Source organism: Sphingomonas sp. IC4-52, from assembly GCF_020707225.1.
GTDB lineage: Bacteria > Pseudomonadota > Alphaproteobacteria > Sphingomonadales > Sphingomonadaceae > Sphingomonas.
Genome location: NZ_JAJFEU010000008.1, coordinates 1 through 101,934 on the forward strand (window position 1 = coordinate 1; position 101,934 = coordinate 101,934).

General features: G+C 66.0%; 94 protein-coding genes, 2 tRNA genes and 1 pseudogene. 49 read left to right on the forward strand and 48 right to left on the reverse strand.

What is annotated here, in order from left to right; all coding sequences use genetic code 11:
- Positions 1 to 148: 148 nt before the first annotated feature.
- Positions 149 to 235 (reverse strand) — tRNA-Leu (locus tag LK535_RS15705).
- Positions 236 to 338: 103 nt separating this feature from the next.
- On the opposite strand from LK535_RS15705, the gene LK535_RS15710 reads away from it, so the two are divergent.
- The 4 genes from LK535_RS15710 to gltB all read left to right on the forward strand — a co-directional run bounded on the left by LK535_RS15710 (position 339) and on the right by gltB (position 8,218).
- Positions 339 to 1,265, forward strand: coding sequence for a complex I NDUFA9 subunit family protein (locus tag LK535_RS15710; protein WP_227772874.1), 927 nt, complete (start codon positions 339 to 341; stop codon positions 1,263 to 1,265).
- Between the two features lie 55 nt (positions 1,266 to 1,320).
- Positions 1,321 to 2,121 (forward strand): undecaprenyl-diphosphate phosphatase, encoded by an 801-nt coding sequence (locus tag LK535_RS15715; RefSeq protein ID WP_227772875.1) that lies wholly within the window; start codon positions 1,321 to 1,323, stop codon positions 2,119 to 2,121.
- Between the two features lie 134 nt (positions 2,122 to 2,255).
- Positions 2,256 to 3,704, forward strand: coding sequence for an NAD(P)-dependent oxidoreductase (locus LK535_RS15720; RefSeq protein ID WP_227772876.1), 1,449 nt, complete (start codon positions 2,256 to 2,258; stop codon positions 3,702 to 3,704).
- Positions 3,704 to 8,218, forward strand: coding sequence for a glutamate synthase large subunit (gene gltB, locus LK535_RS15725; RefSeq protein WP_227772877.1), 4,515 nt, complete (start codon positions 3,704 to 3,706; stop codon positions 8,216 to 8,218). Before LK535_RS15720 ends, gltB begins: the two co-directional genes overlap by 1 nt.
- A 454-nt stretch (positions 8,219 to 8,672) precedes the next feature.
- Here the strand turns inward: gltB and LK535_RS15730 are convergent, their stop codons facing one another.
- Positions 8,673 to 10,778, reverse strand: a complete 2,106-nt coding sequence (locus LK535_RS15730) for a transglycosylase domain-containing protein (protein WP_227772878.1) — start codon at positions 10,776 to 10,778, stop codon at positions 8,673 to 8,675.
- A 61-nt stretch (positions 10,779 to 10,839) separates the two neighbouring features.
- Between LK535_RS15730 and LK535_RS15735 the strand changes: the two genes are divergently transcribed.
- The 12 genes from LK535_RS15735 (at position 10,840) to LK535_RS15790 (ending at position 24,323) form a co-directional block, all read left to right on the forward strand.
- A complete protein-coding gene (locus LK535_RS15735; RefSeq protein ID WP_227772879.1) occupies positions 10,840 to 11,442 on the forward strand; it encodes an NADPH-dependent FMN reductase in 603 nt (200 codons plus the stop codon).
- A gap of 117 nt (positions 11,443 to 11,559) precedes the next feature.
- The gene (locus LK535_RS15740) at positions 11,560 to 12,672 is read left to right on the forward strand and encodes a hypothetical protein (RefSeq protein WP_227772880.1); all 1,113 of its coding nucleotides are present in this window, start codon (positions 11,560 to 11,562) and stop codon (positions 12,670 to 12,672) included.
- The gene (locus LK535_RS15745) at positions 12,669 to 14,078 is read left to right on the forward strand and encodes a phosphotransferase family protein (RefSeq protein WP_227772881.1); all 1,410 of its coding nucleotides are present in this window, start codon (positions 12,669 to 12,671) and stop codon (positions 14,076 to 14,078) included. The genes LK535_RS15740 and LK535_RS15745 overlap by 4 nt, the downstream gene beginning before the upstream one ends.
- The gene (locus LK535_RS15750; RefSeq protein WP_227772882.1) at positions 14,075 to 16,351 is read left to right on the forward strand and encodes a CaiB/BaiF CoA-transferase family protein; all 2,277 of its coding nucleotides are present in this window, start codon (positions 14,075 to 14,077) and stop codon (positions 16,349 to 16,351) included. Before LK535_RS15745 ends, LK535_RS15750 begins: the two co-directional genes overlap by 4 nt.
- 15 nt (positions 16,352 to 16,366) lie before the next feature.
- Positions 16,367 to 17,170 carry a crotonase/enoyl-CoA hydratase family protein gene (locus LK535_RS15755; RefSeq protein WP_227772883.1) on the forward strand — a complete coding sequence of 268 codons (804 nt, stop codon included), beginning with the start codon at positions 16,367 to 16,369 and terminating at the stop codon, positions 17,168 to 17,170.
- 1 nt (position 17,171) lies between these two features.
- The gene (locus LK535_RS15760; RefSeq protein WP_227772884.1) at positions 17,172 to 18,692 is read left to right on the forward strand and encodes an acetyl-CoA acetyltransferase; all 1,521 of its coding nucleotides are present in this window, start codon (positions 17,172 to 17,174) and stop codon (positions 18,690 to 18,692) included.
- A 119-nt stretch (positions 18,693 to 18,811) separates the two neighbouring features.
- Positions 18,812 to 20,854 (forward strand): malate synthase G, encoded by a 2,043-nt coding sequence (locus tag LK535_RS15765; protein WP_227772885.1) that lies wholly within the window; start codon positions 18,812 to 18,814, stop codon positions 20,852 to 20,854.
- A 142-nt stretch (positions 20,855 to 20,996) separates the two neighbouring features.
- Entirely contained in the window at positions 20,997 to 21,449 is a 453-nt protein-coding gene (gene rpiB / locus LK535_RS15770) for a ribose 5-phosphate isomerase B (protein ID WP_227772886.1), read from the forward strand.
- The gene (gene glyA / locus LK535_RS15775; RefSeq protein ID WP_227772887.1) at positions 21,446 to 22,753 is read left to right on the forward strand and encodes a serine hydroxymethyltransferase; all 1,308 of its coding nucleotides are present in this window, start codon (positions 21,446 to 21,448) and stop codon (positions 22,751 to 22,753) included. Before rpiB ends, glyA begins: the two co-directional genes overlap by 4 nt.
- A gap of 7 nt (positions 22,754 to 22,760) precedes the next feature.
- Positions 22,761 to 22,937 carry a hypothetical protein gene (locus LK535_RS15780; RefSeq protein WP_227772888.1) on the forward strand — a complete coding sequence of 59 codons (177 nt, stop codon included), beginning with the start codon at positions 22,761 to 22,763 and terminating at the stop codon, positions 22,935 to 22,937.
- Positions 22,938 to 23,064: 127 nt separating this feature from the next.
- Complete coding sequence (gene nrdR / locus LK535_RS15785) at positions 23,065 to 23,526, forward strand: transcriptional regulator NrdR (protein ID WP_227772889.1); 462 nt, start codon at positions 23,065 to 23,067, stop codon at positions 23,524 to 23,526.
- Between the two features lie 59 nt (positions 23,527 to 23,585).
- Positions 23,586 to 24,323 carry an RNA methyltransferase gene (locus LK535_RS15790; RefSeq protein ID WP_227772890.1) on the forward strand — a complete coding sequence of 246 codons (738 nt, stop codon included), beginning with the start codon at positions 23,586 to 23,588 and terminating at the stop codon, positions 24,321 to 24,323.
- Positions 24,324 to 24,350: 27 nt separating this feature from the next.
- Here LK535_RS15790 and LK535_RS15795 read toward each other — a convergent pair whose 3' ends face one another.
- Positions 24,351 to 26,138 (reverse strand): acyltransferase family protein, encoded by a 1,788-nt coding sequence (locus LK535_RS15795; RefSeq protein ID WP_227772891.1) that lies wholly within the window; start codon positions 26,136 to 26,138, stop codon positions 24,351 to 24,353.
- Between the two features lie 364 nt (positions 26,139 to 26,502).
- On the opposite strand from LK535_RS15795, the gene LK535_RS15800 reads away from it, so the two are divergent.
- From LK535_RS15800 to LK535_RS15815, 4 genes are all read left to right on the forward strand, one after another.
- Positions 26,503 to 26,757 (forward strand): DUF4214 domain-containing protein, encoded by a 255-nt coding sequence (locus LK535_RS15800; RefSeq protein ID WP_227772892.1) that lies wholly within the window; start codon positions 26,503 to 26,505, stop codon positions 26,755 to 26,757.
- Between the two features lie 149 nt (positions 26,758 to 26,906).
- On the forward strand, positions 26,907 to 27,965 hold the full coding sequence (locus LK535_RS15805) for a type III polyketide synthase (protein ID WP_227772893.1): 1,059 nt from the start codon (positions 26,907 to 26,909) through the stop codon (positions 27,963 to 27,965).
- Positions 27,962 to 28,651 carry a methyltransferase domain-containing protein gene (locus LK535_RS15810; protein ID WP_227772894.1) on the forward strand — a complete coding sequence of 230 codons (690 nt, stop codon included), beginning with the start codon at positions 27,962 to 27,964 and terminating at the stop codon, positions 28,649 to 28,651. The genes LK535_RS15805 and LK535_RS15810 overlap by 4 nt, the downstream gene beginning before the upstream one ends.
- Positions 28,630 to 29,718 carry an NAD(P)/FAD-dependent oxidoreductase gene (locus LK535_RS15815; protein ID WP_227772895.1) on the forward strand — a complete coding sequence of 363 codons (1,089 nt, stop codon included), beginning with the start codon at positions 28,630 to 28,632 and terminating at the stop codon, positions 29,716 to 29,718. Before LK535_RS15810 ends, LK535_RS15815 begins: the two co-directional genes overlap by 22 nt.
- A 143-nt stretch (positions 29,719 to 29,861) precedes the next feature.
- Here the strand turns inward: LK535_RS15815 and LK535_RS15820 are convergent, their stop codons facing one another.
- From LK535_RS15820 to murI, 10 genes are all read right to left on the reverse strand, one after another.
- Complete coding sequence (locus tag LK535_RS15820) at positions 29,862 to 30,002, reverse strand: hypothetical protein (RefSeq protein ID WP_227772896.1); 141 nt, start codon at positions 30,000 to 30,002, stop codon at positions 29,862 to 29,864.
- Positions 30,003 to 30,285: 283 nt separating this feature from the next.
- Positions 30,286 to 30,642, reverse strand: coding sequence for a hypothetical protein (locus tag LK535_RS15825; protein WP_227772897.1), 357 nt, complete (start codon positions 30,640 to 30,642; stop codon positions 30,286 to 30,288).
- Positions 30,643 to 30,847: 205 nt separating this feature from the next.
- Positions 30,848 to 30,923, reverse strand: a tRNA-Phe gene (locus LK535_RS15830).
- 30 nt (positions 30,924 to 30,953) lie between these two features.
- A complete protein-coding gene (locus LK535_RS15835) occupies positions 30,954 to 31,124 on the reverse strand; it encodes a DNA gyrase inhibitor YacG (RefSeq protein WP_227772898.1) in 171 nt (56 codons plus the stop codon).
- Positions 31,121 to 32,047 carry a ribonuclease gene (locus LK535_RS15840; protein WP_227772899.1) on the reverse strand — a complete coding sequence of 309 codons (927 nt, stop codon included), beginning with the start codon at positions 32,045 to 32,047 and terminating at the stop codon, positions 31,121 to 31,123. The genes LK535_RS15835 and LK535_RS15840 overlap by 4 nt, the downstream gene beginning before the upstream one ends.
- Entirely contained in the window at positions 32,040 to 32,615 is a 576-nt protein-coding gene (locus LK535_RS15845; RefSeq protein WP_227772900.1) for a Maf family protein, read from the reverse strand. Before LK535_RS15845 ends, LK535_RS15840 begins: the two co-directional genes overlap by 8 nt.
- Positions 32,616 to 32,646: 31 nt before the next feature.
- Positions 32,647 to 32,892 carry a translation initiation factor IF-1 gene (infA, locus tag LK535_RS15850; protein ID WP_026325702.1) on the reverse strand — a complete coding sequence of 82 codons (246 nt, stop codon included), beginning with the start codon at positions 32,890 to 32,892 and terminating at the stop codon, positions 32,647 to 32,649.
- 182 nt (positions 32,893 to 33,074) lie between these two features.
- Positions 33,075 to 33,944 carry a 3-hydroxyacyl-CoA dehydrogenase NAD-binding domain-containing protein gene (locus tag LK535_RS15855; protein WP_227772901.1) on the reverse strand — a complete coding sequence of 290 codons (870 nt, stop codon included), beginning with the start codon at positions 33,942 to 33,944 and terminating at the stop codon, positions 33,075 to 33,077.
- Between the two features lie 158 nt (positions 33,945 to 34,102).
- Positions 34,103 to 35,347 carry a 5-aminolevulinate synthase gene (gene hemA, locus LK535_RS15860; RefSeq protein ID WP_227772902.1) on the reverse strand — a complete coding sequence of 415 codons (1,245 nt, stop codon included), beginning with the start codon at positions 35,345 to 35,347 and terminating at the stop codon, positions 34,103 to 34,105.
- 98 nt (positions 35,348 to 35,445) lie between these two features.
- Positions 35,446 to 36,234 carry a glutamate racemase gene (gene murI, locus LK535_RS15865; RefSeq protein ID WP_227772903.1) on the reverse strand — a complete coding sequence of 263 codons (789 nt, stop codon included), beginning with the start codon at positions 36,232 to 36,234 and terminating at the stop codon, positions 35,446 to 35,448.
- 110 nt (positions 36,235 to 36,344) lie between these two features.
- Between murI and plsY the strand changes: the two genes are divergently transcribed.
- The gene (gene plsY, locus LK535_RS15870; protein WP_415837156.1) at positions 36,345 to 36,971 is read left to right on the forward strand and encodes a glycerol-3-phosphate 1-O-acyltransferase PlsY; all 627 of its coding nucleotides are present in this window, start codon (positions 36,345 to 36,347) and stop codon (positions 36,969 to 36,971) included.
- A complete protein-coding gene (dprA, locus tag LK535_RS15875) occupies positions 36,964 to 38,058 on the forward strand; it encodes a DNA-processing protein DprA (protein ID WP_227772904.1) in 1,095 nt (364 codons plus the stop codon). The genes plsY and dprA overlap by 8 nt, the downstream gene beginning before the upstream one ends.
- On the opposite strand, the gene LK535_RS15880 is transcribed toward dprA, so the two are convergent.
- Positions 38,059 to 38,793, reverse strand: coding sequence for a Crp/Fnr family transcriptional regulator (locus LK535_RS15880; protein WP_227772905.1), 735 nt, complete (start codon positions 38,791 to 38,793; stop codon positions 38,059 to 38,061).
- Positions 38,794 to 38,921: 128 nt separating this feature from the next.
- Here LK535_RS15880 and murA point away from each other — a divergent pair, with 128 nt between their 5' ends.
- Complete coding sequence (murA, locus tag LK535_RS15885; RefSeq protein ID WP_227772906.1) at positions 38,922 to 40,205, forward strand: UDP-N-acetylglucosamine 1-carboxyvinyltransferase; 1,284 nt, start codon at positions 38,922 to 38,924, stop codon at positions 40,203 to 40,205.
- Here the strand turns inward: murA and LK535_RS15890 are convergent.
- From LK535_RS15890 to LK535_RS15915, 6 genes are all read right to left on the reverse strand, one after another.
- Positions 40,192 to 40,887 carry a hypothetical protein gene (locus tag LK535_RS15890; protein ID WP_227772907.1) on the reverse strand — a complete coding sequence of 232 codons (696 nt, stop codon included), beginning with the start codon at positions 40,885 to 40,887 and terminating at the stop codon, positions 40,192 to 40,194. The two genes, murA and LK535_RS15890, sit on opposite strands and share 14 nt — an antisense overlap.
- 137 nt (positions 40,888 to 41,024) lie before the next feature.
- Positions 41,025 to 42,485, reverse strand: coding sequence for a flavin-containing monooxygenase (locus tag LK535_RS15895; protein WP_227772908.1), 1,461 nt, complete (start codon positions 42,483 to 42,485; stop codon positions 41,025 to 41,027).
- Positions 42,486 to 42,667: 182 nt separating this feature from the next.
- A complete protein-coding gene (locus tag LK535_RS15900) occupies positions 42,668 to 43,090 on the reverse strand; it encodes a glycine zipper 2TM domain-containing protein (protein WP_227772909.1) in 423 nt (140 codons plus the stop codon).
- Positions 43,091 to 43,176: 86 nt separating this feature from the next.
- A complete protein-coding gene (locus LK535_RS15905; RefSeq protein WP_227772910.1) occupies positions 43,177 to 43,512 on the reverse strand; it encodes a hypothetical protein in 336 nt (111 codons plus the stop codon).
- 175 nt (positions 43,513 to 43,687) lie between these two features.
- The gene (locus LK535_RS15910) at positions 43,688 to 45,952 is read right to left on the reverse strand and encodes an NADP-dependent malic enzyme (RefSeq protein ID WP_227772911.1); all 2,265 of its coding nucleotides are present in this window, start codon (positions 45,950 to 45,952) and stop codon (positions 43,688 to 43,690) included.
- Positions 45,953 to 46,025: 73 nt separating this feature from the next.
- Complete coding sequence (locus LK535_RS15915; protein ID WP_227772912.1) at positions 46,026 to 46,520, reverse strand: methylated-DNA--[protein]-cysteine S-methyltransferase; 495 nt, start codon at positions 46,518 to 46,520, stop codon at positions 46,026 to 46,028.
- Positions 46,521 to 46,724: 204 nt separating this feature from the next.
- On the opposite strand from LK535_RS15915, the gene mutS reads away from it, so the two are divergent.
- Positions 46,725 to 49,319 carry a DNA mismatch repair protein MutS gene (gene mutS / locus LK535_RS15920; RefSeq protein WP_227772960.1) on the forward strand — a complete coding sequence of 865 codons (2,595 nt, stop codon included), beginning with the start codon at positions 46,725 to 46,727 and terminating at the stop codon, positions 49,317 to 49,319.
- Positions 49,320 to 49,372: 53 nt separating this feature from the next.
- Positions 49,373 to 50,668 carry an ATP-dependent protease ATPase subunit HslU gene (hslU, locus tag LK535_RS15925; protein ID WP_227772913.1) on the forward strand — a complete coding sequence of 432 codons (1,296 nt, stop codon included), beginning with the start codon at positions 49,373 to 49,375 and terminating at the stop codon, positions 50,666 to 50,668.
- A gap of 39 nt (positions 50,669 to 50,707) precedes the next feature.
- Here hslU and LK535_RS15930 read toward each other — a convergent pair whose 3' ends face one another.
- The 5 genes from LK535_RS15930 to LK535_RS15950 all read right to left on the reverse strand — a co-directional run bounded on the left by LK535_RS15930 (position 50,708) and on the right by LK535_RS15950 (position 56,597).
- Complete coding sequence (locus LK535_RS15930) at positions 50,708 to 51,838, reverse strand: acyl-CoA dehydrogenase family protein (RefSeq protein WP_227772914.1); 1,131 nt, start codon at positions 51,836 to 51,838, stop codon at positions 50,708 to 50,710.
- Between the two features lie 61 nt (positions 51,839 to 51,899).
- Positions 51,900 to 53,477, reverse strand: a complete 1,578-nt coding sequence (locus LK535_RS15935; protein ID WP_227772915.1) for a DHA2 family efflux MFS transporter permease subunit — start codon at positions 53,475 to 53,477, stop codon at positions 51,900 to 51,902.
- Positions 53,478 to 53,542: 65 nt separating this feature from the next.
- Positions 53,543 to 54,697: an efflux RND transporter periplasmic adaptor subunit gene (locus LK535_RS15940; protein ID WP_227772916.1), complete on the reverse strand. Its 1,155-nt coding sequence runs from the start codon at positions 54,695 to 54,697 to the stop codon at positions 53,543 to 53,545.
- Positions 54,694 to 56,115, reverse strand: a complete 1,422-nt coding sequence (locus tag LK535_RS15945) for an efflux transporter outer membrane subunit (RefSeq protein WP_227772917.1) — start codon at positions 56,113 to 56,115, stop codon at positions 54,694 to 54,696. The genes LK535_RS15940 and LK535_RS15945 overlap by 4 nt, the downstream gene beginning before the upstream one ends.
- A 5-nt stretch (positions 56,116 to 56,120) precedes the next feature.
- The gene (locus LK535_RS15950) at positions 56,121 to 56,597 is read right to left on the reverse strand and encodes a MarR family winged helix-turn-helix transcriptional regulator (RefSeq protein ID WP_227772918.1); all 477 of its coding nucleotides are present in this window, start codon (positions 56,595 to 56,597) and stop codon (positions 56,121 to 56,123) included.
- A 114-nt stretch (positions 56,598 to 56,711) separates the two neighbouring features.
- Between LK535_RS15950 and LK535_RS15955 the strand changes: the two genes are divergently transcribed.
- Together LK535_RS15955 and LK535_RS15960 are read left to right on the forward strand one after the other, a co-directional pair.
- A complete protein-coding gene (locus LK535_RS15955) occupies positions 56,712 to 59,567 on the forward strand; it encodes a M16 family metallopeptidase (protein WP_227772919.1) in 2,856 nt (951 codons plus the stop codon).
- Complete coding sequence (locus LK535_RS15960) at positions 59,567 to 59,866, forward strand: hypothetical protein (RefSeq protein WP_227772961.1); 300 nt, start codon at positions 59,567 to 59,569, stop codon at positions 59,864 to 59,866. The genes LK535_RS15955 and LK535_RS15960 overlap by 1 nt, the downstream gene beginning before the upstream one ends.
- A gap of 84 nt (positions 59,867 to 59,950) precedes the next feature.
- Here LK535_RS15960 and LK535_RS15965 read toward each other — a convergent pair whose 3' ends face one another.
- The 9 genes and pseudogenes from LK535_RS15965 to LK535_RS16005 form a co-directional block, all read right to left on the reverse strand.
- A complete protein-coding gene (locus tag LK535_RS15965; protein ID WP_227772920.1) occupies positions 59,951 to 60,394 on the reverse strand; it encodes an SRPBCC family protein in 444 nt (147 codons plus the stop codon).
- Positions 60,395 to 60,404: 10 nt separating this feature from the next.
- Positions 60,405 to 61,019 (reverse strand): dihydrofolate reductase family protein, encoded by a 615-nt coding sequence (locus LK535_RS15970; RefSeq protein WP_227772921.1) that lies wholly within the window; start codon positions 61,017 to 61,019, stop codon positions 60,405 to 60,407.
- Positions 61,012 to 61,515, reverse strand: a complete 504-nt coding sequence (locus LK535_RS15975) for a VOC family protein (protein WP_415837160.1) — start codon at positions 61,513 to 61,515, stop codon at positions 61,012 to 61,014. Before LK535_RS15975 ends, LK535_RS15970 begins: the two co-directional genes overlap by 8 nt.
- Before the next feature lie 20 nt (positions 61,516 to 61,535).
- Positions 61,536 to 62,315 carry a VOC family protein gene (locus LK535_RS15980; RefSeq protein WP_227772923.1) on the reverse strand — a complete coding sequence of 260 codons (780 nt, stop codon included), beginning with the start codon at positions 62,313 to 62,315 and terminating at the stop codon, positions 61,536 to 61,538.
- 16 nt (positions 62,316 to 62,331) lie between these two features.
- Positions 62,332 to 62,712 (reverse strand): DUF1428 domain-containing protein, encoded by a 381-nt coding sequence (locus LK535_RS15985; RefSeq protein ID WP_321576573.1) that lies wholly within the window; start codon positions 62,710 to 62,712, stop codon positions 62,332 to 62,334.
- A pseudogene (locus LK535_RS15990) lies at positions 62,701 to 63,045 on the reverse strand (DUF1428 domain-containing protein); the annotation flags it as partial. The pseudogene LK535_RS15990 and the gene LK535_RS15985, both read right to left, overlap by 12 nt.
- Entirely contained in the window at positions 63,042 to 63,737 is a 696-nt protein-coding gene (locus tag LK535_RS15995) for a glutathione S-transferase family protein (RefSeq protein WP_227772924.1), read from the reverse strand. The pseudogene LK535_RS15990 and the gene LK535_RS15995, both read right to left, overlap by 4 nt.
- 168 nt (positions 63,738 to 63,905) lie before the next feature.
- Entirely contained in the window at positions 63,906 to 64,136 is a 231-nt protein-coding gene (locus tag LK535_RS16000; protein WP_227772925.1) for a DUF4287 domain-containing protein, read from the reverse strand.
- A gap of 14 nt (positions 64,137 to 64,150) precedes the next feature.
- A complete protein-coding gene (locus tag LK535_RS16005) occupies positions 64,151 to 64,585 on the reverse strand; it encodes a VOC family protein (protein WP_227772926.1) in 435 nt (144 codons plus the stop codon).
- A gap of 64 nt (positions 64,586 to 64,649) precedes the next feature.
- Between LK535_RS16005 and LK535_RS16010 the strand changes: the two genes are divergently transcribed.
- The 6 genes from LK535_RS16010 (at position 64,650) to LK535_RS16035 (ending at position 71,630) form a co-directional block, all read left to right on the forward strand.
- Complete coding sequence (locus LK535_RS16010; RefSeq protein WP_227772927.1) at positions 64,650 to 65,348, forward strand: winged helix-turn-helix transcriptional regulator; 699 nt, start codon at positions 64,650 to 64,652, stop codon at positions 65,346 to 65,348.
- Between the two features lie 46 nt (positions 65,349 to 65,394).
- The gene (gene cobS / locus LK535_RS16015) at positions 65,395 to 66,399 is read left to right on the forward strand and encodes a cobaltochelatase subunit CobS (protein ID WP_227772928.1); all 1,005 of its coding nucleotides are present in this window, start codon (positions 65,395 to 65,397) and stop codon (positions 66,397 to 66,399) included.
- A gap of 234 nt (positions 66,400 to 66,633) precedes the next feature.
- On the forward strand, positions 66,634 to 68,457 hold the full coding sequence (cobT, locus tag LK535_RS16020; RefSeq protein ID WP_227772929.1) for a cobaltochelatase subunit CobT: 1,824 nt from the start codon (positions 66,634 to 66,636) through the stop codon (positions 68,455 to 68,457).
- 190 nt (positions 68,458 to 68,647) lie between these two features.
- Positions 68,648 to 69,952, forward strand: a complete 1,305-nt coding sequence (locus LK535_RS16025; protein WP_227772930.1) for a UDP-glucose dehydrogenase family protein — start codon at positions 68,648 to 68,650, stop codon at positions 69,950 to 69,952.
- Positions 69,949 to 70,389, forward strand: a complete 441-nt coding sequence (locus LK535_RS16030; protein ID WP_227772931.1) for a VOC family protein — start codon at positions 69,949 to 69,951, stop codon at positions 70,387 to 70,389. The genes LK535_RS16025 and LK535_RS16030 overlap by 4 nt, the downstream gene beginning before the upstream one ends.
- Positions 70,390 to 70,475: 86 nt before the next feature.
- Positions 70,476 to 71,630, forward strand: a complete 1,155-nt coding sequence (locus tag LK535_RS16035; RefSeq protein ID WP_227772963.1) for a PQQ-dependent sugar dehydrogenase — start codon at positions 70,476 to 70,478, stop codon at positions 71,628 to 71,630.
- On the opposite strand, the gene LK535_RS16040 is transcribed toward LK535_RS16035, so the two are convergent.
- Positions 71,614 to 71,994, reverse strand: a complete 381-nt coding sequence (locus tag LK535_RS16040) for a PaaI family thioesterase (RefSeq protein ID WP_227772932.1) — start codon at positions 71,992 to 71,994, stop codon at positions 71,614 to 71,616. The two genes, LK535_RS16035 and LK535_RS16040, sit on opposite strands and share 17 nt — an antisense overlap.
- Positions 71,991 to 72,428: a PaaI family thioesterase gene (locus LK535_RS16045; protein ID WP_227772964.1), complete on the reverse strand. Its 438-nt coding sequence runs from the start codon at positions 72,426 to 72,428 to the stop codon at positions 71,991 to 71,993. Before LK535_RS16045 ends, LK535_RS16040 begins: the two co-directional genes overlap by 4 nt.
- A 102-nt stretch (positions 72,429 to 72,530) precedes the next feature.
- On the opposite strand from LK535_RS16045, the gene LK535_RS16050 reads away from it, so the two are divergent.
- Together LK535_RS16050 and LK535_RS16055 are read left to right on the forward strand one after the other, a co-directional pair.
- Positions 72,531 to 73,313, forward strand: coding sequence for a crotonase/enoyl-CoA hydratase family protein (locus tag LK535_RS16050; RefSeq protein WP_227772933.1), 783 nt, complete (start codon positions 72,531 to 72,533; stop codon positions 73,311 to 73,313).
- Between the two features lie 150 nt (positions 73,314 to 73,463).
- On the forward strand, positions 73,464 to 73,733 hold the full coding sequence (locus LK535_RS16055) for a CsbD family protein (RefSeq protein WP_227772934.1): 270 nt from the start codon (positions 73,464 to 73,466) through the stop codon (positions 73,731 to 73,733).
- Positions 73,734 to 73,897: 164 nt separating this feature from the next.
- Here the strand turns inward: LK535_RS16055 and LK535_RS16060 are convergent, their stop codons facing one another.
- From LK535_RS16060 to LK535_RS16070, 3 genes are all read right to left on the reverse strand, one after another.
- On the reverse strand, positions 73,898 to 74,350 hold the full coding sequence (locus LK535_RS16060; protein ID WP_227772935.1) for an acyl-CoA thioesterase: 453 nt from the start codon (positions 74,348 to 74,350) through the stop codon (positions 73,898 to 73,900).
- Positions 74,351 to 74,564: 214 nt separating this feature from the next.
- Positions 74,565 to 75,347, reverse strand: a complete 783-nt coding sequence (locus LK535_RS16065; RefSeq protein WP_227772936.1) for an SDR family NAD(P)-dependent oxidoreductase — start codon at positions 75,345 to 75,347, stop codon at positions 74,565 to 74,567.
- Between the two features lie 98 nt (positions 75,348 to 75,445).
- On the reverse strand, positions 75,446 to 76,648 hold the full coding sequence (locus tag LK535_RS16070; RefSeq protein WP_227772937.1) for an acetyl-CoA C-acetyltransferase: 1,203 nt from the start codon (positions 76,646 to 76,648) through the stop codon (positions 75,446 to 75,448).
- Positions 76,649 to 76,729: 81 nt separating this feature from the next.
- Between LK535_RS16070 and LK535_RS16075 the strand changes: the two genes are divergently transcribed.
- The gene (locus LK535_RS16075; RefSeq protein WP_227772938.1) at positions 76,730 to 77,395 is read left to right on the forward strand and encodes a nitroreductase; all 666 of its coding nucleotides are present in this window, start codon (positions 76,730 to 76,732) and stop codon (positions 77,393 to 77,395) included.
- A 144-nt stretch (positions 77,396 to 77,539) separates the two neighbouring features.
- Here LK535_RS16075 and LK535_RS16080 read toward each other — a convergent pair whose 3' ends face one another.
- Positions 77,540 to 77,794, reverse strand: a complete 255-nt coding sequence (locus LK535_RS16080) for a hypothetical protein (protein WP_227772939.1) — start codon at positions 77,792 to 77,794, stop codon at positions 77,540 to 77,542.
- 74 nt (positions 77,795 to 77,868) lie between these two features.
- Positions 77,869 to 79,248 (reverse strand): DEAD/DEAH box helicase, encoded by a 1,380-nt coding sequence (locus LK535_RS16085; protein ID WP_227772940.1) that lies wholly within the window; start codon positions 79,246 to 79,248, stop codon positions 77,869 to 77,871.
- Positions 79,249 to 79,506: 258 nt separating this feature from the next.
- Between LK535_RS16085 and LK535_RS16090 the strand changes: the two genes are divergently transcribed.
- Both LK535_RS16090 and LK535_RS16095 read left to right on the forward strand, forming a co-directional pair.
- A complete protein-coding gene (locus LK535_RS16090; protein WP_227772941.1) occupies positions 79,507 to 79,809 on the forward strand; it encodes a hypothetical protein in 303 nt (100 codons plus the stop codon).
- Complete coding sequence (locus LK535_RS16095) at positions 79,806 to 81,347, forward strand: methyl-accepting chemotaxis protein (protein ID WP_227772942.1); 1,542 nt, start codon at positions 79,806 to 79,808, stop codon at positions 81,345 to 81,347. The genes LK535_RS16090 and LK535_RS16095 overlap by 4 nt, the downstream gene beginning before the upstream one ends.
- Positions 81,348 to 81,474: 127 nt before the next feature.
- Here the strand turns inward: LK535_RS16095 and LK535_RS16100 are convergent, their stop codons facing one another.
- Positions 81,475 to 82,629, reverse strand: coding sequence for an acyl-CoA dehydrogenase family protein (locus tag LK535_RS16100; protein ID WP_227772943.1), 1,155 nt, complete (start codon positions 82,627 to 82,629; stop codon positions 81,475 to 81,477).
- 151 nt (positions 82,630 to 82,780) lie between these two features.
- Between LK535_RS16100 and LK535_RS16105 the strand changes: the two genes are divergently transcribed.
- Positions 82,781 to 83,782, forward strand: a complete 1,002-nt coding sequence (locus LK535_RS16105; RefSeq protein WP_227772944.1) for a fumarylacetoacetate hydrolase family protein — start codon at positions 82,781 to 82,783, stop codon at positions 83,780 to 83,782.
- Between the two features lie 49 nt (positions 83,783 to 83,831).
- Here LK535_RS16105 and LK535_RS16960 read toward each other — a convergent pair whose 3' ends face one another.
- The 5 genes from LK535_RS16960 to LK535_RS16130 all read right to left on the reverse strand — a co-directional run bounded on the left by LK535_RS16960 (position 83,832) and on the right by LK535_RS16130 (position 92,236).
- Positions 83,832 to 84,701, reverse strand: coding sequence for an acyl-CoA thioesterase domain-containing protein (locus tag LK535_RS16960; RefSeq protein WP_227772945.1), 870 nt, complete (start codon positions 84,699 to 84,701; stop codon positions 83,832 to 83,834).
- Positions 84,698 to 86,008, reverse strand: a complete 1,311-nt coding sequence (locus LK535_RS16115) for a cytochrome P450 (RefSeq protein ID WP_227772946.1) — start codon at positions 86,006 to 86,008, stop codon at positions 84,698 to 84,700. Before LK535_RS16115 ends, LK535_RS16960 begins: the two co-directional genes overlap by 4 nt.
- 71 nt (positions 86,009 to 86,079) lie before the next feature.
- Positions 86,080 to 89,352, reverse strand: coding sequence for an error-prone DNA polymerase (locus LK535_RS16120; RefSeq protein ID WP_227772947.1), 3,273 nt, complete (start codon positions 89,350 to 89,352; stop codon positions 86,080 to 86,082).
- Between the two features lie 15 nt (positions 89,353 to 89,367).
- Positions 89,368 to 91,572, reverse strand: a complete 2,205-nt coding sequence (locus LK535_RS16125) for a DNA polymerase Y family protein (RefSeq protein WP_227772948.1) — start codon at positions 91,570 to 91,572, stop codon at positions 89,368 to 89,370.
- Positions 91,481 to 92,236 (reverse strand): ImuA family protein, encoded by a 756-nt coding sequence (locus LK535_RS16130; RefSeq protein ID WP_227772949.1) that lies wholly within the window; start codon positions 92,234 to 92,236, stop codon positions 91,481 to 91,483. Before LK535_RS16130 ends, LK535_RS16125 begins: the two co-directional genes overlap by 92 nt.
- A 342-nt stretch (positions 92,237 to 92,578) precedes the next feature.
- On the opposite strand from LK535_RS16130, the gene LK535_RS16135 reads away from it, so the two are divergent.
- From LK535_RS16135 to LK535_RS16150, 4 genes are all read left to right on the forward strand, one after another.
- Positions 92,579 to 93,862 carry a 3-methyl-2-oxobutanoate dehydrogenase (2-methylpropanoyl-transferring) subunit alpha gene (locus LK535_RS16135; protein ID WP_227772950.1) on the forward strand — a complete coding sequence of 428 codons (1,284 nt, stop codon included), beginning with the start codon at positions 92,579 to 92,581 and terminating at the stop codon, positions 93,860 to 93,862.
- A 181-nt stretch (positions 93,863 to 94,043) separates the two neighbouring features.
- Positions 94,044 to 95,048, forward strand: coding sequence for an alpha-ketoacid dehydrogenase subunit beta (locus LK535_RS16140; protein WP_227772965.1), 1,005 nt, complete (start codon positions 94,044 to 94,046; stop codon positions 95,046 to 95,048).
- Positions 95,049 to 95,055: 7 nt separating this feature from the next.
- Positions 95,056 to 96,366, forward strand: coding sequence for a dihydrolipoamide acetyltransferase family protein (locus tag LK535_RS16145; protein WP_227772951.1), 1,311 nt, complete (start codon positions 95,056 to 95,058; stop codon positions 96,364 to 96,366).
- Positions 96,367 to 96,371: 5 nt separating this feature from the next.
- Positions 96,372 to 96,770, forward strand: a complete 399-nt coding sequence (locus LK535_RS16150) for a polyketide cyclase (protein ID WP_227772952.1) — start codon at positions 96,372 to 96,374, stop codon at positions 96,768 to 96,770.
- A gap of 117 nt (positions 96,771 to 96,887) precedes the next feature.
- Here LK535_RS16150 and LK535_RS16155 read toward each other — a convergent pair whose 3' ends face one another.
- Entirely contained in the window at positions 96,888 to 97,031 is a 144-nt protein-coding gene (locus tag LK535_RS16155; protein ID WP_227772953.1) for a lmo0937 family membrane protein, read from the reverse strand.
- Positions 97,032 to 97,130: 99 nt separating this feature from the next.
- On the opposite strand from LK535_RS16155, the gene LK535_RS16160 reads away from it, so the two are divergent.
- From LK535_RS16160 to LK535_RS16185, 6 genes are all read left to right on the forward strand, one after another.
- A complete protein-coding gene (locus LK535_RS16160) occupies positions 97,131 to 97,616 on the forward strand; it encodes an AAC(3)-I family aminoglycoside N-acetyltransferase (RefSeq protein WP_227772966.1) in 486 nt (161 codons plus the stop codon).
- Between the two features lie 146 nt (positions 97,617 to 97,762).
- Complete coding sequence (gene rimP, locus LK535_RS16165; protein WP_227772954.1) at positions 97,763 to 98,314, forward strand: ribosome maturation protein RimP; 552 nt, start codon at positions 97,763 to 97,765, stop codon at positions 98,312 to 98,314.
- Positions 98,314 to 99,930, forward strand: coding sequence for a transcription termination factor NusA (gene nusA / locus LK535_RS16170; RefSeq protein ID WP_227772955.1), 1,617 nt, complete (start codon positions 98,314 to 98,316; stop codon positions 99,928 to 99,930). Before rimP ends, nusA begins: the two co-directional genes overlap by 1 nt.
- Entirely contained in the window at positions 99,930 to 100,169 is a 240-nt protein-coding gene (locus LK535_RS16175) for a tautomerase family protein (RefSeq protein WP_227772956.1), read from the forward strand. Before nusA ends, LK535_RS16175 begins: the two co-directional genes overlap by 1 nt.
- 371 nt (positions 100,170 to 100,540) lie before the next feature.
- On the forward strand, positions 100,541 to 101,287 hold the full coding sequence (locus LK535_RS16180; protein WP_227772957.1) for a DUF448 domain-containing protein: 747 nt from the start codon (positions 100,541 to 100,543) through the stop codon (positions 101,285 to 101,287).
- The coding region (locus tag LK535_RS16185) for a translation initiation factor IF-2 associated domain-containing protein (RefSeq protein ID WP_227772958.1) at positions 101,284 to 101,934 on the forward strand (651 nt) is incomplete at its 3' end. The genes LK535_RS16180 and LK535_RS16185, both read left to right, overlap by 4 nt.

Here is a 101,934-nt window from a genome sequence, read left to right on the forward strand (position 1 = left end):
TAGCAGCCCTCACCACCATTTACGGCAGTTTTCCGAGGGTTTGGGGAGGAGTGGTGCCCCGAACTGTGTAGCAGTTCAGTGTAGCAGACGCTCTCTGGGGACCGTCTTTTCGACGATCCCCCAGCATTATCAATGCTTTGAGAACAAATGGTGCCCAGAAGAGGACTCGAACCTCCACGCCCTTGCGAGCGCCAGCACCTGAAGCTGGTGCGTCTACCAATTCCGCCATCTGGGCACGGGGTAGGCCGGCGCCTCTAGGGCCGAGGTGGCGGCCTTGTCAACAGGCACTTCGCACGGCTAGGGGCTGGGCCGAAATTTTTTCCCCGGCGGAGCGTTACATGAGAGACAGGCTGTTCACGCTGATCGGCGGTGGCGGTTTTCTTGGCCGTTATGTCGCACAGGCGCTGCTTGCCACCGGCGCACGCGTTCGCGTTGCCCAGCGCGATCCGCGCGAGGCGTGGTATCTGAAGCCGCTGGGTGCGCTCGGCCAGACGCAGTTCGTGGCGGCGGACATCACCCGGCCCGATACGATCGAGCGGGCGATCGCCGGCGCCGATGGCGTCGTCAATCTGGTCGGCAGCTTCACCGGCAACCTGAACCGCATTCATGTGGAAGGGCCGCGGGCGCTGGCGCAGGCCGCGCGCAATGCCGGCGTCGAGGCAATGGTTCATGTGTCGGCGATCGGCGCCGATCCCCAGGCCGAGGCGCTGTACGCCCAGACCAAGGGCGCCGGCGAGGCCGCCGTGCGCGACGCCTTCCCCGGCGCCACGATCCTGCGCCCGTCCACCGTGTTCGGGCGCGAGGACAAGTTCATCAACATGTTCGCCCGCATGGTCGCCCGCTTTCCGGTGGTGCCCGTGCTAAAGCCGAACGTGCGCTTCCAGCCGGTGTTCGCCGGGGACGTTGGCGATGCGGTTGCGACTGTGCTTCGTGATCCCGCGACCTTTGCCGGGCGGACGTTCGAGCTGGGCGGTCCGGACGTGCTGACCATGTTGGAACTGCAACAGTGGATCGGGCGACAGATCGGTCGGCATCCGTCGTTCGTGCCGATGCCGGACGCGCTGGGCGGACTGCTCGCCGCGCTCCCCGGGGCGCCCATCTCGCGCGATCAGTGGAAGCTGCTGCAGAAGGATACGGTGGTGACCCAGGGTGCCGAAGGGCTGCAAGCGCTGGGTATCACGCCAACGCCGCTGGCGGCGGTCGCGCCCGGGTGGCTGGTGCAATATCAGCGCGCGGGGCGCTTTGCCCGCCCCACCGAGGCCTGATCCCGCTTCCGTTTCGCGCATCGGCCCGCGGCGGCGGGCGACCTGAAAGGCTGTCATGTCCGATCTGCTGACCGCGATCATCCTCGGCATTGTCGAGGGCGTCACCGAATTCCTGCCCGTTTCCTCCACCGGGCATCTGGTGCTCGCCACCGAGATCCTGGGCTATGATCCGCAGCGCTGGGCGGTGTTCAACATTGCGATCCAGCCAGGCGCGATCCTGGCGATCGTGGTGCTGTATTGGCGCACGTTCATGGCGGTGCTGACTGGCCTGGTGCGGGGCGAGCCCAATTCGGTCGCATTCGTGCGCAACCTGCTGATCGCCTTCGTTCCGGCCGTGGCGCTGGGTCTGGCATTCAACGACCAGATCGAGGCGTTGCTGGAAAATGCCGTGGTGGTCGCCTGGGCGCTGATCATCGGCGGCGTGGCAATCCTGATCATCGAAAAACTGGCCAAGACGCAGGTGGTGGGCGGCATTTCCGGCGTGTCGGCCGGGCAATCGGCGAAGATTGGCCTTGTTCAATGTATCGCGATGATCCCGGGCGTCAGCCGGTCAGGGGCGACGATCATGGGCGCCATGGCGATCGGCATCGATCGTCGCACGGCTGCGGAATTCTCCTTCTTCCTGGCGCTGCCGACGCTGACGGGCGCGACGGTGCTGCAGCTGGTGAAGCACCGCGACGCGATCACCGCCAACGACCTGCAGCTGATCGGGGTCGGCGCATTCGTGTCGTTCATCGTCGCGCTAGCGGTGGTGAAGGCGTTCATGGCGGTGGTGACGAAGCACGGTTTTGCCCCCTTTGCCTGGTATCGGATTATCGCCGGCGCAGTCGCGCTGGTGATGCTTTCTGCGCGATAGGTCCGAAATGTTACCTTCTTCAAAGGTGTTTGTAGCGGCTGAGTGAGCGAAAGCGGCGGTCGGGCGCAGAATAGGTCAGCAATACTGTCTTGATGGTGCTTTGCCGATGTGAGACCCACATCGGCGGAGGGCTTATGGCTGCTGATACCATGCTTCGATTCGTCGCTACCCCGCAGTCCTATCCGGACAAAAGGTCGGCAGAGGCGAGGGCAGAGGATTTTCGCGAGATTGCGGACCGCTATGCGATTCCGCGCGCGGAGGAGCAGGCCGGGCGGTGCTCGCAATGCGGCGTGCCGTATTGCACGGTGCATTGTCCGCTCCACAATCACATCCCGGACTGGCTACGGCTGACCGCCGAGGGGCGGCTGCGCGAGGCCTATGAGCTGAGCAACGCCACTTCCTCGATGCCCGAGATTTGTGGCCGCATCTGTCCGCAGGATCGGCTGTGCGAAGGCAATTGCGTGATCGAATTCTCCGGCCATGGCGCGGTGACGATCGGCTCCGTCGAGAAGTTCATTACTGATACCGCTTGGGAACAGGGCTGGATCGAGCCGCTAGTGCCGGGGCCGGCGCGTGGCCAATCGATCGGTGTGATCGGTGCCGGTCCGGCCGGACTGACTGCGGCCGAGTATCTTCGCAAGTACGGCTATGAGGTACACGTCTATGACCGGCATGACCGGGCGGGCGGGCTGCTGACCTATGGCATCCCCGGCTTCAAGCTGGAGAAGCACGTCGTCACTCGCCGCGTCGACCGGTTGAAGGACGGCGGGATCGTCTTCCACGAAGGCTTTGCGGTTGGCGAGGACGCGAGCTTCGCCGAGCTGCGCCAGCGGCATGATGCGCTGCTGATCGCGACCGGGGTCTACAAGGCGCGTGAGATCGATGTGCCGGGCAACCAGGCCTCCGGCGTAATCGCGGCGCTCGATTATCTGACAGCATCCAACCGCAAGAGCTTCGGCGATGCGGTGCCGGCGTTCGACAACGGCAGCCTCGACGCCAAGGGCAAGAATGTCGTGGTGATCGGCGGCGGCGATACCGCGATGGACTGCGTCCGCACCGCGATCCGACAGGGTGCCAAGAGCGTGCGCTGCCTGTACCGTCGCGACCGCGCGAACATGCCGGGATCGCAGCGCGAAGTCGCCCATGCCGAGGAGGAAGGCGCGGAATTCGTGTGGCTGTCCGCGCCGCATTCCTTCGTGGGCGAGGATGCTGTGTCGGGTGTGCGCGCCAATCGCATGCGGCTGGGCGCACCTGACGCGAGCGGCCGGCGCGCGCCCGAGGTCGATCCCGGCGGACCGCTGGACATGCCGGCCGACATGGTGATCAAGGCGCTGGGCTTCGATGCCGAGGAGCTGCCGCACCTGTGGGATGCGCCCGAACTGGGCGTCACCCGCTGGGGCACGGTGCTGGTCGACAACAAGACGCTGATGACGAGCCTCGACGGCGTGTTCGCCGCCGGTGACATCGTGCGCGGCGCGAGCCTCGTCGTCTGGGCGATCCGCGACGGACGCGATGTCGCGTCGACGATGCACAAATATCTCAAGAGCAAGGTCGCGGCGCAGCCCGCGAAGGAGGCCGCGTGATGGATCAGCGCGAATATCTCGCCACCCATGGCATGTACCGCCCCGAGTTCGAGGGCGATGCGTGCGGTGTGGGTCTTGTGGCGGCGACCGATGGCAAGCCGTCTCGCCGGGTGGTGCAGTCTGCGATCGATGCGCTGAAGGCGGTGTGGCACCGCGGCGCGGTCGATGCCGATGGCAAGACCGGCGATGGCGCGGGGCTGCACGTCGACCTGCCGGTGCGCTTCTTCGACGATGCGATCGCGATGAGCGGGCACAAGGTGCGCCCGAACCGGTTGGCGGTGGGCATGGTGTTCCTGCCGCGCACCGATCTTGCCGCGCAGGAGACGTGCCGCACCATCGTAGAGAGTGCGATCATCGAGGCCGGCTATACCATCTATGGCTGGCGCCAGGTGCCGGTGGACGTGAGCGTTATCGGCCTGAAGGCGCAGGCGACGCGGCCGGAGATCGAGCAGATCATGATCGCCGGGCCGATGCCCGACGAAGTGGACGCCGCGGAATTCGAGAAGAACCTCTATCTCGTCCGCCGGCGGATCGAAAAGCGGGTGATCGCGGCGCAGATCCAAGGCTTCTACATCTGTTCGCTGAGCTGCCGCTCGATCATCTACAAGGGGCTGTTCCTGGCCGAGAGCCTATCGGTGTTCTATCCGGACCTGACCGACAAGCGGTTCGAGAGTAGGGTCGCGATTTTTCACCAGCGTTATTCCACCAACACCTTCCCGCAATGGTGGCTCGCGCAGCCATTCCGGTGCCTGGCGCACAACGGCGAGATCAACACGATCCGCGGCAACAAGAACTGGATGTTGAGCCACGAGATCCGCATGGCGTCGATCGCGTTCGGCGAGCATTCGGAGGATATCAAGCCGGTGATCCCGGCGGGCGCGTCGGACACCGCTGCCCTGGACGCGACGTTCGAGGCGATCTGCCGTTCGGGCCGCGATGCGCCGACCGCGAAGCTGATGTTGGTGCCTGAGGCGTGGCAGAGCGACATTGCCGATGACATGCCGCCGGCACATGCCGCCATGTACCAGTATCTCGCCTCCGTCATGGAGCCGTGGGACGGTCCGGCCGCGCTGGCGATGACCGATGGGCGCTGGGCCGTGGCGGGCATGGACCGCAACGCGCTTCGCCCGCTGCGCTATACCCAGACCGCCGACGGCCTGCTGATCGTGGGATCGGAGAGCGGCATGGTGGTGGTGCCGGAATCGACCATCATCGCCAAGGGCCGGCTGGGGCCGGGGCAGATGATCGCGGTCGATCTGGCCGAGGGCAAGGTTTACGACGATCGCGCGATCAAGGACCGGATCGCGGCCGAGGCCGACTATGCCGGCATGATCGGCAATTTCGCGACGATCGACGACCTGCCGCCTGCCCCGGCGGCTGGCGTGCCGCGCTACGACCGTGCGGAGCTGGCGAAGCGCCAGGTGGCGGCCGGCCAGACGCTGGAGGACATGGAGCTGATCCTCGCGCCGATGGTGGAGACGGCCAAAGAAGCGATCGGATCGATGGGCGACGATACGCCGCTCGCCGTCATTTCCGACAAGCCGCGGCTGATCAGCCAGTTCTTCCGGCAGAATTTCAGCCAGGTGACGAACCCGCCGATCGACCCGCTGCGCGAGCGCTACGTGATGAGCCTCAAGACGCGGTTCGGGAACCTCGCCAACATCCTCGACACCGAGGATCGGCGCGAGCGCGTGCTCGTGCTCGATTCGCCGGTGCTGACGTCCACAGACTGGGCGCGGCTGAAGACCTATTTCGGCAGCGCGGCGGCAGAGATCGACTGCACGTTCGAGGCGAGCGGCGGCGCAGACAAGCTGCGCGCCGCGATCCAGCGCATCCGCAACGAGGCCGAGCAGGCCGTGCGGCAGGGCAAGAGCGAAATCTTCCTGACCGACGAATATGTTGGGCCGGAACGGATCGCGATCCCCGGCGTGCTCGCCGCGGCGGCCGTGCACACGCACCTCGTGCGGCGCGGACTGCGCTCCTACGCGTCAGTCAACGTCCGCACCGCGGAATGCCTCGACACGCATTATTATGCGGTGCTGATCGGCGTCGGCGCGACGACGGTGAACGCCTACCTCGCCGAAGCCGCGATCGCGGATCGCCAGGCGCGCGGGCTGTTCGGTGACCTCGCGCTCGACGAATGCCTGAAGCGGCACCGCAAGGCGATCGAGGAAGGCCTGCTGAAGATCATGTCGAAGATGGGGATCGCGGTGATCTCCAGCTATCGCGGCGGCTATAACTTCGAGGCGGTGGGCCTGTCTCGCGCGCTGGTGAACGACTTCTTCCCGGGCATGCCGGCGAAGATCTCGGGCGAAGGCTATGCCTCGCTACACATCAACGCGAAGGATCGGCACGACGCGGCGTTCGACGAGGCGGTGGTGAACCTGCCGATCGGCGGCTTCTATCGCCAGCGGCATACGGGCGAGGCACATGCCTATTCCGCGCAGCTGATGCACCTGTTGCAGACGTCGGTCGCGACCGACAGTTATTCGACCTACCTGCAATTCTCACGCGGCGTAGGCGACCTGCCGCCGATCTACCTGCGCGATCTGCTGCAGTTCAACTTCCCCGCAGAAGGCGTGCCGATCGACCAGGTCGAGCCGATCACCGAGATCCGCAAGCGCTTCGTGACGCCGGGGATGAGCCTTGGCGCGCTATCCCCCGAGGCGCACGAGACGCTGGCGATCGCGATGAACCGTATCGGCGCCAAGGCGGTGTCCGGCGAGGGCGGCGAGGACAAGACCCGATATCAGCCGTACGAAAATGGCGACAACGCCAATTCGGTGATCAAGCAGATCGCGTCGGGGCGCTTCGGCGTGACGGCGGAATATCTCAACGCCTGCGAGGAGATCGAGATCAAGGTTGCGCAGGGCGCCAAGCCCGGCGAGGGCGGGCAGCTGCCTGGCTTCAAGGTGACCGAGTTCATCGCCAAGCTGCGCCATGCGACGCCGGGCGTGACGCTGATCTCCCCGCCGCCGCACCACGACATCTATTCGATCGAGGATCTGGCGCAGCTGATCTACGACCTGAAGCAGATCAATCCGCGGGCGCGGGTGTGCGTGAAGCTCGTCTCCTCGGCGGGCATCGGCACCGTCGCGGCGGGCGTCGCGAAGGCGCATGCCGACGTGATCCTGGTTTCCGGCCATGTCGGCGGCACCGGTGCTTCCCCCCAGACCAGCATCAAATATGCCGGCACGCCGTGGGAAATGGGCCTTTCCGAGGTCAACCAGGTGCTGACGCTGAACGGCCTGCGCGGGCGGATCAAGCTGCGCACCGACGGGGGCCTGCGCGTCGGGCGCGACATCGTGATCGCCGCGATCCTCGGTGCGGAGGAATTCGGCATTGGCACGCTGAGCCTCGTTGCGATGGGCTGCATCATGGTGCGCCAGTGCCACTCGAACACGTGCCCGGTCGGCGTGTGCACGCAGGACCCGCGGCTGCGCGAGAAGTTCGTCGGCACGCCGGAGAAGGTCATCAACCTGATGACCTTCATTGCCGAGGAAGTGCGCGACATCCTGGCGCGGCTGGGCGTGCGCAGCCTCGACGAAGTGATTGGGCGGACGGAGTTGCTGCGGCAGGTGAGCCGCGGCGCGGAGCATCTCGACGATCTCGATCTCAACCCGATCCTCGCCAAGGTCGACGCGACCGATGCGGAGCGGCGCTTCTCGCTCAACACCTTCCGCAACGAAGTGCCCGACAGCCTCGACGCGCAGATCATCAAGGATGCGGGCGCCGTCTTCTCGCGGCGCGAAAAGATGCAGCTGACCTATTCGGTGCGCAACACGCACCGCGCGGTCGGCACGCGGCTGTCGAGTGAGATCACCCGCACGTTCGGAATGAGCGCGCTGAACGACGGTCATGTCACGATCCGCCTGCGCGGCTCGGCGGGCCAGAGCCTTGGCGCCTTCCTGTGCAAGGGCATCACGCTGGAAGTGTTCGGCGACGCCAACGACTATGTCGGCAAGGGCCTGTCGGGCGGCGTGATCGTGGTGCGGCCGGCGGTGTCGTCACCGCTCCGCAGCCAGGAGAATACGATCGTCGGCAACACCGTCCTGTACGGTGCTACCTCGGGCGCGCTGTTCGCGGCCGGACAGGCTGGCGAGCGGTTCGCGGTGCGAAACTCGGGCGCAACGGTGGTGGTCGAGGGCTGCGGCGCGAACGGCTGCGAATATATGACGGGCGGCACGGCCGTGGTGCTGGGCGCCGTCGGCCAGAACTTTGGTGCCGGCATGACGGGCGGCATGGCCTTCGTCTACGATCATGACGACAGCTTTGCGCGCCGCGCCAACCCGGAAAGCATCGTGTGGCAGCGGCTGGCCGCGGCGCACTGGACGGGCGTGCTGCGCGACCTGATCACCCGCCATGTTCAGGCAACCGATTCCAAGTGGGCGCGCGGTATCCTCGATGATTGGGAGCGCTCGTCGGCGCGCTTCTGGCAGGTGGTGCCGCGTGAGATGCTGGAAAGGCTGGTCCATCCGCTCGACGACACGTTCGCGATGGAAGCGGCGGAGTAGGTCTCTGCTTCTGGCGGCACCGAACGGGCCTTTGGGTTTCGTCGGTGCCGCTTTCGTCTTTGGACGAGGGCAACACCGCGGCGTGGATGATGTGGTGTGTGGAGGGGCGCACCTGCGCGGTTCATGCGGGCGATGGTGTGCCGGCTCTTGCCCTGGCCGTGCCGTTCGTTGGGTGTCGGCGCCTTGGCCAAGTGATCGGCTGATCCCGCACCCGTGCGGTTTGGCGTCTTATTCGCTTCGCATCTGCCATGACGCGCTGGGCCACCGCTCGATCTGGACGGGCGTATTCGTGACTCCGAATGCCGCGTGCCCTGCTCACTGCGCGCTGAACAGCAAGCGGTCAGGCCTCGCGCCGGGAAGTATGCTCCCATCGTGACCGGACGCCCGCCATTTGGCGGGCTTCGCCTGGGACCGCCGGGGACGCCGCAGGGCAGGCGACCGCCCAGCGCCGGGGTTAGAACCCCGGCGGCGGCCCATCCTCGAACTCAGGTTCCAGCTCCTCGCGCCGCCGCACGGGCGGAGGGGGAGGGGGCGGGCGGTTGATGGTGACCGATCCGTCAGGTCCGATTTCCAGATCCATGCCCAGACCGTCCAGCCGGCCAGCAATGGGCGCAATCTCATTCTCGACGACGCCGACCAATCCAGCCTCGGGATCGACATCCTCAACCGCCGGTGCCTTGACGACCGGCGCGAGATCGAGCGCGTTCGTCATGAAATTGCGCCAGATCTGCGCGGGGATGCCGCCGCCGTGCAGGCCGGGATTGGGCGTGTTGTCGTCATTGCCGACCCACACGCCGACCACGAGATCACCGGCAAATCCGATGAACCATGCGTCGCGACCCGATTGCGACGTGCCGGTCTTGCCATAAGCATCGACCGACAGCGCCGCTGCCCGGCCGGTTCCGCGCACCGATGCGGCGAGCAGCGTCAGCATGTCATCATGGATGCGATCGGGCATGGTCTTCTGCCCGCCGGTAAGTGAACTGTACCAGCTCTTGTCCCGCACATCGGGCAAGCCGTGCGGCTGAACGGGATAGCGACCCTCGGCGACACCGGCAAAGGCCGAGGTCAGTTCCAGCAGGGAGACTTCGGAGGTGCCAAGCCCGATGGTCGCCTCGTTGGCGATGGGGGTCGAGATGCCAAGATCGCGCGCGGCGCGGATGACGTTGCGCACGCCCACTTCCTGCGTCAGGCGGGCGGCCACCACATTGGAGGAGCGCTGAAAGGCGCGCCGCAGCGTGATCTCGCCGAGATAGCGATTATCGTCGTTCTTTGGCTTCCACCCGGCGATTTCCACCGGGGAATCGTCCACCACCGTATCGGGCGACATGCCCGCGCGCAGGGCGGCCAAGTAGACGAAAAGCTTGAAGGTGGAGCCCGGCTGGCGCCGCGCCTGAGTGGCGCGGTTGAAGGGGCTCTTCTTGTAATCACGCCCGCCGACCATCGCGACCACTTCGCCATTGCGCTTCATGGCGACGAGCGCTGCCTGCGCCTGGCGCAAGCCAGCCTGGCGGATCACCCGTTCGGCCGCGCGCTGAAGGTCACGATCCAGCGTGGTGCGCACGGTGGCTTCGGTCTTGACCTCTCCGGCCTGATCGCGCGCCTCGGGCAGCACCCAATCGGCGAAATAGGTGCCGGTGGGCAATTGTCGCGGACGGCTGGCCAGCACACGCTGCGGCTGGACGTCCTCGCCCTGTGCCTTGGTAAGGAAGCCGGCGTCGACCATGGCGGCGACCACCACCGCCTGACGTTCCCGAGCGCCCTTGAGATTGCTGGTCGGAGCGAGGCGCGAGGGCGCCTTTACCAGGCCGGCGAGCATGGCGGCCTGACCAATGTTCATCTTCTCCGGCGAACGGCCGAAGTAATGCTTGGCCGCGGCACGCAGACCATAAACGTTGTCGCCGAAATAGACGTTCGAGAGATAGCGCGACAGGATTTCGTCCTTCGTCAGCCATGCCTCCAGCCAAAAGGCGATCATGACCTCGCGGATCTTGCGCGCAGCGGTGCGATCCGAATCAAGAAAGGCGTTCTTGGCCAGCTGCTGCGTGATCGTGCTGCCGCCCTGACGCACACCGCCGGAACCAAGATTGGCCCAGGCAGCGCGGGCAATGCCGCGCGGATCAATGCCCCAGTGCGAGTAGAAGCGCCGGTCCTCGATAGCGAGGAATGCCTCGCGCACATGGGGCGGCAGCTTTGCCGCGTCGACCGGCTCCCCGATGATCGCACCGCGCCGTGCGATCGGTGTGCCGTCTGCGGCCGTCAACGTGATCGAGGGCGGCGTGGGCGGCTTGAGCGATTGCGATAGCGGGGCGGTGATCGCGAGCCAGGCAATGGCCAGCACGAGCAGGATGACCATCGCGCCAAGCCCGCGCATGATCCAGCGCATCGAGATACGCGGCAGGCGGCGAGCGGGAACGGGATCGGACGGCGGAGGCGCATCATCCTGCCACGCCTCGAAATCAGGCATGGCCGGGCGCGGCTCTCCAGGTGAATGATGGTAGCGGAGGCGACCGCTGTCGAAGGGATCAGGGCGCATATCGTCGTTCCGGCGGTCAGCCATCGCGTATTACTTTACTAAGACAGTTGCCGCAAGGATGCGCATCGTGCGAGGGAATAGGGCCATGAGCGGCGAAGCGGAAGCACTTCAATCGGACCAGCGACCGCTGGTCGTCGGAATTGGCGGCACTATCGGGGCGATTTCCTCGACGGAACGCGCATTGCGAATCGCGCTGGACGCAGCGGAGGAGCAGGGCTTTCGGACCCGTTTGTTCGGCGGCGCGGACATGGCCAAGCTGCCGCTGTACAATCCCAAGGCAAGCGAGCGGACAGCGGAAGAGCGTGAGTTCGTCGAAGCGGTCCGCGGTGCGTCGGCGCTCATCATCGCCTCGCCGGGCTACCACGGCAGCATTTCGGGCGTGGTGAAAAACGCGCTCGACTTGCTGGAAGAAACGGCGCGCGATCCGGAGCGTACGTATCTCGCGGACATGCCGGTTGGCCTGATCGCGACCGCTTATGGATGGCAGGCGACCGGCTCCACGATCGCGGCGCTTCGCTCGATCGTCCATGCGCTGCGTGGTTGGCCGACGCCATTTGCGGCCGCGATCAACAGCGCAGTGACCAAATTCGACGAAGATGGCGGGGCGAGCGATCCTGCCGTTGTCGAACAGTTACGGCTGATCGGCCAGCAGGTGGCGCGGTTCGCCCCGTTGGCCAAGGCTGGCTGAACGGGCCGCCCAGAACTTACGTAACATCTGTTATCTTGCCGTTGACAGCGCCGCCGCCGCTGGTCCACCTCCCGCCCCAGACCGGAGAAAACCGGCACGGAAAAGCGGAGAGCGGGCATGGTGCTGACCAAGGGCGACGAATATCCGATTCACCAGACGGCCGAGCCGGTCGCTTATGCGGGGACGGATCGGAATTTCTACGATCGCTTCTTCTTCAACGGTTATGCCCCCGGCGCAGACGAGGACGGCTTCTTCGCCGCGGCGATGGGCGTTTATCCGCATATCAACATCATCGATGCGAGCTTCTGCTGGCTGAAGGACGGCAAGCAGGTGAACCTGCACGCCAGCCGCGGCCTCAACATGGAGCGGATGGATACGCAGGTGGGCGGGATCGCGGTCGAGGTGATCGAACCGCTCAAGTCCGTGAAGCTCATGGTGGACTCGCCCGAGCACAAGATCCGCGCCGAACTGACCTTCACCGGCCGCGCCTTCCCGCTAGAGGAGCCGCGATTCACGCGCAGAAATGGGCCCCGCGTGCTGATGGATGTGACGCGGATGACCCAGAATGGCAGCTATCGGGGCTGGATCGACGTCGATGGCGTGCGAACGGACGTGAATGGTTGGTTGGGAACGCGTGATCGCTCCTGGGGCGTCCGGCCGATCGGCGCGCCCGATGCGCAGCCGGCCAGCCCGCCGATCGCGCCGCAGTTCTTCTGGCTGTGGAGCCCGACCGCGATGGAGGACGGAGACTTCTACTTCCACACCAACGACGACGAGCATGGCCGCTTCTGGAACCGGCGCGCGGCGTGGAAGCCGCTGGGTGGCGGGATCGAGGACGAGACGCATTTCGAATCCGACTACAAGATCCAGTGGAAGCAAGGCTCGCGCCACGCGCAGGCGGCCAGCGTCACGCTGAAAGACGAACAGGGCCAGGAGACGAAGGTCGACTTCGACCTTGGCCAGCAGTTCATGATGCTTGGCCTTGGCTATACCCATCCCAAGTGGAGCCATGGGCGGCACCAGGGCGACGGGCTGACGGTGGAGCGCGAGGATTTCGTTCCCGCCGAGATGGACCCGATGCAGCCGCACCATCTCCACATCCAGGCGCTGGCCACCGTCACCATGACGGGACCTGACGGGAAGGTGCGGCGTGGCAAGGGCGTGCTCGAACAGCTGGTGATGGGGCCGCACGCGCCGTCCGGCTTCAAGGGCGTGCTCGATCCGGCATGACGACGCTGACCCCATCCGAGATCGAGGCCTATCTCTCCCGCGTCTGGGAACAGCCGGTGCGGGTTGCGGATCTTGCCCGCATCCCCGGCGGCGCGAGCCGCGAGACCTATCGCTTCGATGCCCATGCAGGGGCGGAAGTCCACCAGCTGATCCTGCGGCGCGAGCCGGCGAAGGGCCTGATCGATACCGAGAGCGCGACCGAGTTTCGCGCTTATCAAAGCGCGGCCGGGGTCGTTCCCGTGCCGCGCGCGGTGGCGCTGGAGCCCGATGGCGCCGAGCTTGGCCGGCCGTTCTTCATCATGGAGCGGATCGAGGGCGGCGAAGTCGCGAGCAGCTTCGCGCGCGATCCGTTCGGCGCCCACGGTGCGACGCTGGGCGAGGCGTTCTTCGGCGCGCTCGGCCGGCTGGCGGCGCATGATCCCACCGGCACGCCGCTCGCCGACCATGTGCCGATGCCCGAGCCCGACCAGTGCTGGCGCATCGCGCTGGATTATTGGGAAGGGGTGATCGAGGAGGATTCGCTGCAGCCGCAGCCGATCGCGCGCGCCGCGATCCGCTGGCTTCGCGCCAATCCGCCGCCGCCGGCGCAGCGCGTCGCGATCGTCCATGGCGATTATCGTTCCGGCAACGTCATGCACGACGGCGCGGGCGGGATGCGCGCGATGTTCGACTGGGAGATGGCGCATCTCGGCGATCCGCTGGAGGATCTGGGCTGGGCGCTGGACCCGATCTGGGATCACTTCATCCCCGGCGCGGCGAGCGGCATGCTGCCGCGCCCTGACGCGATCGCGATCTGGGAGCGCGCCAGCGGGCTGACGGTCGATCCCGCCGCGATGCGCTGGTGGTCGCTGTTCGCATCGGTGAAGGGGATTGCGATCTGGATCTCCGCCTTCCGCGAGTTCGTGGACGGCGGGCGGCAGGATCCGGTGCTGGCGGTATCCGGCTGGTATACCGCGCGGCGGCAGGACGCGATCATCGCGGCGCAGCTTGGCGGGCGGCATTATGATCCGGTGCCGGTGATGCCGTCGAGCGACCTGGCGCAGGTACTGATCGGCGCGGGGATCGCAGCGGCGGGCGCAGGCGAGAAGGTGGGCGCGGTCGATGCGTTCGCCGGATCGACGCTGACCGTGGCGGCGCTGCTCGCCCTGCTCGGCGCGCAGGAAGCGGAAAAGGCCGCGGCGTGGCGACGCGCGGATATCGCCGACATGCGGGCCCTGCTGGGCGAGGATGCCCCGGTGACCCATGATGGCGAGACGCTCGACGCGCTCGACGGCATCTGGGCCGCGCTGGCGACGGCACTGATCGCACAGCATGACGCGGTGGCGGAAGCGGGCGGCGACGAGACGCCGTTCTTCGACTTCTATCGCGAAAGCGCGGCGCGGCGGGAGCTGGCCTGGCCGTTATGACCGACCTGCCGCTTTCGGGAATTCGCGTGATCGATGCCGCCCCGGGCGTGCTGGGTGCGATCGGGCGGTTGCTGGGCGAGCTTGGCGCAGAGGTGATCCGGATCGAGCCAAGCGGCGGCGGGGCGGATCGTGATGCGGGCGCGAAAGTCGCGGGCACCAGCCTCTCGTTCGTTGCGGCGAACCTCGGCAAGAAGGCCGCCACGATCGACCTGCCGGGAGACGAAGCGCGGCTTATCGATCTCGCGCGCGAGGCGGACATCATGATCGAGGCCGGGTTCGCCGGGCCGGATCACGATGCGATCCGCGCCGCCGCGCCCGAACTGATCCTGGTTACGATCAGCGACTTCGGACCCGTAGGCCCGTGGCGGGACTGGCAGGCGAGCGAGGCGGTACTTCAGGCGCTGACGGGCGGATTGTCCCGCTCCGGCCTGCCGGGCCGGCCGCCACTGCTGCCGCCCGGGCAGCTGACCTACGAGACTGCCGCGCCGCACATTGCGGTGGCGACGCTCGCCGCTTTCTACCGCCGGCTTCGCACCGGCGAGGGCGACCGGGTGGACGTGTCGCTGCTGGAAGCGGGAATGCAGGCGCTCGACCCCGGATTCGGCCTGAACGGCAGCGCCCAATCGGGCGTGCCGAGCTGGAAGATGGATCGCGGGCGGACCGACGAACGCTTCCGCTACCCGATCCTGCCGTGCGCCGACGGGCTGGTGCGGCTGTGCGTGCTGGCGCCGCGGCAATGGCGCGCGATGTACGCCTGGATGGGCGAGCCGGCGGAATTTGCCGGGCCGGAGTGGGAGAAGCTGGCGACGCGGTTCCGATCGACCACGCTGCTGCCGGCGATCACCCGCTTCTTCGCGGACAAGGCGCGCGCCGAGATCGAGGAAGAAGGGGCCGCGCGGGGCATCCCGGTGGCGGGACTGCTCGACCTCGACGAGGCAGTGGCGACAGCGCAGATGACCGCGCGCGCGGCGTTCGTGCCGGTCGAGGTGGCACCCGGCTGCACCCTCCCCTTTCCCAACGGGACGATCGAGATCGACGGCGCGCGGGCCGGCAACCGCGGGCCGGCACCGGCGGCAGGCGGCAGCGCGACGTTCGAGACGCCGCGCGCAGTATTCCAGGCGCCGCCGCGGGCGAATTACCCGCTGGAGGGCATCAGGGTACTCGACATGGGCGTGATCGTCGTCGGCGGCGAAACCGGGCGGCTGCTCGCGGATCTGGGCGCGGACGTGATCAAGGTGGAGAATGCCGCCTTCCCGGACGGCCAGCGCCAGTCGCGCGACAATGCGCCCGTCAGCCTGACTTGGGCCGCGGGGCATCGCAACAAGCGCGGCTTGTCGATCGACCTGCGGTCAGACCGCGGCAAGGCGCTGTTCCTGGATCTGGTGCGCCAAGCGGACGTGCTGCTCTCCAACTTCAAGCCCGGGACGTTGGCCGCGCTGGGCTTCGACGCGGCGACGCTGGCGGCGGCGAACCCGCGGCTGGTGGCGATCGACAGTTCGGCGTTCGGGCCGACGGGGCCATGGTCGGCACGGCTCGGCTACGGCCCGCTGGTGCGCGCTTCGGCCGGGCTGACCAAGCAATGGGTGTATCCCGGGGAGCCGGACAGCTTTTCCGACACGGTGACCGTGTACCCCGATCATGTCGCGGGGCGGATCGGCACGCTGGGCGCGCTGGCGCTGCTGATACGGCGGCTGCGCACCGGCCGGGGCGGGACGGCGAGCGTGAGCCAGGCCGAGGTGATGCTGGGCCACAAGGCGGCCGAGATCGCGACGCTGGCGGCGCGGCAGGCCGGCATCGAGATCGACGGCGGCATAACCGCGGAGGACTGGTTGCTGCCGTGCGCCGGCGAGGACGAATGGTGCGCCGTTACGCTACGCGATGATGCAGATCGGGCAGCGCTGGCCGAGGTGGTCGGCGGGCCGACCCGTGCTGCGGCCGAGGAGTGGGCGCGGGCGCGCCCGCCGCAAGAGGTCATGGGGACGCTGCAGGCGGCGGGCGTGCCGGCCGGGATGATGATCCGCGTGATCGAGATGCCCGATGCGCCGGGCTATCGCGCGCTTGGCACGTTCCGCACCGCGCATCACCCGCTGCTCGACGCCCCATTCCAGGTGGAAGGGCCGATCGCGCATTTCGAGCGGGTGCCGGAACCCGACCAGCGACCGGCGCCGCGCATCGGCGAGGATAGCGTCGCAGTCGTCAAGCACTGGCTGGGCCTCGGCGATGACGCGATCGCGCCGCTGCTGACCGACAAGATCATCGAACAAGCTGCCTAGAAAGGGACTGTAGAAATGGCTGAACTCGGCAACGAGGCCGTCACCGTCGAGACGCGCGGCAACGTGATGCTCATCACGATCAACCGCCCGGAAGCGCGCAATGCGGTCAATCGCTTCGTCCATGAGGGCGTGGGCGATGCGCTGGAGGCAGCCGACAAGGATCCCGAGATCCGCGTCGTGATCGTGACGGGTGCGGGCGACAAGTCCTTCTGCGCGGGCGCCGACCTCGTCGCGCTGTCACGCGGGGAGAGCCTGGCCCCGGACGACAAGACCAAGGCCGCCTGGGGCTTTGCCGGGATCGTCAGCCACGCCATTTCCAAGCCGGTGATCGCGGCGGTGAACGGGATGGCGCTGGGCGGCGGGCTGGAGATCACGCTGGCCTGTGACCTGGCGGTCGCAGTGGATGAGGCGAAGTTCGGCCTGCCCGAACCCAAGCGCGGCCTGTTCGCGGCGGCTGGCGGCGTGTTCCGCCTGCCCGAGCAGCTGCCCAAGAAGATCGCGATGGAAATGATCCTGACCGGCGATCCGATCGACGCGAAGCGCGCGCTGGAACTGGGGCTGATCAACGCCGTCGCGACGCGCGAGCAGCTGCTCGACACCGCCTTCGCGCTGGCCGAGCGGATCGCCGTTAACGCGCCGCTCTCCGTTCAGGCATCGAAGCGGATGGCGCAGGGCATCGTCGACGGGAAGATCGAGCGGGAGGAAGGCGCCTGGGCGCAGAACCGCGCCGAGACCAGGATCGTCTTCACCAGCGAGGATTCGCGCGAAGGGCCTAAGGCGTTCGCCGAGAAGCGCGCGCCGGTGTGGAAGGCGCGCTGAGATGGCAGCGAACCCGGAGAATATCGCAGTCATCGTGGGCGTCGGGCAGGTCAATGACCGCCCGGCCGATCCGATGGCGGGCAAGGATGCGCTTGGCCTGATGATCGCCGCGCTGGAGGAGGCCGAGAAGGACGCTGGCGGGGGGGACGCCGGCGGCGGGTGGCTGGCCGATGTGGAATCGGTCGCGGTCGTGCAGCAGATCAGCTTCCGCAAGGACAATCCGCTGGCGCAGAAGGTGGCGGACGGGATCGGATCGAGAGCCGGGATCGTCTATGAATCGGTCGGCCCCAATGGCGATAGCCCGATCCTGCTGCTGAACGAGGCGGCGAACCGCATCGTGCGCGGCGAGATCAGGATCGCCGCAGTAACGGGCGGCGAGGCGCTGCGCACCGCGAGCCAGCGCGCGGCTATCGCGGCGAAGACGAGCGTTGCGGACCAGAACCCGCTGCGCAACCTCAGCAAGGGCGCCAAGCCCGGCTATCGCCAAATCTATGGGCTGGCGACGCCGGTCGACGTTTACCCCTTGTACGAGAATGCTGGGCGCGCGGCTTATGGCCAGACGCTGGAGGAAGGGCAGCGCGAATCGGGCGAGATCTGGTCGCGCTTCTCCGAGGTGGCGGCGAAGACGCCGGCGGCGTGGATCCACGCGCCCAAGTCGCCGCAGGAGATCGTCGAGCCGACCGCGGACAATCGCCCGATCGCTTTTCCTTACACCAAGCTGATGGTGGCCAATTCGAGCGTCAATCAGGGCGCGGGCTTCATCGTCACCAGCCTGGCCGAGGCGCGGCGGCGCGGCGTGCCGGAGGAGCGGATCATCTATGTCGGCCGCGGCGCCAGCGCGCATGAGGCGGACGATTTCCTCGCCCGTGACCGCTACGACAAGTCGCCCAGCATGGAAGTGTGCCTTCGCCGCACGCTCGAGTTCAACCAGGTCACGGCGGACGATCTGGATCTGGTGGAGCTTTATTCCTGCTTCCCCTGCGTGCCCAAGATGGCGCGCCGGGTGATCGGCTGGCCGGTGGAGAAGCCGGCGACGGTGTTCGGTGGCCTGACCTTCGGCGGCGGGCCGATCGGCAACTACATGGCGCATGCCGTGGCCGAGATGGTCGATGCCCTGCGCGCCGGCGAGGGCGAGAAGGGGCTGCTGTTCGCTAATGGCGGCTTTGCCACGCACAATCACGCGATCGTGCTCGGCACCCAGCCGCTGCCCGGCGCTGGCGAGGCGCATGAGTTCGACCTGCAGGCGGAGGCGGATGCGGCGCGTGGGCCTGTGCCGGAACTGGTGAAGGATTATACCGGGCCGGGCGCGGTGGAGACCTACACCGTCTTCTACAACCGCGATGGTTCGGCGAAGGCTGGCGTGGTGGTGGCGAAGCTGCCGGACGGCAGGCGCACGCTGGCGCAGGTGCCGGGCAGCGACGCCGACACGATCGCTTTCCTCAGCGATGGCAGCGCGGAACCGGTGGGGACGGCCGGCCAAGTGGTTGCCGAGGGCGAGCTGATGGTGTGGAAACGCGCCTGACCCGCTTGCAGTCGGACGGAGCCTGGGGATGATTTGGGCGTTGCACTCCCGCCGCGGCATCGATTAATCGCGGCGGTGCCCTCCCCAGGCGCTGTTGGTAACGTCAGGAGGATTCCCCCATGCAGACCCGCGCCGGCCTTTCGGTCGATGATCGCCTCGCCGCCTTTGTCGAGGAAGAGGCGCTTGCCGGCACCGGCATTGCCGCGGACACCTTGTGGCAGGGCGCGGCGGCGATTTACGATCGCTTCACGCCGGAGAACAAGGCGCTGCTCGCCCGGCGCGAGGAGCTGCAGGCGGCGATCGACCAGCGCTACATGGCGGGCGAGCCGGTCGACGAGGCGTTCCTGAGGCAGATCGGCTATCTCATCCCCGAGCCGGCGCCGTTCACCATCGGCACCGAGAATGTCGATGCCGAGATCGCCACCATGGCCGGGCCGCAGCTGGTGGTGCCCAGCCTCAACGCCCGCTTCGTGCTGAACGCCGCCAATGCGCGCTGGGGGAGCCTGTATGACGCCCTCTACGGCACCGATGCGCTGCCGGGGGCGGCGAAGCCAGGCGGCTATGATGCGACACGCGGCGCGCAAGTGATCGCGCGGGCGCGGGCATTCCTGGACGAGACGCTGCCGGGCTGGGAAGCGGCTTTGACGGGCGGCGACTGCCCGCATCGCTTCGCCAGGTTCGATAAGGGCGTGATGTTCGTCCACAACGGGCTGCACATCGAGATCGTGGTCGATCGCGACCACCCGATCGGCAAGACCGACCCGCTGGGGATCGCCGACGTGATCCTCGAATCCGCGCTGACGACGATCGTCGACCTGGAAGACTCGGTCGCCGCCGTCGACGCGGAGGACAAGGTTGCGGCCTATCGCAACTGGCTGGGCCTGATGCGCGGCGATCTGGTCGAGACGTTCGAGAAGAATGGCGCGACGCTGACGCGCAAGCTCGCCGGCGACCGCGCCTATCAATCGCCGAGCGGATCGAGCTTCACGCTGCCGGGCCGATCACTCCTGTTCGTGCGCAACGTCGGCCATTTGATGACGACGCCGGCACTGCGGCTGGCCGATGGCAGCGAAGCGCCGGAGGGCGTGCTCGACGCGATCGTCACCTCGCTGATCGGGCTGCATGACCTGAAGCGGCTCGGCAGCTTGCAGAACAGCCGCGCCGGATCGATCTATATCGTGAAGCCCAAGATGCATGGGCCGGACGAGGCGGCGTTCACCAATCGGCTGTTCGATGCGGTGGAGGATCTGCTCGGCCTCGACCGCCACACGATCAAGGTGGGCGTGATGGACGAGGAACGCCGCACCTCGGCCAACCTCGCCGCCTGCATCCATGCGGTGCGCGACCGGATCGCCTTCATCAACACCGGCTTCCTCGACCGTACCGGGGACGAGATCCACACCGCGATGCGCGGCGGGCCAGTGATCCGAAAGGCGGAGATGAAGGGCGCCGAGTGGATCAGGGCCTATGAGGATCGCAACGTGCGCATCGGCCTTGCCTGCGGCCTCAGCGGCAAGGCGCAGATCGGCAAGGGCATGTGGGCCGCGCCCGACATGATGGCCGACATGCTGGAGCAGAAGATCGCGCATCCGAAGAGCGGCGCGAATACCGCCTGGGTGCCGTCACCCACGGCGGCGACGCTCCACGCGCTGCACTATCACCAGGTCGACGTGTTCGCGCGGCAGAAGGAGATCGGGGGCGAAGCGCCGCCGCCGCTCGCCAAGCTGCTGACCGTGCCGTTCGCCGCCGCAGGGCGAAACTGGACGCCGGAGGAGATCCGCGAGGAGCTGGACAACAATTGCCAAGGGATCCTGGGCTATGTCGTGCGCTGGATCGACCAGGGCGTCGGCTGTTCCAAGGTGCCCGACATTCATGACGTTGGGCTGATGGAGGACCGCGCGACGCTGCGCATTTCTTCGCAGCATCTCGCCAACTGGCTGCTGCATGGCGTGTGTGCCGAGGAGGAAGTGGACGCGGCGCTCGACCGCATGGCGAAGAAGGTCGACGCGCAGAATGCGGGCGACCCGCTGTATCGGCCGCTCACGCGCGAGGGCTTCGCCTTCCAGGCGGCCCGCGCGCTGATCTTCGAGGGCGTTACCCAGCCGTCGGGTTACACCGAACCCCTGCTCCACCGGTTCAGACAGGAAGCCAAAGCCGCTTGATCGTGTGATCCGTTCGTTCCTCCACCGGATGATGGTGGAGGGCGAATGGACAACGCTCTACCCATCGCGACGGTGGCATTCTCGTGACGCCGCGGCTAAAGGGCCGCGCATCCGCCACAGCCGAAGAGCATCGCTGAGCCTCATGCGAGTCGCCGTCGCTTCCGATCACGCCGCCGTGTCGCTGAAGGCGACGCTTGTCACCTGGCTGCGCGAGGCTGGGTATGATGTTCTCGACCTTGGTCCCGCTACCGACGCGCGGGTCGATTATCCCGATTACGGCTACAAGCTGGCGGAGGCGATCGCATCGGGCGACGCGGCGCGCGGCATTGCCCTGTGTGGATCCGGAATCGGTATTTCGATCGCCGTGAATCGCAATCCGGCGGTGCGCTGCGCACTCGTCTCCGACCCGCTCGCCGCCGCTTTGTCGCGCGAGCATAATGACGCCAATGCCATCGCCATGGGCGCCCGCCTGATCGGCGAGGACATGGCCAAGGCGTGCGTCACTGCCTTTCTCGACACCGCCTTTGCCGGCGGCCGCCACGCCCCCCGCGTCGATAAGCTCGGCGCGCCTGATTTCCAGAAGGAGCCAGCATGAGCACCAATCCGACCACGCTGAACGAGGTTCAGCCTGATGGCTTCTTCACCCGCGGCCTCGCCGATGCCGATCCTGCCGTGTTCGCCGGTGTCGAGCATGAGCTGGACCGGGAGCAGACGCAGATCGAGCTGATCGCATCGGAGAACATCGTCTCCAAGGCGGTGCTGGAGGCGCAGGGCTCGGTCTTCACCAACAAATATGCCGAGGGCTATCCAGGCAAGCGTTACTATCAGGGCTGCCACCCGTCAGACGAGGTGGAGCAACTGGCGATCGACCGCGCCAAGCAGCTGTTCAACTGCGGCTTCGCCAACGTCCAACCGCACTCGGGCGCGCAAGCGAACGGCGCCGTGATGCTGGCGCTGGTGAAGCCGGGCGACACGATCATGGGCCTCAGCCTCGATTCGGGCGGGCACCTGACCCATGGCGCGCGCGCCGCGATGAGCGGCAAGTGGTTCAACGCGGTGCAATATGGCGTCACGCCCGACACGCACCTCATCGACTATGACGCCGTCGAGAAGCAGGCGATCGAGACTCAGCCGAAGCTGATCATCGCCGGCGGCTCCGCCTATCCGCGCCACATCGACTTCGCCCGTTTCCGCGCGATCGCGGACAAGGTCGGTGCCTTTTTCATGGTCGACATGGCGCACTTCGCCGGCCTGGTCGCTGGCGGTGTCCACCCCACGCCGTTCGGCCATGCGCATGTCATCACCACCACCACGCACAAGACGCTGCGCGGGCCGCGCGGCGGCATGATCATGACCAACGACGAGGCGATCGCTAAGAAGATCAACTCGGCGGTGTTCCCGGGGCTTCAGGGCGGCCCGCTGATGCATGTCATCGCCGCGAAGGCCGTGGCCTTCGGCGAGGCGCTGCAGCCGGAGTTCAAGAGCTATGCCGCCGCCGTGGTCGAGAACGCCAAGGTGCTGGCGGCGACGCTGAAGGAGCGCGGCGCGGCGATCGTATCGGGCGGCACCGACACGCACCTCGCGCTGGTCGATCTCACCCCGCTTGGCGTCACCGGCAAGGATGCGGACGAGGCGCTGGAGCGTGCCGGCATCACCTGCAACAAGAACGGCATCCCCAACGATCCGCTGCCGCCGGTAAAGACCAGCGGCATTCGCGTCGGCACCCCGGCGGGCACCACGCGCGGCTTCGGCACGGCCGAGTTCCGCGAGATCGGCAACATGGTCGCCGACGTGCTCGATGGCCTTGCCAAGAACGGCGAGGCGGGTGACGCCACGGTCGAGGCGGCGGTGCGGGAACGAGTTCGCGCGCTGTGCGCTCGTTTCCCCATCTACAAGTGAGGTGAACGTGTCCAAGATCGAGGAAGTCCAGACCAACGTCCAGAACACGCCGGGGCTCGGCAAGAAAATGGCAAAATATGGTGCGATCGGCGCCGTGATCGCCATCCCGGTGCCGTTCGTCGGCCCCGTGCTGGGTGCGCTGGTCGGCGCCGGCGTTGCCTATGCGCGGCGGGACAAGATCTGACTGACGGTTGAAGAGCCGGTCCGCCTTGGCGGGATCGATCCGCTTCGGCGTTGCCCCGTTTGAGGCGACGTTCGAGGATGGCGATCCATTAAGGCGGATCACGGCAACTGATGGATTGAACTGACCCATGCGCTGCCCCTTCTGCGGCCACGACGCGAGCCAGGTGAAGGACAGCCGGCCCACCGACGACGGCGCGGCGATCCGCCGCCGTCGCCAGTGCGAGGGCTGCGCCGCGCGCTTCACCACCTTTGAACGTATTCAGCTGCGCGAGCTGACCGTCGTGAAGTCGGAGGATCGGCGCGAACCGTTCGACCGCGAGAAGCTGCTCCGCTCGATCGGTATCGCCGCGCGCAAGCGGCCGCTGGACACGCTTGCGATCGAGCGGCTGGTGAGCGGGATCCAGCGTCAGCTGGAAACCAGCGGCGAGGCCGAGGTCACGTCCAAGCGGATCGGCGAAATGGTGATGGACGCGCTGAAAGGCCTGGACTCTGTGGCCTATATCCGTTTCGCCAGTGTCTATCGCGATTTCAGCGAGGCCCGCGACTTCGAGGAATTCGCCGGGACCGTAGAAGAAGCCGGTCGGAGCTGAGCGGCGGCTTTCGGATCGGGTGCTTGTGTCGGCACCCGGTCGCCGGATAGGCGCAAGCCATGACTGCTGATGCTTCACAATCGCCCGTTATCGTCCTTGTTCGGCCGCAGCTCGGCGAGAACATCGGCAAGGCGGCGCGTGCCATGCTCAACTTCGGGCTGACGGAGATGCGGCTGGTCGCCCCTCGGGACGGATGGCCAAACCCAGCCGCTGGCCCTGCAGCATCCGGCGCAGACATCGTGCTCGCCAATGCCAAGGTGTTCGATTCGGTGGCGGAAGCAGTTGCTGATTGCCCGCACGTTTACGCCACCACGGTACGTAAGCGGGGGATCACCAAACCTGTCGTGACCCCTGAAGAAGCGGCTGGGCAAATGCGTGCGAGCCCCGGCCGCAGCGCTATCCTATTCGGACCGGAGCGGTCGGGGCTTGAGACCGAGGACGTCGCGCTGGCGCGCAGCATCCTGACTGTCCCGATCAATCCCGAGTTCGGCAGCCTGAACCTGGCCCAAGCGGTGATCCTGGTCGCCTACGAATGGTCCAAGGGCGAGGCGCTGGCGTCGCCGCCGGAAGTGGCGCTTGATCCCCCTGCGCCGCAGGAGGAGCTGGAAGGCATGATCGGGCAGCTGGACGCCATGCTCGAACAGGCGAACTTCTTCTTCCCGCCCGACCGCACGCCGGCCACCCGGCGCACCCTGCGCACGCTGCTGACCAAACCAGGCTGGAGCAGCCAGGAAGTGCGTACGCTCCGCGGGGTCCTGTCGGCGCTGAGCGGCGCAAAGGCGAAACGATCCAGCTGATCCGCAGGGTCATTCGAACGCGCACCGTCAGTCCAGGCGTTCGGCGTCGCGGGCGATGATCTGTTGCCAAGCCGGCTGGCGAAACACGCGCGCGCCGACGAATCGGGCGCCGGCGCGGGTGACATGAACCCGGTCCTCGCTGAGAATCCGGCCCTGTGAGTCGAAGATCGGCATATGCCGGCCATCAGGCGACAGCGCGGCGATCACGTCCACGTAAAGCCCGGCTGGGGTGATCGCGCGATACAGCCGGCTCGCGGCGAATGCCTGGTTCGAGAGCTGAACACGCGCCGCTGCTCGTTCGTTCAAGGGCAGGCGAGCGTAGGGATTGAGGTTCGTGCCGAAATCCTTGGGGCCGATGAAGACGATTTTCCCGTGCAGATCCGGATCGCCCGCCAGTTGCCGGCCGTCACAGGTCTGGCGTGGCTTGTGGTCGTACACGAGCACGACCAGGGTTGCCGCCGTGACAAGTGCGCGCTTGCCGGCACTGAGCCGTTGGCCCTCGCATAGATCGAGGTCGTCGCGATACACGATTGCATAGCCGGGCAATGCATTCGCCTCGCGGATCATGTTCACGAAATCACGCCCCGTGCTGTTTCCCAGAACAAGCGCCCGCTGCCGCGCGCCAGGGGGAAAGCGATCGACCTTCATCTCGAGCACGCGCATGTTGTACGCCTTGTACGTAGCCGGCCGGTCAGCGTCTGGCGCGACATCGAACCGCTGCGGCAGGCCACCGCGCAAGTGCAGGGCGGCTCCGAGCACCAGCAAAGCGAACGCTGAGGGCGCCAGCACCGCAGCGATGGTGCGGAAGCGCATGGACCGGCTACGGAATGGCCGCTCCACGAAGCGCCAGCTGACCCATGCGAGGGCCAGGGCAACGGGGATGAGGGCGACGAACTGCCAGATCGCTGGCGGATTGCTGCTCGCGATCCGCAGAAAGGCGAACAGCGGCTGATGCCAGAGATAGGTACTGTAGCTGATCAGCCCGATGCCCACCATCGGTGCCGACGAGAGCAGGCGGTGCACCAACCCTGCGCGGCAATATAGCAGAATCAGGGTAGTGCCGGCGACCGGCAGCAGCATCGCCGGGGAAGGCGACGGCGAGCCTTCGGAAAGCGTGAATACGGCAGCGGCGATCATCAGCAGCCCGAGGAGCGATAGCGTGCCGGACCCACGTTGGCTTTCAGGCGAGCGGATCGTTGCTGCCCAGCCACCCGCTGCTAACTCCCACGCGCGGGTGTGCAGCAGGTAGAAGTTGCCGACCGGGTGCGCGCGAATGCTCCAGAGGCATAGTGCGAAGCTGACGACGCCGATCGCGGCGAACGCCAGGGGCACATGCCGCCGCGAGTATCGATGCACCCCCGCCAGCAGCAGGGGCACGACGATGTAATATTGCTCCTCGACGCCCAGGCTCCAGGTGTGGAGCAACGGCTTGAATTGTGACTCCATGTCCCAATAGCCGCTGGTGATCGTCAGCAGGATGTTGTTCGAAAATAATGTGGTGGCGACGACGCTCTGCCCCAGGTTCTGGTAGGCATCAGCGCTCATCAGAAACCATCCGGCGATCAGGCAGGCGGCCATGACGACGAAGAGGGCAGGCAGCAATCGTCGTGTGCGGCGTTCATAGAAGCGCAGAATGGAAAAGCGTTGCTCGTCCAGTTCCGACACGATGATGCCGGTAATCAGATAGCCGCTGATGACGAAGAATATGTCCACGCCCACGAAGCCGCCGGCAAACAGCGAAAGGCCGGCGTGGCTCAACAGAACTGGCAGGACTGCGACAGTTCGCAGCCCGTCGATCTCACGACGATGCTTCACTCGAGCGCCCCCTTGCCCGTTCGGGATGTGGTAAACGAGCAGCGCCTACTTTGTCAGCAAGCAACGCTGGGAACAGCTATCAAGGCGACGATTACAACCGGAATGGTTGCTTCAGGCGCTGACGCGGCGATGGTGGTTTGAACTAGCCGGACTTTCGGCAAGTCGATCGCCATATAGCGGATACAAATTTGATTTAGCCGCATGTTGCGCGGGTCAGATATGGACCTGTGCCAAGTCGCTTTTGATCTTCGTCACCTTCGCGCTACCACCAGGTATGTCCCTAAGCGGTACAGCATGCTACACGGGGCCGTTTTCACATTAACCATCCCTCGCTAACCGGCAGTCTTCTTTGGGGAAGGAAGATATGCTGCAGAGTCGGAAGTCTGGTGCGGTCGGTAAAGCGCTGAATTTCAGCGACTGTGAGGCGAAAGCCTTCGTTGATATCTGCTACCACGCGATCTTCGGCCGAGCGCCCGATGCGTCTGGGATGGGCCAATATCGCGAGATGATCCTGAAAGCGCCGGATCGAGAAACGCTGATCGCCGTCGTTCGTTCGATGGTGATGAGCGAGGAGGCTCGCAAGTTCCGTGAGCACCACCTTGCGCTGACGAAGCGCTGAACGATACCCTCCCCAAAACCTTGTAAGGACTAGCACCAGGGAAGCGTCGCGAAGAGGCCAGCGTAAATATTTGGCCGACTGACGATCGCGAGCGGCGCCATGGAGGCGGGCTGCGCGTTGTCAGGCGGTTATTTGTATTGCGAGGGCGCTTGTCGGCTTTTCTCCACGCGATCGGGACTGCAGTTCCCGGCCACGACGTGCATCCGATCTTCATCGCCTGGGCGCGGCAGCGGCTGGGCGGCGGCCGTGAGGCGGCATTGTTCGATCGCATGGCGGCGCGAGCGGGCATTGCGCACCGTTGGTCGGTGCTGTCGGAGGCGTCCGATCCCACCGGGCCGAATGGCCTGTACGGTGCAGATCGATGGCCGGGCACCGCGGCGCGGATGGACATCTACGCCCATGCTGCCCCGGCGCTGGCATTGCGCGCCATAAGCGACCTGGGCGACAAGGTGAGTCTACAAGGGATCACACACCTGGTGGTGGCGAGCTGCACCGGCTTCGTCGCGCCTGGCATCGATCAGATCATCGCTGCCCGGCTCAACCTGCCGGCATCAACAGAGCGAGTTCTGATCGGCTTCATGGGGTGTTATGCCGCCGTCGCGGCATTGCGCACGGCGCGGCACATCGTGCGTTCCGATCCGGCCGCGCACGTGCTCGTCGTCACCGTCGAACTCTCGTCGCTGCACCTGCAGGAAACGGACGATCTGGAGGCGCTGCTCGCCATGCTACAGTTCGGCGATGGCGCGGCGGCTGCGCTGGTCAGCGGCGAGCACGGGGGTATCGAGCTTGGGCAGCCTTTTGCAACAACACTGCCCGACAGCGCCGACCTGATCCGTTGGACCGTGACCGACCACGGCTTCGCGATGCATTTGTCGGGCGAGGTACCCGGGCGGATCGCTGCAGCGCTGGCCGATGCCAACTTCGCCCTGGCGATCACCGGCGGGATGCCACCTTCGGCAGTGGATGCATGGGCCGTCCACGCAGGGGGACGCTCCATCCTCGACGCCGTTGGGCGGTCGCTCAATCTGCCCGAGGATGCCCTTTCTGATTCGCGTGCGGTATTGTCGGACAATGGCAACATGTCGTCCTCCACGCTGATGTTCGTCCTGGCGCGGATGCTCGGCCGGCCGATCTTCGGACAGGGTGTGGCGCTGGCGTTCGGGCCGGGTCTGGCCGCGGAAGGCTTCCGCTTCGCGAGCGCGGCATGAGCCTGGCGACGCGTCTCGACGCGACCGAACTGATGGATGCCGACGACCTCGACCCCGAGGTTTACGCCGCAGTCGTGGGAGACCTCGCCCGCGTAAATACCGTGACGCTGGCGGCCAGGCCGACTCTTGCGTTTCTGAACCGGGTGGCGGGGGCGAGGCAGCGCCTGCGCATCCTCGACGTCGGTTTTGGCGACGGCGACATGCTGCGACGGATCGAACGTTGGGCTGCGCGACATGACCTTGCCGTCGATCTGGTCGGGGTCGATTGCAATCCGCGCAGCGAAGCGGCGGCGCGCGAACATACACCTGTCGGGTCGCAGATCCGCTGGATCACGGGGGATTACGCTCAGCTGGCCGATCAGAATTGGGACGTAATAATCTCGAGCCTTGTCGCTCATCACATGACTCAGGACGAATTGGTCGCCTTTCTGCGCTTCATGGAGGCGCATGCTGGAGTGGGTTGGTTCATCAACGACCTGATGCGTCACACGCTTGCGCATCGCGGCTTCCCGCTGCTGGCGCGGATCGCGCGGTGGCATCCCATTGTTCGGCATGATGGGACGGTGTCGATCGCCCGTTCGTTTCGCCCCGCCGACTGGGTGGCGTTGCTCGCCGACGCCGGGATCGTCGGGGCACGCATAACTCGCGTCTTTCCATTTCGGTTATGCGTAGAGCGCCGGCGCTGATCGTCGGCGGCGGCCCGGCAGGGGCGACGCTGGCGCTCCGGCTGGCATGCATGGGCATACCGCATCTTCTCGTGGAGAGGACGCGAGAAACGCCGGATGCGTTGTGCGGCGGCTTTCTCAGCTGGCATATGCTGGCGATGCTGGAGCGGCTCGGCATCGAAGGCGAGGCGCTTAATCCGCTCACCGTGACGCGCGTTCGGCTGATGACGCGCGGCGCGGTGGCGGAAGCGCCGTTGCCCTCGCCGGCGAGGGCCGTGTCCAGGCGCCGGCTCGACTCCCTCTTGCTCGCTGCCGCAGAACGCGAAGGAGCGATGATCGAGCGCGGCATCGGCGTGCGTGGGGTTACGGACGGCGTCGCCCGCCTGGATGACGGCGCATGCATCGGGGCCGACACGCTGTTCCTGGCCAGTGGCAAGCACGATACGCGCGGTCTGCCGCGTCCGCCGGAAGCACGCGGCGATGATCCAACGCTGGGGATACGGGTCCGTCTAGCCCCGGGGATAGCGCTGGATCGATTGGTGGGCGACGCAATCGAATTGCATCTGATGGATGGCGGTTATGCAGGCCTGGTCCGGCAGGAGGATGGCAGCGGCAACCTGTGCATGGCGGTGCGCCGGTCGCGCTTGCAAGCGGCGGGCACGCCCGACCGGCTGCTTGACGCGCTGGGAAGCGAGCTGCCGGCGCTGGGCGAACGACTGGCGCTACGGGAACCGGGCGCCGGGATCGATGCGGTGGCAAACGTGCCCTACGGCTGGCGCGCCACCTCAACCACGCCCGGCGTCTTCCGGCTCGGCGATCAGGCGGGGGTCATTCCTTCCCTCGCCGGCGAGGGGATGGCGATCGCTGTGGCCAGCGCGCTTGCCGCCGCCGATGCCTATAGGGCCGGCGGGACTGCGGCCGCCCTGTCGTTCCAGCGACAACTAGCCGAACGACTGCGCCGGCCGATCGGGATCGCCGCCGCAGCTTGGCACGTGGGCGAACAGCCTTGGCTGCGCGGACTGAGCGTTCGTCTGGCGCGACTTTCGCCCGCTTTGTTGCCGCTGCTGGCGCGTGCCACCCGCGTCTGAGCCGCTACGGCGTCTTACTGATAGCCGCCGTTGTTCTCGCGCTCTTCGGCGGCGTCCTCCTGCACTTTCTCCATCTCCTCTTCCTTCTCGGTCTCGTTCGGCTTCTCGGATCCGGGATCGTTGATCATGTTGCGCTCCTTCGATCAGGCAAAATTGCCGAGCTTGTCGGCTTGGTCATCAGGCAAGTCATGCTCGCTCGGCTGATCGGCCGGCGTGGGCATGGTCGGTTCCGTCGACATGTCGCCCGGGTCGGGTTCATTGCCGGGGATGCGGGTCGGATTCATGATCATCTCCTGCGCCAGTAGCGCGACAACGCACGAGCCGGCCGAATGGACGGACGCAGGTGGTCAGCGTGCCGAGGCAGGAGTCGGGCCGCAGAGATCAGCGCCCGGTCGATCCTGCCGAGGCTTGCGGATGCTCGCGTTCAGCAGCTTCGGTCATCTCGCCGACACGGACCTTGGGCGTTCGGATCGAGCTTGATGCTGCGCGCTCGTGCGATCGTGCCGCGCTGTCTGATTGCTGCAGTGCTGGGGATGAGCAGCGATCGCGGCTGCGTGAAGGCTCGTCCTATTTCGTGGCTGGCGTGCCGGGCAGCTTGATTCGCCTTAGCCGCTTTAGCGTGGCTTTCGCTTCTTTCGGTGCCGCCTGCATGAAGAGCCTGAACAGATCCTCTTCCGACATCGAGTCGTTTTCGATGCCGATCGGAAGGGCAACTGGTTGCCGGGCGCGAACACCGGGCTGTGCTTCAATTACGATCGCCCGCCACGTCATGCCAACCGGCGGTTCGCCGAGATCGCGGTTGAATTCCAGCGGCACCGCATTGCGCAAACGGATGCGGCGATCGGCGCGCTGGTCAAACCACGCAGCATCGCCTTGCATCGCCACCTCAATGACCCGCTCGTGGAGCGCTTTGACTTCACCCATGCTCATTCCTCCGGCTGGTCGACCATGTCGCTGAGCGGGAAGGCGGGCAATAGGATGATGGCGCGAAGGGCAATTGCCAATTCAGCCGCTGGTGGCAGCGGACGCCGGATCCTCAGTGCGGTTACACAAGCTTCCGACGTTAGGCTGACCGGCGCGCGCCAGGAGCACGATCACGGCGCCGTTACAACCACTTAGCTGTAAGAAGTGGTGCCCAGGGACGGGATCGAACCGCCGACACTGCGATTTTCAGTCGCATGCTCTACCAACTGAGCTACCTGGGCACACCGACAGAACGTCGGGGAGCGGTCCCCCTAATCGGCTGAACGGCCGCTGTCCAGCCCATCCGGATCGATCTGTGCGCCCGGAATGCGATATCCTTCGCCGAGCCATTGTAGCAGGTCGCGATCCTTGCAGCGACGCGAGCAGAAGGGGGCGTTCGCGGGATCGCTGGGATGCGCGCAGAGGGGGCAGGTGTCGGTCATTCGTCGAATATGGGAGTACGGCCGGTGCGTTGCACGAGCGCGGCGATCCAATCTGGCCGGCCGGTGATGCGATCGCGAACGGCGGCGGGCAGGCGAAATCGGCTAGACGATGAGGCGGGCGTGCGTTCGATCTGGCGCAACGCGGCCCGGGCTGCAGCACCGATGGGGTCCGCGCGAAGTATTTCGGCCACGGACGGGTGAAATCGGCCACGCACGATCTGCAGGAAGCCAAAGCCGTTCACGGCAGTTCGCTCGAAGGGCTGGGGAAGCCGCGAATCGATCGCCGCGGCGACCGCATGCCGTGCGTCGCGCCCGGCGAGCGTGGGAAAGTCGATGCCGATCGAACCGCCGATGTCGAGGCGCTCGATCGCGGCGGCGACCGCGCCGGCAGCGCGTACGGCAAGCGAATCGAGTGGCGGGTCGCCATCGACGTCGAACAGGGCCATGGCCGGGGTCGGCCAGAAGCGAAGCATTCCGCCGGGAAAGGAGATGTCGCCGGTCAGCGCCTCCTCCAGCACCTCCGACCAGCCAGCGGCCTCCAGCGCGTCCGGTTCGTGGGGGCGCAGCTCGCGTACGGGAGCGTCGGTCAGGCGTTCGCGCAGCGTAGGCGCGGGGCGGGCGGAAACATCGGTGCTCCGGCCACGCGGCAGCTTCGGGCGGCCGGGCTCCGGAATGGCGGCGCGGGTGATTTCAACCCGGATGGCAGCGCCAAGAGTAACGCCAGCGGGCGGACGGGAAAGGGCGACCTCCTCACCACTGTCGAGCCGGGCAAGGCTGCGCTCGATCAGCCGCGCGGGGGCAATGAGGCCGGGCATCGGGCCGGCGCCGTCCACCGCGATCCGTGCGCGTACGATCCGGCCATCATCGTCGATCAGGGCGGCGCGCTGCTCGCCAATACCGGCTTCGAAGAGCCACTCAGCCAAGGATGACGCCCGCCGTCACCAGCAGCGCACGGGTTTCGAACAGAGGCAAGCCGACCACACCCGAGTAGGAGCCGTCGATGCGACGAACGAACCCCTCGGCGCGGCCCTGAATCGCGTAACCGCCCGCCTTTCCCATCCCTTCGCCGCTGGCGACATAGCTGGCGATCTCCGCCTCGCTCAGCGGCTTGAAGGCGACAATCGTGTCAGAAAGCCGGGTGCGCGTCTTGCCGGTGCCATCGACCACGACCACGGCCGACAGGCAATGGTGGCGGCGGCCGGAGAGCAACCGGAGCATCGTGACAAGATCACGCTCGTCAGCGGGCTTGCCGAGGATCCGCGGGCCAACGGCGATGCTGGTATCGGCGGCGAGAACAACCTCACCATCGGCGCGCGGAACGGCAGCGGCCTTCGCCGCGGCAACGCGCAGAACATAATCACGCGGACGTTCCGCCTTCAGCGGCGTTTCATCGACGTCAGGGGCGACCACGCGCACGGGAACGACGCCGATCTGGGCAAGCAGCGCCAGCCGACGAGGCGAAGCGGAGCCTAGGATCAGATCGGCGGGCAAAGGCCCACCCACCACGTAACGGGCGCCAGCCTTATTGCGGGCCGGGGCCGCCGCGGCCGGGCATGAAGCGGTAGGTGATCCGCCCCTTGGTCAGGTCATAAGGGGTCAGCTCAACGAGCACCTCGTCACCAACCAGCACGCGGATGCGGTTCTTGCGCATCTTGCCGGCAGTGTGGCCGAGGATCTCGTGATCATTCTCCAGCCGGACGCGGAACATGGCGTTGGGCAGGAGCTCGACCACTTGGCCGCGCATTTCGAGGAGTTCTTCTTTCGCCAAAAAATCAGTCTTTCTGCGGATGAGGGCGCGCGCGCGCTTAGCCGAAGGAGCGCCAAAAGGAAAGGCGCGCCGGAAAAGCACCAGCAACGATGCAGCCAAAGTGTGGCCGGAACAGGAACAATTCAACCGCGCGAGAGGAATGACCTTCGCGCGTCCGGCCTATAGCGACCGATGAATCAGCCTTATCGTGTCGGGACGGGCGTGTCGCCGGTATAATCGTAGAAGCCGCGCTTGGTCTTCTTCCCGTACCAGCCGGCCTCGACATATTTCACCAGCAGCGGTGCCGGGCGGAACTTGGGATCCCCCGTCGACTCGAACAGCACGCGGGTGATTTCGAGGCAGGTGTCGAGCCCGATGAAGTCGGCGAGCGTCAGCGGACCCATCGGGTGGTTGAGGCCGAGCTGGCAGGCAAGATCGATGTCGCGAATGGTGGCGACGCCTTCACCCAGTGCGAAGCACGCCTCGTTCAGCATCGGCATCAGGATGCGATTGACGATGAAGCCCGGTGCGTCATGGGCATGGACGACCGCCTTGCCGAGCGCGGTGGCGTAGGTCTCAACCGTCTTCACCGTCCCCGCCGATGTGGCGAGGCCGCGGATCACCTCGATCAGGCCCATCACCGGCACCGGATTGAAGAAATGCACGCCGATGAAGCGGGCGGGATCGGGTGAGGCCTGCGCCAGCCGCGTGATCGGGATCGACGAGGTGTTGGAGGCGAGGATCGCCTGATGGCCGAGCACGGTGCCGACCTGTGCAAAGATCGCCCGCTTCACTTCCTCACGCTCGGTCGCTGCCTCGATGACCAAGCCGCACGACGACATGCCCTGGACGCCCTCGATCGGCTCGATCCGGGCCAGCGCCTGCTCGCGCGCCTGCGGCTCGATCTTGCCCTTCTCGACCGCACGATCGAGCTGCCGGGCGATCCCCGCCTTGCCAGCCTCGGCGCGCGCCTTGTCGACGTCGGTCAGGAGGACGCGATAGCCGGCCTGGGCGGAAACCTGCGCGATCCCCGCGCCCATCTGCCCTGCGCCGATGACGCCGACTGCCTGCATGATTGTCTTCCCTTGTTCGAACTCACGAGGGGAGCGCTCTAGCCGCTTGCGACACGATTTGTCGAAGCGGGAATCGACGCCGGGCGCGATTCGACGTGCGCCGCAGCCCGGTCAGGAAGCGGAAGGGGGAGCGTGCCGCTCCCCGTCTTGATTGTCGCTCAGGCGGCCTTGCGCAGGTCCAGCCGATCCCAGATCTCGACCAAGGCGTCGGTCAGTTCCTGCATCATCGCTTCGCTGTGCGCAGGGCCGGGCGTGAAGCGCAGCCGCTCGGTGCCGCGCGGGACCGTCGGGTAATTGATCGGCTGAACGTAGATGCCGTATTCGGCGAGCAGCACGTCGCTGATCTTCTTCGCCTTTACCGGATCGCCGACCATCACCGGCACGATATGCGTGTCGCCGATCATCACCGGCAGGCCGGCCTCGGTCATCATTTCCTTCAGCCGTGCGGCCGCAGCCTGCTGGCCGTCGCGCTCGACCGAGGAGCTCTTGAGGTGGCGCACGCTCGCCAGCACGCCGGCGACCAGCACGGGCGAGAGCGAGGTGGTGAAGATGAAGCCCGGGGCATAGCTGCGGATGACGTCGATGATCGTCCGATCGGCGGCGATATAGCCACCCATGACGCCGAACGCCTTGCCCAGCGTGCCTTCGATGATGGTCAGGCGGTGCGCGACCTCGTCCCGCTCCGAAATGCCGCCGCCGCGCGCGCCGTACATGCCGACGGCATGGACTTCGTCGAGATAGGTCAGCGCGTTATACTTGTCGGCAAGATCGCAGATCGCGGCGATCGGGGCGACATCGCCCTCCATCGAATAGACGCTCTCGAACGCGATCAGCTTGGGCGTCGCGGGATCGTCGGCGGCGAGCAGTTCCTCGAGATGCGCCAGGTCATTGTGACGGAACACGCGCTTCTCGCAGCCGGCATTGCGGATTCCGGCGATCATCGAGGCGTGGTTCAGCTCGTCCGAATAGATGATGCAGCCCGGCAGCACCTTGGCCAGCGTCGCCAGCGTCGCCTCGTTCGAGACATAGCCGGAGGTGAACAGCAGCGCGCCTTCCTTGCCGTGGAGGTCGGCAAGCTCGGCCTCCAGATCGACATGGTAATGCGTGTTGCCGCCGATGTTGCGCGTACCGCCGGAGCCGGCGCCGACATCATGCAGCGCCTCTTCCATCGCCGCGATCACCTTGGGGTGCTGGCCCATTGCGAGATAATCGTTCGAGCACCAGACGGTGATCGGCTTCGGGCCATTGTGGCCGGCGAAGCAGCGCGCGCTGGGATAATGACCCTTGTTGCGCAGGATATCGATGAAGACGCGGTAACGGCCTTCGGCATGGAGACGGTCGATCGCCTGTGAAAAGGCGCGGGTGTAATCGACCGGCTTGGCCGAAAGAGCGTCGATGGACATGGCCCCGCCGCTTACCCTTGTGTCAGTGGTAATGCCAGCGGATTCAGGCGTTTTGAGTGATCGTTCCTGTCGCTCTTTCGTCGAGCGATGCACCGGCGCTACAGCTGAATGCAGCTGTCAAAGCCGTAGCTGGCCATTGCCTGATCCAGCCCAGTGCCGACCGGCCCGGTGAAAACGGCGAGGTCCGGAACGGTGCGGGCGAAGGACTGATCCCGAGTAAGATGGGCGACGCGCCGGGCGATCCCCGGGCCACCGTCGACAAAGGTGACGGGCCGGCCGAATGCCCCCGCGAGCTCTTCGGCCAGCAGGGGAAAGTGGGTGCAGGCGAGTGCCACCGTATCCATCGAATCGGCGCCATGCGCGGCCAGCATCGGGGCGATCGCCCTTCGCGTCTCCGCGGTGGACACAGGTTCGCCGCGCAACTTCGCCTCGGCCAGCGTCACAAGTTCTGCCGATCCATGGCGGATGACCCTGCAATCGGACGCAAAGCGCGCGGCGAGATCGTCGACATAGGCTTGTCGGACCGTCGCCTCCGTGCCGAGCACGCCGATGGTGCGAGTCCGGCTGTGTGCTGCCGCCGGTTTGATGGCGGGAACGGTGCCGACGATCGGAATATCCAGCGCGCGGCGTACGGCCGGCAAGGCGATCGTCGATGCCGTGTTGCAGGCGATCACGATCAACCGCGGCGCATAGCGTTCCGCAAGGCGGCCAAGCAGGGCAGGCACGCGCCCGGCAATCTCCGCCTCATCCTTGATCCCGTAAGGAAATCCGGCGGAATCGGCGACATAAACGAAGCGGGCGTCGGGAACGGCGATCCGGGTCGGGGCAACGATGGATAGGCCGCCGACGCCGGAATCGAAGAACAGGATCGGGCGCGGGTCGCTCATGCCGGCGCCTTAGGGAAAGCGGAGGCGGCTTGAAAGGTTGCGGCGCTCCGGGGCGACGGCGCTGTTCCTGATTTGTCTATTGGAAAATGCCCGGTCATTGAGCTATCGTCATGATCAACGGAGGGAATATACTGGAAACGGAGATCGTCTGGATGCCGCCCCTGGCGGCGCTGATGCTTGGCTATCTGCTGGGCTCCATTCCCTTCGGTGTGCTGTTGACGCGTGCCGCGGGGGCGGGCGACCTGCGCCAGATTGGCTCCGGCAACATCGGTGCGACCAATGTGCTGCGGACAGGGCGCAAGGGGCTGGCCGCGGCCACCTTGCTGCTGGATCTCGCCAAGGGATGGTGCGCGGTTGTGATCGCCACCGCACTGCTGCCCGACAACGAACAGCTTGCGGCTGCCGGTGCCTTTATCGGCCATTGCTATCCCGTCTGGCTGGCGTTTCGTGGTGGTAAGGGCGTCGCGACGCTGATGGGCATCGTGCTGGCGCTGCATCCGGCCTTGGGGCTGGTCTATGCGGTGGTATGGCTTGGCTTGCTCGGCGCGCTCCGCATTTCCTCGGTCGCCGGCATGGCCGCGGCGGCGAGCGCGCCGGTGGCCGCGGCGGTGTTTGGCCGTTTCGACCTGGTGCCCCTGCTGCTCGCTCTGGCGCTGATCGTGATCTGGAAACACCGCGAGAATATCAGCCGGTTGCTGGTCGGGGCAGAGCCGCGGATCGGCAGCAAGCGTGGCTGATGCGGATCCGCCGGCCGACGCGTTCGACCGGCTCCGCCTGATCCGCACCACCGGGGTTGGCCCGGTTACCTATCGCCAGTTACTTCGCCGCTTCGGCAGTGCCCGTGCGGCGCTGGACGCGCTTCCAGACCTTGCGAAGCGTGGTGGCGGGCGCGCCGCGACGCCGGCGGATGCGAAAATGGTGGCGCGCGAGGTCGAAGCGGTGGCGCGGCTTGGCGCACGGCATCTGTTTTTGGACGATCCGGCCTACCCCGCACTGCTCGCCGAACTGGACGATGCGCCGGCCGTGCTGACGGTGCGAGGCACCTTGCCGCCCCCCACTCGCCCGTCGGTTGCGATCGTCGGCGCGCGCAATGCCTCGGCCGCAGCGTGCCGCTTCGCGCGGGGGCTGGCGCACGATCTGGCCGCGGAGGGTGCAACCGTCATCTCCGGCCTGGCGCGCGGGATCGACACGGCGGCGCACATGGGCGCGGGCGCGGCGACGGTTGCGGTGATCGCCGGCGGAATCGATGTGGCCTATCCGCCGGAAAATGCCGACCTGCAGGAGCGGATCGCACAAGACGCGCTGCTAATTGCCGAAATGCCGCCGGGCACGGAGCCGCGGGCCCGCCATTTTCCCTATCGCAACCGGATCATCGCTGGCCTGGCGCAAGGCACGGTCGTGGTGGAGGCGGCACCGAAATCGGGATCGCTGATCACGGCGCGGCTTGCGAATGAAGCGGGCCGCGAAGTGATGGCGGTGCCGGGGAGCCCGCTCGACCCGCGCGCGCAAGGATGCAATCTGCTGATCCGTGAGGGTGCCACGCTGATCCAGAGCGCCGCAGACGTGATGGAGCAGGTCCGCCCGATCGATCCGCGCGCCGTTCACGCGCCGGTGGTCCGCTATGAACCACAGCCGCCGGCCGACGCGGACGACGCCGCGAGGCGCGTCGTGACCGCGCTGCTGGGCCCGGTGCCGGTCGCGGTGGACGAAGTGATCCGCCAATCCGCCATCGCGCCGGCGGTGGTGCAGATGGTGCTGCTCGAACTGGAGCTTGCCGGGCGACTGGAGCGCCACGCCGGGGGCCGGGTCAGCCTGTTCGGCTGATCAGGCGGGGGCCGGCAGCCAGGACAGATCCAGCGCGGTGAGGCGATCGACGTAATTCGCCTCCCGAGTCAGCTTTTCCTCGTCCAGCAAAGTGTATCGCCCGGAATCGCGGGCGATCAGCCGTTCGTCCTCGAGCTGTCGAAGCATTCGGTTGACGTGAACGGCGGTCAGCCCGGTGGCGTCGCCGATCTCCTCCTGTGTCAGGCCGGGAACGAAGCTGTTGCCGCGCGTCAGATCAAGTCGGCGCATCCGATTGCGCACGTGGAGCAACACGGACGCCACCCGCGCCTTTGCCGACGTGCGGCCAAGCCCAGCCAACCGATCGGTGAGCATGACCCGCTCCGCCTGGTCCAGCGCAACGATGGCCAGGAAAAGGCGGGGTTGGTCCGCCGCGATTCGCGCCAGCATGGCGCGATCAAACGGGCAGACCACACTGTCGGAAAGTGCGGCCACCGTTTCGGGCGCGTTGGAATAGACGAGCGCGGGAAGGGCAACCATGTCGCCCGGAAACATGAAGCGCAGGATCTGGCGGCTGCCGTCATCAAGGATGACGAAGCTCATCATCATCCCGCTTTTCAGAATGAACAATTCCGTTGACGGATCATGTTCGCGCACAAAGGTCGCCCCACGGCGCAGGATGCGCTGGCGTTCCTCCAACTGCAGAAGTGCGGCCCGCTCCTTACCGCACAACGGGACGAACTCGCCGAGACGCTCGGCAAAACGGCTAACTGTCACGCGTGATTGCCCCTCGGATCAAGCGGCTACCGCTAGTCGCCGGTGGGACCGGGGCGCATTAAAGTCGATCAACATCGTTACGCCTCAGTCGCTTGGCGACGCCACGGCGGTTCGATAGATGCGCGGGAATGGACCGTATCCTTATTCGTGGTGGCAACCGGCTGTCGGGTAAGCTGCCGATCTCCGGCGCCAAGAACGCTGCGCTGACCCTGATGCCTTGCGCGTTGCTGACCGACGAGCCGCTGACGCTGCGCAACCTGCCGCGGCTGGCGGACGTGGATGGCTTTGGCCATTTGCTGAACCAGCTTGGCGCGTCGACGGCGATCGAAGGCACTCGGCCGGAGGAATTCGGCCGGGTGATGACGATCCGCACGGGTCAGCTCACCTCCACCGAAGCCCCCTATGACATCGTGCGAAAGATGCGCGCCTCCATCCTGGTGCTCGGGCCGATCCTGGCGCGTGCTGGCGAGGCGCGGGTGTCGCTCCCTGGCGGGTGCGCGATCGGCAATCGCCCGATCGATCTGCACCTGAAGGCGCTGGAAGCGATCGGGGCGGAGCTGGAGATGAGCGCTGGCTATGTCACCGCGCGGGCGCCGGGCGGGCGGCTGGCCGGCGGACGCTATCGCTTCCCGGTCGTATCGGTGGGCGCCACCGAAAATGTCGTGATGGCGGCGGTTACCGCCAAGGGATCGTCGCGGATCGAGAATGCGGCGCGTGAGCCCGAGATCGTCGACCTGTGCCGCTGCCTTGTGGCGATGGGCGCACAGATCGATGGCATTGGCACCGAAACGCTGGAGATTGAAGGCGTCGCTCGCCTGCATGGCGCCACTTATGCCGTGATGCCAGACCGGATCGAGGCGGGCAGCTATGCCTGCGCCGCGGCAATCACCGGCGGCAGCCTGGAGCTGACAGGGATCGACGCGGAAAGCATGGGCGCCACCCTCTCGGCTCTCGCCGATGCGGGCGTCCTGGTGGAGCTGAAGAAGAACGCGGTATGCGTGACGGCGCAGGGGCCGCTGCAGCCGCTGACGCTGACCACGGCGCCGTTCCCGGGGTTTGCCACCGACATGCAGGCACAGTTCATGGCCATGCTGTGCAAGGCGGACGGCGCCAGCGTGCTGACCGAGACGATCTTCGAGAACCGCTACATGCACGTGCCCGAGCTCGCACGCATGGGGGCGGACATCACCGTCAGCGGCCGCACGGCCGTGGTGCGCGGCGTGGAGCGGCTGGTGGGTGCGCCCGTGATGGCGACCGACCTGCGCGCGTCGATGAGCCTGATCCTGGCCGGTTTGGCGGCGGATGGCGAAACGGCGGTGTCGCGCGTCTATCACCTCGACCGCGGGTACGAACGACTGGAGGAGAAGCTTTCGGCCGTTGGTGCGGATATCGAGCGCGTCAGCGACGGGTGAACGGCGTCTTAGCCAGCGACCCTGCGGCAGGTCGATCCGGCTGCGAAAACCGGGAGAATAGGTCGACTCGCCGCAGCATCGGCGTGTCGGCTGCCAAGAACCACAGGGCGAAGATTGCGGTCATGCTGACCAGTTCGCCGCCGTCCTCAACCAATGTTACCAGCGTTTGTCCCGAAGCCTCCTGACCGAGCACAAGCTCGTGGAGCAGATCAACGGGCACGGCGAAGAAGGCGAGCAATCCAAAGCCGAGCATCAGCGCGATTGCCGGCTTGCGTTCTTCAGTCGGCATTCTGACCAGAGTGAAAAGAGCAATCAGCAAGGGTAATCCGCTGATCAGCGCTGCGGCCGGGATGATGCCCCATTCGCCGAGGAGATCGGGATGCGACAGCTTGCCTCCGAGCCATTCGTGCAGACGAAGCATGTCGTCCGCCAGCACGCATGCAAACAACAGAGCAAAAGCAGCATAGAAGCGCTCGCGCGTCTGCGCATAGACCGTGGCGGCCGCGACGCAGAGGGCGGCCTGTTTCAAATACCCCCAGATTTCGATAAAGGAGCCGTCAACGGTAGAAAACCGCCAAGCGCCAAAGAAGACGCTGTTTTCGATGCCGTGATGGTGAACATAGGCCCATCTCAGAAACAGCGCCAGCAGCGCCAGGTCGATGCCGACCAGCAGTAGCAACAAGCGCAAAGCAAGTGCATTTCTCGCCGTAGACAATGAAGTTCTCCCCCAATGATGTTCCCCGACATCATTGGGAGAAAGCTGACACAAAAGTGTCACATGATGAAATACGTCATTGCCCGTAAAGGGAGGACGTCGCGTTACTGCAGCGCCACGGCTTCCCGATCCACCGATGCCGTATATTCAGCGTAGGTGGCACAGTCGCTGGCCCAGTTCTGATACACGCGGCCATTGGCTGCCTTGTACCAGCTGCGGCAATGTGGATCGGCCCAGACAGTGTTGGACAGCAATTGCGTGATCCGATCATTGAAGCGCCGCTGCCCATCGGGGGTGACATTGGCGGCCTTCGCCTTTTCCGCTTCAAGCGCGGACAGCGTCTGCAGCATATAACCGACTTGCTGTTCGATCATGAAGCTGATCGAATTGTGCCCCAGGTTGGTATTCGGGCCGTACAGCATGAACATGTTCGGGAAGCCCGAGACCATGATGCCGAGATAGGCCTCCGGCCCTTCCTTCCACGTTTCCTTGAGCGTGCGGCCTTCCTCGCCGATGACGTTCATCGACCAGTCCCACTGAGTGGTCTCGAAGCCGGTCGCGAAGATCAGCACGTCGAGTTCGTGGAAGCCGTCCCGAGTACGGACGCCGTTTGCCTCGATGCGCTCGATCCCCGCCGTTTCCAGCGTCACGTTATCGCGCATCAGCGCGGGATAGAAATCATCGGTGATGAGGATGCGCTTGCAGCCGATCGGATAGTCCGGCGTCAGCTTCGCCCGAAGCTCTGGATCGGGCACCTGCTCCTCGAGATGGTCAAGCGCGGTGCGGGTAAAGGCAGCGCGGCCCTCCGGCGTCCACTTAAACGCCTGCCAGAAGAAGCTGTCGGCGTTGTCGAATATCATCGCGCGCTGCGACGCGCCGAGCTTCATCGCCATTTCGAGGTTGGTAGCCATCAGCGCCTTGGTTTCCGGCGTGACATGATGGTCGTTGCGCGGGATCACCCAGTTGGGCGTGCGCTGAAACACCGTCAGGTGGCCGGCTGCCTTGGCCACTTCCGGGATGAGCTGGACCGCGCTGGCCGCCGAGCCGATCACGCCGACACGCTTTCCGGTGAGGTCGACGCTGTCGTCCCATTCAGCGGCGTGCCATTTCGGCCCGGCGAAATCATGCGCGCCGGCAATCTCCGGCAGGCATGGCCGGCTCAGCTGGCCAAGCGCCGGAACGATGGCGTCGAACGTCTCGGTTGCCCCCTTTTCGGTCGTGATCGTCCAGGTGCCGGAGCCAGAATCCCACTTCGCCTGCGTGACGCCCTCATTCAGGCGCAGCACGTCGGCAAGGCCGAACTGATCAACAAGGCTCTTGGTATAATCGTGGATTTCCGCGCCGCGCGCGTAGTGATGGCTCCAGTTCGGGTTGGGCGCGAAGCTGAACTGGTACAGGATTGCCGGCACGTCACAGGCGACACCAGGATAGCGGTTTGCGCGCCACGTGCCGCCGACGGAATCGGCATGTTCGAAAATGGTGACGTCATGGCCGGCTTCGCGTGACTTGATGGCGGCGCACAGCCCGCCCATCCCCGCACCGACCACCGCGATTCGCTTGCTCATCCTTCTCTCCACTTGCGGTCTCGGGCCGCTCGCCAATGACGATGCCCCGTTGAGCGCGGAGAGGGAAGAGGTTTTAAGTCGCTCGCGTTAGTTAGTTGGGCCGAGGATGTATGGCCTGCACCATGAGGCGCGTCCTCGTCGCGGCAGAAAGTGCCGCGACGAGCGCGTGTAGCCGATTGAGCTTAGCGGCAGCGCACGTTGTTCTTGTCGATCGACTGTCCGAGCGCGGCGCCACCGGCACCGCCGATCAGCGCGCCCAGCAGGCCGGAGCCACCCGGACGCAGTGCCGTACCGAGCACGCCGCCAGCGATGCCGCCGACGATCAGGCCGGTCGTGCCATCGTCGCGGCGGCAGTAATAGCGGCCGTCGCGACCAGCATAGACACGGTCGTTCTCACTGAGCCGGCGCTCGCGATACTGCCGCCCCTCGCGATAATAACGGTCCGCTTCATAGCCGCCGTACGCCGGGTCGGGCCGGTTATAGTCATAGGCGGAATAGCTTCCGCCGCCGAAGCCTCCGCCACCATAACCCGAGCCATAGCCGGTTCCCATGCAGCCGCTCACCATGGTTGCCGCACCGATTGCGGCCAACGCAACTTTCCGCATCGCTTCCTCCTTCGTACCTTGTAGACAAACCCAATGGCTGGGCACGGCGAAAGGTTGCGACGGAGCGAAGCGATGCGGGCGCTGGATCAGCGGCGATACTGGCGATCGTGCTTCTGGATGCGAACCCGGGTGCTCAGCCGATCATAGCGAGCGTTGAGGTCGCGGCGCTCTGCCATCGAAAGACCGTTGCCGCTGCGGCGATAGCGGTTTTCCAGTTTCACGAGATCGCGAAACTCGATCCGCAGCCTGCCCGCTTCCGCGCGGGTCAGTGCGCCGGTGCGCACGCCCTGATCGATGCGGGCGTCAATGGTCCGCTGACGCTGGTTGATCGACTGCCACGCCTGGGCGGAGGCAGGAACGGCGGCGGTCGCGACACCCATGCCGGCCAGGACAAGGGCGAGATGCCGGAACGCGCTCTTCATGATCTTACTCCTCTTTTCCGTCGCTTGCTGACGACGAAAACAGAAGTAGGGCCGGCTTGTCGCGAAGCTGTGCCATGTTCACCGCCAAAGTGTAACGGCACGTCGCAAGGCGTTCAGCATCGTTCAGGTTGCCGTACATCCGCGATGGCGAACACCGCGGGTGCAAGGCGCTCGATCAGCGTGCGATACCGCCCGCGGCGAGCACGGCCAGCGTCATCAGGTCTCCGGCGGTCGACGTCATGGGCGCGATCTGCACCGGCTTTTCCATGCCGATCAACATCGGGCCAATCACGCTGTCGCCGCCCAGCTCGCGGAGCAGCTTGGCAGAGATATGCGCCGATTGCAGGCCCGGCATGATCAGCACGTTGGCCGGGCCGGACAGGCGGGCGAATGGATAATTCGCCATCTGCTTGGGATTGAGCGCGACGTCGGGCGTCATTTCGCCCTCATATTCGAAGCCGACATTGCGCTTGTCGAGCACGGTTACCGCCTCGCGGATACGCTCCAGGAACGTACCCTTGGGATTGCCGAAGGTTGAATAGCTGAGGAAAGCGACCCGCGGTTCGTGGCCCATGCGCCGGGCAACGGCGGCGGTCTGTTCGGCGATGTCGGCCATCTGCTCGGCATCGGGCCGCTCGTTCATCGTCGTATCGGCGATGAAGACGGTGTGGCTCTGGCCAACCATGACGTGGATGCCGAACGGGGTGCGACCCGCCTCCGGATCGATGACGCGGCGGATCTCGCGCATCGACTGCGCCCAGGTGCGCGTGATGCCGGTGATCATCGCGTCGGCGTGACCGAGTTGCAGCAGGACCGCGCCGAACACGTTGCGATCCTGGTTGATCATCCGCTCGCAATCGCGGCGCAGGTATCCGCGACGCTGGAGCCGCTTGTAGAGGAAGTCCACCATCTGCGGCACCAGCGGCGAGATGCGGCTGTTGTGCAGTTCATATTCTTCGGGATTCTGGATTCCGAGGGCGCGCAGACGATCGGGCACATCGTCGCGGCCGACCAGCACCGGCGTGCCATAGCCGCCTTCCTTGAAGGCGATGGCGGCGCGCAGTACGACTTCTTCCTCGCCCTCGGCGAACAGGACGCGCTTGGGATGTGCGCGCGCGCCTTCATAGGCGAGGCTGAGCACCGAGGTGGTCGGGTTGAGCCGCGCGCGCAGGCTCTGGCGATATCCCTCCATGTCGAGGATCGGGCGGGTCGCGACGCCCGAATCCATCGCCGCCTTGGCAACGGCGGCGGGGACGATCTCCATCAGGCGCGGGTCGAACGGCGCGGGGATGATGTAATCCGGGCCGAAGACGTGCTGCACGCCATAAGCCGCGGCGACTTCCTCCGGCACACGCTCGCGTGCCAGTTCAGCGATCGCCTGCGCGGCGGCGATCTTCATGGCATCGTTGATTGCCGAGGCACGCACGTCGAGCGCGCCACGGAAGATGAAGGGGAAGCCGAGGACGTTGTTGACCTGGTTGGGATAATCCGATCGGCCGGTGGCGATGATCGCGTCAGGGCGAGCCGCCTTGGCGACCTCCGGGCGGATCTCGGGCTCCGGATTAGCCATCGCGAAGATGATCGGTGCTGGCGCCATGTCCTTCACCATCTCCGGCTTCAGCGCACCGGCGGCGGAGAGACCCAGGAACACGTCGGCGCCGTGCAGCGCCTCGGTCAGCGTGCGGCGATCGGTGACTGCGGCATGCGCCGACTGCCACTGGTTCACGTCCTCGCGGCCCTGATAGATGACGCCGGTGCGGTCGCACATGATGACATTATCGTGCTGCACGCCCATCGCCTTCATCAGCTCGGTGCAGGCGATCGCGGCGGCGCCCGCGCCGTTCACGACGATCTTCACGTCGCGCAGCGAGCGCTTGGTCAGCAGGCAGGCGTTGATGAGGCCGGCGGCGGTGATGATCGCGGTACCGTGCTGGTCATCATGGAAGACCGGAATGTTCATCCGCTCGCGCAGCGTCTGCTCGATAATGAAGCATTCGGGCGCCTTGATATCCTCAAGGTTGATGCCGCCGAACGACGGCTCGAGCAGCTCCACGCAGTTGATGAAAGCGTCGACGTCCTCCGTCTTCACCTCAAGGTCGATCGAATCCACGTCGGCGAAGCGCTTGAACAGCACCGCCTTGCCTTCCATCACCGGCTTCGACGCGAGCGCGCCGAGATTGCCCATGCCCAGGATTGCGGTGCCGTTGGAGATGACGGCGACCAGGTTGCCCTTGGCGGTATAGTCGTAGGCGGTGGCGGGATCGTCGGCGATCGCCTGCACCGGCACGGCGACGCCCGGCGAATAAGCGAGCGACAAGTCGCGCTGCGTCGCCATCGGCTTGGACGCGATGATCTCGATCTTGCCGGGGCGTCCCTCGGAATGGAACAGCAGCGCCTCGCGCTCCGAGAACTGGATGGTGTTGCTGGTCTTGTCGGTCATTGCGCCCCCGGCCGAAGGTTTCGAGCCGAACCCTTAGGGCGAAGGCGGAAGGATGAAAACCGCAGGAATGGGATCAAAGCAGCGCGGCTTCCCCGCGTTCGAGCGCGAGCAGCAATTGCTTGTTCGGTAGCCCGCCGCCGAAGCCGGTGAGCGTGCCGTTGCTGCCGATCACGCGGTGACACGGCGTGACGATGGGAATTGGGTTACGCCCGTTCGCCGCGCCGACCGCCCGAGTGGCGGTGGGGCGGCCGATCGCGCGAGCAATGTCGGCATAGCTGCGCGTCTCGCCATAAGGAATGGTGAGGAGCGCGCGCCACACGTCGCGCTGGAACTGCGTGCCGACCGGATCGAGCGGCAGATCGAAGGTGGTGCGCCTGCCCGCGAAATATTCGTCCAGCTGGCGAACGGTGGCGGCGATCACGGGGTGGCTCGGATCCGCGCGCCGCGGAGCATAGCGCGCCTGCATCGCTGCATCGTCATCCCACAGGATCGCGGCGAGACCGGTGTCGCTGGCGATCAGCGTCAGATCGCCGGTCGGCGAGGGGATGGTGGCGGTCGCAAAGGTCATGGCGCGGCTCCTTCGGCTGGCCCTTAATAGCGGCCGAACGAGCGCGCGTCCCGGTGCTTGCGGCCAAAGCGCCACTCGTCAGCGGCGGCATGTCTGGCTAGACGGGGGTGATCGCCGGGCGGCGCTGCGTCCGCCTACCCGCATCCGCACCTCATCCGTTTCGACACCCGGAAAATCATGGCCGAACCCACCGCTCCGACGCCGATGATGGCGCAATATCTGGCGCTGAAGGAAGAAGCGGGCGATTGCCTGCTGTTCTATCGCATGGGCGACTTCTTCGAATTGTTCTTCGAGGATGCGCGGATCGCGAGCGGCGTGCTTGATATCGCGCTGACGGCGCGCGGCGAACATGCGGGCGCCAAGATCCCGATGTGCGGCGTGCCGGTGCATTCAGCGACGGCGTATCTCCAGCGGCTGATCAAGGCCGGGCATCGCGTCGCGATCGCGGAGCAGACCGAAAGCCCGGAGGAGGCGCGCAAGGCACGCGGATCGAAGGCGCTGGTCAACCGCGCGATCATCCGCTTCGTCACCGCAGGGACGCTGACCGAGGAGGCGCTGCTGGATGCGCGCGCCGCGAACTGGTGCGTCGCGGTGGGCGAGGCGGCGGGCGGCGTCGGGATCGCGGCGGCGGACGTATCGACCGGCCGGTTCGAGGTGATCGCCTGTTCGCCGCAGGCATTGGGCGCGGAGCTTGCGCGGCTGGCGGCGGCGGAAGTGGTGGCGGCCGAGGGGAGCGATGCGCCGGCAACGGTGTGGCGTCCGCGCGGCGAGTTCGACAGTGCACGCGGGGAGGAGCGGCTGAAGCGCCTCCACGGCGTCGCGACGCTCGACGGCTTCGGGCAGTTCGATCGCGCGATGCTGGCCGCGGCGGGCGGGCTGATCGCGTACCTCGACCATAATGGAAAGGGCACGCTGCCGTTCCTGCGCGCGCCGGTGATCCGCCGCAGCGCCGAGACGATGGCGATCGATGCGGCGACGCGCGAGAGCCTGGAGCTGACCTGCACCGCCAGCGGCACGCGCAAGGGCAGTTTGCTCGATGCGGTGGACCGTACGGTGACCGGAGCCGGGGCGCGACTGCTGGCGGCGGATATCGGCGCGCCGTTGATGGACAGGACTGCGATCGAGGCGCGGCTGGCGCTGGTGACGCTGTTCCACGACGACGGCGACCTGCGCGCCCGGCTGCGCGAGCGGTTGCGCGCGCTGCCCGATATCGGCCGCGCGATCGGGCGGCTTGTCGCGGGGCGTGGCAGCCCGCGCGACCTGGGGCAGCTGCGCGTTGGGCTCGACGGCGCATGGCTGCTGGCGGAGACGCTGCAGTCGATCGAGGCGCAACTGGTCGATGGCGCGGGCGGCGACCTGCTGGCGCAGCTGACACCGCGGTTGCGCGGGCATGGTGAGCTGATCGACCTCCTCAAGCGCGCGCTGGTACCGATGCCGCCGATCGACGCGGCGAACGGCGGCTTCATCGCGGAGGGCTATGACGCCGCGCTCGACGATCTGCGCGATGCAGGATCAGGCGGGCGCAAGGCGATTGCGGCGCTGGAGGCGCGCTATCGCACCGAGACCGGGATCAATGCGCTCAAGATCCGGCACAACAATGTGCTTGGCTATCATGTCGAGGTGCCGGCGAAGAATGCCGAGGCGCTGATGAAGCCCGACAGCGGCTTCACGCACCGCCAGACGATGGCGGGCGCGGTGCGCTTCAACGCGCCCGAGCTGCACGAGGTGGCGAGCCGGGTGACGCAGGCGGGCGCGCATGCGGTGGCGGCGGAGGCGGCGCACCTCGAGGACCTGATCGCTGCGGCGCTCGCCCGCGCCGAGCCGATCGCGGCGACGGCGGATGCGCTGGCGCGGCTGGACGTGGCGGCCGGGCTGGCGGAGCGCGCCGCGGAGGGCGGCTGGGCGCGGCCGAGCCTTGTGGAGCATCCATGCTTCGAGATCATCGGCGGTCGGCATCCGGTGGTGGAGGCGGCGGTTGCCAAGGCGGGCGAGCGGTTCGTCGCCAATGATTGCACGCTGTCCGAAAGCTCGCGGCTGTGGCTCGTCACCGGCCCGAACATGGGCGGCAAGTCGACGTTCCTGCGGCAGAATGCGCTGATCGCGGTGCTGGCGCAGGCGGGAAGCTATGTGCCGGCCACCAGTGCGACGCTGGGGCTGGTCGACCGGCTGTTCAGCCGCGTCGGGGCGTCGGACAATCTGGCGCGCGGACGATCGACCTTCATGGTCGAGATGGTCGAGACCGCGGCGATCCTGGCGCAGGCGACGCCGCAGAGCTTCGTCATCCTCGACGAGGTGGGGCGCGGCACGTCGACCTATGACGGGCTCGCCATCGCCTGGGCGGTGGTGGAGGCGATTCACGAGGACAATCGCTGCCGCTGCCTGTTCGCAACGCACTATCACGAGCTGACGCGGCTGGCGGAGCGATGCGACGCGCTGTCGCTGCACCATGTGCGGGCGCGCGAATGGAAGGGCGAACTGGTTCTGCTGCACGAACTGGCTGATGGGCCGGCGGATCGCAGCTATGGTCTTGCCGTCGCGCGGCTCGCCGGCATGCCGCCGGCAACGGTGGCGCGGGCGAAGGCGGTGCTGGCGAAGCTGGAGGCGGGGCGCGCCAAGACCGGCGGGCTGGCGGCGGGGCTGGACGACCTGCCGCTGTTCGCCGCGGCGGCAGTGCCCGTGCCGGAGGAGACGGTGGACCCGCTGCGCGCCGCGGTGGAGGAGCTGGATGTCGATGCGCTCTCCCCGCGCGAGGCGCTGGACCAGCTCTATCGGCTGAAGGGGATCGTGCGGGAGGCGTGAAGGCACGCGCCGCCGCTTGATCCCCTGCCGCCGCGCCCCGATATGCGGGCGCGATGAAGGACACACTTACCCCCAAGGCGATCGTCGCCGCCCTCGACGCACATATCATCGGACAGAAGGACGCGAAGCGCGCGGTCGCGGTGGCGCTGCGCAACCGCTGGCGCCGACAGAAGCTTAGCCCCGATCTGCGCGACGAGGTGACGCCCAAGAACATCCTGATGATCGGCCCCACCGGCTGCGGCAAGACCGAGATCAGCCGCCGCCTCGCGAAGCTGGCCGACGCACCGTTCGTCAAGGTGGAAGCGACCAAGTTCACCGAGGTAGGCTACGTCGGCCGCGATGTGGAGCAGATCGCGCGCGACCTGGTCGAGGAAGCGGTGCGGCTGGAAAAGGAACGCCGTCGTAACGCGGTGAAGGACAAGGCCGAGGAAGCGGCGATGGACCGGCTGCTCGATGCGCTGGTCGGCAAGGATTCAAGCGCCGCGACCCGCGAAAGCTTCCGCCAGCGCTTCCGCGACGGCCACCTCGACCAGACCGAGATCGAGCTTGAGCTTCAGGTCGCGCCGCAGATGCCGTTCGAAATGCCGGGCGGCGGCCAGATGGGCATGATCAACCTCGGCGAAATGTTCGGCAAGCTGGGCGGCGGGCAGACCAAGCGGCGCAAGCTGCTGGTGCCGGCGGCGTGGGAAAAGCTGGTCGAGGAAGAGGCCGACAAGCGGCTCGACCAGGACGAGGTGAGCCGCGTCGCGCTGGCCGATGCCGAGGCGAACGGGATCGTCTTCCTTGACGAGATCGACAAGATTGCGGTGAGCGACGTGCGCGGCGGTTCGGTGAGCCGCGAAGGCGTGCAGCGCGACCTGCTGCCGCTGATCGAGGGCACCACGGTGTCGACGAAGTACGGCCCGATGAAGACGGACCATATCCTGTTCATCGCGTCCGGCGCGTTCCATGTCGCGAAGCCGAGCGACCTGTTGCCGGAGCTTCAGGGCCGCCTGCCGATCCGCGTCGAGCTGAAGGGCCTGACCGAGGATGATTTCGTCGCCATCCTGTCCGACACGAAGGCGTCATTGCCGGCGCAGTACAAGGCGCTGATCGGTACCGAAGGCGTCACCGTCGACTTCACCGAGGACGGCATTCGCGCCGTCGCGCGGATCGCGGCCGAAGTGAATGGCGAGATCGAGAATATCGGCGCCCGCCGGCTGCAGACGGTGATGGAGAAGCTGCTTGAGGAAGTGAGCTTCGACGCCGAGGATCGCGCGGGCAGCTCGGTGACGGTGGATGCGGCTTATGTCGAGCAGCACCTCGCCGGCGTCGCGCGCAACACCGACCTCAGCCGCTTCGTGCTGTAACGCGAGAGGTCCCTTCCGCGTCGTGCGGAGGGGGCCTTCTCAGATCGCCAGCTCGGCGCGCATCAGCGCGGCGTAGCGCTTCAGATGGTGGTCGGCGGCGCCGAACTGCTGCTCGATTGCCGTAGCGCGGCGGAAATAATGGCCGACGGCGAGCTCGTCGGTCATCCCCATCGCGCCGTGCAGCTGGACCGCATTCTGGCCGATGAAGCGGATGGCATCGGCGACGGTAGCCTTGGCAGCGGCGATCGCGCGGGCGCGCACGTCCGCCGCCGCATCCACGTTCAGCGCAGCGAGATAGGCAGCCGAGGTCGCCTGTTCGGCAGCGATGAACATGTCGACCATGCGGTGCTGCAGCGCCTGGAAGCTGGCGAGCGGCTGGCCGAACTGCTTGCGCTCCTTGGTATAGGCGACCGCGTCACCCAGCATCTTGCGGGCGAGGCCGGCTGCCTCGGCGCAGAGCGCGGCAATGCCGGCGTCCCGCGCGCGTTCCAGCAGCGGGAGCGCGGCGCCCTCTTCGCCCAGCAGCGCGTCGGCCGGCAGCGACACGCCGGCGAGCGTGATGTCGGCCGCGGGAAGCCCGTCGATCAGGCGATAATCGTGGCGCGACACGCCGGCCGCGTCCGTTGGCACGAGGAACAGCGAGACGCCGCGCACGTCGCGCGGGGCGCCCGAGGTGCGGGCAGTGACGAGCAGCCAGTCGGCGTCCGGCGCGCCGGCGACGACGATCTTCTCGCCTGTCAGCACCCAGCCGTTGCCGCTCTTCTCCGCCTTCGTTGTCACGGCTTCGAGCGCCTGTCGGCTGTCGGCTTCCCCGGCGGCGAGCACGGCGCGCGTGCTGCCATCAGCGATCTGCGGCAGGAGGGCAGCGGCGCGCTCACCGCCCGCCGCCTGAAGCAGGCTGCCGGCGATCACCACGCCGTCGATATAGGGGATGGGAGCAAGCGCCTCGCCCAGCGCGTCGGCGACGACCATCGCCTCCACCGCGCCGCCGCCAAGGCCGCCGGCCTCCGCCGGGAGCGTCGCGCCGAGCACGCCGAGATCCTGGCCAAGTGCGCGCCATAGCGCCTTGCCGTCACGCGGGCGGTGCGGATCGAAGGCGAAATGCTGCGCCAGATAGCGCGTCAGCGTGTCGCGGAGCATCGCCTGCTCGTCGCTGAGCGAAAGATCCATGGCCCTCTCCCGTTCTATTCTTGGAACGCGCTATGAATTGGCGCGGGGGAGGACGCAAGGCTCAGTCGGCGGCGACGGGGCCTGCGCCGTTGGCGGACGGGCGACGGCAGAACCAGACGATGATCAGCAGCCCGGCGCTGAGCCAAGCGGAGAGGCGGAAGAGATCGGTGGAGGCGAGAAGATACGCCTGGCCGACCATCTGCCGCGTGATCACCGCCGCCGCCTGGGTGGCGGTCATGCCGAGGTTCATCAGTCCCTCGCTCGCCATCTGATAGGGCACACCATTGCCGATCGCTTCCGACAGGCGACCTTGGTGCAGCGCCTCGCGCCGGTCCCAGGCGGTGGTGATCATCGACGCGGCGAAGGCGCCGGCAACGATGCGGGTGAAGTTGGAGAGGCCGGTCGCCGAGGGTATCCGTTCCGGCGGGATGCGATCGAGCGAGATCGTCAGCATTGCGAGGAAGAAGGTGGACATGGCGACGCCCTGCACCAGCAGCGGCATCACGAAATCCCAGAAGCCCGCATAAGTGGTGTAGCCCGAACGCATCCAGTAGCTGATCGCAAACGCGACGAACGAGATGCTGGCGAGGATCCGTGCGTCGATCTTGCCCGACAGGCGCGCGCTCAATGGCGTCAGCAGCACCGCGACGATCCCGCTGGGCGCGGCGACCAGCCCGGCCCAGGTGGCGGTGTAGCCAAGCTGGGTCTGCAGCCAGAGCGGCAGCAGCAGGATGTTGGCGAAGAACACCGCATAGCCAAGGCAGAAGGCGAGGCTGCCGATCGCGAAATTGCGGTTGGTGAACAGCGACAGATCGACGATCGGATGCGCGTCCGTCAGCTCCCAGATCAGCCACGCGACGAAGCCGATGCCGGCGATCACCGTCAGCACCACGATCGTCGGATCGTTGAACCAGTCCGCGTTCTTACCGAGATCGAGCATCACCTGAAGGCAGCCGACCCACAGCACCAGCAGTGCAAGGCCGATCGTGTCGATCGGCACCTTGGCGGTCGGCGTCTCCCGATCCTTCAGGTTCGTCCAGCAGATCGCGATGGTGAAGATGCCGAAGGGCACGTTGATCAGGAAGATCCAGCTCCAATGGTAATTATCGGAGATGTAGCCGCCGAGGATCGGCCCCATGATCGGCGCGACCAACGTGGTCATCGACCAGATGCCGAGCGCGGTGGCGCGTTTTTCGGGCGGGAAGACCGAGATCAGCAGCGCCTGGCTGCCCGGCATCATCGGGCCCGACACGGCGCCCTGCAGCACGCGGAAGATGATGAGCGATGGCAGGCTCCACGCGATGCCGCACAGGAAGGAGGCGACCGTGAACAGCGCGAGCGAGGTGCAGAAGGTGCGCACCACGCCGAAGCGGCGCATCAGCCAGCCGGTCAACGGCACGGAAATACCGTTGGCGACCGCGAACGCCGTGACGATCCAGGTCGAATTGTCGGCACTGACGCCGAGGTTGCCCGCAATGGTGGGCAGGGAGACGTTGGCGATGGTGGTATCGAGCACCATCATGAACGTGCCGAGTGCCAATGCGAAGGCGACGAGCCCGAGGCGCGCGCCGGAGAGCGGCACCGGCTGCGCAGGCGGGCTGCCCGGGCGGGCGCCGGCGGGCGCGGCCGCGCTAGCCATGCACGCGTGCCATCACCGGGGCGGCGATCAGTGAAGGGGCGGCAGGGTGCGCGCGCGCCATGGGATCAGCGGTTCGCCGCGATGATTTGGGCGATCTTCGCCTCGACGGCGGGATCGGCCTCCGCGACATTGCCGCGATAGGGCTGGGCGGCGGGCGCGGCGAGGCGCGGGCCGCTGGTGTTCGCGGTGTCCACCGTGGCGAATACCGACAGGCCGACGCGCAGCGGGTTCGCCTTCAGATCCTTGGGATCCAGCATGATCCGCACCGGCACGCGCTGCACGATCTTGATCCAGTTGCCGCTGGCGTTCTGCGGCGGAAGAAGCGCGAAGGCATTGCCGCTGCCCGCCGCCAGACCGACGACCCGGCCGTGATAGACCACATCGTCCCCATAAGCGTCCGCCACGACGGTCGCGGGCTGGCCGATGCGCAGGTCCTTGAGCTGCGTTTCGCGGAAGTTCGCGTCCACCCACAGGCGATTGAGCGGCACCACTGCCATCAGCGGGGTGCCGGCGGCGATCTGCTGGCCGACCTGCGCATTGCGCTGTGCAACGACGCCGTCGATCGGGGCGACGATATGCATGTGGCTGCGCACAATGGCGGCGCGGCGATAGGCGGCGATCGCGGCGAGCACGGCGGGGTTGGTGCCCACTGCCGTGCCGGCAACGGTGCTCTGCGCCTGGGTGCGGCGGCTGCGCGCGAGGTTCAGCGCGGCGCGCGCGACCTTCACCTGATCCGCGGCGTGGCTCAGTTCCTCGCCCGAGACGGCGCCTTCGTCGGCGGCGCCGCGGCGGCGGGCGTAATCGCCCTGCGCGGCGGCGAGCTGCGCCTCGGCCTGGACGACGGCGGCGTTCGCTTCGCTGACGCGGGAGAAATCGGCGCGGGTGCCGCGCACCGCGCGGGCAAGCTCTGCCTCCGCGGCAGCGAGGTTCACGTCGGCGGTCAGCGGATCGAGATCGATCAGCGGCTGGCCGGCCTTCACCGCCTGCGTGTTGTCGGCATGGATGGCGATGATCGTGCCCGGATCACGGGCGGTGATCGCCACCACGTCGCCGGCGACATAGGCGTCATCGGTTTCCTCCGCCGGCGGGGCGAGCAGGAAGTGGAACACCGCCCAGATGGCGAGCGCGGCGATGACGACGATCGCCAGCCCCAGCAGCAGCCGGCGGCGAAGCGCCGGGCGGCCGGCGGGCGGGGGGGCAGGAACGGCGGTATCGCTCATGATGCAGGGTTCCGGGAGGGATCGAAGCCGCCGCCCAACGCCTGCGCAAGCCGGGCACGGGCGGCGAGCGCGTCGACGGCGAGGGTGGCGGAGGCAAGCTGCGCGTCGAGAAGGCGAATGTCGGTGTCGATGCCGGTCAGGCGCGATTCGAGCCCGGCGTTGATCCGCACGGCGTTCAGCCGGTTGGTCTCGGTGAAGCCGCGGACGACTTCGGCCTGGGCGTTCGCCTCGGCGGCGTTGGCGCGGATCGCGGCGAGCGCGTCGGCGGCCTCGCGCACGGCGCCAACCACGGTGCGGTTGTAATCGGCGATGGCGAGATCGACCTGCGCGGTGGCGCCGGCGAGATCCGCCTTCAGCCGGCCGGAATCGAAGATCGGAAGATGGAAGGCGCCGCCGGCACCCGCCGTCCCCGCATCGGCATTGAAGAGGTTGCCGATGCCGACCGCCTGGAGCCCGGCGAGCGCAATGAGGTTCACGTTCGGGTAAAAAGCGCGGCGCGCCACCTGGCGGCCAGCGGCGGCAGCGTCGACCCGCGCAGCGGCGGCGGCGATGTCCGCGCGGCGGGCAAGGAGATCCGCCGGGATGCTGGTGGGGAGGGCAAGGCTGGTCGGCGGGGCCAGCCGCGTCACGCCGATGCCCGCGGCATAATCCGATCCGCGGCCGACGAGCGCGGCAAGCGCGTCGACCGCGATGACGCGCGCGGCTTCCGCCCGGGTCAGCGCGACGCGGGCCTGGGCGAGCAGGGTGGTCGCCGCCTGCACGTCGAGCTCGCTGGCGAGGCGGTTCTGCACGCGCGTGTTGACGAGGCGGACGGCGCGCTCGCGCGTCGCGATGGTCTGGCGGGCGATGCCGGCGACGCGCTCGGCGCGGGCGATCTCGGCATAGGTGGAGACGATCGAGCCGGCGAGCATCAGCCGCGCGGCGTCGACATCGTAGCTGGCGGCGGCGAGCGAGGCACGGGCGCCTTCGATCGCGGCGCGCTGGCGGCCGAACAGGTCGAGGTTCCACGACAGGTTCGCCTGTGCGGTGCCGAGGAAGCGCACGCTGCCGCCATAGGGCGGCGGAATGGTGTAGCGGCCGGAAAGGCGCGCGGCCTGTGCATTGGCGTCTGCGGAGATATCCGGCCCAGTTTCGGCCTCGCGGCGACCAAGCACGGCCTGCGCCTGGCGGACGCGGGCGAGCGCGGCGTCGAGATCGGGGCTGCCGGCCAGCGCGTCGGCGACGATGCCATCGAGTTGCGGATCACCAAACGCCGTCCACCAGCTAGGATCGATCGACGGCATCGGCGCGCCGGTGAGGCCAAGGTCGGCCGGCGCGCGCCGGCTCAGTTGCGGCGCGGTGTCCGGCGGGGTGCAGGCGGCGAGCAGCGCGACGAGCGCGGTGGTGCCGACGCCGCGTGCCAGGAAATGACGAGGCATCAGCTCTATGCAGCGCACGGGTCGCTCTCCTCCGCCATCTTTTCCTCCATCGTGCGGCGCAGCCGCTGCAGGGTGGCGATCAGGTCGGCGACCTCGGCATCGCTCCAGCCCGCGAGCATGCCGTTCCAGCAGGCGATCACCTTGCGCTTTGCGGCGATCGCCTTTTGCGTGCCGGCCTCCGTCAGCGTGAGGCGGATCACGCGGCGGTCCTCGTCATCGCGCTGTCGCGAGAGCCAGCCCTTGGCCTCCATCTGGTCAATCAGCCGGGTCATCGCGCCCTTGTCATGGCCGAGCTTGCGGGCGAGGCCGATGCACGTGTCGGCATGGCCGAAATGCAGCGACACCAGGGTGGTCCATTGCGTGGCAGTCAGGTCATCGTCCGCAAGGGTGCGATCAATCGCTGCGACGTTCATCTGGTGGATCAGCCGAACGAGATAGCCGGGTGACGTATCCGGATAGAAGGTCGAGTCGGTGAACGTCATATCGTTGCTTAGGCAATGGTTGCCGAGGCAGTCAATGCATTGTGACGAAATGTTGCCGGCTTCCCAGCGCTGCGGCCGGCGACTAGGCTGCCATGTCCTTGAGGAGACCCCGATTTGCGTCTGTCGATCTCACTGGCTGCAAGCGTCGCGGCCGTTGCTCTTGTCCCGTCCGCCCTGGCCCAATCTGCCCCCTCCGCATCCACTGCCGCTCCCGTTGCCAAGCCTGCGCCGGTTTCCGACCTGGTCAAGGCGATCGACATTCCCTTCGAGCAGTTCACGCTGAAGAACGGCCTGCGTGTCGTCGTCCACACGGATCGCAAGGCGCCGGTGGTGGCAGTGTCCGTCTGGTATGACGTCGGCTCCAAGCATGAACCGGAGGGCAAAACCGGCTTCGCTCATCTGTTCGAGCATCTGATGTTCAACGGCAGCGAGAATGCGCCGGGCGACTTTTTCGAACCGCTGAAACAGGTGGGCGCCACGGACCTGAACGGCACCACCTATTTCGACCGCACCAATTACTTCGAAACCGTGCCCACCGCGGCGCTGGAACAGGCGCTGTATCTCGAAAGCGACCGCATGGGCTGGCTCACCGGCGCCATTTCCCAGGCGGTGCTGGATGAACAGCGCGGCGTGGTTCAGAACGAGAAGCGGGAAGGCGACAACCAACCGTACGGGCTGGTCAGCTATAAGCTGATCGAGGGGGTGTTCCCCGATGGCCACCCTTATGGGCACAGCACGATCGGCTCGATGGCGGACCTCGATCGCGCCAGCCTTCAGGACGTGAAGGACTGGTTCCGCGACCATTACGGGCCGAACAACGCCGTGCTGGTGCTGGCCGGTGACATTGACGTGCCCATGGCGCGGCGGCTGACCGAGAAGTATTTCGGCGCGATCAAGCCGGGCCCGAAGAGCGTTGCGCCGCAGGCGACAGTGCCGGTGCTGGCACAAGCGCGAAGCGAGGTGATGAAGGACCGGGTGGCCGCTCCGCTGGTGGTGAAGAGCTGGCCGGTCCCGGGCCTCAATGATCCCGCCGCGCCGGCGCTGGAGGTGGCGGCGTCCGTCTTAGGTGGGCTCGCCAGTTCGCGCTTCGACAATGCGCTTGTGAAGGGTGACAAGACCGCCGTTCAGGTGAGCGCGAGCTATTCGGACTTCGCGCAGGTCGGCACCTTCACCATTCAGGCCCTGGTGCGCCCGGACGTGGACCCTGCCATCGTTTCGCGCCGCCTGGATGAATTAGTTGCCGAGTTCATCCGCAACGGGCCAACAGCGGACGAAGTACAGCGGACGCTGACCACCACCATTTCGCGTCGGATCGGCGGCCTGGAGGCCGTCGGCGGCTTCGGCGGCAAGGCGGTCGCGCTGGCTGAGGGTGCGCTCTACTCGAACGATCCCGGCTTTTACAAAAAGCAGCTTGCCGGGCTTGCGGCGCAAACGCCGGCAAGCGTGAAGGCGGCCGCGCAGCAATGGCTGTCGCGCCCGAACTACAGCCTGACGGTCGTGCCGGGTGAGCGCGACGCGTACGAGGAAGCGAAGGTGCCGCCGCCGGCCGAGCAGACCAAGGCGCCCGAGACGCCGGCCAAAGGCACGCGCGAGCCGATGCCGGCCGTCGGCGAGGTTGGGGCGCTCGCCTTTCCGAAGGTGGAGCGCGCACGGCTCACGAATGGCGTCGAGCTTGTCTATGCACAGCGCGCCACGGTGCCGATCACACAGATGGTGGCCAGTTTCGATGCCGGTGCGGCAGCCGACGTAGCCGACAAGCTCGGCACGCAGAGCATGACTCTCGCCATGATCGACGAGGGCACGGCGCGGCTTAACTCGATCCAGCTCGCCGAAGCGAAGGAGCGGCTTGGCCTCGACATCTTCACTGGCTCGTCTGCTGATCGCACGACCGTCAGCTTCCGCGCACCCAGCGCTAATCTCGGCCCTGCGCTGGACATCTGGGCCGATCTGCTGCGCGCGCCTTCCTTCCCGGAGGGCGAGTTGCCGCGGGTGCGCGCGCAGATGCTGACCCAGATCGCGCAGGAGCAGACCGATCCCGAGGGGATCGAGCAGCGGATCGTGCCGCCGATCCTTTATGGCCCGGCGCACCCTTATGCGAAGAACCAGGGCAGCGGGGATGCTAAGGCGGTCGCGGCGTTGACGCGTGCGGATCTCGTTGCCTTTCATCGCGCATGGCTGCGACCGGAGAAGGCGAAGGTGTTCGTGGTTTCCGATCGTCCGCTGGCCGAAGTGAAGGCCGGGCTGGACCGGGCCTTGGCCGGATGGAAGGGACAGGGGGCGCCGGGCACCAAGGTGTTCCGCGAAGACCGGAGCATGCCGGTGCCGCGGATCGTGCTCGTGGATCGCCCGAACTCGCCGCAGTCGCGCATTTCCGGTGTGCTTCGCACCGGTCTGCGTGGCACTGACGATCTGCTGCCGGTGATCACCGCAAATGACGCGCTGGGCGGTGACTTCCTAGGCCGCATCAACATGGACCTGCGCGAAACCAAGCACTGGTCCTATGGGGCTTATGGCGGGTTCGCCCGCCACGCGGAGGCGGCCCCCTATCAGCTTCGTGCGCCTGTTCAGGCCGACAAGACGGGTGCTTCCATCGCCGCCATGAAGACGGAGATCGGCGCATTCGTGGGCAGCCGCCCGATGACCGATACGGAATTCCAGCGCACGATCACTGGCGCGACTCGTTCGCTGGCCGGTGACTTTGAGACGTCGGGCGCTGTGCTTGGCGCCATGCAGGCCAACGACCTCTACCGCCGGCCGGATGATTATTACGCCACCATCACCCAGCGCTATCGCGCGATGACGAAGGACCAACTGAACGGCGCTATCCGTAGCGTCATCGATCCGAATCGCTTCATCTGGGTGGTGATCGGCGACGCCAAGGCGGTCCGGCCTCAGCTTGACACGCTGGGACTGCCGGTTGAGGTGATGCCTGCCGCGTCCGTGACGGGCGCACCCGAGGAGAGCGAATGATGGCTGGAGTTGACGGTACCTACGACGTCACGGTTAAATCCCCGCTGGGCGACCAGAAGTCGACGCTGACCGTAAAGAGCGACGGCAATAGCTTCACCGGCACCAATTCGGGCGCCATGGGATCGGCGGACGTGTCGGGCGAAGTAAACGGCAACACGCTGACCTGGAAGCAGCAGATGACCGTGCCGATGCCAATGACGCTGGACATGAACGTCACCATCGATGGCGACACCGTGACGGGCACCGTCGGCGCCGGCGCGTTTGGCAGCTTCCCGCTGACCGGCACACGCACCGCCTGATATTGCGTGCGCCTCGCCCCGGCGGGCTGCCGGGGCGAGGCCTCAAACCGCGTGCCGTTGCCGTGATGAGCGGGCCGCGCCGGATCACCTGATCCGGGCAACCACCTCTTCCAATTGATCGGTGGCTGCGTTCCACCCGGCTTCGAAGCCCATTGCTGCGTGCTGATCGCGCGCCTCTTGCGTCCAGTGACGCGCAATGGCGGTGTAGCGCGTCTTGCCATCCGCGTCGGCGAACTCGTCAATACGGACCATGAACGGTCCCGACGGTACCCAGCCCGGCAGAAAGGCGTCAGTGCTGACGATCAGTCGCTTGGGCACGACTTCCAGATACACGCCCTCGGAGGGCTGCTCCTCGCCATCGGGTCCGCGCATGATCATGGCGCTGCGGCCGCCGGGGCGCAGATCCTGTTCGATCACCTCAACGGTCCAGGGGCGCGGCACGAACCAGGTGCCGTAATGCTCGGTCCACGCCTTCCACACGGTGGCGACCGGAGCGTCGATCAGCCGTTCTATCTTCAGTTCGTGCATTGCAGTGCCTTCATGTCGTGAAGTCGCCAGTGCGTACCGGCCCATCGCGCTCATAGACGCTCATCACCACGCCGGTTTGGCTGACCCGGTGATCAACCAATCGCATGCCAGTCGCAGCCGCGGCATCGCCGGTCAGCACGCGTTTGCCCGCGCCAAGGATGATGGGCATGACCGTCAGGAAAATGCGGTCGACAAGTCCTGCGCTGAACAGTGGCGGGTAAAGCTGGCTACTTCCCTGGATCAGCAGGTCCGGGCCATCGCCGCTGCGCAAAGCTGCGACCGTTTCGGCGGGGTTGCCGACCAGCGGCTGCGATCCGCGCCAGCCCAATGTGTCGGGATCGGAGGTGACGACATATTTGGTGATGCGGTCGAACCGCTCGCCGATGGGACTTGCGAGGTGGCGAGGCCAGTAATCGGCGAAAATGTCGTATGTGCGGCGGCCGAGCAGCAGATCATATTCCGCGCCCTGGATTTGCTCGGCAATGAAGGCACCGGTCTGCTCGTCCGAATAACCCGCAGCCCATCCCCCGTAAGCGAAGCCGCCGCTGCGGTCCTCGTCGGGCGCGCCTGGTGCCTGCATCACGCCGTCGACCGTCATGAACAGACCGCCAATGATCCTACGCATCGGCCTTCTCCCCGGCACGGGCGCGTTCAATCGCGGCGATGTCGATTTTCTGCATGGTCATCATCGCTTCCATTGCGCGCTTGGCGGCCGCCCGGTCGGGATCGGCCATCGCCTCCATCAGCGCGCGCGGTGTGATTTGCCAGGAGAAGCCCCAGCGATCCTTGCACCAGCCACACGCGCTCTCCGCGCCGCCGTTGTCGACGATCGCGTCCCAGTAGCGATCGGTTTCCTCCTGATTATCAGTCAGCACGATGAAGCTGACCGCTTCGTTAGGGGTGAAGTTCGGGCCGCCGTTGAGGCCAAGGAAGGGGCGGCCGAGCACGGTGAACTCAACCATCAACTCGCCGCCAGCGGCCATTGACGGATTGTCGGCGGGGGATTGCTGCACGGCGCCGACGTGGCTGTCGGGGAACAAGCCGGCGTAAAAGGCCGCTGCCTCGCGTGCCTGTTCTCGATCGAACCAGACGCAGGTGACGAGCTTGTCATTGATCATCATGTCTCTCCCACACGTTGGTATCAGGCGGGCGCTCCCGGCGCGGCGACGCCGAAGGCTGCTCCGTGTGGATCACGGGCGACGAGCACCCGGTCGCCGCCGGGCACGTCCATCGGTCCGGCGAGGACCGTGCCACCGCCAGCTTTCACCCGGGCTGCGGCCGCGTCGATATCCGGTGCGCGGAAGTAGAACAGCCAGCCAGGCGGTTGCCCGTGCAGCCGTGCCGTTGCGCCCATGACCTCCCCATTTACGGCGACAAAGACGTAGTCGCCCATATCGCCGGGCATCGTCATCCTGTCCGGGTAGGTCCAGCCGAACACGGCGGCATAGAAAGCATTGCCGGCCGCTTGATCAATGGTCGAAAGCTCGTGCCAGTTGCATTTGCCCATGCCGGTCCGCTCCCACGAATGGCTTGGTTGGTCACTGGCGCCGCGCATCACGTAGAAGGGATTGCCCTGGGGATCGGCCACCATCGCCATGCGCCCGACGCCCGGCATGTCGACGGCGGGGAGGTGGACTCTGCCACCCTCCGAGGTGATGTTGGCGACGGTGGCGTCGACATCGTCCACGCCGATATAGAACAGCCACGCAGGCTTGGCGCCGCCCTCCACCATGTCGGGCGAAAGGCGCATCAGCCCGCCAACATTGTCGCCGGACGCGGTTTCGATCATCCGATAATCCATGCCGCTGTTCGGCGCGGGCGCGACTGTCCAGCCGATCACGGCATCGTAAAACGCCTTGGAGGCATCGGGATCGGTAGACAGCAACTCGTACCAGATCGGCGTACCGTGCGTGTTGCGCATCGTCGCTCTCCCGTGTTCAACGATCGACCACCGGCACGAAGGCGCCGAACATCATGCGTTTGCCGTCGAACGGGCGGTCGCCGCTGCCCGATAGCCGCTCGTCGCTCATCAGCTTTTCCCAAGCGGCGTCGCGGACCTGTTTCGAGGGCCATTCGATCCAGCCGAAGGCAACTGTCTCGCCATCCTGCACCTTTGCGGCGCGACGGAAATCCGTGATCTTTCCGTCCGGAACCTCATCACCAAATGTGTCGACGACCCGGGTTGCGCCGTGGTCGAGGAAGGCGGTCGCGGACGTTTGCGCGAAGGCGCGGTAGGCTTCCTTTTGATCCTGCGGGACCGGCAGCACTACACCGTCGATATAGCCGCAATCTCCGCCAGTGCCCGCCTCGTGTAGCAGATCGAACCCGCCGTAGATCATGCGCTTTCCATCGAACGGCATCTCGCCCATCGCCGCCACGCGCGGATCGCTCATCATCCGCTCGCCCACTGCATCGCGGGTGGGCTTGTCCGGATATTCCACCCAGCTGAACAGGACGGTTTCGTCATCCTTCGCCTGCACCGCGCCGTACAGGTCGTTCACCTCGCCGCGGGGCACATCATCACCCCAGCCTTCGACCATGCGAGACGCGCCGAACTCCTTGAACAGATCAAGCCCGACTTCGGCATGATCGATATACCGCTGCCGATTGGCGGTCGGCACCGCCACCACGAAGCCATCGACATAGGTCATGCCGCTTCCCCCAATTTCTCCAGCCATGCGCGCAGCTCTGCTGGTGGCTCACCAGTGAAGCCGGCGAGTTGATCGGCAAGCGCGCGTTGAAAGGCCGGGCGGGCGGTACCCCGCGCGATATAATCGGTAAGGTTCGAATAAGCATCGAGGTAGCCGTCGCCGGCGATGATCCGCAGCACCGACACCATCAGCAGATCCCCAGCGGTGAAGCTTTCCCCATCAAGCCAGGTGCCGCTGCCCAGCCGCTGCGACAGTTCGCGGAGGCGCTCGTCAATCCGCGCATTCACCGCCGGGAGCCGCGGCTTGGACCAGGGCTCGCCGGCCTCGAACAAGGTGGCAATGGCATGGTCCATGATCGGCGGCTCGACGGTGTTAAGTGCCGCAAACATCCATTCAATTGCGCGAGAGCGGTCCGCCGGTTCGGCGGGCAACAATTTGCCGTGCCTCTCCGCGATGTGCAGCACGATCGCGCCCGATTCGAACAGGATCAGATCGCCGTCCTGATAGGTCGGTACCTGACCAAACGGCTGGCGTTGGCGATGCGGCGGATGCTTCTGACTGCCCTGGCTCAGATAGAGCACATCATAAGGCTGGCCGACTTCCTCCAACGCCCAGCGCACGCGCAGGTCCCGGACCTGTCCGCGCGCAAACGGCGGCACCCAGTCAAAGGCAGTGATGATCGGTTTGCTCATCCTATCCTCCTCTTCATTTTAGGCGAACGGCCAGGCGCCGCGCGCTGCAGCGTTCAGCAGGATCGCCATTGATGTGACGGAAAAGGCCCCCAGGCCGGCGAATGTGGCACGATGGCGCTGGAGCATGATCGTCTCCGTTGCGGCTGCGCTTGTGCGCAGCAGGGATTGTCAGGCGTCGCCTTCCTTTTTCTGGCCTTTGAGCAGGGCCACCACCGCCATGGCGTGACCGTGCCCCAGTCCGAGCTCCGCCTTCAGCGCCTCGACGATGGCTATGGGACGGACACCGGGAGCCAGGGCTGCGCCCTGCGTCCAGCCATTCTTCACAGCCATTGCGCGTAGGTCAGCCGGGCTCTTGCCGGTCTTCTTTTCGATCGTATCGAGATAGGCCTGGAAGGACATTGTCCTGCCTTTCTTTAGGCGCCCGTCGTTTCGGGCTGGCTCATCGCCTGCTCGGCCGCGACCATGTCCATGAACATGGGCTCCCAAGTGTGGCCGTCGAGATCCTCGAACGCGCGGCTGTACATGAAGCCCATGTCCTGGCGCTCGCGCGTCTCGCGGCCCCCACTTGCAATCGCCTCCTCAGTGATCGAGTCCACTGCGGCCCTGCTGTCCAAAGACAAGGCGAGCAGGACACCGCTGGTGAGCTTGGCGTCGATCAGTTGCTTGTCAGTGAAGGTCGCGTAAAAAGCTCGATCGAGAAGCATCACCTGGATCGCCTCCGACCAGACCATCGCGGATGCCTGTTCGTTCGAGAACAAGTCGTTCCTGGTAAAGCCCAGCGCTTCGTAGAATGCGGTTGCGCGTGCCACGTCAGCCACTGGCAGGTTCACGAAAATCATGCGGCTCATGAAACGGGCTCCTCTCCGACTCGTTACTTGAGTTTTGTGCCTTCACCAGTTAGAAAAGACAACCATGAAGTTAGAAAAAGTGACAGAAGGAGCGTTAGGCGCAACAAGACGGTGGTACGATGATGCTTGCGGAACCGCGCTTGCGATGGAGCTGGTGGGAGAGCGCTGGTCGTTACTCATCGTGCGCGAGTTGATGTTCGGTCCGCGCCGCTTTGGCGAATTGAAGGCATCATTGGGCGGGATCAGTGCCAATGTGCTGACGCAGCGCCTCGAAGGGCTGGAGCGCGCCCATATCGTGAAGCGCGAGAAGTTGCCTCCGCCGGCCAATGTGCAGGTCTATGGGCTTACCCCTTGGGGATATGAGGCGGAGGAGCCGATCAAGGCACTGGGCGCTTGGGCGGCTCGCTCTCCCGATCACAATCCTATGCTGCCGCTGTCGGCAGCATCGATGATGCTGTCTCTGCGCACCATGATCGATGTGGCTGCGGCGCGGAATATGCCCGCCATGGCGGTGGGCTTTGGCTTCGGACCCGAATCCTTTGTCGCCCGGCTTGCGAACGGCGACTTGCCGATCACTCGCGGGATCGCCGCCGTTGACGTGCATTTCGCCACCACGCCGCGGATCATGGCGAACATAACCTATGGCAAGTGGCCGATCGCGGAGGCCGAAGCTGCGGGCCAATTGGTGTTCACCGGCGACCGAGATCTGGCGGCGCGCTTCATCGATCTGTTCAGGCTGCCGGCGAAAGCAGAGGTTGAATAACCCGCAAAACAGGGCCTAAGGCAGTCGTGTTACTTTCGAGGCGCGCATGACCGACATTCCGAATACGCTTCCCGACAGCCGCGAAACCACGATCCTCGACGCGCCCGACAAAATGGTGAGCGTGCGCGAGATGTTCGGCATCGACAGCGACATGCAATGTCCTGCCTTCAGCGAGGCGGACGAGCGCGTCCCTGATCTCGACCCCGCCTATGTATTCGATCCGGATACGACCATGGCGGTGCTGGCTGGCTTCGCCCACAATCGCCGCGTGATGGTGCAGGGCTATCACGGCACCGGCAAGTCGACCCATATCGAACAAGTGGCGGCGCGCCTGAAATGGCCGTGCATCCGCATCAATCTCGACGCGCATATCAGCCGTATCGACCTGATCGGCCGTGATGCCATCGTCCTGAAGGACGGGCAGCAGGTGACCGAGTTCCGGGAGGGCCTGCTCCCATGGGCGCTGCAGACGCCGACCGCGCTCGTCTTCGACGAATATGACGCTGGGCGCCCGGACGTGATGTTCGTCATTCAGCGCGTGCTGGAAACCGAGGGCAAGCTGACCCTGCTCGACCAGAACCGCGTGATCCGGCCGAACCCCTATTTCCGACTATTCGCCACCGCGAACACGGTGGGTCTCGGCGACACCAGCGGGCTTTATCATGGCACGCAGCAGATCAACCAAGGCCAGATGGACCGCTGGAACATCGTGGTCACGCTGAACTACCTGCCGGCAGCGACGGAGGCGAACATCGTGCTCGCCAAGTCGGGCGAATATGACAAGCCCGAAGGCAAGAAGCAGGTGGAGAACATGATCCGGGTGGCGGATCTGACCCGCAAGGGCTTCATCAACGGCGACATTTCCACTGTGATGAGCCCGCGCACCGTGATTACCTGGGCGCAGAACACGCTGATCTTCAAGGACGTCGGCTTCGCCTTCCGCCTGTCGTTCCTCAACAAGTGCGACGAGGCAGAACGGCCGCTGGTGGCGGAATATTACCAGCGTGTGTTCGGGAAGGACCTGCCGGAAAGCGTCGTCGGGAAAGGCTGATCACGACGGTGTTGCGCGCTATGCGGGGCGACTGGGCCTGTGGGGCTGCTGAGTGAGCGTTCGCGCTAACGGTGGCCCGCCCACCCGCTGATATTACGTGTATGCGGCTTGTTAAGCGCGTTCGGCCGAATGGCTGAAGATCGGGGCTTCCATCAAGGCAGGGCAGCGGCAGACCGCCGCATCGTCGTTCCACTTTCGCTCGCCCGGACGGACATTCAGGAGTAGCATCGCCCGATGGCCACCGAAACGCCTCTCGACCGGTTCAAGAACGTTCTGGGGGGCGCGTCGCGTGCGCTGTCCGAGGAGCAGGAACTCGAGCTCGCCTTCACCGCAGATGCGCCGACCCAGTCCGGCAAGCATCTCAAGGTACCGATGCCGGCGCGCAGCTTGCCCGCGGAGCAGGTGGCAGAGGCGCGCGGCTTTGCGGATGGCTTTGCGCTTCGATTGAAGCACCATGACACTGCGCTTCACCAGCGTGGCGCGCCGCAGGAAGCATTGGCCCGCGCTGTCTTCGACGCGGTGGAGGGCGCCCGGGTGGAGGCGCTCGGCAGCCGTGGCTATCAGGGCATTACCGACAATCTGGCGCATGCGCTGGATGTGCGGTTGCGTGCCGATCCGATCACGCGCGCCCGCACGCGAGACGAGGTTCCGCTGTCGACCGCATTGGGACTGCTGGTGCGTGAAGCGCTGACCGGTGAGCAATCGCCCGCCGCCGCCGCCCCTGGCTTGGCCTTGGTGCGCGACTGGATCGCCGAGCGCGCGGATCTGTCGAACCTTGCCCTGGCGCTGGATGACCAGCGCGCCTTTCAATCGCTGGCGATGAAGCTTCTGGAGGATCTTGAGCTGATCGAAGGTGATCAGGCGCCGGAAGAAACCGACGAGGGCGGCAGCGAGGACGAAGGCACCGACAGCGAGCAGCAGGACGAAGGCGAAGAGGGCGAGAACCAGGACGGCGAGGGCCAAGCCGAATCTGAGCAGAGGGGCGAGCAGCGCGAGTCCGACGACAGCGAAGGCGAAGGCCAGGAGCAGGGCGAAGAGAGCTACGACGATCTTGATGGCGAGCCCGGCGACGATGGCGAGGAAGGCATGCAGCCGGTGCGGCCGAACCGTCCGCCTGCCGATTGGTCGCCGCAGTTCGAGTACAAGGCCTGGACTAACCAGTTCGACGAAGTGATCGCAGCCACAGAATTGTGCGACAGCGACGAGCTGGCACGGCTGCGCGGTTATCTGGACCAACAGCTCGTACCGCTGCAGGCGGTGGTCTCCCGGCTTGCCAACCGGCTTCAGCGTCGGCTGATGGCGCAGCAGAACCGCTCTTGGGACTTTGACCAGGAGGAAGGGCTGCTTGATGCGGCGCGTTTGGCGCGCGTCGTCATCAATCCGATGCAGTCGCTTTCGTACAAGATGGAGAAGGACACCGAGTTCAAGGACACGGTGGTTACGCTGCTCATCGACAATTCCGGCTCGATGAGGGGACGCCCGATCTCCATTGCCGCGATCAGCGCCGATATTCTGGCGCGGACGCTGGAGCGTTGCGGCGTGAAAACGGAGATCCTGGGCTTCACCACCCGCGCATGGAAGGGCGGGCAAAGCCGCGAGACCTGGCTGGCCGCAGGGCGTCCGCCGCAGCCGGGCCGCCTGAACGACATTCGACACATCGTTTACAAGATGGCCGACGAGCCGTGGCGGCGGGCGCGCAACTCGCTTGGCCTGATGATGCGCGAAGGCTTGCTGAAAGAGAACATCGACGGCGAGGCGCTACTTTGGGCGCATACTCGGCTGATCGCGCGTCCTGAAGAACGCCGGATCCTGATGGTAATTTCCGATGGCGCGCCGGTGGATGATTCCACGCTGTCCGTGAACAGCGGCTCCTATCTGGAGCGCCACCTGAGGCAGGTGATCGAGTGGATCGAGCGCAAATCACCCGTGGAGCTGATCGCGATCGGCATCGGGCACGACGTGACGCGCTACTACAGCCGCGCGGTGACGATCATGGATGCGGAACAGCTGGGCGGAACGATCATCGAGCAGCTCGCGTCGTTGTTCGACGCGGAATAGCCAGCCTCGGTGTGTGGACGTTCGCGGACACGACCTCGACCGTTTTCGCAGAATCTGCGCGGCTCTAGCCCAGCGTTCGCGTTGTAACTCGCCAAAATGGTGAAGACACCGTCGGTTGATGAAATCCGGTGCACTACGTAGAGCATGACCGGGCAGCGTCGGACGCGTTGTTGAGAAGGGGCACCAGCACATGCGCATTACGATGATCGGTTCGGGGTACGTCGGGCTTGTTTCGGGGGCGTGCTTTGCTGATTTCGGGCATGCGGTGTGCTGCGTCGACAAGGATGCCAGCAAGATCGAGGCCCTGCATCAGGGACGCATGCCGATCTACGAGCCGGGGCTGGACCAGCTGGTTGCCACCAATGTGGCTGCCGGGCGGCTGACCTTCACCACGGATCTTGCAGCTGGGGTTGCGGGCGCCGACGCAGTGTTCATTGCGGTCGGCACACCTTCGCGGCGGGGTGATGGCCACGCCGACCTGTCGTATGTCTATGCCGCGACGGAGGAGATCGCGCGTGCCGCAACCGGCCCGCTCGTTGTCGTCACCAAGTCGACGGTTCCGGTGGGAACGGGTGACCGGGTGGAGCAGATCCTGCGCGAGACCCGGCCGGACATCGAGTTTGCCGTCGTGTCCAACCCCGAGTTCCTGCGCGAAGGAGCGGCGATCGGAGACTTCAAACGGCCTGACCGCATCGTCATCGGCACGGATGATGAGCGCGCGCGCGAGGTGATGCGGGAGATTTATCGTCCGCTGTACCTGGGCGAAAGCCCGATCCTGTTCACCGGCCGGCGCACATCCGAACTCACCAAATATGCCGCCAATGCATTCCTGGCGACCAAGATCACGTTCATCAACGAAATGGCGAACCTGTGCGAGGCGGTTGGCGCCGACGTGAAGGATGTCGCGCGCGGCATCGGCCTCGATAACCGGATCGGGCGCAAGTTCCTCCACGCCGGTCCTGGCTATGGCGGCTCCTGCTTCCCGAAGGATACGCTGGCTCTCCTGAAGACCGCAGAGGATTTCGACACGCCGGTGCACGTCGTCGAAGCGGTGGTAAAGGTGAACGACGCGCGCAAGCGCGCAATGGGACGGAAAGTCCTTGCCGCGCTGGGTGATGATCCGCGCGGCAAGACGGTCGCCATACTTGGTCTCACTTTCAAGCCGAACACCGACGACATGCGCGACGCGCCCTCCATCGCGATCGTGCAGAGCCTGATGGACGCAGGCGTTACCGTCAAAGCCTATGACCCTGAGGGCGCCCACGCTGCCAAGGCCGTTATGCCAGCCGCCCTCACCTATTGCGGCGACCCCTATGAAGCGGCCGAGGGTGCCGATGCGGTGGCGATCGTGACCGAATGGGATGCGTTCCGCGCACTGGACCTCGCCCGCCTTAAGAAGATCATGAAGGCGCCCGTTCTGGTCGACTTGCGCAATATCTACGAACGGCAGGACGCGGAACGGGCCGGTTTCGCCTACACGGCAGTCGGTCGGTGACCCGGCCGCGCATCGCGGGAGTGCTCGAAACCGCGCTGTATGTCGAAGACATGGCGCGGTCGGTAGCGTTCTTCCGCGATGTGCTCGGGCTCTCCGCGATGCTGGAGGGCGAACGGCTCACCGCCTTTGACGCAGGGCATGGCGCAGTGTTGCTCATATTTGCACGCGGCCAATCGATCGCGGATGTCGTGACGCCCCGCGGAACGATTCCCGGCCATGACGGACACGGGCCGCTGCACATGGCGCTCGCGATTTCCGCTGGCGATTACGAACCCTGGCGCGCGCGGCTGACGGCGCACGGCGTGACGATCACGCAGGAAGTCACATGGCCGGCGGGCGGCCGAAGCCTCTATTTCAACGATCCAGACGGTCACGTGCTGGAACTCGCGACGCCCGGCCTCTGGAAGAATGATGCGGATCGCCCCTCCAGCGGGTGATATCCCTTGCCGTTCACGAAAACAGGAAGGCCGAACTGCTGCGTGACGTGATAGTCTACGACGCCGTGACCAAAGGAGTGAACGTGATCTCACGAAGCCTGTTCGTTGCCAGCCTGCTGGCCGCCACCGCCTGTTCCGCGGACCCTCATTCGGCAACGGGACAACCCGGCACGGGGGGCACCACGGCGACGACCGCGGCGACGCCGTTCACGCAAACGGTCATCGCAGATTTCGAAAACCCATGGGCGATGACGTTCCTACCTGATGGGCGGATGCTTGTGACGGAGAAGCACGGGCAGCTCCTTCTGGTGGCCGCGAACGGAGCAAGCCGCACCGAAATTGCCAAGCTGTCGGTAGACTTCGAGGGTCAGGGCGGCCTGATGGATGTGGTGTTGGCGCCCGACTTCGCGCAGTCGAAACGGGTGTACTTGAGCTGGTCTGCCGCAGAAGCGGACGGCAAAGGCGTGGTGCTGGCGCGGGGTGTCCTGAACGATGCCGAGGCCGGGGCCGAAACATTGTACGGCATCGAGGTGCTGTTCCGTGCCACGCCTTTTGTGTCCGGCTCGGGCCATTATTCCGGACGTATTGCGTTTTCGCCGGACCAACGCTTCATTTTCTTCACCAATGGCGAGCGGCAGAAATTCGATCCGGCGCAAGATCCGAAAGCAACCCTTGGCAAGGTGCTACGGCTAACCTTGGACGGCAAGCCGGCCCCTGGTAACCCGCTGAGCAAGAAGGGCTTCCATCCCGCGGTCTGGAGCTACGGCCACCGGAACCTTCTGGGCATCGCGTTCGATTCGGCTGGCAATCTCTGGGAGCAGGAGATGGGCCCTAAGGGCGGGGACGAATTGAACCTGGTACTTCCGGGCCGCAACTACGGCTATCCCAAGGTGTCGAACGGCGACCATTATGACGGCCGGCCGATCCCCGACCATAGCCAGGGTGACGGTTTCGAGGCGCCAAAGGTCTGGTGGACGCCCGTGATCTCCCCTGGCGGCTTGATGATCTACTCCGGCAACATGTTCCCGCAGTGGAAGGGCGACGCCTTCATCGGCGGGTTGTCATCGAAGTCGCTTGTGCGGGTCGATCTGGACGGCACCAGCGCACGCAAGGGTGACCAGTGGGACATGGGCGCCCGCATCCGCGAAGTGGAGCAGGCGCCGGATGGCTCGATCTACGTGCTGGAGGACGGAGGCCAGGGATCACAGGGCAGGATGATCCGCCTCACGCCCTCGAAATAAGATAATTCATCCGTGCCGAGGCGATCGGCTTGTCCCGGCTTTCCTGCCAGGCGATCGCCTCGACATTGGCAATGCGTGTGCCAAGCCGAGTAACGGTGCCGGCGGCGTAGGTAACGCGCTGCCGACCCCCACGCATGAAATCGATCGTGACATTGATCGGCTTCACTCGGCCGCCACCCTCCCCGGCAAGCTGATGACGAAGCGCGGCGAGCGCCGCGACCTCGATCAGGCCAGTGATGGCGCCGCCTTGTACAAAGCCGGGCCGGCCTAGCACATCATGGCTGAACGGCATGGCGAGTAAGGGGAGGCCAGCTTCCCATTGCAGTGTGGCGCCGAGGAGATCGGCGTAAGGCGGCAGCTTCATGCACCTTCTCCCAGGAACATGAACGTCCCGGAGACATGAGCAACCGGATCATTGGGGTCTCCATCATGCGCCTGACCCCTGACGAAGCTGATCGATCGCTTGATCGCATAGCATTCCCCATGGCCGATCACCGTGCTGCCAGGCTTGGCCGGCCGCAGATAATCGACCCGCAGGTCAAGCGTTGCATGAGGAACGAAGCGGCCCAGCTTGCGCATCGTTGCCAGGCTGGTCGCGATGTCCATCAAGGCGAATATCGGACCCGAGGCAATCACCCCCGACTCCTCGTCTCCGATCATATCCTCCTGATAGGGCAGCGTCAGTTCGCACCAGTCGTCGCCATGTGCGTGATAAGCGATGCCAAGCCGCCCGCCGTGCCCACCAAAGCGCACATCCTCCATGCCGGGGATATCGCTCAAAGCCTTGTCGATCTGCATTCGCGCGGTGTTACACCTGCCGGGGTGACGTGCAATATTCGCGGCATTGATGCACATCGCGTGCTCATCTAAGTCGATCGTATCAATTTGCGGGAGAGTGACATGGAAGAGCGCGTAAAAATCACGGTAGAGGGCGGCATCGCCGATGTCCGGCTGAATCGTCCGGACAAGATGAATGCGCTTGATCCCGCGATGTTTGCTGGGCTGAACGCAGCAATCGAAAAGCTCTCCGCCATGAAGGACGTCCGGGTCGCTGTTCTGTCGGGTGAAGGCCGTGCGTTCTGTGCCGGGTTGGACATGGGCTCAATGGCGGGGGGGGGCTCCGGCAATGATCTGGGCGCGCGCAGCCATGGGGTGGCGAATACCGCACAGAACGTGGCGTGGGGCTGGCGTGCGTTGCCGATGCCGGTCATCGCCGCGGTTCATGGCGTGGCGCTCGGCGGTGGGTTCCAGATCATGTCTGGTGCTTGCGTGCGTATTGCGCGGCCGGACGTCCGCCTGTCCATTCGCGAAACCTACTGGGGACTGGTGCCCGATATGGCCGGGCTCGCCTTGTGGCGCACTCTGGCCCGCGATGATGTGTTGCGTGACCTGACCTACAGCGCCCGCGAGTTCACCGGCGAACAGGGCGAGGGCTATGGCTTGATTACCAAGCTCGCGGACGACCCACGGGCAGCTGCGTTTGAGCTGGCGCGCGAGATCGCCGGTCGCAATCCGGAGGCGGTGAAGGCGTCGAAGCGCCTCATCAACCTGATGGCGGATGGCGATACGGCGACCATGCTCCAGGCCGAGAGCGACGAGCAGATCAAGCTCATGCGTTCGCCCAACCAGGTGGAGGCCGTCCGCGCAAACATGGAAAAGCGCGCACCGGTTTTCGTGGACTGAGGTCGTTCGGCAGCAGCCCTTGCTGAAGCCTGGCGCCTTGATCGGTGAGATGCGCTCATGGTGTCTCCATGGGCGCATTTCGCCGTGCGCGGCACAAAAGCGCTCGTGGTCGGTTGAGTCACCCAAGCCATCAATGACGGGAGACTAACCATGGCAGACGCACTGACGGGCACTGCGAATAGTGTCACGGGCAAGGTCAAGGAAACCGCAGGAGCGGCGACCGGAGATCGGTCGATGCAGGCAGGCGGCATGTTCGATCAACTGAAGGGCGCGGTTCAGAAGGCCATGGCGCCCGGAGCGGATGGACAGCCGCAGGCGATGGGCCAGGCGAAGGCCTTCGCCAAGGAGCGTCCATGGGCAACCGCAGCGCTAGTCGGCGTGCTCGGACTTGCCACGCTTGGAACGCTCCGCGGCAAGTAAGGCGTTCGGGACACTGACGGTGCGTGCTAGCTCGCAGGGCGGGTTAGCACGCACCGTCGAGGTATTTTGCGCCACTGCGGCGCGACTGACGCGGTGGCATCGCCATGCGCTATCTCGGTTTTGACGGCTGGTTCGGCCAACGCCTTCGAGAGCCTTGCTGTGGCTCAGCCCTGAAGATCGCCCTTTACCCGCATCCCTTCAAGCCGGGTAACAAACTCCGCAGGCAAGCTTTCTCCCTTCGGGTCGGTCATCACGATCGTCGTGTCGCAGGTTGCGATGCACTTGCCTGACTGGAACATGGCGGCGAGCATTTCGAAGCTCCGGTTGCCGATCCGACCGATGCCCAGTGCGATCTCCACGTCTTCGGGGAAGCTGCCCTCCGCCAGATAGTTGATCACGTTCTGCGCCACGACCGCGCGGAAGGTACCTTCTGCCATCTTGCCACGGTTTACCCGGCCAAGCTGCTGGTTCGTCCGCACTCGCGCGTCTTCGAACAATGCCGCATAAGCGACATTGTTGAGATGCCCCATGGTGTCGAGATCCTGGAAGCGGGTCTGCTTCACTTCGAGCTTAGGGTAAGAATCGGGCGAAAGGCGCCAAGGGGCGGGGCGGGACATGAGGGGCTCCGGAGCTGAATAGAGAAACCCCGCTGGCGACAGGTCTGGCAGCGATCGTGTCGCACGCAGACCTGATCGCCACCGGGGTTCGGTCAGATGATATCGTCGGACCGCAGCCCGGGAGGGAGTTCAGTTCGCCAGAGGCGGCGCCGGGAACGTTCCCGTCCGGGCCTGCCGAGGCCGTATGCGCGCGGCATGCGGCCTCGCAGTGCTATCAGCGGGGTGCCATGCGGATGGCGCCGTCGAGGCGGACGTCCTCGCCGTTGAAATAGCCGTTCTCGATCATCAGGGTAGCGAGCGCGGCATATTCCTCCGGGTTGCCGAGGCGCTTCGGGAACGGCACGGAGGCGGAGAGCGCGTCCTTCACGTTCTGCGGCGCACCCTGCAGCAGCGGGGTGTTGAAGATGCCCGGAAGGATCGTGTTGACGCGAATGCCTTCGTTCATGAGGTCGCGTGCGATCGGCAGGGTCATGCCAACCACGCCGCCCTTCGATGCGGAGTAAGCGGCCTGGCCGATCTGGCCGTCCTCAGCCGCGACGGACGCGGTGTTGACGATTGCGCCGCGATCGCCATCCGGCAGCGGATCGAGCGTCATCATGCCGGCGGCCGACTTGGCGATGCAACGGAAGGTGCCGACGAGATTGATCTGGATGATCCAGTTGAACGCATCGAGCGGGAAATGCTTGATCGAGCCGTCTTCCTTGCTGCGGCTAGCCGTCTTGATCGCGTTGCCGGTGCCGGCGCAGTTTACGAGGATCCGCTCCTGACCGATTGCTTCGCGCGCCTTGGCAAAGCCGGCGTCGACCGAAGCTTCGTCCGTCACGTTAACCTTGCAGAACACGCCGCCGAGTTCCTGCGCGAGCGCTTCACCCTTTTCTTCCTGCAGATCGAAGATGGCGATCTTGACGCCTTTGGAGGCGAGCAGGCGAGCCGTCGCGGCTCCGAGACCCGAGGCGCCGCCGGTGATGACGGCCGAAATGGTATTGTCGAGCTTCATTGGTGGTTCCCCTCCCAAAGATGTGCCCCCGCGTGAACGGAGGCACAGTCCGGTCCCCGCAGGTGCAGGGACACATTGTTTAGCTGGTTACGCTAGGTTCAGGCCGCGGCCTTCGCCTCGCCCTGATAGTCGCAGTTCTCGATGATTGTGACGTTGGCAACGCCGCCGCCTTCGCACATCGTCTGCAAGCCATAGCGGCCGCCGCGGCGGCGCAGCTCGTGCACCAGCGTCGCCATCAGCTTGGTGCCCGAAGCGCCCAGCGGGTGGCCGAGCGAGATCGCGCCGCCGTTGACGTTGAGCTTGTTGGGATCGGCCTTGGTGTGCTCCAGCCAGGCGACCGGCACCGAGGCGAACGCTTCGTTCACTTCATAAAGATCAATGTCGTCGATCGAGAGACCCGCCTTCTTCAGCGCCTTGTCGGTCGCAAACAGCGGCTCTTCCAGCATCACGACCGGGTCGCCCGCCGTGACAGTGAGGTTGACGATCTTCGCCAGCGGCTTGAGGTTGTACTTCTTCAGCGCTTCCTCGCTGACGATCAGCACCGCGCTCGCGCCGTCGCAGATCTGGCTCGACGACGCGGCGGTGAGGACGCCGTCTTCCGACAGCTTCTTCACGCCGGCCATGCCCTCGGCCGAGGCGTCGTAGCGGATGCCCTCATCGGAAGTGTGTACTTCCTTGCCCTCGGGGGTCTCGATCTCAACCGGGACGATCTCGTCCTTGAACTTGCCGCCCTGCGTGGCGGCGACCGCCTTGCGATGCGAGTTGAGCGAATATTCGTCGAGCTGTTCGCGGGTGTAGCCGTACTTCTTGGCAATCATCTCCGCACCAGCGAACTGGTTGAAGTTGATGCCCGGGAACTTTTCCTCAAGGCCCGGCGACTTGTTCTTGCCGAGACCGGCATCGTAAAACAGCTTGTAGGTCGAACCCATCGGCACGCGCGTCATGCTCTCGACGCCAGCCGCGATCACCACGTCCTGCGTGCCCGACATCACTGCCTGCGCCGCAAACTGGATCGCCTGCTGCGACGAGCCGCACTGGCGATCGATCGTGACCGCCGGGGTTGACTGAGCCAGCTTCTTCGAGGCGAGCACGGCGTTACGGCCGACCTGACCTGCCTGCTCACCACCCTGGCTGACGCAGCCCATCACCACGTCGTCCACTGCATCACCGGGTATCCCGCTACGCTCGACGATCGCATCCAGAACCTGCGCTGCCAGATCAACTGGATGGACCCCCGCGAGCTTGCCCCCGCGCCGACCACCAGCCGTCCGAACTGCGTCGACGATATACGCCTCAGCCATCTTCCGACTCTCCATAACAGATGTTATCCCGGTCGCCCATGTGGCGCGATTTCACGCGCACGGCAAGAGGTGGAGAGGCGAATGAACGTATCCGAGGCTGTGAAAGAGCGGCGCTCCGTCCGCGGTTTCCTCGACAAGGAGGTGCCGATGGACGTGCTGAAGGAGCTGGCGTTGCAGTCTGCAAGGGCGGCGACCGGCGGTAACATCCAGCCTTGGCATATCGATATCGTTGCCGGCGCGAAAATGGATGAGCTGAAGGCGATCATGCGCGGCAAGCTGGAGCGCCGGGAGACCGAAAAGCCTGGTTATGACATCTATCCGCGCGAAATGACCGAGGCGACGAAGAAGCGCACCTTCCAGATCGGCGAGATCATGTACGGCCATCTCGGAATTCCGCGCGAAGACAAGGCAGCGCGTGCCCAGTGGTTCGCCCGTAACTTCCAGTTCTTCGGCGCGCCGGCTGCCTTCTTCGTGACCGTCGATCGGCGCATGGGACCTCCGCAATGGGCGGATCTCGGCATGTACCTGCAGAATCTGATGCTGCTTGCTGTGGAGAAAGGCCTCGCAACCTGCCCCCAGGAATGCTGGGCCGTGTATCCGAATACGGTTGAAGGATTTCTCGGCACACCCCCCGAGCGCATGCTCTTCTGCGGCGTAGCAATCGGGTATGAGGATCCCGAGGAACCTGCCAACCGCACCCGCGCGCCGCGTGCACCCGAGGAAGAGTGGCTAACCGTGCTCGCCTGAGCGTACGGCTGTACACAACCAGTTTTGGACGTGTCGCAAATCACGGGCCGGGCACGAAAATGTCCGGCTGGCGGTTTATGTGATGCGGTTCGGCCAAATCAGGTCGGGTCGCGCCTCCGGCCACGACAGGCGCGTCGTTCAGGCTCAGGCGGGTTTGGCTTCGTCCAAAGCGGCGAGCACCATGCGTTCCCAGACGGCGGGATCGCCCACGTTCGCCATCGCGGCGCTGGGTGCCCGCAACGTGTGGAGAACCGCAACCGCAGCGTCACGGTAATCAGGCCAGGCTGCGTCAACGGCGCCGCTGGCGGATTCCTGATCACCATGGCCGTTCGCGCTTAGCCGCTCGCCGGCGAGCACGCGGGCGATGCGCTCTACCAACGGGCCCGTCGCAATATCCATGGTCGCTTCTCCTTTGTCTGGGAAAGCAACCGATCACGCGGCGTCCGGTTGCAGGACGCCGCGTGGATTGTGCCTCAGACCTGTGCGGTCGCGCGCGGTCCGCCGCGCCCACGACCACCACGGCCGCGACCGCCGCCGCCACTCCCGCCGGCACCGGGACGACCGCCGCGCCGGCTGGCGTTCGCATAATCGCGCGTCGCGGTCGGGGCATGGGTGGCCTTTGGCCGTGCCGGGGAGCGGGGACCGCGCGGACGATCTTCCCGCGGCGCCGGATCTGCGCCGATGGATTTCACGCGGGCCGCCTTCAGCGCATCGGCGCGCTTCAGGAAGTCCGCGGGCAGTGCCCGCTGCGGCACCTTTTGACGCGTCAGCTTCTCGATGTCCTTCAAATACGGCCGCTCGTCATCGGCGCAGAAGGAGATGGCAATGCCGCTCGCGCCAGCGCGCGCTGTGCGGCCGATGCGGTGGACGTACTGCTCAGGCACGTTCGGCAGCTCGAAGTTAAAGACGTGGCTCACGCCAGAAATGTCGATCCCGCGCGCGGCGATGTCGGTTGCGACCAGGATCGGCACCTCGCCGCTCTTGAACGCCGCGAGTGCGCGCTCCCGCTGCGGCTGGCTCTTGTTGCCATGGATCGCATTGGCAGCAATGCCGTTGCCCGCGAGCAGCTTCACGACGCGATCGGCGCCGTGCTTGGTGCGCGTAAATACCAAGGCACGATCGATGCCTTCTTCCTGGATCAGGATGGTCAGCAGTGCCTGTTTCTCTGCCTGGTTGACGAGCACGACCTGCTGTTCAACTCGTTCCGCCGTCGTGGAGGCGGGCACGACAGACACGGTCTGAGGGTCGTGCAGGAACTTGTCGGCAAGCTCCCGAATGGAAGTGGGCATGGTGGCCGAGAAGAACAGCGTCTGACGGCGGCGGGGGACCATCTTCACGATCTTCTTGAGCGCGTGGATGAAGCCCAGATCGAGCATCTGGTCTGCCTCGTCGAGAACCAGGATCTCCAGCATCGTGAGATTGCAGAAGCCCTGTTCCACCAGATCGAGCAAGCGGCCCGGCGTGGCGACAAGGATGTCGACACCGCGCGACAAATCCTGCCGGTTTTTGTTGATGCTGGTGCCGCCGAAAACGGTGGCGACCGTCAGCCGCGAATTTCGTGCGTATAGCTTCGCGTTGTCAGCAATCTGGCTCGCCAGTTCCCGCGTGGGCGCCAGCACAAGCATCCGCACGTGCGTGGGAAGGACGCGCTTTTCGCTGCTTAGGAGCCGCTGAATGGACGGAAGAACAAAGGCCGCAGTCTTGCCAGTGCCAGTTTGCGCAATCCCGAGCAGGTCGCGGCCAGTGAGCACGATGGGGATTGCATCCCGCTGAATCGGAGTAGGGGTCTCATAGCCCTTCGTTTCGAGCGCACGGACGAGCGGCTCGGCGAGACCAAGATCTGAAAACGACATTATATACCTATGGTAGCGGCTCGTGGGCCGAACCGGCGCACGAGAAGCGGGGAAATTGACACCCCGCGTGATCTGGGAAGCCGGTTCAATCGACCGAGACGGAGCCGGGGCCAGAGGCCCGATCACGCTGCCGACGTCTCGATGCAGCATTATTTGCGATCGATCAGGGCGCAAGTCAAGATTTGCTACGCCGACAAGACTCGGGAACCGGCCAGATACGCCTTTACCCGGCTTCAACAGTTCTGCTGCATTTGGCCGATGATGCCCCGCAATACCGTTCTTGCTACCCTGCTGATCGTCGTTCAGATCGGCTCGGGTATGGCCAGCCTTGCGCTGCTCGCCTTTGCGCCCCCGGCGCGTGGCGAAATGTTGTTGGTGCCGATAACGGATGACCTTCCCGTCGCGCGGCTCGCCCGCGACGCAGATGCGGCGTTGGTGGATCGGGGACCGGGTGCAGGGCTCATCGTCCGGGGTGATCGCGAGGCCCTGTTCTGGCCATTGCTGCGAGCCGGCGTACTGACGATGGCAGCACCCGCCGGCGGATGCGGAGGCGATCGATGATGTCGTCGCTTGACTCGCTGCGGATCCGCGCGGTTCGTCTCCTGGCAGTAGTCAGCTGGCTCTGCGTGCCGGCCCTGTTCGCCTGGGGGCAGGCGCTGGATCTGCCCAACACCGGGTTCGCGGTTGCTGCTGCAGTCCTCGTCAATGTGACACCGCTAATCCTCACGGTGCGCGCGCCGCATGCTCTGGCCACCCGGTTGAGCTTTGCAGTGCTCGCGGCGCTGCTGCCGGCGGTCTACGTCTTTCTTCTGACGGGCAACCCCTGGCAGATGGACGCGCACATGTACTTCTTTGTCGCGCTTTCTGCGCTGGCGCTGATGTGTGACTGGCGGCCGCTCGCTCTAGCGTCGGTGCTGATCATCCTGCACCATCTGCTGCTATCCTATGCGATGCCATTGTGGGTGTTCCAGGATGGCGGCGCGATATCGCGAATCCTGATTCACGGACTTGCCGTTGCGGCACAATGCGCGGCGCTGATCTACCTTGTACGCCGGCTGCAGGCGATGATCCTGGCTCAGGACGCAGCACGGGTCGAAAGCGAGCAACTCGCGCATATCGCGGAGGTCGAGCGGGAAAAGGCCGTCGACTCCCTTGCGGCCATGAAGCTGGCGGAGGAGCAGTCCGCATTGGAGCGTGAGCGGCGCATGTGGGCAGAAGCGCGACTTGCTGACGAGCGCCGCAGCGCGCTGATGGCGCTGGCGGACGATTTCGAGCAGTCCGTTTCCAGTGTCGCCATCGCCATCGAAGGTGCCGCGGCGGCGCTGGAGGGCTCCGCGGCGACCCTGACGCGGATTGCCGCTGACACGGGGCGGCAGGCCAGCGAGGTGGCGGCTGGTGCTGCCCAAGCTGCCGGCGCGACCCAGGATGTGGCAACCGCCGTTCGCCGGCTGACCGACTCAATCGGCGACATTGCGGAAAGCGCTAACGCTCAGGCGGAACTCACTAGCGCGGTGCGCAGCAACGCGGATGCCGGCAAGGGAGCCGTTCTCGACCTTGCGGAACGTGCCGGCGATATCGGTGGGCTCGTCAACGAAATTCACGAGATTGCGACTCGTACCAACCTGCTCGCCCTGAACGCCACCATTGAGGCGGCTCGTGCCGGGGAAGCAGGGCGCGGGTTTGCGGTGGTTGCCGGGGAAGTAAAACAGCTCGCCGGCGGCACTGCGCGGGCGAGTGGCAAGATTGTTGCCCTGATCGAAGGCGTTCGGGACGGTGTACGTGCGACAGAGGCGAACATTGTCGGTGCGGCTGATGCCGTATCGCGGGTCGCCACCACCGCAGGCGATATCAAAGGCGCTGTAGCGGACCAGCGCGAGGTCGCGTCAGACATCGAGCGGACCGCGCATGAGGCAGCGCGCGGCGTGGACATGATCGAACAGCGAATCGCTCGCGTCGCGACTGTGGCGAATGAGACCAACACCTTGGCGTGCCAGGTGCGAGAGGCAGCGGGCGCCTTGTCTGATCACGCCCGTTGTCTCCGGCGCAGCACCGACGGTTTTGTCGACCACCTCCGCGGCGGGAGCCGCGCGGCGGCGTGATCGCGTAGACTCCGGCGCGGCCGATTTCTGGGGCAGCGGCGATCACCATCGGGGAGCAAAGAAAAGGGACGGATGGGATGCCATCCGCCCCTTAGTTTTGTTGAAACGGCGTAAGCCCCGTCGCCGTTTAGAGCTTGCGACCGATCACTTCCTTCATGATCTCGTTCGTGCCGCCGTAGATCCGGCTGACCCGCGCGCCACGCCACATGCGGGCGATCGGATATTCGTTCATGTAGCCGGCGCCACCGTGCAGCTGGAGGCACTTGTCCATGACTTCCCACTGGAGGTCGGTGTGCCACAGCTTGGCCGCGGCGCCTTCCTCGTTGGTCAGTTCACCCTTGAGATGACGCGCGATCGCCCAGTCGAGGTGTGCCCAGCCGACCTGTAGCTTCGCCTTGAGGTCAGCGAGGACGAACTTGGTGTTCTGGAAGTCGAACACGGTGCCCTTGAACGCCTTGCGCTCTTTCACGAAAGCAACCGTGTCGTCGAACGCCTTCTGCGACGAGGCCATGGTGCTCACCGCGATCGACAGGCGCTCCTGGGGTAGCTGGCTCATCAGGTAGATGAAGCCCATGCCCTCCTCGCCCAGGCAGTTGGTGATCGGCACGCGCACGTCCTCGAAGAACAGCTCCGAGGTGTCGGCGGCGTCCTGACCGATCTTGTCGAGCTTGCGGCCCTTGCTGAAGCCTTCACGGTCGCTCTCGACCAGGATGATCGACATACCCTTATAGGCGGGCTGGGCATCGGGATCAGTCTTTGCCACCACGAGCGTCAGATCGGTGTTCTGGCCGTTGGTGATGTACGTCTTCGAGCCGTTGATGACGTAGTGATTGCCGTCCTTGCGCGCAGTGGTGCGGATCGACTGAAGATCGCTGCCGGTGCCAGGTTCGGTCATCGCGATCGCGGTGATCACGTCGCCTGATACCATCTTGGGCAGCCATTCCTTCTTTTGCTCTTCCGACCCGTAGGTCTCCATGTAACCAGCGACGATGTCCGACTGGAGCGAGAAGCCGGCGGGGACGCCCGAATAGGCCATTTCCTCGTCGACGATCGCGTTATAGCCGAAGTCGAGGCCGAGGCCGCCATATGCCTCCGGCACGGTTGGGCAAAGCATCCCGACCTCGCCGGCCTTCTGCCAGAAAGCCTTGGGAACAAGGCGATCCTTTTCCCACTGGTCTGCGTTCGGAACGCCTTCCTTGGCCAGGAAGCTGCGCACGGTCTGGCGGAACGCCTCGTGATCCTCATTGTAAGCGAACCGGCCCGCGATCTGGTCGAGCGACATTGAAGAAACCCCTCCGAAAACTGATCGCTTCTTCTCGCGACGCGGCCGCAGAGGGTCAAGTAACTTTTGTTATGGTAGAGTTCGTATACGGTGCGGCCCTCGACTTCCGCTGCGGCGCAGGCCTATGCCAGTTGCGAAAGAGAGGTAACGGATGAAACTTGCGAGCCTGAAACATGGTCGTGACGGCAAGCTCGTCGTGGTATCGACCGATCTCGCGTGGTGTGCCGATGCGACGCATATCGCGCCCACCCTGCAAGCGGCGCTTGACGATTGGGATCGGTTGCTGCCGGACCTTCAGAACCTTTCCACCGATCTCGATCATGAGGTGATCCCGCGGGAGCGTTTTCATGAGCGCGATGCAGCGTCACCCTTGCCGCGCGCCTATCAATGGGCAGATGGCTCAGCCTATGTGAATCATGTCGCGCTGGTCCGGCAGGCGCGCGGCGCGGAGATGCCGGAGACGTTCTGGCATGATCCGCTGATGTACCAGGGTGGTTCGGATGGTTTCCTGGCTCCGCGCGATCCGATCCCGCTTGCCGACGAAAGCTGGGGCTGCGATCTGGAAGCCGAGGTGGTGGTGGTGACGGGCGATGTGCCGATGGGGGCCAGCCGCGAGGAAGCGCTGGCGGCGGTCCGGCTGGTCGGCCTGACCAACGACGTGTCGTTGCGCAACCTCATCCCCGGTGAACTCGCCAAAGGTTTCGGCTTCTTCCAGTCCAAGCCGGCGTCCGCCTTCTCGCCGGTGTTCGTGACGCCGGACGCGCTGGGTGACTGGTGGCGGGATGGCAAGCTGCACCGCAAGCTGATGGTCGACCTGAACGGTCAGCCGTTCGGCCGTGCCGAGGCAGGCGAGGACATGACATTCGATTTCGGCACGCTGATCGCGCATGCGGCAAAGTCCCGCGCGCTGGGCGCGGGGACGATCGTCGGGTCGGGTACCGTGTCGAACCGCGATGCGGACGGCGGGCCGGGCAAGCCGATCGCCGAGGGTGGCGTCGGCTATTCCTGCATCGCCGAGGTGCGCACGATCGAGACAATCGCGGGTGGCAAGCCGGTGACGCCGTTCCTGAAGAAGGGGGACACCGTCCGCATCTGGGCCGAGGATGACCGGCATCATCCGATCTTCGGCGTGATCGAGCAGACGGTCGGCTGACTTAACAGGCATGGGGCGGGTATACCCGTCCCATGCCGTTCGCGTTGCGTCAGCCGCGCGGCAGATCGTGCCGGACGGGATCGCCGGCCGGATCGGTGATCGCCAGCATCCGGGCGATCGCGACGGGGCGCGTGGGATCACCCTGATGCGCCTCTAGGTCGAGCGTGATGGCACGGCGGCCGATGCGCCGGGGAACAACCCGCGCGATCAGCGGCAGCGTGGCGAGCGCGGGCGCGAGGAAGCGGATCTCGATGTCGAGGGGGCGGAAGGCCGCATCGATCGAGGACACGCCGGCATGTTCGAGCAGGCCGGCGATGACGCCGCCATGATAGGCCGGCAGCGGGGCGCCGACATGTTCGACCCGCGGCTGCATGACCAGCCCCTGCGGCGTGGCTTCAGCAGCGAGATAGTCCGCGAAAGAGGCCGCGGGCGATGGCGGCAGCACGTCGTGCCGTTCATCCATCCGGCCCGGCACGCCCCCGGGCATCGAGCCGATCAGATAGCGCGCGACGGCGGCGCCGACCGGCCGGCCTTCGGAGACCAATCGGCCACGTGACAGGGCCAGATCGCCCTCGCGCGTGACCTCGTCGATGATGCAGTTGATGGGAGCGGCAGGGAGCGGACCGAACCAGTCGACGCGAAGGTCCAGCGTCATCATCGGGGTGGGGCGTGACAGCGTGGTGAACACACCGCCGGCGGTCGCCTGGTCGGCCAGCACCAGTGCGGCGCCTCGCGAGACCCGCCCTTCGGCATCACAGGTGGCCGGCAACGCAGCATCGAGCGATGTCGATACCGGCTCACCAATAGTGGCGCGCTGCCACATTCCGAGTGCCGCGCAGGCCGGAATGGTGCGCAGATGCTGGTTCGGTTCGCTGCCCGGAAAGCCGGGGTAGAGTTTCTCGGGGTCGTGTCGGCTCACTTGGCGCGGTACCGTATGGGAAGGTGTTTCATGCCGCTGACGAAGCTCGCGCGGGTCCAGGACGGGTCGCCGGCAAGCTCGAAATCGTCAAAGCGGGCGAGGAGTTCTTCAAACAGGATACGCATCTCCAGCTTGGCGAGGTGCTGGCCCAGGCACAGGTGCGGGCCATAGCCGAACGCCAGGTGCTGCCGTACGTTCGCGCGGTCAACCCGGAAGGCGAAAGGGTCGTCGAAGACGGCGGTGTCGCGGTTCGCCGACGGATAGGCCATGACGAGGCCGTCGCCGGCCTTGATCGGCATGCCGCCAACCTCCGCATCCTTGGCCGCGGTACGGAAGAAATGCTTCACCGGGCTGGCCCAGCGGATCATCTCCTCCACCGCATTGGGCAGCAGCGAGGGATCGTCGCGCAGCTTCTGCATTTCGGCCGGGTTACGGATCAGTTCCAGGAGGCCCGCCGAGGATGACGAGCTGGTCGTGTCGTGCCCCGCGGCAGCGATGATGAGGTAATAGCTCATTGCCTCCATGTTCCCCATCGGCGAGCCATCAGTGAGAGTCGCATTGGCGATGATGGTGGAGACGTCCTCGCGCGGATTGGCCTTGCGATCAGCAGTGATGCGATCGCACCAGGCGTTGAATTCGGCGATGGTGGCGAACAGCCCGCCCATCTCCTCTGGCCGCATGTGATCGAAATCCTGTGCGCCGAACACTTCCTGCGTGATCTTCATCAGGAACTGCTCATCCTCCCGCGGCACGCCGAGCGTCAGCATGATGACGCGCAGCGGGAACCAGATGGCGACCTCGCTGGCGAAATCGCATTGAGTGCCGAGTGCGGCCATATGCTCCACGCTTTCGCGGGCGAGCGCGCGGATGTCCTCTTCCAGCTGCTTCATGTGCTTGGGCGAGAAATAGCCCTGCGTCATGGCGCGGAAATGCTTGTGGTCGGGATTGTCCATGCTGACGAGGTTGCGCGTCAGCTTGTTGCCGCCGGTCAGCGCCATGATGCGCTCCTCATCGGCGATGGTGGCGAGCGTCAGGCGCGGATCGTTGAGGAAGGTTTCATTGTCGAGTTCGACGCGGCGGATGTCGGCGTGACGCGAGACCGTCCAGAACGGGCGATAACCCTCCGGCTCGCACCAATAGACGGGCGCTTCCTCGCGCAGATATTTGAAGATCGCGTGGTAGCGTTCCTCATGCGCGTAGCTGTCGGGATCAACGATCGCGGCGTCGAACGCGGCCTTGTCGGTGGGCAGCGGGACGTGTGGGGTCACGCCGATCTGGGGCTCGCGGCTGAGGGCGGCGGTGGCCATGCGGTCTCTCCTATCCATCTGCCGGTCGCGTGCCGGCTCGCGCGAAACCTAAGCCGAGTGTTTCAGCAAGATCAATGGAAGTCATGGCTGCGGATCGGAATCACGTCCTCCGGCCGGTCGCGATAATGATAATCCGTGCGGTTGCGCGGCTTCCACCCCGCGTCGCCGCGGTCGGGGGCGCCGGGGTGGGTCGCACCGTCGCCGCGGGCAACGAGGCTCGGTAGTTTCAGGTGGGGAAGGTCGATTTCCCCCACCTCGCGCAGCATCCAGGTGAGATCGGTGATGAGGTCGGCGACGACGTGGATCACGATCCCTTCCTTCTGCACGCGACCGCGGATGCTGACCATGGCAGAGGACATGACGGTGCGGCGCTGCGCCTCGAACCGGTCCGGCCACAATATGCCGTTGGCGACGCCGGTCTCGTCCTCGATGGTGATGAACAAGACGCCCTTGGCGCTGCCCGGCCGCTGGCGGACGAGGATGATGCCGGCGACGTCGATCAGCGAGCCTTCCTTGATCGTCTTCAGTTCCTCGCAGCGGACGCAGCGCCGTTCACGCAAGCGATCGCGCAGGAAGGTGAGCGGGTGCTGGCGCAGCGTGAGTTGCGTGGCGCGATAATCCTCCACCACCTCGCGCCCCGCGGTGAGCGCCCGCAGGTGGACAGGATCCTCCTTCGTCTCGATCGCGGCGAGTAGCGGGAGCGGCGTATCGCCAAGGCCGCGGATTGCCCACAGCGCCTGGCGCCGGTCGAGCCCCATGCCGGCAAAGGCATCGGCCTTGGCCAGCTTCTCCAGCGCGGCGAGCGGTACGCCAGAGCGGCGCCATACATCCTCCACGGAGGTGAAGGGGCGGACGGCGCGAGCGGTGAGGATCTTGCCGGCATCGGCGGCGGAAAGCCCGTGGACGATGCGCAGGCCGAGGCGGAGCGGCTTTCGCGCCCTCCGATCCTCCAGCAGCGTCGTGTCCCATTCGCTGGCCATGATGCATACCGGCCGGATCTCGACACCATGCGCGCGGGCGTCGCGGACGATCTGCGCCGGGGCGTAGAAACCCATCGGCTGGGCGTTGAGCAATGCCGCGCAGAACACGTCGGGATGATGGCATTTCATCCATGACGAGGCATAGGCGATCTTGGCGAAACTGGCCGCGTGGCTTTCGGGAAAGCCGTAGCTGCCGAACCCCTCAATCTGCTTCACCAGCCGTTCGGCGAAAGCCTGCGAGATGCCGTTGGCGCGCATCCCCGCGATCAGCTTCTCGCGGAACTCGCCCACCCCGCCGGTCATCTTGAACGTCGCCATCGCGCGGCGCAGCAAGTCGGCCTCGCCTGGGGTGAAGCCGGCGCCGATGATCGCGACCTGCATCGCCTGTTCCTGGAACAAGGGCACGCCAAGTGTCTTCTGCAGCACCGCTTTCAAGGCCTCATTGGGGTATTCGACCAGTTCCTTGCCTTCACGGCGCTTCAGATACGGATGCACCATGTCGCCCTGGATGGGGCCGGGACGAACGATCGCGACCTGGATGGCGATGTCGTAGAAATTTTTCGGCTTCATTCGCGGCAGCATGCTCATCTGCGCGCGGCTCTCGATCTGGAACACGCCGAGCGTATCGGCCTGGCGGATCATCTCGAACGTCGGTTCATCGTCGTCCTGCAAGGGATCGCTGGCCATCGTCATCGCGATGCCCTTGTGCTGGCCGAGCAGATCAAACGCGCGGCGCATGCACCCGAGCATGCCGAGGCCAAGGATATCGACCTTCATGAAGCCGAGATGCTCGATATCCTCCTTTTCCCATTCGATGACGTGGCGATCGACCATCGCGGCGGGCTCGATCGGTACGAGATCGTGCAGCGGATCGCGCGTCAGGACGAAGCCGCCGGGGTGCTGTGACAAATGGCGCGGCGTGCCGATCAGCTCCTTGGCAAGTTGCAGCGCGAGCGCGAGGCGCGGTTCGCCGGCGTCGAGATTGAGCGCCTGTACGTGGCTGTCGGGCACGCCTTCGTTCGACCAGCCCCATACCTGGCCAGCGAGCGCTGAGGTCATGTCCTCGGGCAGGCCGAGTACCTTGCCGACTTCGCGGATCGCGCCGCGGGTGCGGAAGCGGCTGACCACCGCGGTCAGCGCGGCATGATCACGGCCATAGGTTTCGTAGATCCACTGGATCACTTCCTCGCGCCGCTCATGCTCGAAATCGATGTCGATATCGGGCGGCTCGCGGCGTTCCTCCGAGACGAAGCGCTCGAAAAGGAGCTGGTGCTTGATCGGATCGATCGAGGTGATGCCGAGGACGAAGCAGATCACCGAATTGGCCGCCGAGCCGCGCCCCTGGCACAGGATATCGATCGAGCGCGCGTAGCTGACGATCGAGTTTACGGTTAGGAAATAGGGCGCGTAGCCCGTCTTCGCGACGAGCGAGAGTTCGTGATCGAGCTGCCTGGTATAGGGCTCCGGCGGTTGGCCGTCGAAGCGGTTGGCGAGGGCGTTGCGCGACAGGCGTTCCAGCGCCTCCTGCGCAGTGCGGCCGGACATGATGATCTCGTCGGGATATTGATAGTCGAGATCGCGCAGCGAGAAGGTGCAGCGTTCGACGATCGCCTCGACCGCGGCGAGCGCTTGGGGGTAAGCGGCGAAGCGGCGCGCCATTTCCTCCGGAGGCTGGAGATGGCGATCGGCGTGGCGCTCGCGGCGAAAGCCCAGTTCGTCGATCGTGCATTTTTCGCGGATCGCGGTGATGACGTCCTGCAGCATCCGACGATCGGGCTCGTGATAGAGCACGTCCCCGGTGGCGAGCGGCGCCAGGCCGTACGCGGTGGCGGCGGAGGCCGTTTCGGCGAAGCGCCGCCGCTCCCCAGGGCGGCGCCAGGGGGTGAGGCAGATGTGGCCGCGCTTGCCGAAGATGTCGGCTGTGGCGGCGAGCGCATCGGGCGCTGCACCGCTGCGGCCCGGCACCAGCGCGGCGACGAGGCCGTCGGCGTAAGCGGCGACATCCTCCCAATGGAGGAAGCAGTGGCCCTTTTCGCCGCGTTGTGCGTCCGCGCGGGACTTGCCGAGCGTGAGCAGGCGGGTGAGCCGGCTCCAGGCGGCGCGGTCCTCCGGCCAGACGAGCAGGGATTCGCCGGTGACAAGATCGAGCCGGCAGCCGGGGATGGAGCGGATCTCCAGCCCCTGATCCTTGCGCACCTCTTCGGTGGCGTAGAGCGCGCGAACCACGCCGGCGACCGAGTTGCGATCGGTGATGCCGAGCGCCGGCATCCCCATCAGCGCGGCGGTGGCGAACAGTTCCTCACAGGAGGACGCACCGCGCAGGAACGAGAAGTGCGTGGTGACCTGAAGCTCGCTGTACGTCATGCGGCACCATGCGGATCACGCAAAGGTGCCATGGATGTACCAGCTGAGATCGCCGGTCTCCGCGCGGACGCCATCGCCGCGGCGGAACAGCCAGAAACGGTGGCCCTGATCGTCCTCGACGCGGAAATAATCGCGCACCCCGGCCCGCTCGCCCGCGTGGCGCCACCATTCGCCGGTGATCCGTTCGGGCCCGTCGGAATGGGTGATGCGGTGCGGACGGCCGCGCCAGGTGAAGCGGCGAGGCGCATGATCGGGCATTTCGGCAATGACGTGATCGATCGGCTCGGGACGGCGCAGCAGCCGGGCGGGGCGCGGCCAGCGCGGGTGCCAGGCATGATCGGGCGTGCGGCCATCGAGCTGGCGCACGTCGTCGCGCTTCAGGCGGGTGGCAGCGGTGGTGGGAGGATCGAGTGGTGGCAGCGGGGCGACCGAACGTTCGGGCACGTCGCTTTCAATCGGTTGATGCCGCCACAGGCGCGCGGGGCCGATACGGTTGACGAGCGTATCGACCAGCGGGGCGAGATCGGGCGCCTGCTGCTCCGCGAGCGCCGCGCCCAGCGTCTCGGGGCCGAGCGGATCGGCGCGAACGAGGTGAAGCGTCAGCGCGTCGAGGCCGTAGCCGACGTCGATCTCCTCGATGCGGCGGACGATGAGGCGCAGCAGGTGCGAGGGTTCGCGGCTGGCCCGGGCAAGGCCGATGCGGATCACCTGATCGGTCGAATCGACACGCGCGGCGACGAAGGCGAGCGCGCGGGCGCCGACGCCGGCCTTGGCCAGTGCCCCCGCCAGATCATCGACGAGGCCGGCGAGCCAGTGGCCGATCGCATCGGCGGTGGCGATCGGTTCGGCGAAACGGCGGGTGACGGCGATCGGCTGCACCGGGATGATCGGGTCGATCGGCTCGGACAGGGCGCCGGTCGCTTGATCGAGCCGCTGCGCGATTGACTTGCCGAAGCGGCGGACGAGCGGCGCGCGGGGCATCGCCATGAGCTCGCCGATCGTGTCGACGCCAAGCCGGGCGAGCAACTCGCGGGCGCTATCCTCCAGGCGCAGCGCGGTGACCGGCAGCGGCTCGAGCGCGGCGACGTGCGCGCCGGGCGGGATGATCGCGGCGGGCGCAGCCTGACGCGCAAAGGCCCAGGCAGCGCCGGCGGTGTCGGCGATCGCCAGCTGCGCGGTGATGCCGAGCCGGGCGAGCAGGCGCAGCAGGCGGCGGGCCATGGCTTCCTCGCCGCCGTGGAGGTGGGCGGTGCCGCTGATCTCGAGGAACAGGCCGTCGCTGCCCGACAGCGCGACGACCGGGCACCAGCGGCGGGCGAGCGCGGTGGCGAGGCGCTGCAGATCGGCGAGGTCGCCGGCGGCATCCGCGTCGCGCACGTCGATGTCGGGCACGGCGGCGCGTGCCTGGGTCAGCGCCATGCCGGGCGTGAGGCCGAGCGCGCGGGCTTCGGGCGAGGCGGCGGCGATTTCGATGCGGCTGCCCACCTTGTGCACGGTGATGAGGGGGGCGCAAACTTCTCGAACATTGCGCGTGTGGGGTTGGCGCGGGGCATGTTGGAGATTGCTGGCGCGGGCGACGGTGTTGGCGAGGGTGCGGCCGGTGTCGAAAAAGGGCGCGACGCCGGGAACCCGTGCGCCGGCGTCGTTGGAGCCGCAGCGGGCGTATTTGTCGGGGTGGGGCCCTTCGCCGGGATAACGGACGCTGGGCATGGCGTTCCACCGCGCGAGCGCGGCGGCGGCGCGATCGTCGGCGTTGGGATCGAGGCCGTCGAAGCCGCGCCAGCGGGTGTTGGGCACATCCTCGGGATCGGGACGCACGGGTAGCATCGTCGGGACGGGACGCGCGCCTTCGTCGGGCGGCATGGCGCGGAAGGGATGATCGGCGGCCTCGCTGCGACGGCCCATTTCGCGCATCGGCGGACGCTGGTGGGCGGGCATGGCTTCCACCTGGCGCGCGACATCGGCGCGCGTCGATTGCGACCAGGGCTTTTCGGCCGGGGCAGCCGCATCGCTGCGCGCCCAGCGGGCGCCGGGGCGCCAGCCGGTGTTCTTCGGCGCGTCGCATTGCAGCACCTGTTCCTCGGCCACCGCCGCCGTGAGCGGCGCGAGATCGAGCGTAGTGCCCGGTTCAGGCCGCGGCGTTGGTGCGCGGCGACGCTCGGCCCGACGCACGCGATCGATCGCCCAGTGCGGCAGGTAGAGCGAGACGACCCGTGTCATCGCAGGCCTCCAGCAAAGTGTCGAAAGGTTCGCCGCCGCGTTGCCGCACCAGCGAGACGGCCCAGCGCGGGCGGCCCATGCTGCCGCAGCGCAGAGGAACGGAGGGAGCGGAAGCGATCCGCCAGCGGGTGAGCGCGGCGGAGGGCGGGGCCAGCGGATCGGCATCCTCGCGCGGATGACGGCGCAGGAGGAGAGCGATCGTGCGGCCCCCCTCCGCCGCGAGTTGCAGCCGGCGGGTGGCGGGCATGGCGGCACGCTTCACCTCGCCGATCACTGCGCCAAGGCCGCGGTGGCGCAGCCCTTCCTCCATCAGCGCGAGCAATTCGGCATCGTCGCGCGCCTCGGCATAAAGGACGCGTTCGGGGGAGAGGCCGGCCTGGTAAAGGCCGGGGGCGAACAGGTCGCGTCGGCGCACCACCCACAGGATCGGCCCCCAGGCGCGCGCGGCGATCCCGGCCATGAACAAGGTGGCGGCGGCATCGTCGCCCAGGTTGGCAGTGCCGGCGGCGACTTCATGCAACGCGTCGAGTCGCAGCCCGCCATCGGCCAGTCGCGAATCGATTGACGCGATGCCGAACGGCAGTGTTTCGCGTCTCCGGTATCCATCGCCCTCGATGGCCCGAAGCGTCTCGCGCAGCTCGGCAATGACGGCAGGGGACGACACGTTTTCGACTCACTTGCTACGAATGTTCCTATTTTGTTCCAACGCTCGAGAGAGTCAATCGTTCATCGTACTTGCCGCGTTCAGCGGCTGTGATGCTTCGTTAACAGACCCCGCCGGGCGGCAGGAATGATCGCCCTCTGCCTGGCGCGGGTTTATGCAGAAGCACGCCCTTATCTAGCAAGTGTCTGTATCTTCACGGTTCCACTGCGTCGGCCCTGGTGGAACGCGCGCCCAAATCGTTGCAGCTGAAACGACCTCTTTCCCGATCTGTTGAAATTTTATAACAAGGCCCCAGCAACGCGTTCGTGCGTTTTGCCCCACGCGTTTGACACCGGAGAGATCATGGCGGACGCCGCCCGCAGCAATTTGCCCCCGCTCGCGCTGCATGTGCCCGAGCCCAAGTTCCGACCAGGCGACACGGTGGATTTCGCGGACGTCGATGTTCCCGCGGCAGGATCCGTGCGCCGACCCGATACGGCCGAGGACCCGCGCGCCTTCACCGACCTCGTCTACACGATGGTGCGGGTGCTGGACGAGAACAACCAGGCCGTCGGCCCATGGGACCCCAAGCTGTCACCCGACACGCTACGGCGCATGCTGCGCCACATGGCGACGGTGCGCGCGTTCGACGAACGCATGTTCCGCGCGCAGCGCCAGGGCAAGACGAGCTTCTACATGAAGTCGCTGGGCGAGGAGGCGGTGGCAGTGCCGCAGGCCTATGCGCTGGACGCCGACGACATGTGCTTCCCGTCGTATCGCCAGCAGGGCCTGCTGATCGCGCGCGGCTGCCCGCTGGTCGACATGATGAACCAGATCTATTCGAACACCGGCGACAAGCTGCAGGGCAAGCAGCTGCCGATCATGTATTCGGAGAAGCGCTTCAGCTTCTTCTCGATCTCGGGCAATCTGACGACGCAATATCCGCAGGCGGTAGGCTGGGCGATGGCGTCCGCATCGAAGGGCGACACGCGCATTGCCGCCACCTGGTGCGGCGAGGGATCGACCGCGGAGGGCGACTTCCACTCCGCGCTGACCTTTGCCACCGTCTATCGCGCGCCGGTGATCTTCAACGTCGTGAACAACCAATGGGCGATTTCGAGCTTTTCCGGCTTTGCCGGGGCGGAGGCGACGACCTTTGCCGCGCGCGCCGTGGGCTATGGCATCGCTGGCTTGCGCGTCGACGGCAATGACGCGCTGGCCGTCTATGCCGCCACGCAATGGGCGGCGGAGCGGGCGCGGACCAACCAGGGCCCGACGCTGATCGAGCATTTCACCTATCGCGCCGAGGGCCATTCGACCTCCGACGATCCCTCGCAATATCGCAGCGCGGGCGAGCCGACCGCATGGCCGCTGGGCGACCCGATCCGGCGGCTGAAGGATCACCTGATCGCCATCGGCGAATGGGACGAGGAACGCCACGCCGCGATGGACAAGGAGGTCGCCGACGAGGTGAAGGCCGCGCAGAAGGAGGCCGAGAAGAACGGCATCCTGGGCCACGGCCTGCACCAGCCGCTCGACACGCTGTTCGACGGCGTGTTCGAGGAGATGCCGTGGCATTTGCGCGAACAGCAGGCGCAGATGATCGCCGAGGAAGAGGAAAGCGGGCGGCCATGGGCGCGCAAGTGAGCCTCTCCTTTGTCGACGCCCCGGATCTGATCCGGGACCCCGCTTCTTTTCTCCCGCTCCAAGAAAGCGGGACCCCGGCTCAGGGCCGGGGTGACGGTGACATGCTATGACCGACACGCAGATCGAACCCACACAGGCTGAAGCAGCCGGAGCCGAAGATGGCGCCGACGCCACCCAGCGCATGAACATGATCCAGGCGATCAATTCCGCCATGGACGTGATGATGGCGCGCGATCCGGGCGTCGTCGTGATGGGCGAGGATGTCGGCTATTTCGGCGGCGTGTTCCGCGCCACCGCGGGCTTGCAGGCGAAATACGGCAAGACGCGCGTGTTCGACACGCCGATCACCGAAATCGGCATCATCGGCGTCGCGATCGGCATGGGTGCCTATGGCCTGCGGCCCGTGCCCGAGATCCAGTTCGCCGATTACATCTATCCCGCGCTCGACCAGCTGGTGAGCGAGGCGGCGAGGTTGCGTTATCGTTCGGGCGGGGAATTCACCGCGCCGATCACGGTGCGATCGCCGTTCGGCGGCGGCATCTTCGGCGGGCAGACGCACTCGCAGAGCCCGGAAGGCATCTTCACCCACGTATCGGGCCTGAAGACGGTGATTCCGTCGACACCCTATGACGCCAAGGGCCTGCTGATCTCCGCGATCGAGGACAATGATCCGGTGATCTTCTTCGAACCCAAGCGCATCTACAACGGCCCGTTCAACGGCCATTGGGATCGGCCGGCGGCGAACTGGTCCAAACACCCCGGCGGCGAGGTGCCGAGCGGCTATTACAAGATCCCGATCGGCAAGGCCGCGGTCGTCCGCAAGGGCGAGGCAGTGACGATGCTGGCCTATGGCACGATGGTGCACGTGTGCGCGCAGGTGGTGGAGGATACCGGCATCGACGCCGAGATCATCGACCTGCGCAGCCTGGTGCCACTCGACATCGAGACTATCGAGGAGAGCGTGAAGAAGACCGGGCGCTGCCTGATCGTGCACGAGGCGACGCGCACCGGCGGGTTCGGCGCCGAGCTTTCCGCATTGGTGCAGGAGCGCTGTTTCTACCATCTCGAGGCGCCGGTGGAGCGCGTGACGGGTTTCGACACGCCATATCCACACAGCCTGGAATGGGCATATTTCCCGGGCCCCGTGCGCATCGGCATGGCCCTCAAGAAGATTCTGAAGGACTGATCGGCACATGGCGCGTTTTACCTTCAAGCTGCCGGACATCGGCGAAGGCATTGCCGAGGCGGAGATCGTCGGCTGGCATGTCGCGGTCGGTGACCGGGTCGAGGAAGACCAGAACATCGCCGACATGATGACCGACAAGGCGACCGTGGAAATGGAGTCGCCGGTGTCCGGCACGGTGGTCGAGCTGGCCGGCGAAGTCGGCGACCAGATCGCGATCGGCGCGATGCTGGTGGTGATCGAGACTGATGCCGTTGGCGCGGCGGAGCCGGAGGGCGAGGCCGCGGCGGACGTCGAGGAGAAGCTGGGCGGCGCCGACGAGGTCGAGGCGTTCGAGGCCGAGAACCCCGGCGTCGAAGAGGTCGTCGAGCCGGCCCCGGCCGCGCCCGCCCCTGCGCCCCCTGCGCCGGCTGCTGTTGCGCCGGTTGCCGATGTGGCTCCTGCCGCCTCCTCTACGGCTCCTGTTCTTGCCTCGCCGGCGGTGCGGGCGCGGGCCAAGGACCTTGGCGTCGACCTTTCCCAGGTGAAGGTGTCGGAGGGCGATCGCATCCGCCATGCTGACCTCGACGCCTATCTGCGCTACGCCGGCGGGCAGGGCTATCACGCGCCGCACGTCAGCCGGGCGCGGGCAGACGAGCAGGTGAAGGTGATCGGAATGCGTCGCCGCATCGCCGAGAACATGGCCGCATCGAAGCGCCACATCCCGCACTTCACCTATGTCGACGAGATCGACGTGACCGCGCTGGAGGAGATGCGGGCGGACCTGAACGACAATCGCGGCGGCCGGCCGAAGCTGACGATGCTGCCGTTCCTGATCGTCGCGATCTGCCGCACGCTGCCCGACTTTCCGATGCTGAACGCGCGCTATGATGACGAGGCGGGCGTGGTGACTCGGTCCGGCCGGGTGCACATGGGGATTGCCGCGCAGACCGATGCCGGCCTCACGGTGCCGGTGATCCGCGACGCGCAGGACAAGAACGTGTGGCAGCTGGCGACCGAGATCGGGCGCCTGGCGGAAGCGGCGCGCACGCAGAAACTGAAGCCGGAGGAACTGGGCAATGGGACGATCACCGTCACCTCGCTCGGCCCACTCGGCGGCATTGCGACGACTCCGGTGATCAACCGGCCGGAAGTGGCGATCATCGGGCCGAACAAGATCGTCGAGCGGCCCGTCTTCCGGGGTGATGACATCGTACGCGCGAAGCTGATGAACCTGTCGATCAGCTGCGACCATCGCGTGGTCGATGGCTGGGATGCGGCAAGCTACGTCCAGGCGGTGAAGAAGCTGCTCGAGACGCCCGTCCTGCTGTTCGCGGACTGAGGACAATGCTTCCCGCCATTGTCCTGTCGGTGACGATCGCGCGGCCGTGGCGCGAGGTCTATGAGGCGTTCTGGCGCCCGGAGGCCTTCTCGCGCTGGGCGTCGGGGCTCAGCGAGTTCGCGTTACGCGAGGATGGCGATTCGTGGGTGGGTGAGGGCGCGGAGGGCGGTATCCGCGTCTTCTTCACCCCGCACAATGACTATGGCGTGATGGATCATCGGGTGATCCCCGACGGTGGTACGCCGGTCGAGGTGCCGCTGCGCATCATCGCCAATGGCGAGGGCGCGGAGGTTCAGCTGACACTGTTTCGCCAGCCGGGCATGGATGACGAAACGTTCGCGCGCGACCGCCGCTGGATCCGCAAGGACCTGGCGACGCTGAAGGCGCTGGCTGAGCGCGGCTGAGGTCCCGTGATTGCGGCGATACGCCGGGTCAGCGCGCGATCATGGCGGGTCTTGACCGCCTGCTGAGCCCGTCGACGGGCGGGAATGGCGGGAGGCGCAGAGGCCTCCCGGTGGTGACTATACGCGGCGGCCGCTGAAGAGCTGTACCAGGCCGACGATCAGCGCGACGACCAGCAGGATGTGGATCAGGCCGCCAGCGATGTTGAGGCTGAACCCGAGCAGCCACAGGATCACCAGGATGATCGCGATCGTCCACAACATGGCCTTTTCCTTTTCCTTCTCTTTATCTCCGAATTGAACGATAACGCTCGCTCTCCCGTTCCGAGTGGCAGCAACATTTTGCAACATTCCGGCAAACAGGTGATCGTGCGACGGCTAGGGCCAGCAGATGCCGGCGCGATGCGGCGGCTGAATGCGCTGTTTCATGCAGCCTTTGACGGTGCCGCCGACTATGTCGATGCACCGCCGGACAGCGCCTATCTCGCCGCCCAGCTCGCCAAGCCGCACGTCTTCGTGCTGGTGGCCGAACAGGACGGGACGGTGATCGGCGGGCTGGTTGCGTATGTGCTCGACAAGCTCGAGCAGGCGCGGGCCGAGGCGTACATCTATGATCTCGCTGTTGCTGAGTCGCACCGACGAACGGGCGTGGCGACGGCGCTGATCCATGCGCTTCGGCCGATGGTGCGGGAGGCCGGCGCGCATGTGATGTTCGTCCAGGCCGATTACGGCGACGACCCAGCGGTTGCGCTTTATACCAAATTGGGCACGCGCGAGGACGTGATGCATTTCGATATCGCGGTGCAGGATTCGCGGGGCGAGCGGGCGGCAGGCTCCAGCGCGGAATGAGTATCCTTGCCTAGTGGCGTGCTAAGGGATTGCTCCGGCCGCCGTCTCGTTCTATATCGATTGTGCTTTCTCTTACATCGCCAGATGCAAGGGGTCGCGGGGCAGGGCTCCGCGGCGGCAAAAACCTGTGTGTATATGGAGCCCCAATGGCGGATATTACCGCGCTGACCCAGATGATCGAGACCGAGGCGAAGGCACTCGGATTCGACCTCGTGCGTGTCGCGCTGTTCGGCAAGGGAGACGACCGCACGCTGCAGGTGATGGCGGAGCGGCCCGATACGCGGCAGCTGACGATCGACGATTGCGCCGACCTGTCGCGCCGCATTTCCGACGTGCTCGACGCGCTGGAGGAAGAAGGGCGCGACCCGATCGAGGGCGCCTATCGGCTGGAAGTGTCGAGCCCCGGCATCGACCGGCCGCTGACCCGCCTGTCGGATTACACTGACTGGGCCGGGCATGAGGCGAAGCTGACGCTGGACGCGCCGCTCGATGGGCAGAAGCAGTTTCGTGGCGAGATCGTCGCGGTTGAGGGCGAGGAGATCGCCATCCGCAACCGCACCGGTACCGTCGCCCATGTTCCCTTCGGTCGGATCGTCGATGCGAAGCTGGTGCTGACGGACAAATTGATCGCTGCAACCGTCCCGCTCTCGCAAGAGGGCGCGGAAGAAGAAGAAATCGAAGCAGAGGAAACCGAGTAATGGCTACCGGCGTCACCGCGAACCGTGCGGAACTGATCGCGATCGCCAACAGCGTCGCCAGCGAGAAGATGATCGACAAGGCGATCGTCATCGAGGCGATGGAGGATGCGATCCAGCGTGCGGCGCGTACCCGCTACGGCCAGGAAATGGACATCCGCGCGAAGCTGGACCCCAACAACGGTGACCTTCGCCTGTGGCGCGTCGTCGAGGTGGTCGAGCAGGTCGACGACATCTACAAGCAGGTCGACGTCAACGGTGCGCAGAAGCTGCAGAAGGGTGCCACCGTCGGCGACTTCCTGGTCGATCCGCTGCCCCCGATCGAATTCGGCCGAATCCAGGCGCAGGCCGCCAAGCAGACCATCTTCCAGAAGGTCCGCGATGCCGAGCGCGAGCGCCAGTATGAGGAATTCAAGGACCGCGCCGGCGAGATCATCACCGGCGTCGTGAAGCGCGTCGAGTTCGGCCACATCGTCGTCGACCTGGGCCGTGCCGAGGGCGTGATCCGCCGCGACCAGCAGATCCCGCGCGAAGTGGTGCGCGTGAACGACCGCATCCGCTCGCTGATCCTGAAGGTGGTGCGCGAGAACCGCGGGCCGCAGATCTTCCTGAGCCGCGCACATCCCGACTTCATGAAGAAGCTGTTCGCGCAGGAAGTGCCGGAGATCTACGACGGCATCATCGAGATCAAGGCTGCCGCCCGCGACCCGGGCAGCCGTGCGAAGATCGGCGTCATCAGCCATGATTCCTCGATTGACCCGGTCGGCGCCTGCGTCGGCATGAAGGGCAGCCGCGTCCAGGCCGTCGTGCAGGAAATGCAGGGCGAGAAGATCGACATCATCCCCTGGTCGCCAGACACGGCAACCTTTGTCGTCAACGCCCTGCAGCCGGCGAACGTCAGCCGCGTGCTGATTGACGAGGAAGAGGATCGCATCGAAGTGGTCGTTCCGGACGATCAGCTGAGCCTCGCCATCGGCCGTCGTGGCCAGAATGTCCGCCTTGCGTCGCAGCTGACGGCGAAGGCGATCGACATCATGACCGAGACCGACTCGAGCGAGAAGCGCCAGCAGGAGTTCGTGCAGCGGTCCGAGATGTTCCAGAACGAGCTGGACGTGGACGAGACGCTGGCACAGCTGCTGGTGGCCGAAGGCTTCACCGAGCTGGAAGAAGTCGCCTATGTCGAGCTGGACGAGCTGGCAGCGATCGAAGGCTTCGACGACGAGCTGGCCCAGGAGCTGCAGAGCCGTGCGGCCGAGGCGATCGATCGCCGCGAGCAGGCGAACCGCGACGAGCGCCGTTCGCTGGGGGTCGAGGACGCGCTGGCCGAGCTGCCGCACCTGACCGAGGCGATGCTGGTCACGCTGGGCAAGGCTGGCATCAAGACGCTGGACGATGTTGCCGATCTCGCGACCGACGAACTGATCGAGAAGAAGCGCGCCGAGCCGCGTCGCCGCAACGAGGACGCGCCGCGCCGGCCGGAGCACAAGGGCGGCGTGCTGGGCGAATATGGCCTGACCGAGGAGCAGGGTAACGAGATCATCATGGCCGCCCGTGCCCACTGGTTCGCCGATGAAGAAGGCGGCGAGGCTGAGCAGACGGCGGAGGACGCACAGGCCTGATGCCGTTCGTTTCGATCAGGATCGCGGGCTCCGCTTCCAAGGAGCAGAAGGCGGGGATCGTGGCTGACGTCACGTCCTCGCTGGTAACGCGGCTGGGCAAGTCCCCGGCCGCGGTGCAGGTCGTGATCGAGGAGGTCTCCCTCGACAATTATGGCGCCGGCGGTGTGTTGATCGCAGATCGCGATGCGCCGAAGGTGCTGCCTAGCGAGGGAGACGCGCATGCGGGTTCCTCGCAATGATCGGCTAGCGTCGCTTCGACAGCTTGGGGTTTGCTCGCCGGGCGGGGCGGCTCGCGGCGGGGCGCGCGTGCGTCGTCGCGGTGGCCGTGTGTCGGGCGCAGCGGTGTCTTGCTGCCAAAATACCGGCCCTGTGCCGGCATCCACGCATCCCCACATTCGGCAGAAGGTAAGTATCCGAACGGCTGGTGAAGCCGGCACACGTGTCGTCGCGATGCTGGATCAAGCGCCCAATCAGATTGGACGTCACGCTAATGGACAGCGTGCCGCAGCGATCACGCGCCAGGATGTCGGCGCACGATTGCCGCTCCTTCATATCGTGGGGACTGCGGGGGACTGGACACCGGGACAATTCCGGCATGACGGAGGTGTTTGTGGCTGATCCCACGCGCACTTGCATCCTTTCCCGCGAGGATGCGCCACGCGATGGCTTGATCCGTCTGGTGCTGGCGCCCGACGGTCGAGTGCTGCCCGACGTGCGGGCGAAGGCGCCCGGACGCGGCGCGTGGATCGGCGTCGGTGCGGCCGAGCTTGCCAAGGCGCAGGCGAAAGGCAAGCTGCGCGGCGCCTTGGCGCGTGCGTTCAAAACCGGGGAGTTCACCGTTCCCGACGATCTGCCCGCGCTGATTGCCTCGGCACTCGAACGCAATGCGCTCGACCGACTGGGGCTGGAGGCGCGCGCCGGCACCGTGCTGACCGGTTCGGACCGGATCGAGGAAGCAGCGCGCTCGGGCCGTCTCCACGCGCTCTACCATGCGGCAGATGCCGCCGAGGACGGTCGGCGCAAGCTGGCCCAGGCGTGGCGCGTCGGATCGGACCGCGAAGGGAGTGATTTGGGGGGCTTGGTTCTGCCGATCCCACGCCCCATATTGTCGATGGCGCTGGGCCGCGAAAACGTGGTACATATCGGCGTCACCGACCGCATGGCGGCTGGCAGGTTGGGCGAAGCGCTCGATCGCTGGCGGCGCTTTATCGGCCCCGACCCTGAAGGAGCCCATCAAGGCGATGCTTTGATGGACGACCTGATTGCCGCACCTTGCGCAACGGCCGCGCAAGGCGCATCGGCGCCCGATCTTTCCGGGCACGAACCGGCCGTGACGACACACGAGGATTTTGAGTGAGCGAGACCGATAACGATAAGCCGAAACTTGGCATGCGCGCACCATTGGGTGTTCGGCGCACGGTCGAGACCGGCAAGGTGAAGCAGAGCTTCAGCCACGGCCGCTCCAATACGGTGATCGTGGAAACCAAGAAGGCGCGCACGTTCCGCAAGCCGGGTGAAGCGCCCGAGCCGACCGCTGCGCCCACCCCGGCGGAGGCGCCCGCGCCTGCTGCCCCGGTGCAGCGCCAGGCGCCGCCGCCGGCGCCGCCCTCGCGCGCGCCGTCCAACGAGACGCCGCAGGAGCGCGTGGCCCGACTCGCCCGTGAGGCGGAGGAGCAGCGCATGCAGGCGCTGGAGGAACTGCGCCGTCGCGAAGAGGCGGAGCGCGCTCGCGCCGCCGAGGACGAGAAGCGTCGTGCAGAAGAACGCGCCGCGGCAGCAGCTGCCGAGGCGGCCGCGCCGGAGCCCGCTCCTGCGCCTGAGCCGGTTGCTGAGCCGGCAGCGGAAGCGCCGGTCGCTGAGGCCGCGCCAGCGGCACCGCCGCTGACGGTGCCGACCGGTGCCCCGATCATGTTCCGTCCGGTGGTGTCGACGCCGGCGCCTGCCTCGGCGCCTGAGCCTGAGGCGCCTGCAGCGCCCGCGGCGCAGGCTCCGGCTGCGCCGGCG

Coding starts and splice junctions, on each gene's coding strand:
- LK535_RS15710 (WP_227772874.1), top strand. CDS start 339: ATGAGAGACAGGCTGTTCACGCTGATCGGCGGTGGCGGTTTTCTTGGC.
- LK535_RS15715 (WP_227772875.1), top strand. CDS start 1,321: ATGTCCGATCTGCTGACCGCGATCATCCTCGGCATTGTCGAGGGCGTC.
- LK535_RS15720 (WP_227772876.1), top strand. CDS start 2,256: ATGGCTGCTGATACCATGCTTCGATTCGTCGCTACCCCGCAGTCCTAT.
- gltB (WP_227772877.1), top strand. CDS start 3,704: ATGGATCAGCGCGAATATCTCGCCACCCATGGCATGTACCGCCCCGAG.
- LK535_RS15730 (WP_227772878.1), bottom strand. CDS start 10,778: ATGGCTGACCGCCGGAACGACGATATGCGCCCTGATCCCTTCGACAGC.
- LK535_RS15735 (WP_227772879.1), top strand. CDS start 10,840: ATGAGCGGCGAAGCGGAAGCACTTCAATCGGACCAGCGACCGCTGGTC.
- LK535_RS15740 (WP_227772880.1), top strand. CDS start 11,560: ATGGTGCTGACCAAGGGCGACGAATATCCGATTCACCAGACGGCCGAG.
- LK535_RS15745 (WP_227772881.1), top strand. CDS start 12,669: ATGACGACGCTGACCCCATCCGAGATCGAGGCCTATCTCTCCCGCGTC.
- LK535_RS15750 (WP_227772882.1), top strand. CDS start 14,075: ATGACCGACCTGCCGCTTTCGGGAATTCGCGTGATCGATGCCGCCCCG.
- LK535_RS15755 (WP_227772883.1), top strand. CDS start 16,367: ATGGCTGAACTCGGCAACGAGGCCGTCACCGTCGAGACGCGCGGCAAC.
- LK535_RS15760 (WP_227772884.1), top strand. CDS start 17,172: ATGGCAGCGAACCCGGAGAATATCGCAGTCATCGTGGGCGTCGGGCAG.
- LK535_RS15765 (WP_227772885.1), top strand. CDS start 18,812: ATGCAGACCCGCGCCGGCCTTTCGGTCGATGATCGCCTCGCCGCCTTT.
- rpiB (WP_227772886.1), top strand. CDS start 20,997: ATGCGAGTCGCCGTCGCTTCCGATCACGCCGCCGTGTCGCTGAAGGCG.
- glyA (WP_227772887.1), top strand. CDS start 21,446: ATGAGCACCAATCCGACCACGCTGAACGAGGTTCAGCCTGATGGCTTC.
- nrdR (WP_227772889.1), top strand. CDS start 23,065: ATGCGCTGCCCCTTCTGCGGCCACGACGCGAGCCAGGTGAAGGACAGC.
- LK535_RS15790 (WP_227772890.1), top strand. CDS start 23,586: ATGACTGCTGATGCTTCACAATCGCCCGTTATCGTCCTTGTTCGGCCG.
- LK535_RS15800 (WP_227772892.1), top strand. CDS start 26,503: ATGCTGCAGAGTCGGAAGTCTGGTGCGGTCGGTAAAGCGCTGAATTTC.
- LK535_RS15810 (WP_227772894.1), top strand. CDS start 27,962: ATGAGCCTGGCGACGCGTCTCGACGCGACCGAACTGATGGATGCCGAC.
- LK535_RS15815 (WP_227772895.1), top strand. CDS start 28,630: ATGCGTAGAGCGCCGGCGCTGATCGTCGGCGGCGGCCCGGCAGGGGCG.
- LK535_RS15820 (WP_227772896.1), bottom strand. CDS start 30,002: ATGAATCCGACCCGCATCCCCGGCAATGAACCCGACCCGGGCGACATG.
- LK535_RS15825 (WP_227772897.1), bottom strand. CDS start 30,642: ATGGGTGAAGTCAAAGCGCTCCACGAGCGGGTCATTGAGGTGGCGATG.
- LK535_RS15835 (WP_227772898.1), bottom strand. CDS start 31,124: ATGACCGACACCTGCCCCCTCTGCGCGCATCCCAGCGATCCCGCGAAC.
- LK535_RS15855 (WP_227772901.1), bottom strand. CDS start 33,944: ATGCAGGCAGTCGGCGTCATCGGCGCAGGGCAGATGGGCGCGGGGATC.
- hemA (WP_227772902.1), bottom strand. CDS start 35,347: ATGTCCATCGACGCTCTTTCGGCCAAGCCGGTCGATTACACCCGCGCC.
- murI (WP_227772903.1), bottom strand. CDS start 36,234: ATGAGCGACCCGCGCCCGATCCTGTTCTTCGATTCCGGCGTCGGCGGC.
- plsY (WP_415837156.1), top strand. CDS start 36,345: ATGATCAACGGAGGGAATATACTGGAAACGGAGATCGTCTGGATGCCG.
- murA (WP_227772906.1), top strand. CDS start 38,922: ATGGACCGTATCCTTATTCGTGGTGGCAACCGGCTGTCGGGTAAGCTG.
- LK535_RS15895 (WP_227772908.1), bottom strand. CDS start 42,485: ATGAGCAAGCGAATCGCGGTGGTCGGTGCGGGGATGGGCGGGCTGTGC.
- LK535_RS15900 (WP_227772909.1), bottom strand. CDS start 43,090: ATGCGGAAAGTTGCGTTGGCCGCAATCGGTGCGGCAACCATGGTGAGC.
- LK535_RS15905 (WP_227772910.1), bottom strand. CDS start 43,512: ATGAAGAGCGCGTTCCGGCATCTCGCCCTTGTCCTGGCCGGCATGGGT.
- LK535_RS15910 (WP_227772911.1), bottom strand. CDS start 45,952: ATGACCGACAAGACCAGCAACACCATCCAGTTCTCGGAGCGCGAGGCG.
- LK535_RS15915 (WP_227772912.1), bottom strand. CDS start 46,520: ATGACCTTTGCGACCGCCACCATCCCCTCGCCGACCGGCGATCTGACG.
- mutS (WP_227772960.1), top strand. CDS start 46,725: ATGATGGCGCAATATCTGGCGCTGAAGGAAGAAGCGGGCGATTGCCTG.
- hslU (WP_227772913.1), top strand. CDS start 49,373: ATGAAGGACACACTTACCCCCAAGGCGATCGTCGCCGCCCTCGACGCA.
- LK535_RS15930 (WP_227772914.1), bottom strand. CDS start 51,838: ATGGATCTTTCGCTCAGCGACGAGCAGGCGATGCTCCGCGACACGCTG.
- LK535_RS15935 (WP_227772915.1), bottom strand. CDS start 53,477: ATGGCTAGCGCGGCCGCGCCCGCCGGCGCCCGCCCGGGCAGCCCGCCT.
- LK535_RS15940 (WP_227772916.1), bottom strand. CDS start 54,697: ATGAGCGATACCGCCGTTCCTGCCCCCCCGCCCGCCGGCCGCCCGGCG.
- LK535_RS15945 (WP_227772917.1), bottom strand. CDS start 56,115: ATGCCTCGTCATTTCCTGGCACGCGGCGTCGGCACCACCGCGCTCGTC.
- LK535_RS15950 (WP_227772918.1), bottom strand. CDS start 56,597: ATGACGTTCACCGACTCGACCTTCTATCCGGATACGTCACCCGGCTAT.
- LK535_RS15960 (WP_227772961.1), top strand. CDS start 59,567: ATGGCTGGAGTTGACGGTACCTACGACGTCACGGTTAAATCCCCGCTG.
- LK535_RS15965 (WP_227772920.1), bottom strand. CDS start 60,394: ATGCACGAACTGAAGATAGAACGGCTGATCGACGCTCCGGTCGCCACC.
- LK535_RS15970 (WP_227772921.1), bottom strand. CDS start 61,019: ATGCGTAGGATCATTGGCGGTCTGTTCATGACGGTCGACGGCGTGATG.
- LK535_RS15975 (WP_415837160.1), bottom strand. CDS start 61,515: ATGATGATCAATGACAAGCTCGTCACCTGCGTCTGGTTCGATCGAGAA.
- LK535_RS15980 (WP_227772923.1), bottom strand. CDS start 62,315: ATGCGCAACACGCACGGTACGCCGATCTGGTACGAGTTGCTGTCTACC.
- LK535_RS15995 (WP_227772924.1), bottom strand. CDS start 63,737: ATGAGCAAACCGATCATCACTGCCTTTGACTGGGTGCCGCCGTTTGCG.
- LK535_RS16000 (WP_227772925.1), bottom strand. CDS start 64,136: ATGTCCTTCCAGGCCTATCTCGATACGATCGAAAAGAAGACCGGCAAG.
- LK535_RS16005 (WP_227772926.1), bottom strand. CDS start 64,585: ATGAGCCGCATGATTTTCGTGAACCTGCCAGTGGCTGACGTGGCACGC.
- LK535_RS16010 (WP_227772927.1), top strand. CDS start 64,650: ATGAAGTTAGAAAAAGTGACAGAAGGAGCGTTAGGCGCAACAAGACGG.
- cobS (WP_227772928.1), top strand. CDS start 65,395: ATGACCGACATTCCGAATACGCTTCCCGACAGCCGCGAAACCACGATC.
- cobT (WP_227772929.1), top strand. CDS start 66,634: ATGGCCACCGAAACGCCTCTCGACCGGTTCAAGAACGTTCTGGGGGGC.
- LK535_RS16025 (WP_227772930.1), top strand. CDS start 68,648: ATGCGCATTACGATGATCGGTTCGGGGTACGTCGGGCTTGTTTCGGGG.
- LK535_RS16040 (WP_227772932.1), bottom strand. CDS start 71,994: ATGAAGCTGCCGCCTTACGCCGATCTCCTCGGCGCCACACTGCAATGG.
- LK535_RS16045 (WP_227772964.1), bottom strand. CDS start 72,428: ATGCAGATCGACAAGGCTTTGAGCGATATCCCCGGCATGGAGGATGTG.
- LK535_RS16050 (WP_227772933.1), top strand. CDS start 72,531: ATGGAAGAGCGCGTAAAAATCACGGTAGAGGGCGGCATCGCCGATGTC.
- LK535_RS16055 (WP_227772934.1), top strand. CDS start 73,464: ATGGCAGACGCACTGACGGGCACTGCGAATAGTGTCACGGGCAAGGTC.
- LK535_RS16060 (WP_227772935.1), bottom strand. CDS start 74,350: ATGTCCCGCCCCGCCCCTTGGCGCCTTTCGCCCGATTCTTACCCTAAG.
- LK535_RS16065 (WP_227772936.1), bottom strand. CDS start 75,347: ATGAAGCTCGACAATACCATTTCGGCCGTCATCACCGGCGGCGCCTCG.
- LK535_RS16070 (WP_227772937.1), bottom strand. CDS start 76,648: ATGGCTGAGGCGTATATCGTCGACGCAGTTCGGACGGCTGGTGGTCGG.
- LK535_RS16075 (WP_227772938.1), top strand. CDS start 76,730: ATGAACGTATCCGAGGCTGTGAAAGAGCGGCGCTCCGTCCGCGGTTTC.
- LK535_RS16080 (WP_227772939.1), bottom strand. CDS start 77,794: ATGGATATTGCGACGGGCCCGTTGGTAGAGCGCATCGCCCGCGTGCTC.
- LK535_RS16085 (WP_227772940.1), bottom strand. CDS start 79,248: ATGTCGTTTTCAGATCTTGGTCTCGCCGAGCCGCTCGTCCGTGCGCTC.
- LK535_RS16090 (WP_227772941.1), top strand. CDS start 79,507: ATGATGCCCCGCAATACCGTTCTTGCTACCCTGCTGATCGTCGTTCAG.
- LK535_RS16095 (WP_227772942.1), top strand. CDS start 79,806: ATGATGTCGTCGCTTGACTCGCTGCGGATCCGCGCGGTTCGTCTCCTG.
- LK535_RS16100 (WP_227772943.1), bottom strand. CDS start 82,629: ATGTCGCTCGACCAGATCGCGGGCCGGTTCGCTTACAATGAGGATCAC.
- LK535_RS16105 (WP_227772944.1), top strand. CDS start 82,781: ATGAAACTTGCGAGCCTGAAACATGGTCGTGACGGCAAGCTCGTCGTG.
- LK535_RS16115 (WP_227772946.1), bottom strand. CDS start 86,008: ATGGCCACCGCCGCCCTCAGCCGCGAGCCCCAGATCGGCGTGACCCCA.
- LK535_RS16120 (WP_227772947.1), bottom strand. CDS start 89,352: ATGACGTACAGCGAGCTTCAGGTCACCACGCACTTCTCGTTCCTGCGC.
- LK535_RS16125 (WP_227772948.1), bottom strand. CDS start 91,572: ATGACACGGGTCGTCTCGCTCTACCTGCCGCACTGGGCGATCGATCGC.
- LK535_RS16135 (WP_227772950.1), top strand. CDS start 92,579: ATGGCGGACGCCGCCCGCAGCAATTTGCCCCCGCTCGCGCTGCATGTG.
- LK535_RS16140 (WP_227772965.1), top strand. CDS start 94,044: ATGAACATGATCCAGGCGATCAATTCCGCCATGGACGTGATGATGGCG.
- LK535_RS16145 (WP_227772951.1), top strand. CDS start 95,056: ATGGCGCGTTTTACCTTCAAGCTGCCGGACATCGGCGAAGGCATTGCC.
- LK535_RS16150 (WP_227772952.1), top strand. CDS start 96,372: ATGCTTCCCGCCATTGTCCTGTCGGTGACGATCGCGCGGCCGTGGCGC.
- LK535_RS16155 (WP_227772953.1), bottom strand. CDS start 97,031: ATGTTGTGGACGATCGCGATCATCCTGGTGATCCTGTGGCTGCTCGGG.
- rimP (WP_227772954.1), top strand. CDS start 97,763: ATGGCGGATATTACCGCGCTGACCCAGATGATCGAGACCGAGGCGAAG.
- nusA (WP_227772955.1), top strand. CDS start 98,314: ATGGCTACCGGCGTCACCGCGAACCGTGCGGAACTGATCGCGATCGCC.
- LK535_RS16175 (WP_227772956.1), top strand. CDS start 99,930: ATGCCGTTCGTTTCGATCAGGATCGCGGGCTCCGCTTCCAAGGAGCAG.